Raw genomic sequence first — 115,343 nt, 5'->3', positions numbered from 1 at the left:
CCGCCGGGTGGGCGTCGTCCGGCGTCTCGACGTCGGGCCGCAGGGCATGGTGGCGGATCACATCGGCCGTGGGCACATCGGCCAACACCGTCACTGTCGCGCACAGCCGCGAATCCTGTTCGACGGCGACCACCGCCGTCGCCGTCGAGCGGCCCGAGTGCATCACAGTGACCGCCAGTTCGACCGTGGAGTCGATCTCGACCGGCCGGGTGAAGACCGCATGGGCTGATCGGATCATCTTGTCCGGGAACCGTTTAGCCGTCGCGACAATGGCCTGGCCCAGCGCTTGCGCCCCCTTGGCCACCCGCCTGCCGTCGGTTCCGGTCGGCCCGGTCACGCCGACGAATCGATCCGGACCGGCGGGCGTCACGTCGAACACCTCGAGCAGGCCGGCGACTGATGCCTGCGCCAGCATCAACACACCGGAACCAGGTCGGCCTCGAGTAGGCCCGCCGATCGCCCACACCGGAACAGAGTCTCCCCGCTTCCCACCGACCCCGGGTCTCCCCCGGCCAGGGCCAACGCATGGGCCTTGAATGCCAGGGCGGCCGCGCTCGGCCGGTACTGAATCCGCTGAACCTGCGCGCCAAGGCCGACCGGAGCGTGCGGCCCGAAGTAGACCACGTCGCCAACGGGGCTCCGCGAGGCGAGGCCGCGGTCACCGGATTCGAGGCGCGACGTGCCGATCGCCGTCATCGCGACCGAGTCCGCCGCCGCTGATCGCCACAGCCCGTTCAGGTCAACGGCTTTCAGCCCGAGGATGCGCAACGCACGCTCATTTCCGGCCTCGCCGGCGGCGACACTGACCCGCCAACCCGCCATCGCCCGGTCGAACAACCATCCACCGATGCCCGACACAGCTTCGGCGACATCGGCAGCCACCACGTTCAGCTCGTACCGCAGGGCCTTCTCGGGACGCACCCGCGGCCGGGCGAACGGGACCGCGAGCGTATCGCCGTCGCCGCGCTCCTCCGACAACTGCGCGGACATTCCTGACTGTGGGGACATAGGGGCATCCAATCCGGGTCCAAAGGGCTGATCGGCCGGCACTCTCGACGGGGGTGTTGCGGTGTGGCCCGCCTCATCCAACAGCGTGACATTCTCAAGAGAATCTGTAAAGCTTCTATCTGGACGCAACCATCGGCCGAACGATCGCACCGATGCGTCCCACTGACGCGCCCGGGTCCCAGCCCATCAGCCAAATTGGAGGTGCTGCAATGAGTCTCGTCGCAGGGCGGGGTCCGTTGAGTACACAACCGGCCGGTTGGTTCACGCCCCCGCTGACAGAAGGCACGGTCTACATCGAGCCCCATCCGCGCCGCATCCAGGCCTTCCGCGGCGACACCGCCCTGCTCGACACGGAACACGCCCTGATGGTGCACCGCGCCGGACAACCGCTCAGCTATGCGTTCCCCAGCGATGAGGTCGGCGACCTTCCGCACGAGCCGATAGCCGAAGCACCGGGGTACGTCGCAGTGCCCTGGGATGCCGTCGACGCGTGGTTCGAAGAGGGCCGCAAGCTGGTGCACTACCCACCCAACCCCTACCACCGGATCGACTGCCGGCCTACCCGCCGCGGTCTGCGGGTGACGGCCGCCGACGCCGTCCTCCTCGACACCGACGAGACGGTGATCGTCTTCGAGACAGCCCTGGAGCCGCGGCTCTATGTGGATCCCGCCCGGGTCCGCACCGACCTGCTGCGGCCCAGCACGACCACGTCGTACTGCAACTACAAGGGCACGGCCACCTACTGGTCGGTGGCCGTGGGCGACACCGTCATCGCCGACGTGGCGTGGAGCTACCCCGACACCCCACCGGAATCCCTGCCGATCCAGGGGTTCCTCAGCTTCGACCCGACGCGCGTGGACGTGCTCGCCGAACTCCCTTCGTCCGGGGCGTCGGCCACGTGCGGTTGCGAACTCTGACCTGCAAAACCGAGGAAAGCGAACACCATTGGGCATCGTGACCACCACCTCCGAGACGGCCTTCACCCAATCCGCCGAGGAGGTCTACGACTTCGTCAGCAATCCGGCGAACTGGGTGAAGACGTATCCGGGCAGCGCGCACATCGGCGGACTACCGGAGCGGCTACCGCTGCGAGTTGGCGATACCTGGACCGAGGCCGGACCCGACGGCGCACAGATCTACACCTGGCACCTGGCGATCGCCATGCGACCCCGCATGTGGGTGTTCAATTCGGTGGGCCGGCTCGGCCATGACCGTGAAGGAAACGGCGGCATGGAAGGCCGCATCACCGTGCAGTATCAGTTCACCCGTCCGGGCAACGACATCACGCTGTTCAGCCGCACGATGACCATCGAGGCATACAAGGACGCCCCGCTACCGGACGCGCTGTTCCGTGTGGTCAATCCGGCCAACATCGACAGGTATCACGCCGCGGTGGGTCGGGAGCTGGCGCTCAGTTCAGGCTAGCGCCGCGCCGCCCTCGAAATCGTCGGACAGCGCCGCCGCCAACTCGAGCGTGCGGCGCCGGAACGCCGGGCGCAGCAGGTCGAAATGGATCTCGGTGCCCGCGGCGATGTGCTTGTCCCACGGCAACACGAACACCCGGCCCGGGGCCACATGCTTCTGGAACTGGTGCACCAGGTCGCCGGTGTTCACATTGGGTTTCCGCGGCCCGACGTGGTTGACCACCACGCAGGAGCGGTTCAGCAGGTCCTGGTAGCCGTTGTGCCGCAGCCAGTCCATGGTCACGGCAGCTTGCCGGGCACCGTCGATCGAGGCACTGGCCACGATGACGGCACCGGAAACCGTCGCCAGGACCCCACGGCCCGCCGAGGCGAACATATCCGCCGCGCAATCGGCCAGGATCAGGTTGTAGTGCTTGGAGACCGTTGCGGTCGCGGCATTCCAATCGGCATCGTTGAACGCGCGGCTCGCGCCGCTGTACTCATCGCTGGACAGCACCTCAAGCTTGGACTCGTTCATGCTGGTGAAGGCTCGGACATCGTTGTAGCGCGACAGGTCCTTGGCGGCCAGGAGGTCGCTCACCGTCGCCGCGGACTGCCGTCCCACCCGGTCGGCCAGGTTGCCGCCGGCCGGATCGGCGTCGACGGCGAGGATGCGGTCGCCGCGCACGGCGCTGAGCACCGATCCGAGCGCGACGGTGACGGCGGTCTTGCCGACGCCGCCCTTGAGGCCGAAGACACCGATCTGATGGGATTCGCGGGCCGTGCGGCGCACCCTCGCGTACAGATCCAGTTCGTAGAGTTCGTCGCGGGAGAGCCCGAGGTTGAGGCGGGTGGTGACATAGACCGCCCGCCGCCAGCCGCGTCGTGGCTGCATCTTGACCGAGGAGCGGACACCGACGCGGGAGAGGTTGTCGATGGCGCGCGGCTCGCCGGGTGCGGCCAGCGGGATCGGTTGCTCCAGGATCCAGCTCCCGGCCGAGGACGACCCGCTGATCGGACGGCCCGGAACCACGGGCAGCTTGGCGGTGATCTCCGCTTCGCGGGGGGCGGCGAAATTCGAGGTCAGAACGATCGGTGGCGTCGATACCCTGGTGTCGCCGTGCCGGGACCGCCCGCTCGGCAGCGCCGCGACCGGTCCGCCCAGCAGCGCGTCAAGCCCGCCGTACGCCAGCGGGTCCCGGGCATGCTTGGCATCGCCGGAGTACATGAGCCGGTCGTCGTCGGCCGACATGTTTACCTCTCAATCGCTCACTCGCTCCCGACGCGACCAGGTTGACCCTCGGGTGCACCGCCGAGGCCGTCGGCGCACCGGCCGCACCGAATTGTCCGCGCGAGTTTTCACTTGCAACAGACCTGCATTATTGCCCACAACGTCGATCACAACCACTGCCGAGCGCCCGCCGGGGTGCCCCAGCTACCAGCTCAACCGTGCAGCGCACGGCGCACCGCCGCGCCCTGTAACGCGAACAGTTGTTGGCTGACCTCCCACTCCGGAAGCAGCGAATCGAAGCCGTGGCACGTCCCGGGAAACAGATGCAGTTCCGTGGCAACGCCCGCGGCCAACAGCCGACGCGCATAGTCGAGCGCTTCGTCGCGAAGCGGATCGAGCTCCGAACAGGTGATCAGCGCCGGCGCCACACCGGTCAGTGTGGCGGCGCGGGCCGGCACCGCCGCCTCCGGCACGTCCCGGCCGCCCACATAGTGCCGCCACATCGCGATGGTCGCCGGACCGTCGAAGCCCGGTGTGTCGGCGAACTCCTCCTTCGACCGGGTGGGCCGGTCGTCGAGCACCGGCTGGTGCAGCGACTGGAACACGATCGGTGGCGCGGAACCGGCTGCGGAGTGCTGTGCCAGCAGCGCGGCCAGAGCGCCGCCCGCGCTGTTGCCGGCCACCGCGATGCGGCCCGCGTCGATGTCGAGCTCTGCGGCCAGCGTGGCCGCCCAGTTGAGCACCACCATCGCGTCATCGAAGGCGGCCGGATACGGATACTCCGGTGCCAATCGATAATCCATCGAGATCACGGTGCACCGGGCTCGCCGGGCCAACTCCACACACTGGATCTGGTCGGTGTCGAGGTTGCCCAGGACGAAGGCACCCGAATGGCAGTACACCACCGCGGGCGACGGCGAGGGTCCGCCGCGATAGATCCGCACCGGAATGGTGCGACGTCCGAGCGCGACGCGGGCGCCGACGATCTCCACGCCCGGCGTGTCCAGGACCTGCGCAGCGTCACGGCGCCGCTGATCCAGTGAGGAACGCACCACGCCCAACTGGTCCGTGGTCAGATCGGTGCGCGCCTCGGCAAATCCGTGCAACGCGGGGTCGAGGCGCTCCAGCCAGGGCATGGCTCAGCCGTCCGTCCAATCGGCGGCCGCGGAGACCGGGGCCGGGTAGTTGGTGTGCGGTTCGAAAGTGTAGTCGGCGGACCGGAACCGGCGGGTCATCGACCAGAATGCGCGGGCGCTGCGTGGCCATTGGGTGACCACCCGGCCGCTGGGCGCCCGGAAATAGCTGCTGCACCGGGTCAGCCACACCGTGCCCTGCATCCACCGGTCGATGTCGGCGAGAAACGCGGCCATGGCGCTGGGACGCACCGCCACATAGGACTTGCGTTTGCGCCGAAGGTGTTTCAGTGCCCGCACCACGTAGCGGGCCTGCGCCTCCAGGATGAAGATGACGCTGTTGGAGCCGACATTGGTGTTGGGCCCGTACAGCATGAAGAAGTTGGGGAAACCGGGCACCGCCATCCCCAGGTAGGCGAATGCCCCGTCACTCCAGGTGTCGTGCAGCGACACCCCGTTTTCGCCGGTCACCTCGATCTGCCCCAGGTAGTCGGCGGCCGCATACCCGGTGGCGCACACCACCACATCGACGTCGAGTTCCCGACCGTCCTCGGTAACCAGCGACCGGGCCCGCAACGCACGGGCCGGGCTGGACACCACCTCGACGTTGGGCCGGGTCAGGGTCGCGATGAAATCCGGCGAGAACACCAGGCGCTTGCAGCCCAGCGGATGGTCCGGGGTGAGCCGGGCCCGCAATTCCTCGTCGGCCACGGTTGATTCGAGGAGGTTGAGCGCGAGCGCCTTGAATTCCTGCGTCTTGTCGCTGCCGTTCTCGATGACAGCGATGTTGGACTCGCTGCGCAGCCAGAGCCGGGTCCGGTAGATCTTCTTCGCGAACGGCATATGGGCGAACAGCCAGCGCTCCCGCTCGGTGTACGGCCGGTCGGGTTTCGGCAGCACCCAGGTCGCCGAGCGCTGGACCGAGTACACCTTCTCGGCGACCTTCGCCATCTCCGGAACCACCTGGGAGGCAGTCGATCCGGTGCCGAGTACGGCTACCCGCGCCCCGTCGAGGTCGACGCTGTGGTCCCACTCCGCGGTGTGCATGAGGGTGCCGGTGAACGGTTCCTCGGCCACCAGATCAGGTTGCAACGGTTGGGTGAACAGGCCGATCGCCGAGACCACGATGTCGAAGCGGTGCTGCGCCCCGGCCGCGGTGGTCAACACCCAGTTGTTGGCGTCGGAATCCCACCGCGCCGCGATGATCTCGGTGTTCAGCTGCAGGTGCGAGCCCAGGCGGTAGCGCTCGGCGCACCGCTCGAAGTACTCCAGGATCTCTGGCTGCCCAGCCCACAGCCGGCTCCAGCCGGCGTTGGGATCGAAGGAGTAGGAGTACAGGTGTGACTTCACGTCGCAGGCCAGGCCCGGATAGGTGTTGATCCGCCAGGTGCCACCGACCCCGTCTTCGCGGTCGAAGATGGTGAAATCGTCGAAACCCGCCTTTTTCAGGAAGATTCCGAGCGCCAGCCCGCCCGGGCCGGCACCGATGATCCCCACCGAGGGTGAGCTCGACATGCGCACTATCCGATCTGCAGACATTGGCCGCCGTCGACGAGGAGCTCGGAGCCGGTGATGAAGGTCGCCTGGCCGGACAACAGAAATGCCACGGCATCGGCGATTTCGGTCGGCTTACCCAACCGCCCGAGGGTGGCCCGGTCGACCAGCCGGGCCTGAGTCGACTCGTCGAGCATCGGTGTCTCGACAGGCCCGGGGAACACCGCGTTGACCCGGATACCGTCGCGGCCCAGTTCGGCGGCGGCCAGCTGGGTGAGGCCGCGCAGCGCCCACTTCGACGACCCGTAGGCCGCGTAGTACGGGAACGGCCGGACGGCGCCGGTGCTGCAGGTGTTCACCACGGCAGCGCCTTCGGCCTGCCGGAGGGGCTCGAGGGCTGCCTGCAATCCGAGGAAGGGGCCCAGGCAGTTGACCCGCCAGGATCCTTCGAATCCGGCCGGCGTTTCCTCGGCGATCGAGGCGCGGTGCAGCACACCGGCGTTGTTGACCAGCGCGTTGAGCCCGCCGAACCGCTCGACGGTGGCCCGCACCGCGGCCTGCCACTGCTCGGCCGAGGTCACGTCCAGCTGGACGGCCAGCACCTGGTCACCGAATTCGGCTGTGCTGGTGGCCAGTTCGTCGATCAGCAGATCAGCTGCTGTCACCCGGTAGCCGTCGGCCACCAGCCGGCGCACGATGGCCGCGCCCTGGCCACGCGCGGCGCCGGTCACCAGCGCAACCCGATCGCCGCTCGGCACTGCTCCTGCGTTCAGTTGTAGCCTCCTCGTTCGGCGCCAGTCGCGGCCTGCCCGGATGCGGACGGACCACCGGCGTTTCCTGCTGCTTCGTTGAGGTGCTCGGCGGCACCGCGGCGTAACGCCTGGGATTCCGAGGCCAAGGTGATCATCTGGAAACCAAAGTCGGCCATCGCTTTTCCGAGTTTTCCTGCCCCGGCATGGATTCCGGCGACCAGTCCGGCCGCGCGGGCGGCGGTCTGCGCGGTGACCATCGCCGCCCGCACCTCGGGGTGCGTCCAGGCGTCGGAGAGTTGGTATCCCATCGAGATGGCCAGATCCGCCGGGCCGACGTAGATCCCGGTGAGGCCGGGCACCGCACAGATCTCCTCGGCGGCGGCCAGACCCCGCGCGGTCTCGATCATCGCGAACACACTCACCCGGGCCTCCAGCTCGGCGGTGTCGTGTCCCAGGCCAGCCCGCAGCGGCCCGAAGCTGCGCACCCCGGCTGGGGCGTATCGGGTGGCGGCGACCGCCGCAGCGGCCTGCCCGGCGGATTCCACCATGGCGATGATCACCGCGTCGGCGCCCGCGTCGAGCACCCGGCCGATCGGTGCGGGGTCGGCGGAGGGCAACCGCACCGCCGTGGCGATCGGCACATGCTCGAGCCGCCGCAACAGCAGGGCTACGTCCGCGTCATCGAGATACCCGTGCTGGACGTCGAATCCGACGTAGTGGTAGCCCGCCGCCGCGAACTCCTCGGGACCGAGGATCGTCGGCCCGACCACCCAGCCACCCCAGACCTGGGCGTTGGCCGCCAGCGCCTCCTGCAGTCGGCTGGAGTTCATCGGGTGATCGCGATCTTGACGCGCTCGGGCACCGGACGGCAGGCCAGTTCGAACGCGGCCTGCACATCGTCCGAGCCGAACGTGTGGGTCACGTAGCGGGGTAACAGGTCGGGATGCTCCCGGGCGAAGTCGTCGGCCCGGCGCAGCACACGCTGACGGTCGAGTGTGACACCGGATTTCAGGGTGAGGTTGTTACGCAACATGGTGCGCATGCTGATCGGATAGCTGTCGTCGTCGGGCACTCCGAAGTAGAACACCGTGCCCCCGAACGCGGCGGCTTCCAACGCGTGGTTGAGCGTGGCGACCTGATGCCCGACGGCCTCGATGACGATATCGGGCTTGCCGTCCGGCCCCAGGTGCCTGACCCAACGGTCACTCGTGGCCCGGATCGCGTCGTCGACCCCGAAGTGGGCGCTTATCGAAGTACGGTCCACCGGATCGATCCCGGTGACCCGCGCGGCGCCGAAAGACTTTGCCACATAGGAGAACAGCAAGCCGATCGAGCCCTGTCCGATAACGGCGACGTGGCAGCCTTCCAGATCCGGTAGCTGCTCGACGGCGTACAGGACGCATGCCAGCGGCTGCAGGCCGACGGCCAGTTCCGGAGCCAGCGCCGGGTCGTAGGACACCAGCCCGGCTCCGTCGGCGATCACTCGCCCCATCAGGCCGTCGAAACCCGACGCCCAACCCACCACGCGCTCCCCCGGGCGGTGGTCGGGATGGCGACTGGCCAGTACCTCGCCGGCAATCTCGTGGATCGGGAAGCCGTTCATCTCCGCCGCGCAGCATCCGGTGTCCCCCGGCAGCTTGCCTTGGGTGCCACGGAATCCGGGCAGGTCGCTGCCGCAGATCCCGGCGGCCAGGAAGTCGAGCAGCACCTGGCCGTCGGTCAACGATTCGGGCGATGGTTCTGAAACATCTTGCCGCTCAAACGTATACGGGGCGACGAGCCGATACGACCACACGTCACACCTCCACGGGGATGTTGTTCCAGCCCCACTGGAAACTCGACGGCGGTCGGGACGCCGCGGCCTCGTCGATGCGGTAGTCGGGCACGCGCTTGAGGAACTCCTGGATCATGATGGTGATCTCCAACCGGGCCACGTGTACGCCGAGGCAGAAGTGCTGTCCATGGCCGAACGACAACAGCCGTTCGATGGGCCGGTTCCACACGAAATCGTCCGGATTGTCGTACTCCCGCTCGTCGCGGGCCGCCGAGGCCAACAGCGTGATGACACGCTGGCCGGGATTGATGGTGGTGCCGTGAACGGTGTACGGCCGCCGCACCGTTCGGGCGAACCACTGCGCGGGGGCACTGTGCCGGATGATCTCTTCGCGGGCGACCGGCACGTTGCCGTCGAGATCAGAACGCACGGCGGCCAACTGGTCGGGGTGCCGCAGCAACTGCCACAGTCCGGTCGCAGTGATCTTCGGGACCGTTTCGGTACCGCCGATGAACACGCCGAGCATCTGCACGGCGGCTTCGATGTCCCCGAAGGCCGACCCGTCGGGCAGCCGGAAGTCGATGAGGGCATCGGCGATCGGCACGCTGCCGTCGTGACCTTCTGCGCGCCGCCGCTCGATGATCGGGGTGAGGTAGGACAGGTAGCCGGGGCGGGCGTTGCCGACCTCGACCCCTTCCCCTGGCTGCGCGAGGCTGCCCGCGTTGACCGTGGCCAGCACCTCCGGCGCGAGATCAGCTGGTAAGCCGACGAATTCGCAGACCATCGCGGCGGCGACGATGCCGCCGTAATCCTGTGTCAGGTCGAACGCGCCGCGCGGCAGCAATTCGTCCAGACGCTCGTTGGCCAACGTCCGGATCCTCTCGGCCAGCTTGGCCGCCGAGCGCGGCCGGAACTGCGCCGACGTGCACCGCCGCACGTTCTCGTAGAGCGGCGAATCGAAGTTGGCATGGAAGGGCATGGGATGAAGCGGCGGATCGGGCACCGGGCCGTTGTTGCGGTGCGCCAGCACGTTCGCGGCCGGCAGGGTCCCCTCGGATGCGACGAAGGTTCCGTCGTTGACTCCGAGCATGTTCCAGATGTCGTCGAACCGGGACAGCGCGTACGTGTCCCATTTGTCGATGTAGTACACCGGGTGCTCGTCGCGCAGGATCCGGTAGTACGGCAGCGGATTTGCCATCACGTCCGGATCGAACGGATCGTAGGTGAAATCCTGCAGCACAGGCTGTTTCATCGCAGGCCTACTTCAGCGGTGAGGGCGGCAGGGCCGAAAGGATCGAATCCTCCCAGCCGTCACGAAGCGCGGGGGCCACGCTCATCCAGGTGACGATCTCCGCGGGCGGGTTCCCCTTCCACGACGGGTAGTGGTTCTCGAAACAGTCCCAGTCGTCGTCAAGTGCCCAGTAGTGGATCACCTCGTTGAACCGGAAGGTGGTGATGAACGAGCCCAGCCAGCGCTTGCCGGTGCTTTCCGACCACGGCACATACAACCGCTCGAGTTCCCGGATGTAATCGTCCTGGCGCCCGGGCTTGGTCTGCATGATCTCCTGAATCACCAGGCCCGCACCGAAGTTCGCCTCCTGGAGCTGCGCGAGCGTCCTGTTGTACTTGCCGGCGTACATGATCCGTCCCTCACCGCGGGCCCCGAGCTCGGACAGGTATGCCGCCCACTGGAGTGCGGGCTTCTCATGACTGCCGCCGATCGCCTGCGCCTTGCCGATGCGGGCGTAGTCGGCGAATGCGTCGATCTCCCAGATGATCGTGACCTGCGGCCAGTGCCCGTTGTAGGGCGTGGTTTCCCAGATCGCGAACAATCGGGCGCCGAGGTCCTCCATCATCGGTCGGTAGACCTCCACGAAGGTCTCCGTAAATTGGTCGGTCCGCCCCGACCCCAGGTCGATGGTCTCGTGCAAATACAGCAGCGTGTGGCCGTAGAACTTCTTCATCACGACGCTCCGATAGTTGACAGTGGCACCATGCGAGCGTGACACTTGAGGCGTGTTTTGTAAAGGCGCGAGGACATGACGGCGGGAACCGAACAAACCGGGACAACCCAACTGGCGCATGGTTTCTGTTTCGGCGAGGGACCGCGCTGGTTCGAGGGCCTGCTGTGGTTTTCCGACATGCTCGGCGAGGCGGTACACACGGTCACGCTGTCAGGCTCCATGACCGCCCTGCCCGTCCCCGGACATTCGCCCTCCGGGTTGGGTTTTCGGCCCGACGGCACCCTGCTGATCGTGTCCACCGAGCGCCGCCAGGTGCTGCGTTACGACGGCGATACCGTCGAGCTGCTGTCCGACCTCAGCGACCTGGCCCCCGCGGCCCTCGGTGACATGGTGGTCGACGCGCACGGCCGGGCCTATGTCGGATCGCAGGCCCGCACCGACGGGGTGATCGTGCGCATCGACCCCGATGACCAGGTCACCGTGGTCGCCGAACATCTCGACTTTCCCAACGGCATGGTGATCACCCCGGACGGCACCACCCTGATCGTCGCCGAGTCCACCGCGCGACGACTGAGCGCCTTCACCATCGATGCCGACGGCGGCCTCGTCGACCGGCGGGTGTTCGCCGAGGGGCTCGACGGCCCGCCGGACGGCCTCGCGATCGACGTCGAGGGCGGGGTGTGGGCGGCATTGACCTTGGCGCAGGAGTTCCAGCGCTTCGCCGCCGACGGACAGGGCGAGGCGACGGTCACGCACCGGGTCGACGCCGACGGCCGCACCGCGATCGCGTGCGCCCTGGGCGGCGCCGAGGGACGCACCCTGTTCCTGGTCACCACCACCGACGCCTATCCGGAACGCCTGATCGGCACCAAACTGTCGCGGGTCGATGCGCTCATGGTCGAAACCCCCGCACCGGGCGATCACGACACCCATCATCACCACTGAACGGTAGATATGTCTGATTCTTACTACGAACTGATCGACGAGAACGACGCGGCCGGTGAGAGGTTCCGCGCGACCGACATGGCCCGCGGCACCTGGTCGGCGGCCATCCAGCACGGTGCGCCGGTGTCGGCGTTGCTGGTGCGGGCGCTGGAACGCTGTGAGTACCGCGCCGACACCCGGTTGAGCCGGGTCGCCATCGATCTGATGGGCGGCGTGCCGTCGGAAGGCGACCTGTGGGTGCGCGCACAGCTGGAACGGCCGGGCAAGCAGATCGAACTGGTCAGCGCCGAAATGCTGGCACCCGGACCCGACGGTGCTCCCCGGGTGGTGGCGCGGGCCAGCGGTTGGCGGATGTTGCAACTGGACACCACCGCGCTCACCCACACCGGCGTCGAGCCGCTACCGCCGCTGGAGCAGGCCCGCGGCCGCGACATGGCCAAGAACTGGGAGACCAACTACGTGCACAGCGTGGATTGGCGCTGGCTGACCGTGCCGCAGGCGCCCGGCCCGGGTGAGTCCTGGCTCAAGCCGACGGTCGACGTGGTCAAGGGCGAGCTGATGACACCGTTGCAGCGGTTGTTCGCGGTGGCCGATGACGCCAACGGCATCGGCTCCAAGATCGACATCCGCAAGTGGACGTTCCTCAACACGGACCTGGTCGTGCACATCCACCGGGTGCCCGACGGGGAGTGGATCGGCATCCGCGCCGACACCAGCTACGGACCCGACGGCATCGGTGCCACGGTGGGGACGCTGTTCGACCAGACCGGCGCGGTGGGCGCGATCCAGCAGTCGGTGCTGGTGCGTCCCCGACCGCCCAAGCCACCCCGCGACTAGCCGGGCAACCAGCGAGTCGCGGTTCAGGTCGGCCACACTGGCCACTCCCATCAGGGTCAGCGTCGAGCGGACCTCGGCGGCCAGGATGTCGAGCACCGCACCCACCCCGGCACCGCCGGCCACCGCCAGCCCGTAGATGTGGGGCCGGCCGATCATCACGGCATCGGCGCCGAGCGCCAGTGCCGTCACGATGTCACTACCTGATCGCACACCGCTGTCGAGCAGCACCGTGGCGCGGTCGCCGACGGCGTCGGCGATGTCGGGCAGTGCGTCCAGTGCGGCGATCACGCCATTGAGTTGGCGCCCACCATGATTGGACACCACCACCCCGGTGGCTCCCACGTCATCGACCGCACGCACCGCATCGTCGGGTTCCAGCACGCCCTTGACCACGAACGGGCCGTCCCAGCGCTCACGCAGCGCGGCCACGTCACGCCAGCTCAGGTCGGGCCGGATCCGGCGGTTCTGGATGCTGACGGATTCCACGGCGCCCTTCGCGCCCGCCGTGTGAGTGAGGCTGCGCATCGTCATCCGCTGGTGGCGCAGGAGCCCGTACCACCACCTCGGCCGGATCGCGGCGTCGGCGATGCGCCGCGGGGTGAGGATCGGCGGGTGGCCCATGCCGGTGCGCCGCTCCCCGGTCCGGTTGCCCTGCACCGGAACGTCGACAGTGACCACAAGGGTGCGATAGCCGGAGTCCCGGGCCCGGCTGAGCATCGAATCCGAGAACGGGCCGTCGCCCCAGGGATACAGCTGGAACCAGTGGTCGGCCGAGGTGCCCGCCGCGACCTCCTCGACGGAGTACGACGACGCGGTCGACAGCGTCAGCCGGGTCCCCGCTCGTTCGGCGGCCTGCGCGGCGGCCAGTTCACCCGACCAGTGCGCCAACCCGGTGAGGCCGGTGGGGGCCAGCAGCACCGGCAGTTCGAGTCGCTGACCGTCGATCGTCACCCCCAGGTCAGCGCCGGAGTGACCGGCCAGAACCCGTTGGCGCAGATTCCAATTCGCGAAGGCGCTGCGATTGGCGCGCAAGGTGCGCTCATCTTCGGCGCCGCCGTCGAGATAGGCCCACACCATGGCGGGCAGCGCCTGGCGCGCCGCGTTCCGGTAGTCCTCGACGCTGACCAGCGGCGCCGGGGTCCGCAGCCGGTATTGGAAGGCCGGGCTCATTTGATCGCGATGGGCGTGACCGGTGACCCCACGGCATGGCTGATGCGCAGCGGCGGCGCCACGAACAGGAAACTCCAGATGCCGTCACCGGCACAATCGGCGCTCAGTGCGTCGAGGTCGAGGATCTCGGCGAGCGGCATGCCCATGTCGCGGATCAGGATGCAATGCAGCGGCAGCGTCTCCCCCGTTTCGCTGGGGATCACCTCGATGGCCCAGTTGTCGCTGCCCACCGCCGCGACGCCGCGGTCACGCAGCCAACGGGCGCAGTCGATGCCCAGGCCCGGCTCAGTGGACATCCAGTCGTCGCGGCCCTTCGCCAGCAGTCGCCCTCGCCAACCGGTGCGCACCAGCAGGAAGTCGGCCTCTCCAACGGTCACGCCCTGTGCCGCTTCAGCGGCCTCGAGGTCGGCCGGGGTGATCGCGGTGCCGGCTTCGAGCCAGTCCACTCCGTGCAGCCGGGCAATGTCGAGCAACACCCCGCGACCGGCGATCCGGTCGGTGAACGCGTCCACGGCCAGGTGCCGCGCTCCTGCACGGGACCCGACCTCGTCGGCGGAGTGCCCGTTGTAGAGCTTGCCGTCGTAACCGACGTGCGACAGCGCGTCCCACTGGGTTCCGGATTGCAGCGGCATGATGATCCAGTCGTCGGCCACCTGCAGGCCGTGCGGCTCGAAGTCGCTGTGCTGCATCGACATCAGGTGCACCGGGTTGTTCCGGCCGCCGATACCGCTCTGCGGCCCGTCTTTGCCCACCGGGATGCTCAGCTGGAACACCTTGCCCGAACGGACTTCACCGGCCGCGGCCCGCACGTGGCGGGGCTCGACGAGATTGAGTGTGCCGATCTGGTCGTCGGGGCCCCATCGACCCCAGTTCGACAGTTCGCGGCCGAGATCCTTGAAACTCACGCTTTACAGAATGGCACAAAATTGTCAACATGGCAGCCATGGTCGCCACCCATTTTCCGCTGCTGTCGTTCGACACCACCGACCCGGCGTTCGTCGCCGATCCGTGGGCGCGATACCGCGAGATCCGGGAGCTGGGCGGGGTGGTCTTCAACGAGCGGATCAACCGCTGGATGGTCGGCGAGTTCGACCTGCTCAAGCAGATCCTCAGTGCACCTTCACGGTTCGGCTCCGAACGCGGCCAGGTGGAGCACGCGGCGGTGTTCGGCGGGCCGACGATGGAGTTCTACGACGGCCCGCACCACGACCAGATCAGGTCGATCTGGTCCGGCGATTTCCGGCCCAGGATGCTGGCGCGGATGCGTCCGGTGATCACCGACATCGTGCGGGCCAGGCTGGAACCGGTCGCCGCCAGGCTACGCGCCGGGGAAACCGTCGAGGTGGTCTCGGAGCTCACCCGCGGTATCCCGACCGAGGTGATCGCGCACATGCTCGGTGTGGAACCGGAGATGGTCGGCCAGTTCACCATGTGGAGCGACGCGATGGGCGCCTCGGCCGAGGGCTACAGCATGCCCGGTGAGCACGGTGCCGAGTTGATTGCCGCGGGGAAACACGCCACGGCCCAACTGAATTCCTACATCCGCGAACAGTTGCCCCGCCGGGGTTGCCCAGCCGACGACAGCTGGGATCTGATCGGGACGATGGTCGGCCACGAATATGCCTGCGAGCACATGACCGAACAGGAGATCGTCGCGAGCAACACCCAACTGGTGTTCGCCGGCAACGAGACCACGGCCAAGCTGCTCGCCCAGATCGTGGCGACGCTTGCCGTTCATCCGGATCAGCGCCGAATCCTCCAGTCGGATCGCACCTTGGCCCTCGACGCGGTGGAAGAGGTGCACCGCCTGGAAACGGTGTCGCACTCCATCTTCCGTGATGTGGTCGGTGATGGCGTGACCGTCGGTGACGTCGCCGTCGCCGACGGTGAGCGGATCACCCTGCTGCTGGGCGCGGCCAACCGAGATCCGCGACGCTGGGAGCGTCCCGACGACTTCGACATCACCCGCCGCAAGCTGTCCCACCTGGGATTCGCTTTCGGCCTACACAGCTGCCTCGGGATGAACCTGGCCCGCCTGGAGGCCCAGATCTTCCTCGAGGAACTGATCGACACTGTGGGTGACTGGCAACTGGCCGGCCCGCTGGACTACGGCACCAACTACACGGTGCGCGGGCCGGGCCGGGTGCTGGTGTCACTGGGCTGACACCTCACTCTCCGACTGGCCAGTTATGACACGAATTCTGGGAAACCGTGTGCCACAACTGGCCACTCACCCGGTTCAGCCCCGTAGCCGCAGCGCCGTCGCCGGGCATTGAGTCACGGCCTGCTGCAACCGTTCCCGATCGCTTTCCGGGTGATCATCGCCGTGGATGGACACCCAACCCTCGTCGGAAACCTCGAATACGTCCTCGGCGATCGATTCGCAGATGCCATGCCCGGTGCACTTGCCCAGATCGACTTCGACGCGCATCGGGTGCCGACCTACGCGACGTGCGCGGGCACGCGCTTGATGCCGTGCACGAAACTGCTGTACAGCAGTTCGGGCTCACCGAATTCGACGGTCTTCAGCCGGGTCAACAACTCGCGGAACAGGTGTCGCAACTCGGTCTTGGCCAGCTGGTTGCCCAGACAGAAGTGCGGACCACCACCGCCGAACCCGACCTGCGGATTGGTTGAGCGGCTCAGGTCGAAACGCTGCGGGTCGGTGAACACCGACTCGTCCCGGTTGCCCGAGCAGTAGAACAGCCCCACCTTCTCGCCTGCCCTGATCTGCTGGCCGGCCAGCTCGACGTCCTCGGTGGCATGCCGGGCGAACTGGATCACCGGTGTGGCCCACCGCACGAATTCCTCTGTGGCAAGACCGATCCGGTTGTCGAAATCCTCCAACAGCCAATCCTTCTGGTCCGGATTGGCCGCCAGCGCCATCATCGCGTGAGTGGTGGTCTGCTTGGTGGTGTCGTTGCCCGCCGAGGCCAGCAGGATCAGGAACGCGCCGATCTCCTCGTCGGTCAGCCGGTGCCCGTCGACCTCGGCGTTGACGATGCTGGTCATCAGGTCGTCACCGGGATTGGCCCGCCGGAACTTGGCCAGCTCCACCCCCGTGCTCGAGATCAGCATGATCTCGTTGATGGTGGCCATGGCGCGTTCTTCGAGCGAGGAGTACTCGTCATCGCTCATGCTGAACAGCTTCTCGGCGGCCTTGGCCAGCGCGGGCTGATCGGCGGTGGGCACACCGAGCATGTCGGAGATCGTCCGCATCGGAAGCTGCGCCGAGCACGCTTCGACGAAGTCGACGTCGCCTGCGCCGATCAGATCGTCGACGACGGCGACGGCGTTGCGGTGAATCTGCTCCTCGATCTTGCGCACATTGCGCGGGGTGAACGCCGAGCTGATCAGACGCCGGTACGTGGTGTGCTCAGGCGGATCCATCATCAGGAAGAAGGTGGCGAACTTCTGCACGTCGGCCGGCATCGGGTCCAGCGCGACACCCTGGGTCGAGGTGAACAGCTCAGGATGCTGGCTCACGAACTGGATGTCGGCTCGGCGCGTCACCGCCCAGAAACCGGGCTCTTCGACGTCGAACATCGTCGACAGCGGCTGGTGCCAGCTCAGGCCCGCACCGGCGCGCAACTGCGCGAATGTCTCGTCACGCTCGGCGAATGACCGGCTCCAGAAATCGTGCGACGTGATGTCGAATGGGCTGTATTCGCGTGCCTGCGGTGAGCTGGCAACTGTCACGGTGTTCCCTCCTGCACGGGCGTCCGACGACGGTGTCGCGCCGCGAATCAGCGTGACAGTTCGCCGATAGTTTGTAAAGCTGTGGGTATGGCGGAAACATCGTCCATCGACGACGACAGCAGCACCCGCGGACGAATCCTGGCCGCCACCGCCGAGGTACTCGGGGCCAACGGGATGACCAAGCTCAGCCTGTCAGAGGTCGCCACGCAGGCCGGGGTTTCCCGGCCCACGCTCTACCGCTGGTTCGCGTCCAAACAGGAACTGCTCGACGCATTCGTGGTGTGGGAGCGCAGGCACTACGAACAGGCCGTGGCGAAGGCCTCCGCGGACCTTCCCGAGGACGAACACCTGGACGCCGCGTTGCGCACGGTCGTCGAATATCAGCAGTCCTACCCCGGACTGCGCATGGTCGACATCGAACCCGAACATGTCATCAAGCGGCTCGCCCAGGTGATCCCGCTGATGCGGGAGCGTCTGCAACGGCTGACTTCCGGGCCGGATGCCGACATCGCCGCGGCCACCGCGGTGCGGGTGGCGGTCTGCCACTACCTGGTGCGCAGCGATGACGCCGATGAATTTCTCGCGCAGTTACGCCATGCCGCCAGAGGGAAACATCAGCACTGACCAGGGCATTTCACAGCCGGCGCTACCCTGGGCTCGGTGACGGACTCAGCTGATCCCATCGTCGGGCTCGACCTGGCCGAACAAGCCGCGCTGGGCAGCGGCGCCAGCTTCTGGACCACCAAGGCGATCGGCGCGGTGCCCGCGATCGTGCTGACCGACGGCCCGCACGGGGTGCGCAGGCAATCCGGCAGCGCCACAGATCATCTGGGCCTGTCCGGCAGTGAGCCGGCGACCTGCTTTCCACCCGCGGTCGGACTCAGCCAGACCTGGGATCCCGAATTGGTGGAGCGAGTCGGCCGGGCGCTGGGCGATGAAAGCCGCGCGCTCGGCGTGCATGTGCTGCTCGGGCCGGGAGTCAACATCAAGCGTGACCCGCGGTGCGGGCGCAATTTCGAGTACTACTCGGAGGATCCGCTGCTCTCGGGGGCGCTGGGCGCGGCGTGGGTGCGCGGGGTGCAGAGCCGCGGTGTCGGTGCATCGCTCAAGCATTTCGCGGTGAACAACGCCGAGCACGACCGGATGCGGGCCAGCTCGGACGTCGACATCCGCACGTTGCGTGAGATCTACCTGCGGACATTCGAGATCGTGGTGCGCCAGGCCGAGCCCTGGACCGTGATGTGTTCCTACAACCGGATCAACGGGGTCTACGCGTCGGAGAACGCCTGGCTGCTGACCACGGTGCTGTGCGACGAATGGGGTTTCGACGGCGTGGTGGTCAGCGACTGGGGCGCGGTGGCGGACCGGGTCGTGGCCGTGGCCGCGGGCCTGGACCTGGAGATGCCGACGAGCGGCGGTGTCTCCGACGCTGAGGTGGTGAACGCGGTACGCGCCGGGCAGCTGGACCCGGATGTCGTCGCCCGCGCCGCGGGGCGCATCGCTCGACTGACCCAGCGGGTCACCGAAACAGGCACCACCGCAGCGTCATTCAGTTCGGTCGATATCGATGCACACCACGAGCTGGCACGCGAGGCGGCGCAGCGGGCCATCGTGCTGTTGAAGAACGACGGTGATCTGCTGCCGCTGGCGCCGTCACCGCTGGCGGTCATCGGTGGATTCGCCCAGGAGCCGAGATATCAGGGTGGCGGCAGTTCTCATGTGAATCCGACGCGCCTCGACATCCCGCTGGACGAGATCCGCAGGCTCGCAGGCGATCACCCGGTGAGCCATTGTGCGGGAAGCGATATCGCGGCCGCGGTCACCGCCGCCGAATCCGCCGAAACCGCGATCGTATTCCTCGGCCTCACCTCCGAAGAGGAGTCCGAGGGCTACGACCGCGAGCACATCGATCTGCCCGCCGCTCAGCTCGACCTGCTACGCGCCGTCGTCGAGGCCCAGCCCCGCACCGTGGTGGTGCTGTCCCACGGCGGCGTGGTGCGCCTCGACGCCGTTGCCGGCCTGGCCCCGGCCGTCGTGGACGGTGCCCTGCTCGGGCAAGCCGGAGGTGGCGCGCTGGCGGATGTGCTGTTCGGCGTCGTCAACCCGTCGGGTCGGCTGGCCGAGACCGTGCCGTTGCGGCTGCCGGATTCTCCTGCCTACCTCAACTTTCCGTCGGAATCCGGCCATACGGTCTACGGCGAGCGGATGTTCGTCGGCTACCGCTGGTATGACACGCGGGACATGCCGGTGGCGTTCCCATTCGGCCACGGCCTGTCCTACACCCGGTTCGACTACTCCGGCCTCGAGGTCAACGCCGTCGGCGATGGACTGTCCGTGCGGCTGACGGTGGCCAACACCGGCACCCGGTCAGGCCGTGAGGTGGTGCAGGTCTATGCCGGGCTACCCGGCTCCGCTGTCGGCAGGCCTGTCCGGTGGCTGGCCGGTTTCACCGCGGTGACGGTCGAGCCGGGCGAGCAATGTGCCGTCGAGATCCCGGTCAGCCGAAGCGATCTCGCGTACTGGAGCACGACTGCCGGGCGCTGGGTTGTCGAGCCCGGCGAGTACGCGGTGTCGGTCGGCGCATCGAGCCGGGATCTTCGGCTGACGGCGACGGTGACGTTGGCCGGCGATGAACCGACCCAGCCGTTCACCCGCGATTCAACGCTGGGCGAGCTGCTTGCCGACCCGGCGGCGGCGCAGACCATTCTCGCGATACTCGGCGACGCCTCCCCGTTCGGCACTGCCGATTCCGCACTCGGCAGCAATCTGCTGCGGATGCTCGAATCGGTGCCGGTCGGGCGGATGGCCGCCTTCTCGGCAGGCAAGGTCACCCGCGAGCAGCTCGATCAACTGCTCGCGGGAATCAACGCTCAGCGATCCTGATCGCCCGCAGCTCGGCCAGGATCTCGTCGGTGTGCGCGCCGAGCGTCGGGGCGACCATGCGCGGCTGCCACGGGGTGGCCGAGAAGTCGGCCGGGCTGGCCACCATCGGCACCGTCGAAATCCCGTCGGGGACTTCGACAATCCCACCTGCGGCGTGGAACTGTTCGTCGGCGATCACGTCGTCGAGACTGTTGATCGGTGACCAGAAGAAGTCGGGTTCACCGTCGAACAGGGTGGCCCAGTGCTCCATCGGATGCTCAGCGAAGATGGCGTCCAGATCGGCGATCAGCTCGCGGGCGTTGACGTATCGATCACGCGCGGTGGCGAAACGTGCGTCGGTCAGCCAGTCTTCGCGGGCCACCACCCGACACAATGCGGGCCAGTGCCGGTCCCCCTGCAGCCCGACGATCCAGAACCGACTCCCGTCACCGGCGGTGTAATTGTTCATGCACGGGTTGGCCATCGCCTCACGCTGGCCGATCGCGATCTGCTCACCGCTCATCAGCAGCGTGTTGAGATCGAAGCTGACGGTGTAGGCGCCTTGGCGGTACAGCGAGGTGCTGACCAATTGGCCAGTCCCCGTGCGGTTTCGGGCGAGCAACGCGGCACACACCGCGGCCGCCAGCGTCATCCCCGCGGAGTGGTCCCCCATCCCGCCGCGCTGAAACGGCGGAGTGTCCCCGGGCCGGGTGAGCAGGTCGGCCAGCCCGGCGCGGGCCCAGAAGGCGGCGACGTCGTAGGCGGCCCGGTCCGCCTCGGGTCCGCTCAGTCCGTATCCGGTGATCAACCCGTACACCAGGCGCGGATTGCGTGCCGCGACGGTCTCGAAGTCGAGTTCCAGCCGCCGTAATGCGGCGGGCCGCACGTTGGTCAGGAAAACGTCTGCGGTGGAAAGCAATTCGCCTACGGCATCCCGCCCCTCGGCGGTACCGAGGTCGAGCACGATGCTGCGTTTGGACCGGTTGTCCATCTCGAACGGCGGGTTGGCCGCCACCCCCAGGTCCGGATCCAGTCCGAGCATCCGGCCGAATGTTCTCGCCGGGTCGCCCGACGGCGGCTCGATCTTGATGACGTCGGCGCCCCAGTCAGCCAGGAGTGCGCCGGCGGCCGGTGCGGCCACCCAGACGCCCAACTCGATGACCCGAAACCCCTCCAACGGACCCGCCATCACCACTCCTTCCCGAAACCGCTTTACAATCGGTCGCAAATTTGTAAACTTGGCGAATGCTCACACCGGCCCGCCACCTCGTCCCCGTCGCCGGTCTGGCCGCGCACATCGGTCACGGGGTGCAACGTATCGCAACCGATGCGGCGATCGGACGCATGCGGGCACTGCCCCGCCGGATCGCCGATCTCGATGCGGCCTACCTGTCCGAGCTCACCGGACGCAGGATCGAATCGGTGTCGGTGATCGGCGGCGATGCGGGCACGTCGTCACGCGCGCGGCTGGCGCTGTCGGGAGCAGGGGTACCCGAATCGGTGTTCGTCAAGATGCCCGCCGAAACGGCCGCCACCCGGATGATGGGTGAGCTGGGCCGGCTGGGGCACACCGAGGTTCGGTTCTATCAACAGCTGGCCGACGGCCTGCCCGGAGTTCCCCGCGCCTACGGCGCGGCCTTCGACGCCCTCACCGGGCGGTACGTGCTGGCGCTGGAGGACCTGACACTGAGCGCCTGCGAGTTCCCGGACACCCTGCACCCGCTGGACAGAGACCGGGCCGCCATGACGGTTGAGCTGCTGGCCCGGGTACACGCGGCATTCTGGGACAAACTGCCGGCCCGCACCGGCAGCGGGCCGCTGGGCTGGCTGTACTCGGCGTCGGGTGACCACACCTCGTTGATGACCGGCTCCCTACTGAAGATGTCGACCAAACGACTGGCCGAGAACACCGACATCCCGGTGGCCGATGGCCGGTTCATCGACGAGAACTACCGCGCGGCGGCGCAGCTGCTGGACCGCCCGCCGCATACCGTGATGCACGGTGACGCACATCCGGGCAATCTGTTCTTCCGCAACGGCGAGGCGGGTCTGCTCGACTGGCAGGCCGTGCGCCGTGGCCATCCCGGCCGCGAGCTGGCGTACACGCTGGTCACCTGCATGACCACGGCCGACCGGCAGGCCGCCGAGCGTGACCTGCTCGACGAATACCGCCGCGCACTGGCGGCGGCCGGCGGCCCCTCCCTCGACCACGACGAGTTGTGGGAGCGTTATCGCGTCGGTGCGATCTATGCGTATGCCGCACCCGTCATCACCGCGGGCCTCGGCGGCATGCAGGACGAAGACATCGCACTGGAGGGCGCCAGACGCGGTGTGGCAGCTTTGGCCGACCTGGAGACTGTGGCAATACTCAAGAAGTTGCTGTGATGGTCCTACCATTTGGTGAACCACGATCAACCAAGGCCTGGACGTGAATGAACCTGTAACCGCGCAGCGGGGCACATCAGCCGAAGACACCTCGACGCGCCATCGAATCCTGGTCGCAACGGCCGAGGTACTGGCCCGCAGCGGCCAGACCAAGCTGAGCCTTTCCGAGGTGGCACTGCAGGCCGGGGTGTCTCGGCCGACGCTCTACCGCTGGTTCGCCGACAAGCAGGAACTTCTCGACGCCTTCGGCACCTATGAGCGTGAGATGTTCGACCACGGCATGAGCCGCGCCACCGTCGGCCTGCGGGGCAACGAGAAACTCGATGCCGCACTGCGTTTCATCGTGCAGTACCAGCAGTCGTATTCCGGGGTCCGGCTCATCGACATCGAGCCCGAAGTCGTCATCACACAGCTGGCCAACGTCTTGCCGCTCATGCGGGCGCGGCTGCTCAAACTCCTGTCGGGCACCAATGCCCCGGTCAAGGCTGCCACCGCGATCCGGGTCGCAGTCTCGCACTACGTCGTGCGCAGCGATGACGGCGATCAATTCCTGGCACAGCTACGTCACGCCGTCGGGATCAAACAGCCCGACGCAAACTGACCCCTCTTCCGCTCTTCACCTTCCGCTCTTCACCTTCCGCACCTCCTGCCCGCGCGCCCACAAGACTCTACGATCGCAGAGACTTATCGATCGGTCAATCCTTTCTCCAAAGGGGTGACACGGCACGCAATTTTTGTAAAGCTGTCTCCTATGACTCAGGTGCAGAGCGACACCGGCGTGCTCGCCGGTGACGAGCGGATGCTCATCGACGGTGAGCTCCAATACACCGGCAGCGGTGCGAAATTCGACGTTGTCCACCCCGCCAGTGAACAGGTGGCCGGCCAGGCGACCGACGGCACGGTGCCCGACATCGAGCGTGCGGTGGGAGCCGCGCGCCGCGCATTCGACGAAACCGACTGGAGCCGCGACGTCGAGTTCCGCTACCACTGCCTGATGCAGCTGCACGACGCGCTGGAGGCCGAGAAGGAGCGGCTGCGCCGGGTGCTGATCACCGAGGTCGGCTGTCCGGTGACCGTCACGGGCTCGCAGATCGAGGACCCGATCGGCGAGGTCAAGCACTGGGCTGAGCACGGGAAGAACTTCGACTACGTCGTCGACAACGGCGTGCACCAGACCCAGCTCGGGCCGGCGCGCCGCAAGATCGCCTATGAGCCGGTCGGTGTGGTCGGTGCGATCACCCCGTGGAATGTGCCGTTCTACCTCAACATCGCCGAGACGGTGCCGGCGCTGATGGCCGGTAACACCGTCGTCCTCAAGCCCGCGCAGCTCACCCCGTGGTCGGGTACCGAGTTGGGCCGCATCGTCGCCGAACACACCGACATCCCGGCCGGCGTGTTCAACGTCGTCGTGTCCAATGCCAACGAAGTCGGCGCCGCACTGTCGGCGGACCCGCGGGTCGACATGATCACCTTCACCGGGTCGACCGCGACCGGGCGCGCCATACTGGCCGCCGGCGCCTCCACAGTCAAGAAGACCATGCTCGAACTGGGTGGCAAGTCCGCCCACATCGTGCTCGACGATGCCGACTTCAACTCGGCCCTGCCGATCGCGGCGATGATGGCCTGCGTCATGAGCGGGCAGTCGTGCATCCTGCCCAGCCGAATCCTGCTCCCCCGCAGCCGGTACGACGAGGGCATCGCGCTCCTCAAGGGCGCGATGGAGAACTTCCCGGTCGGGGATCCGTGGACCCCGGGCATCATGCAGGGGCCGCAGATCAGCGCCACCCAGCGCGAGAAGGTGCTCGGGCTCATCAAATCCGGCATCGATTCCGGCGCCCGGCTGGTCACCGGCGGCGGTGTTCCGGAGAACCTGCCCACCGGCTACTACACCCAGCCCACCCTGCTCGCCGACGTCGACCCCGATTCACAGGTCGCGCAGGAGGAGATCTTCGGACCGGTGCTGACGGTCACGCCCTACGACTCCGACGACGAAGCGGTCGCCATCGCCAACAACTCCATCTACGGCCTGTCCGGGGAGGTTTCGTCCGGAGATGTGGACCGGGCATTCGCCGTCGCGCGGCGCATCCGGACCGGCAACGTCACGATCAACAGCCGCAGCCACTTCGGCATCAACAGCCCGTTCGGCGGCTCCAAGCAGAGCGGCCTGGGCCGGCGCAACGGCGAGGAAGGCTTCAAGGAGTACTTCGAGTCGAAGACCATCGGGATGCCCGAGTGAGTGAGTACTCCGACATCTCGGCGCTGCTGTACCGGTACGCCCGGGCCGTCGATTCCAAGGACTGGGAGCTGTACCGCTCGGTGTTCACCGAGGACGCCCACATCGACTACTCGTCGGCAGGCGCCACCGTGGGCACCCGCGACGAAGTCGTCGACTGGTTCTCCGCGAACTTCGGGGTGATCCCGTGGAGCATGCACTACATCACCAACATCGAGATCCTCGAAACCGACGGCGACACCGCGACGGTACGGGCGATGTTCTACAACCCCATGCAGTTACCGGGGATGGCCGAGATCAGCGCGTGCGGCGGCTACTACCACCATGAGCTGGCGCGCATGCCCGACGGCTGGCGCAGCCGGAGCCTGCGCGAGGAGAATCTCTGGTTCACCAACCCGCCGGGATAGGCCGGCTGCCGAGACTGCATACAGCCCACCGACACTGCGTACAGATCGCCAATTTCCGCGAAAACGCGATCTGGGCGCAGTCTCGGCGCAGAAAACTAGCCCTCGGCGGCCAACTGGCCACAGGCCGCGGCGATTTCCAGGCCCCGGGTATCACGCACAGTGCACGACACTCCCTTGGCCTGGACGCGCTTGACGAACTCCCGCTCGACCGGCTTGGGGCTGGCATCCCACTTGCTGCCCGGGGTGGGGTTGAGCGGAATCAGGTTCACATGCACCAGCTGCCCCAGCTTGCTGTGCAGTTTCTTCCCCAAAAGGTCTGCGCGCCAAGGCTGGTCGTTGATGTCACGAATCAGCGCGTACTCGATGGACACCCGCCGGCCGGTGACGTCGGCGTAATAGCGCGCGGCATCGAGGACCTCGTCGACGCTCCACCGGTTGTTCACCGGAACCAGGGTGTCGCGCAGTTCGTCGTCGGGGGTGTGCAGGGACACGGCCAGTGTGACACCGAGGCGCTCGTCGGCCAGTTTCCGGATGGCCGGGGCGAGGCCCACCGTCGACACCGTCACCGACCGGGCGCTGATGCCGAAGCCGTTCGGCGGCGGGGCGATGATGCGCCGCACCGCGGCCAGCACCCGGTTGTAGTTGGCCAGGGGCTCCCCCATGCCCATGAACACGATGTTCGACAACCGACCGTCATGCTCCAAGCGCATGGCCGACGACGCTGACCGGACCTGCTCCAGAATCTCGGCGGTGGACAGGTTGCGCTTGAGGCCGCCCTGGCCGGTCGCGCAGAACGGGCAGGCCATGCCGCAGCCGGCCTGCGAGGAGATGCACACGGTGTTGCGCTGCGGGTAGCGCATCAGCACGGACTCGAAGGTCGTGCCGTCAACCGCACGCCACAGGGTCTTGCGGGTCTCCCCCGCATCGCACTGGATCTGCTTCACCGGATCGATCAGCGTCGGGAACAGGGCCTCGGCCACCTGGTCGCGCACCGCGGCCGGCAGATCGGTCATCTGCTGCGGGTCGGCGATGAGTCTGCCGTAGTACTGGTTGGCCAGCTGCTTGCCGCGGAACTTCGGCAACCCCAGCTCGGCGACCGCCTCGGCCCGGCCGTCCTCGTCGAGGTCGGCAAGGTGCCGCGGCGGCATGGCACGTCGCGGGGCGTCGAAGACCAGCGGTAACGGCTTACTTTCAGCAGACATAACACGTCCAGTATCCCAGCACCGTCATTGCGCGTGAACACCGCCGAGTTGTAACGTGTTCTAAAACCAGAGTGAGCGCTCTGTTTTGATGCGAGAGTGCACGAGAGGGTCAATCAGTGCCGTTCCAGGACAGCCTCCACGGCGGTCGCCAGATGTTCGGCACGGACGGCCGAGTCCATTGCAACCGAAGTAATTTCGTCACTGCCGAACACAGCCGGCAGAAACGCGTAGGAGTACACCATCCGGAATGCGGTGTCGGCAGCGGCGGCGCTGCACCCGAATCGCTCCGTGAGCACCCGGCCGAAATCCCGCGCCAAGGACCGGCTCCACTCGACTCCGTCCGCCCACATGTCCGAATCCGCCCGGCCGAGACTGACGAAGACAAAGAGCAGAGCACGATTGTCCGCGACAGCAGTCAGGAACATGGCCACGAAGCCCGACACGAACACTTGCCTGTCCGTGGCTGGATACCAAGGCGCCGAACGGTATTCGCTGGATTCGCTGAGCCGGTTCAAAAACCTGGCATGGGCTTCGACCAGGAGCTGCCGACGGTCGGCGAAGCGATGGTAGATGGCGCCGTTGGAGACTCCGGAGCGCTCACTGACCGCGGCGATGGTCAAGCCCTGCGCCCCCGACTCGGCCAGGATTTCCAGCGCGGCATCGAGCACCCGGGAAGCCGTCACCTGACTGCGTCGCTGAACCGCAGGACGCCTTCCGGGAACCTCGACAGCCTCACTCATCGCAGCCAACTGTAAATGTGTCATCGAACAAACACGAAGGAGCCGTGCGACGTGGTCGACGTTCAGAAGTTCTTATCCGACATCGCGCGCGTGGCACCCTTCGTGCCCCCGCAGGACCCGGTACCGGTCACCTTCAACTTCGACCAAGGGATTCCGTCCGCAGAGACATTCCCGATAGCCACGCTTGATCACCTGCACAGCGACGTTCTCGCCCACGACGGGGCGCGCGCACTGGAGTACGTGTCGCTGGACGTCGACGGACCCGGCGACCAGATCGTGTACGGCAATACCGGCTATACCGAGCTGGTCCTGGGCAGTCTGCACCTGCGCCGCGAACTGGCGCGGTGGCTGGGTGAGCGCAATGCGCGCACCGACCTGGGCCCGGACAACCTGATCATCACCTCCGGTTCGGTGCAGGCCATTGCCCTGGCGATCAACGCGCTGGTCAACCCCGGCGACGGCGTGCTGGTCGAGGCCGCAACATTCCCCTACGCGCTGCGGTACGCGAAAATGCGCGGCGCCGACATTCGGCCCGTGGCAATCGACGCGGACGGCCTCGATCCCGACGCGCTGTCGGCGCGTCTGGCGGAAATGGCCGCCGCGGGGGTGGTCCCGAAGCTGCTGTACATCGTCGCCACCTTCCAGCTCCCGACCTGCGTTTCGACGTCGGAACCGCGACGCCGACGCATCCTGGAGCTGGCGCAGGAGTACGACTTCCTGATCATCGAGGACAACATCTACGGCGACCTGCGCTACCACGGCGAGCCGATTCCCACGCTGCTGTCGATGGACACCACCGGCAGGGTGATGCAGTCACACGGCTTCAGCAAGACCGTGGCACCTGCGCTGCGAATCGGGTGGATGACCGGACCGCAGGACCTGATCACCGGATTGGGTTCGGTACGGCAGGACTTGGGCCCGAGCCTGTGGACCTGCCGGGCCTTGGCGCGGTTCGTCGCATCCGGTGACTTCGACAAGCAGATCGACCGCGCCAACGACGTGTACCGGCGCAAGCTCGATGTCGCGGTGGCCGCGGTTCGGGAACACTGCGGTTCCTGGGTGACGTTCTCAGTCCCCGAGGGCGGCTTCTACCTGTGGCTCAAGCTGTCCGATCAGGTCGACTGGCGCGAGGTTCGACGCCGCTCCGCCGAGGGCGGCGTGGCTTTCCGCCCGGGCGAGCGGTTCATGATCGACAGCGCCGCTTCCGACGGGGCAGGGTATCTGCGGCTGGCCTACAGCCACGTCGATGACGAGGAAATGCGAAGGGGCATAGCAATTCTCGGCGAGGCCATCCGTGAATCGGTGATCAAGTGATCGCGGACGGCCCTCGGGCCGTCGCCGAGGGTCTGATCTTCCCGGAGTGCCCGCGCTGGCACGACGGCGCGCTGTGGTTCTCCGACCAGCACGCAGGCACCGTGTTCCGGCTGGTGCCCGGGCAGGCGTGCGAGCCGGTACTCGATGTCGCCGGCCGGCCGTCGGGCCTCGGTTGGACGCCTGACGGCGATCTGCTGGTGGTGTCCATGCTGAACCGGAAACTGTTGCGTTATGACGGTCAGACCACCACGACGGTGGCCGATCTGTCGCCGTATCACCGCGGACCGAGCAATGACATGTTGGTCGACGATGCCGGCCGGGCCTACATCGGCGACATCGGCTTCGACTACTACGAAGGGGGCTCCCCCACCCCGACGAAACTCATCAGGGTGGACATGAACGGCGCGGTTCAGGTGGTCTCCGGTGACGTGCTGGTGCCCAACGGCATGGCCTTGGCCGACGGCGGAACCCGGCTCATCCTCGCCGAGTCACTGGCCCGCCGGCTCACCAGCTTTCGCCGGGATCCCGACGGCACCCTGTCCGACCAACAGGTGTTCGCCGACCTCGGACGGAGGGTTCCCGACGGGATCTGTGCCGACCCCAGCGGTGCGGTGTGGTTCGCCTCGCCCAACTCCAATGCCGTTGTCCGCGTTGACCGGACCGGCGAACAGACCCATGTCATCGGCACCGGGAACTGGTACCCGGTGGCCTGCCAGCTCGGCGGGACGCAGGGTCGCACGCTCTACATCTGCGCCTCGACGTCGGTGGCACCGACGGACACCGGCACCCCGCGATCGGGCGCCATCCTGGCGATCGAGCTCGACGAGGCGATCGCATGACCGACATTTCGAAAGAGGGACAAGCCATGAAGTTCATGTACGCGCTGTGGGGCCCGGATCTCGATCGGGTGCTGCATGCACCGCAGCTGCGCGAGGCGATCCACGCGGCCGGCGCGAGCCGTCTGCAGGTCAATGTGGACGATGCCGATGTCGCCCCCACACAGCTGCGCATCACGGCGTTCGACACTCCGGTGAACGCGGTGGTCAGCATCTGGACCGAGGCCGAGCCGACCGCGATCTCCGAACTGCTGTCCGGGGTCGCCGATCACTGCGTGGGGTGGGAGGTCGAGGAAACGGTGCGGTTGGTGCCACCGCCGGTCGCCGATGGGCAACGCACCCCGGCGCTCGCCCAGATCGGATTCCTGCGAATCCCCGCCGACCTCACCCCCCAAGAGTGGCTGCACCGCTGGCAGGGACAGCACACCACGGTGGCCATCGAGACGCAGGCGACCTTCGGCTACGTGCAGAACCGGGTGCTGCGCACGGTTCTCGGTGAGGAGCGGGTCGACGCCCTGGTTGAGGAGCTGTTCCCGATGGCGGCCATGACCGACCCGCACGCTTTCTACGGCAGCGGCGGCGACGATGCCGAGTTGCAGCGACGCCTCGGTCTGATGATCGAGAGTGTGACCCGGTTCGGGGCACACACCAACCTGGACTCGGTCCCCACCAGCCGGTACGTCTACGCGCCGGCGTCGCAACCATCCCGGTAGGCGATGGTCGGCCGCGCGTCGTGACGCGCGGCTGCCGCGCCTCACGCCAGCAGGGTCAGCACAATCCAGCCGACGACGGCCGCGGGCAACATCGCGTCGATGCGATCCATGATTCCACCGTGACCGGGCAGCAGCGTGCCCATGTCCTTGATCCCGAGGTCACGCTTGATCTGCGATTCGACCAGGTCGCCGAGCACGCCGGTGATGACCAGCAGCAAGCCCAGCGGCGCGCCCACCCACGCGGGCTTGTCCAGCAGAAACACCACCGAAAAAACGGCGGCGGCGATACCGAACAACAGCGAACCGCCGAGACCCTCCCAGGACTTCTTGGGGCTGATCGCCGGCGCCAGCAGATGCTTGCCGAACAGGACGCCAGCGACATAGCCACCGATGTCGGCGAAGACGACCGTCACGATGATGATGAACACCCGGACTCCGCCGTGATCGGCGAAGATGAGTAGCGCGGTGAACGCCGCGAACAACGGCACCCACGTGGCAAGCAGGACCGTCGCGGCGATATCGCGCAGGTAATTCACCGGTTGCTGGTCCAGCCCCTGACCGACCAGACGCCACACCATGCAGACGACGATCGTCCCGCCGTAGGCACCCAGCAGTCCGAGCGCGCCGAACGGCCAGGTCAGCCAGATCATCGCCTGACCACCGAGTAACAGCGGGACGGTGGGCAGCGCGTAACCCTGTTCGCTCAGCCGCCGGATCACCTCGTGAGTGGCGATGGCGATGGCCACCGCGAGCAACGGCAGCCACCACATCGGCGCGAACAGGAGCGTACCGATCGCCATGGCGCCGAGGACGGCGCCGACGGCGATGGCGGCCGGAAGGTTACGGCCGGCCCGGGACTGTTTTTTCTGCGGTTCTCCGACCGGTGCGTTTGTCACGAAAGGTATTTGCTGATCGGCCTCTAGACCTCCAGCAGTTCGCCTTCCTTGTGCTTGACCAGGTCATCGATCTGGCTGGTGTAGGTGTGGGTGGACTTGTCGAGGTCCTTCTCGGCCCGCCCGACCTCGTCCTCGCCGGCCTCGCCGTCCTTCTTGATCCGGCTGAGCTCCTCCATGGCCTTGCGGCGGATGTTGCGCACCGACACCTTGGCGTCCTCGCCCTTGGACTTGGCCTGTTTGACCAGGTCGCGGCGGCGTTCCTCAGTGAGCTGCGGGATGGAGATCCGGATGATGCTGCCGTCGTTGGTCGGGTTGACCCCGAGGTCGGAGTTGCGGATCGCGTCCTCGATCGGCTTGAGCTGTCCCGCCTCGTAGGGCTTGATGACGACCATGCGCGCCTCGGGGACGTTGATGCTCGCCATCTGCGTGATCGGCGTCATCGACCCGTAGTAGTCGATATTGATGCGGGAGAACATGCCCGGATTGGCCCGGCCGGTCCGAATGGCGGACAGGTCGTCACGGGCCACACTCACGGCCTTTTCCATCTTCTCTTCAGCGTCGAAGAGAGTTTCGTCGATCACGTCGGCTTCTCCCGTTTCCCGTTCAGGTGGTGACCAGTGTTCCGATCTTCTCACCCGCCACCGCGCGGGCGATATTGCCTTCGGTGAGCAGGTTGAACACCAGCATCGGCATCCGGTTGTCCATGCACAAACTGAAGGCGGTGGCATCGGCGACCCGCAGGCCGCGATCGATGACCTCGCGATGGCTGACCTCGGTGAGAAGCTCGGCGTTCGGATCCTCGCGCGGGTCGGCGGTGTAGACGCCGTCGACGGCCTTGGCCATCAGCACCACCTCGGCCCCGATTTCCAGAGCCCGCTGCGCGGCGGTGGTGTCAGTGGAGAAGTACGGGAGGCCCATGCCGGCACCGAAGATGACGACGCGGCCCTTTTCCAGGTGCCGCACGGCCCGCAACGGGATGTACGGCTCGGCGACCTGCCCCATGGTGATGGCGGTCTGCACGCGGGTATCGATGCCCTCTTTCTGCAGGAAGTCCTGCAGCGCAAGGCTGTTCATCACGGTTCCGAGCATGCCCATGTAGTCGCTGCGCGTGCGTTCCATGCCGCGCTGCTGCAGTTGGGCGCCACGGAAGAAGTTGCCGCCGCCGATCACGACCGCGACCTGGACGCCGCTGCGCACCACTGCGGCGATCTGGCGGGCAACCTGGTGCACGACGTCGGGGTCGAGGCCGACCTGGCCACCGCCGAACATCTCTCCGCCAAGCTTCAGCAGAACCCTCGTGTAGAAGGGACGAATGGGTGCTGCGCCCTCGCCGGCGATATTCGGATCCGCCATCGGTCTCCTCGGCACTCCTCGCATGTAGAGAGCCACCCGGGTTACCCCTGGACGGCCTCTCCATCCTGCCTTATGGCGGGCAACACACCTAGTGGGGGGAGCCTTCGCGGACCGAGTGTCGCCGGCGGGCGCAGGTCAACCGGCAACTACCCCAGGTGCGCCTGAAGCAACCAGGCCGCCACCGACTTGCGGTCATTGCCCTCGTCGCGGATGTCCATCCCGGCGAAATCGGCGAAGGTGGCGAATTCGGCAGGCACGTGGGCGTGGATGCGGGCCGGCCGGACATCGTCGATCACCCAGTACTTACCGACGACCTCGCGCAATTCGACCTCGGTGACCGGATTGGCCGGCCCCGTATCACCCATCGTCCCCTTGTCGAACACCAGCACGAAGTAGGAGGCGCCGGGTGCAGCGGCCCGGACGATCGACTGCTGGTAGCCCTCACGAAGTTCCACCGGCATGGAGTGGAACAACGTGCTGTCGACGATCGTGCCGAAGCGGCCGTCGTAGCCGGTGAACGCGCTGATGTCGGCGACTTCGAAGGTGGCGTTGGTCAGCCCCCGCTTGGCGGCCTCGGCCCGGGCCATGTCGATGGCGGTGGCCGACTGGTCCAGCCCGACCGTGGTGAACCCCCGCTCTGCCAGGTCCAGCGCGGTGGCCGCCTCACCACAGCCGGCGTCGAGGACGTCGCCGTGGAACTTGCCTTCGGCGATCAGTGCCGCAATCTCGGGCTGCGGTTCGCCGATACTCCACGGCGGGCGCACCCCGGCGAACTCGGGAGCCTCACCGCGGTAAGCCGATTCGAACATTGCATCTGACATTTCGCTTGGTGTGGTCATACGTCCGGTATATCAACGTGGTTGATATGTGTCAATATGCTTGATATGAACTCCGAAACGGGGGGCACCCTCGAGGAGCAGCCACTCGGATACCTGATGTACCGCGTCGTCGCGGTGCTGCAGCCGAAGGTCACCGCGCAGCTGCAGCCACTCGGACTCACGCTGCCCGAATTCGTCTGCCTGCGAGTGCTGTCTCTGTTTCCCGGCCAGTCCAACGCCGAGCTCGCCCGCCACACCAACGTCTCACCGCAGGCCATGAACAACGTGCTGCGCGGCCTGCAGGACCGCGATGCGGTACGCAGACCCGCCACCGTCAATTCGGGACGGGCACTCCCGGCCGAACTGACGGCCGAGGGAGCCGAATTGCTCAAACGCGCCGAAGCGGCAGTGCTCGCCGCCGAGGACAATGTGCTCGACCGGCTCGACCCCCTGCAGCGACGCGAACTCAAGCGACTCCTGGCCCAGGCGGTGATCTGAGGGGCGCGCGTGGCGCGCCGAACGGCCGCGCAGTCGGTAATGTCCCAGGCGCATGAAGATCGTTCTGGCCCCGGACTCGTTCAAGGAGTCGATGACCGCGTCGCAAGCGGTGGCAGCGATGCGCGAGGGCATCCGGTCGGTACTGCCCGACGCCGAGTGCATCGGGGTACCGATGGCCGACGGCGGCGAAGGGACGGTAGACGCCGTCGTCGACGCGCTCGGCGGAGACCGCGTCACGGTCGAGGTCAGCGATCCACTGGGTCGGCCGGTCCGCGCCACCTATGGCTACATCGCCGAGCGCCGCCTGGCCGTGATCGAGATGGCCAGCGCCTCGGGCCTGGAGCTGGTGGCTCCGGCGGATCGAGACATCCTGCGCGCCAGCACGTTCGGGGTAGGCCAGCTGATCATCGCGGCGCTGGACCACGGCGCGGCCGAGCTGCTGATCGGGATCGGTGGATCGGCGACGAATGACGGCGGGGCCGGCATGCTCACCGCCCTCGGCGTCTCCTTCACCGACGCCGCGGGTGCCGCACTACCGCCGGGCGGCGCGGCCCTCGCCCGGCTCCGGCACATCGATGTCTCGGGTCTGGATCTCCGACTGGCTGACACTCACATCCGGATTGCGTCCGACGTCACCGCACCGCTGCTCGGAACCGGTGGTGCCAGTGCAGTTTTCGGCCCGCAGAAGGGTGCCACACCTGACGACGTCGAGATTCTCGAAGCCGCGCTGACCCGCCTGGTCGCGGTGACCGGCGCTGCGCTCGGTCACGCCCGGCCTGACCGTCCCGGCTCTGGTGCCGCCGGCGGCCTGGGCTTCGGCCTGATGGAATTCCTTGCCGCCGAATGTGCGCCGGGTGTCGACGTGATCGCCCAAGCCGTGGGACTGGAACAGTCGCTGGCCGGGGCGGCCTGGGTGTTCACCGGCGAAGGCAGCGTGGACGCCCAGACCATGTTGGGCAAGACACCGTTCGGTGTCGCCCGGGTAGCCGTGCGTACCGGTGCGCGGGTGGTGATATTCGCCGGCCGGGTGGCGGCCGACGCCGATGTACTGCTGGCCAACGGCGTCGAGAAACTGGTGGCCATCACCGCACCGGGCACTCCGCTGGATCAGGCCTTACGTGACGGCCCGGCCGCGTTGGCCCGTGCGGCCGCTGCCGTCTGCCGCACTCTCTAGCCCGAGCAGTCCCCCGCAAGCGGGAGGGAATCAGAGGATGGCGGCCGCGATGATCAGGCCGAAGGCCAGATAGGAAGCCGTGACGACCAGGACCTGCGGGGTGAACTTCTCGGAGGCCAGAACGCCGCCGATGTCGATCCCCTTGATCGCACCGACCAGCCGGACCGAGAACGCCTGGGCCGCAATGCCCAACAGACCGAACACCAGGGTGGTGATCAGACCTTGGATCAGGTCACCCGACGAGCTGTAGATGGCCAGCACGATGATCAACGCCATCGAGACCACGCCGGACGCCGCAATCGCAGCGGCGTTGGGGCGCCCGGCCTGCACCAGGGCCCGCAACGGTCCCGGCGTGGTCCAGTCGATCACGTAGAAACCCAGGATCAACAGCGCCACACCGACAATCGAGTACAGCACGATCGCCGACACCCCGTGACCGAGGACCGACCAGTAATCGGGGCCGAGCGCAACCAGAGTGGTTGTCATAGGGGTTATTCCTTCCAGGTCACAGCGGGATGCGGTGTGGCACAAAGGCAGCGCCGTTGTCGGTGACGAGACCGGAGGTCTCGCGGATCCCGAGTCCGGCGGATTCGTCGCCGACGATCCAGGCGCCCAATGCGGGACGCATGTCGTCGAATTGCGGTAGCGGATCGAGCAACTGGTACACGTAGCCCTCTTCGCCGTACACGCCGCCCGTCTCGGTCTCGTACCCGGCGCCCACGATGGTGATGTTGGCGCCCTCACGTCCCAATTTGGGTTTGCGCACGTAGTCGGTCAGCTCGTGCGGGTCATCGACGTAGGCGGGCAACAGGTTCGGGTGCCCGGGATACATCTCCCACAGCACCGCGAGGATCGCCTTGTTACTCAGCAGCGTCTTCCACAGCGGCTCCACCCACATGGTGGCAGGCAGCTGTTCGACCGCCCGGCGGCCGAAATCGTCGTCGAGCATCCACTCCCACGGGTAGAGCTTGAAGATCGACGCCATGGGGGCTTCCTCGAGGTCGACGAATCGGTCGAGATCCGGGTCGAACCCGATGTCCTCGATCGCCAGACCCACGGTGCGCAGCCCGGCCTCGGCCGCACACTCCTGGAGGTAGGCCACGGTCACGTGATCCTCACCGCTGAGTTCGGCCCCCGACCAGGTGAAGTACGTCTCCGGTCCCGGAAGCCGGTCCCTGATCTCAGCCCAGCGGGCAACCAGCTTCTCGTGCAACGAGTTCCACTGATCGTCGGCCGGGTACACGTCGGTCTTCCAGTGCCATTGCAGGATCGCCGCTTCCAGCAGTGTGGTCGGCGTGTCGGCGTTGTACTCCAGCAGCACCGGCGGCCTGCGGCCGTCGTAGCGTAGGTCGAACCGGCCGTACAGGTGCGGATCACTGCGCCGCCAGGACTTCTCGATGTGCTCCCAGCTCCATTCGGGAAGCCCGAAGTCGCGGTAGCGCCCGGTCAGTACGACGTGCTCGACGGCCTCAAGGCACATCGAGTGCAGCACCTCCACTGAGGCCTCGATCGAGAGCACCTCGTCCATGTCGAAGACGTAGTGCACCGATTCGTCCCAGTACGGACGGTCGGCACCGGTCGCGTCGCGCGCCGGAGTCCCGTAACACATCCCCTGGTCGGCGACGATCTGTTCCCAGCCGGCCCGCGGGGAACTACGTTGACGGCGCATTCAGCTTCCCGAGCTTTTGCCGTAGCTCGACGACGAACCGAAGCCGCCGCGCGAGATCGACGTCCCAGACTTGGTCTTGGCCGTGGTGCCCTTGGGCTGTTCGATGGTCCCGCCCCGGGCAATGGTGCCCACCCCGCCGTTGTTGCCGCCGTAGTAGTACCGGTACGGCGAGCCCAGGTAGATGAACGTGCCCCCGGAACCGCTGTGTCCACTGGAGCAATACGAATCGGGCACCACCTCGTTGGTGCCCTCCTTGACGCACGACGCCGCGATTTCCTCTTTGTGCAGCAGGTGGTAGCCGAGCGCGACCACGCCCACCACGCCCACCACGGCCACCGACCCCATCAGGATCTTGCCGTTCCTGGCCTTGCGGTCCTGGGCCTTCTGTTCCTGCAGGGCCGCGAACTGCGCGGCCACCTCGCGGGCCTTCTGGGCCTTGTCGCGTTGACGTGCCTCGGCCACGGTCGGTGGCCGCGGCGTGGCGGTAGCCGGATCCTGCCAACGTATCGATCCCCGACCGTCCTGGCTCCACTGGTCGTCTGGCCCAGACGTCATTCCCACCCCCGCAAACTCTGACACCTGCCGGTCATCATAGGAGGACGCTGCCAGTTGCGTGTCCAGCACCTGACCAAAACCGGCGCGCGAAGGCGGGGCCGCACCTCTGTACCAGCGCCCGGGGTGCGCAAAAACCGGCTATTTCACCGCTTTTCGCGCCCGTTTGCGCGGGGCCGCGGGGGCCGGATCCTGAATGCGCGGCCAAGGCCTGGCCTCCTCGAGCTCGTAGGCCAGCTCCAGCAGCAGGGCTTCCCGGCCCCGGGTCGCCGACAGCATCATGCCCACCGGCAGGCCGGTGTCGGTCTGGGCCAGCGGCAGCGAGATGGCCGGATCCCCGGTGGCGTTCTGCAACGGGGTGAACGCCACCCACCCCAGCAGACGGTCGATGATCTGCTCGTAGTCCGCCGTCGGGTCGAGACGGCCGATCTCGAGGGTGGGCTCGGCCAGGGTCGGCATGAGCACCGCGTCATAGCTGTTGGACAGACGCTCGGTGATCCGCCGCGACCGCGCCAGCCGGACGATCGCCGGAGGGACCCGATGCAAGTTGCGCGAGGCGAGCCGGTCCAGCCCGAGCGTCAGGCTGTCGAGCTTGTCGCGGTCGAAACTCGGGCCGAAGGACCGCTTCCCGCCGCGTACGAGCGCGTACGCCAGGAACGCCCAGTACAGCAGGAAATCATCCTTGAACCGGGCCGGGACCGGGTTGCCGATCACGGTGATCTGGTGGCCGAGTTCCTCGAGGAGCGCGGCGGTCTTGTGCGTCAGCTCGGTCATCTCCGGACCGGCATCGTGCACGATGGACTGCGTGCACACCGCGATGCGCAGGCGCTGTTTGCCCGGGCGGCTGACATCGCCGATCGGCGGCAGCTTGGGATTGCGGTAGACGCGTTCCATCTCCCGAAGCAGCGCGGCGGTGTCACGCACCGATCGGGTGAGCACCCCGTCGGACACGATCCGCAACGGCATCATCCGCATGTCCTTGTCCTGCGGAAGCCGGCCCCGGGTGGGCTTGAGGCCGACCAACCCGTTGCAGGCGGCCGGGATCCGGATCGACCCGCCCCCGTCGTTGGCGTGGGCGATGGGAACCACCCCCGCTGCGACGAACGCACCGGAGCCCGAGGACGACGCACCCGCGGTGAAGGCGGGATTCCACGGGTTGCGGACCGGCCCGAGCCGCGGATGCTCACACGACGCACTGAAACCGAACTCCGAGAGCCGGGTCTTGCCCAGCGGTACCAGACCCGTGGCCAGGTAGGCGCGGGCGAAGTCACCGTTGGCCGTTTCGGGCCGGGGTTCCCACGCGTCGGTACCGCGCATGGTCGGCATGCCCTGGACCGCGGCGTTGTCCTTGACGAAGGTCGGGACACCGTCGAAGAACCCGCCGTAGCGGCTGGGGGCCGCGCCCCGGGCATGGGCCCGATCGAAGGCTTCGAACGCCAGACCGTTGAGGGTGGGATTGACCGCCTCGACCCGCGCGACGGCGGCCTCGATCAGGTCGGCTGCCGATACCCGGCCGGCCCGCAGTTCCTCTACCAGGCCGACGGCATCGTGCTCGCCGAGGGCATCGTCGCCGAAGGCGCTCAGGCGGGTCGGGGCATTTCGCGCTGGGCGCGGACCGCTAGTCACGCTGTGACGCTAGCAAGCCGACATCACTGCGCCCGAGCCACGCTCTGCAGCGCGGCCAGATGCTCGTCGACTGTCCGCAGTCCGGCACCCATGGTGTTCACCGTGACGTGGGTGGCTCCGGCGTCGGCCCATGCCGCGATGTCGGCTGCGGTCTGGTCCGGATCGCCGGCCCAGCCCACTCGCCCCTCCATCCCGATGGTCGCCGGGTCGCGGTCTGCGGAAACGGCGGCGCGCTCGACCCGGGCCCGGGCATCGTCGAGCTCCGGGCCGGGTCCGATCATGGGGAACCAGCCGTCGCCCAGCCGCCCGGCCCGCTCCAACGCCCGGGCGGAGGCCGCTCCGAACCACACCGGGATCGGGCGCTGCACGGGTAACGGCGCCAGGCCGGCACCGGTCACCCGGTGGTAACGGCCCTCGAACGTGACCGACGATTCGGTCCACAGCCGGCGCATCAGCTCAACCTGCTCCTCGGACCGCTTGCCGCGGTTTCCGAAATCTTCGCCGAGCGCCTCGTACTCGACCGCATTCCAGCCCAACCCGACGCCCAGGCGCAGCTTCCCGCCGGTGAGCAGGTCAACCTCGGCCGCCTGTTTGGCCACCAGTACGGCTTGACGCTGCGGCAGGATGACCACCCCGGTTACCAACTCCAGCGAGGTGACGGCGGCCAGGTAACCGAACATCACCATCGGCTCGTGGAATGTGGTGTAGAGGTCGTAGGGCCCCGCCCAGTCCCGGTGGACGGCCGGATCGGCGCCGACGACGTGGTCGTAAGCCAGGATGTGGGTGAAGCCCAGCTCCTCGACACGCTGGCCGTAGGCGCGCACGGCTCCCGGATCTCCGCCGAGTTCCGTCTGCGGAAATACCACACCTACGCGCATGTCACCTCCAACACCATTGGTACCTGCCACACTCCCACATCGGCAAAGCCCCTAGCCCCTGCGAAAGCAACTACCCGGCACCGACCGCATCACGAATGAACAAAACCCCGCACTTTCCGGGATCGCCGGAATGAGCGCGGGGTTTTGCGGCGGGCGGTGGGTGTGCCGCCCGGGTCTTCTGGTGTGTTAGGCCTGACCGACCTCGAACCGCACGAAGCGGGTCACGGTGACCCCGGCGTCGTCCAGCAGTGCCTTGACGGTCTTCTTGTTGTCGGACACCGACGGCTGGTCCAGCAGCACGACGTCCTTGTAGTAGCCCGTGACGCGACCTTCGACGATCTTGGGCAGAGCCTGCTCGGGCTTGCCCTCTTCCTTCGCGGTCTCCTCGGCGATGCGACGCTCGTTGGCGACGATGTCCTCGGGCACGTCCTCACGGGTGAGGTACTTGGCCTTGAGCGCGGCGATCTGCAGAGCGACCGCGTGCGCGGCCTCCTTGCCCTTGTCCGCGTCCCCGGCCTGGTACTCGACCAGCACACCGACGGCCGGCGGCAGGTCCGCGGCACGCTTGTGCAGGTAGGTCTCGACCGTGCCGTCGAAGTAGGCGGCCCGACGCAGCTCGAGCTTCTCGCCGATCTTGGCGCTCAGGTCAGCGATGGCCTGCTCGACGGTGGTATCCCCGACCTTCGCGGCCTTGAGGGCATCCACGTCGCCGGCCTTCGCAGCGGCGGCAGCCGCGACGACCTGCTCGGCGAGCTCCTGGAATTCGGCGTTCTTGGCGACGAAGTCGGTCTCGGAGTTCAACTCGATCAGCGCGCCGTCCTTGGCCACGACCAGGCCCTCGGCAGTGGCGCGCTCAGCGCGCTTGCCGACGTCCTTGGCGCCCTTGATACGGAGCAGCTCGACAGCCTTGTCGAAGTCGCCGCCGGCCTCGACCAGAGCGTTCTTCGAGTCGAGCATGCCGGCGCCAGTCAGCTCCCGCAGTCGCTTGACGTCGGCAGCGGTGTAGTTAGCCATTTAAGACTTCTCCTGGAATTACGAAGCGTCAGTGGATGTTTCGGGTGCAGCAGCGGCCTCGCCCTCGGGGGTACCGGCAGTGGCACCGGCCAGCAGCTCCTGCTCCCACTCGGCGAGCGGCTCGACACCCGCGGCGTCCTGCTTCTCACCGGCACCTTGGCCGGCGCGAGCCTGCAGGCCCTCGGCCACCGCGGAGGCGACGACCTTGGTCAGCAGGGCGGCCGAACGGATCGCGTCGTCGTTGCCCGGGATCGGGTAGTTGACCTGATCGGGATCGCAGTTGGTGTCCAGGATCGCGATGACCGGGATGCCCAGCTTGATGGCCTCATTGACCGCCAGGTGCTCCTTGTTGGTATCGACGACCCAGATGGCCGACGGCACCTTGGCCATGTCACGGATACCGCCGAGGCTGCGCTCAAGCTTGTTCTTCTCACGCGTGAGCATGAGGATTTCCTTCTTGGTGCGACCCTCGAAGCCACCGGTCTGCTCCATGGCCTCGAGCTCCTTCATACGCTGAAGGCGCTTGTGCACGGTGGAGAAGTTGGTGAGCATGCCGCCCAGCCAGCGCTGGTTCACGTAGGGCATGCCGACGCGGGTGGCCTCTTCGGCGATGGACTCCTGCGCCTGCTTCTTGGTGCCGACGAACAGGACGGTGCCACCGTGGGCGACCGTCTCCTTGACGAACTCGTACGCCTGGTCGATGTAGGTCAGCGTCTGCTGCAGGTCGATGATGTAGATGCCATTGCGGTCGGTGAAGATGAACCGCTTCATCTTGGGGTTCCAGCGACGGGTCTGATGCCCGAAGTGAGCGCCGCTGTCAAGCAGCTGCTTCATGGTTACAACAGCCATGAGTTGGTGGTTCCTTTATGTCGGTTGTCGCCCGGCGTCGGGTGATGCCAGGCCCTGGTGCCCACTGGTTGCCGAACCCGATCTGGGAAATCCCAGGTCAGGACCGTCGGCACCCGTGTACGACCCCATGGCGGCAGTCGAATGCGCAGACACGCGAAGTCAGCCCGCAAGCGAGCTGCGGGTAGAAGTTTACACGCTGAACAGGGGTGCTTTTACCACGCAGCGAAGCCGGACGCATTCATCCACAACCCGGGTTTCGGGGCTTTCGCCCGCGCCGGGACGGCGCTGAACTGAGATGGTGAGGTTTGGCGCCGCCGTGCTGATGCTGGGATTGGCATCGTTCTGGCCGGTCACCGCCAACGCCGAGGGCTCGCGGCTGCATTGGCCGGTATCACCGCGACCGGCGGTGGCCAGGGGTTTCGACGCCCCCTCCCCCAATTGGAACCGCGGCCACCGCGGCGTCGATCTGGCGGCCACGCCTCAACAACCCATCTACGCCGCCGGCCCGGGCACCGTGGTCTTCGCCGGCGTGCTCGCCGGGCGTCCGGTGGTCTCGCTGGCCCACCCGGGTGGTTTACGCACGAGCTACGAACCAGTGCAGGCATCGGTGCGGCCCGGTCAGACCGTGAGTGACGGCCAGCTCCTCGGCACGGTATTGGCCGGCCATCCCGGATGTGGCGCGGCCGCGTGCCTGCACTGGGGTGCGATGTGGGGGGCGGCCGCCCGGGCCGACTACGTCGACCCGCTCGGGCTGCTGGCCGAGACCCCGATCCGGCTCAAACCGCTCCACCGGTGACAGTTTTGCGCACACTCACACCGCAGTCAGGGAGGCCTACTGTCGGAACCATGACCACCGCGTCGCGATCCCACCGCAACCGGCCCATGCGATTCGGTCTGCACACCGCGCTGCCCCGCGGCACGGACTTCGCCGAATTCGCCGTGACAGTCGAGGAATCCGGATTCGACGTACTGACCATTCCCGACCATCTGATCGGGTCACTGTCACCGTTCGCCGGCGCGGCAGCGGCGTGCGCGGTGACCACCCGACTGCACACCGGAACTCTGGTGCTCAACAACGATCTTCGGCACCCGGTCGACGTCGCGCGCGAAGCGGCGACGACGGCGGCACTGTCGGGCGGACGGTTCGAGCTGGGCCTGGGCGCGGGCCACATGAAATCCGAGTACGACGCCGCCGGCCTCAGGTTCGATTCCGCCGGCACGCGCGTGGACCGTCTGGTCGAGTCGGTCGAGGTGATCCGCCCGCTGCTCGCCGGCGAGCCGATCAACGTCGACGGGGCGCACTACTGTGTGCGCGCCGCTGCCGGCGAGCTGGTCGCGGCGCCAGACGTTGCCGTTCCACTGCTCGTCGGGGGCAACGGCACCCGGGTGTTGCGGTTGGCGGGGCGGGTGGCCGATATCGCCGGCCTGGCAGGTTTCAGTCACAACCACGACGCCACCGAAGTGCGGTTGACCCATTTCGATGCGGCGGGCCTGCAGGACCGCATCTCGGTTGTGCGCGAGGCGGCCGGTGATCGCTTCGAGGACATCGAACTGAACGCGCTCATCCAGTTCGTGGTGCCCACGGAGAACCCAGCGGAGGCGGTCGCGGAACTCGCCGCCCGGTTGGATACAGATCCGAAGCTGTTGCTGGAATCCCCGTTCGTACTGCTCGGCACGTATCAGCAGATGGCCGAGGCGTTGGTCGACCGTCAACACCGATTCGGCATCAGCTACTGGACGGTGTTCGACGAATGGCCCGGCCGCGAATCAGCTCTGCCGCACCTAGCCGAGGTGCTCAGGCTGCTGCGTTGATGTCCCGCAGGAATCCGCTGATCGCGGCGAGTACGACGTCCGGCTGATCACGCTGAACCCAGTGTCCGGCACCGCCAACGATTTTCAGCTGCGCATCCGGGATCAGCTCGGCAGCGGCGCGGGCTCGCGCGACGGGAACGCCGGGGTCTCGATCGCCGTGGATGACGAGGGCAGGGCACCTCACCTCCGACAGCCGCGACGTGTAGTCGGTGCGCAGCCGGTTCCACCCGACCTGGTCGCGTTGCCATTGTTCGAACGCGTCGAATCCGTCGGGTTGTGCTGCCGCAGCCATGATCTCGTCCATCAACGCGTCGGTCAGCTGCCGCGGATCCCTGATCAGCGCGTGCATGCTGCGGGTCATCGCGGCCCGGCTGGTGCCGACCCAATGGGTCACCGCGCCGAGCAGACCCGTGCGCACCATCGCCCAGGTGACCAGTTGACGGGCGCCCGACAGCGCTCCGTCCGACAGCCGCGGCATGATGCCGTAGCTGCCCAGCAGCATCGCGCCGGCCACCCGGTCCGGGCGGTCCAGCACGTGGCCGATCGTTATGCCGCCACCGAGCGACAGCCCGCCGATCACATAGCGGTCCAGCTCCATCCCGTCGACGAACTCCGCCACGTAGGCGACCAACCGGTCCTGGGTCACCGGCCGGTGCGCCGGCGGGCTCTGACCGTAGCCGGGGTGGTCCGGGGCGATAACGCGGTAACCCGCGTCGGCCAGTCGCGGGCCGATGTCGCCCCATGACAACGATGCGTTGTCCACGCCGCCGCCGTGCAGCAACACCACGGTCGAAACGGGATCGAGGGGTGCCCAGGTGAGATACGAGACAGGTCCGGATGGCAGGTCCACGATGGATCGGATTGCGCGTTCTCCTAAATCTTCCGTTCCGGGATGTCAGGCCCGTGGGTGGGCCTGGTCGTGCACTGCCCGCAGCCGTTCGACGGTGACGTGGGTGTAAAGCTGCGTGGTGGCCAACGAGGTGTGGCCCAGTAACTCCTGCACGATGCGTAGATCGGCGCCGCCTTCGAGCAGGTGGGTGGCAGCACTGTGCCGCAGCCCGTGCGGGCCGATGTCGGGGGCACCGTCGACGGCAGAGACGGTCTGGTGCACGACGGTGCGCGCCTGACGCGGATCGATCCGTTTACCGCGGGCCCCCAGCAGCAGTGCCGGACCGGAATCGGCAGTGGCCAGGGCGGGGCGGCCTTCGGTGAGCCATGCCGTCAACGCGACGTGCGCGGGCTCGCCGAACGGGACGGTGCGCTGCTTGTTGCCCTTGCCCAGCACCTGCAGCACCCGGCGTGAGGTGTCGATGTCGTCGATGTCCAGTCCGCACAACTCGCTGACCCGGATCCCGGTGGCATAGAGCATCTCCACGATCAGCCGGTCCCGCAGGGCCAGCGGATCACCTTCGCGCGCAGCGGAATTCATCGCCTCCATGGCGTCGATCGCCTGATCGCGACGCAACACCGCGGGCAGGGTGCGGTGCGCTTTGGGTACCTGTAACCGGGCCGCGACGTCCTCCGGCAGCAATCCCCGCCGAGCCGCCCAGGTACAGAAGGTCTTGACCGTCGAGGTGCGTCGCGCCAGCGTGGTCCGCGCTGCTCCGGTCGTGGCCTGGCCCGCCAGCCAGGACCGAAGCGCCGGCAGGGTCACGGTATCCAGGCCACCGCCGGTGAAGTCGAACAACGCCGACAGGTCACCGCGGTACGCCCGGCGGGTGTGCTCAGACCTGCCGCACTGCAGCGCCAGGTATTCGTCGAACTCGGCGAGCACATCCTGGACTGCGGGCACCGTGCCACGGTGGCAGAAGGACGCCCGCCCCGCACCCGACGCGCCGAGCCGCTACCGTCGCGTGACCATCACGGGTTCATCTCGTAGCGGCCGGCCAGTCCGCGCACACCTGCCACCACGCGATCCCGGCGGGCGGCGTCGGCCACGGGCTGCTTGACGATGTCGAGGGCGCGCTGCTGTTGCACGCCGGTGGCATCCGGATGGCAATGCAGCTTGGTCGCGTGCGTGGACATGTCGGTGACGAGCACCTCGAAGAGCTGGTCGATCAGATCGGTGTCGATCGCTTCGATCTCCGCCTGCTCCAGGATCAGCTGGGCGTATGGGATCAGGGTGAACATCTCACCGATCGCGAACAGGAAGTCCACGTTGCGTTGTTGATCGGCGGTGGGGGTCGCCACCGCCAGCAGGGTCTGCAACGCCAGGGCCTGGTCGAGGAAGACCGCGACATTCGGCGTCGACGAAGATCGGCGCAGCACCGACTGCCAGTCCCCGAACCTGATCTTCGCCAACCCACTGCTGGGCCCCTGCCGGAACAAGAAGTCGTCGTTGGTCGCATCCCGGCGCGTCGGAATCTCCGGCACCTCGGCCAGCAGCGACTTGAGTTGCGGAATATGTTGCGCCACAGGTGAACCAGCGATGGCACCCCCGGCCGCCCGCAGGCTTTGGGCAAGTGCGCTCACCAGCGGCGCCGGAGCCCGGCCCACGGGTAATGCGGACAGCGCCGCCAGCCCCGCATCGGATGCGCCGAACATGTAGTTCTGCATGAACTTCAGCGACAGCGCCATGTTGACGTGCACGGTGCCCTCCAGCCGCGGCAAGCCGGTGAGGCCCAGCAGCGCCATGGTGAAGTACATGTCGGATTCGAACGCCCGGGCCGCGATGGTGTCGGCGAGCAACGTCACGATCTTCTCGCCCTCGCGGGTGACGTTCATCTTCTCGATCGCGTTGAACAACAAGTAGCGCCGGTCGTCCGGGCTTGCGCTGCGCATGTAATCGATGGCCCGCTCGCTGTAGAGCTTCATCCCGATCAACCGGGCGTAGCCGTCGGCGAGCATGCGGCGGATCTGCGGGAACTCGGTGACCCGCTGGCCGAACAGCACGCGGTTCTCGGCGTGGGTGACGGCCTCGTACATCGCATGCTCACAGGCCCCGATCGCCCCGAATCCTAGGTTGAACTTGCCGATGTTGACCGTGTTGATCGCGGCGTTGAAGGCCGCCTTACCCTCATGCAGGATGTCGTCGGCACTGACCGGATAGTTCTCCAGGTCGAACGCCGCGACGTACATCTGGCCATCGACGACGTTCTTGCGCAGGTGGTAGTTCGAATGTTGGCTGTTGGCGGCGAAGAACAGGTATCCGTCGAAATCCTGCTCAGGACGGCGCCGGTCGAGGTCGGAACTGTCGATGATGGGTTTGTCGGAGCGACGGCCGAACACCGAGACCATGCCGGCCAGGTTGCCGTTGCCGATGTAGTACTTGCCACCGCTCGCCGCGTACGACCCGTCCGCATTCGGTGTCAGCACCATGTCGGTCGAGTAGACGTCGGCGCCGTGGGCCTGCTCGGACAGCCCGAAAGCGAAGATCTCCCCCGAATCCAGCAGGGCGGCCGCCTTCTTCCGCGCCGCCGCGTTCTCCGACTGCCAGATCGGGCCAAGCCCGAGGATCGTGACCTGCCAGACGTACCAGTACTGCATGCCGTAGAACCCGAGGATCTGGCTGTACATGGCGTTGCGCGCGGTATCCCAGCGTTTGTCGGGGTCGCCGTCGGCCTCCGATGCCGGGGTCAGGAACGTCGCGAAGATGCCCTCCCGCTTGACCAGGTCGAGAAAGTCGCTGTACCAGACCCGATCCCGGTCCTGCTGCTTGAGCCACCGCTTGCCGTGGGACTCGAAGAAGTCGATGGTGGCCCGGAAGATCTCCCGGGTTCTGGTGTCGAACTGGTCGAAGTCGGTCCGGTTCGGGTCGAACAGGACATCAGATCGTGCGGTCACGCCAAACTCCCTAGGTAGGACTGAGATTCGATGAGGCCCTCGTCGCTGGGCAGTTGCCCCTGCCCGAACACCCGCTCGTGCTGGCGGGCCCGCAGCTCGTGATGTGCATCGGCGGGTTTGGCGTAGCCGTAACGCTTGCGGCCCTCTTCGGGGCTGAGCACCTCGGTCGACCGCGGCGGTATGCCCATGATGTAAGGGCCCGCGATCGGCACCACGGACGGCGAAATGATCTTGGCCACCAAGAGCTTCAGCCGCGGCACGCGGTTGACCACGCCGAAACCGAGCTTGAGCACCGGCCGCACGGCCAGGTCCACCACGCGCGGCTGATCGAATCCACTGAGCCTGCGCATCCACCGCGGCATCGTGGCGATGGTGCCCGCACGGAGGAACCAGTTGAGAATCTCGACGGCCGGCTTCGCGATCCGCGGCGCGGGCGGCAGCACCACCTTGGCGTTGAGCAGGTGGTCCATCATCGCGCGGGCGGCCTCGCTGACGGCGAGGTGTGGCCGCATCTGCTCGAAGTACTCGTTGATGCCCTCGCGGGTCCGCGGGACGTCGGCCGGATCGCAGGTCTGGAACTCGGCCGCGCGGGCGCAGTCCTGCCAGTAGCGGGCCTCCTCCTCGGCCGTCAGCTTTCCGCCGCCGTACAGCTCGTAGGCCTTGAGCACCGAGTGCCAGCCGGTCAGCAGGATCCACAGCTGCGACTGGGGGTCGTTGGCGTCGTACTTGTTGCCGCTGAGCGGTTCGGTACCAATGGCTTTCGAGTGGACTTTCACCAGGACATCGGCGGCCTTGAGCACCGATTCGGTGTCGGCGAACGCGACCATCGCGAAGTAACGCACAGTCCGGTCGTAACGCGTGCGGGGCCGGTCGTAATTGGCGCCGGTGGTGTCGACCGCGGCGATCAGGGCGGGATCGAGTTCCTCGACCACCACGGCGCGCTGCAGTCCGATGATCGGCGTTGTCGCATGACCCCAGACCTTCCAGGTCACCGAATCCGGCCCGAAGAACCCATAGTCAGCCATCGGCTGGAGATCAGACATGCGATAACTCCTCTGTTCTGGATCAGGCGGTGCGAAACGCCCGATAGGTGGCCGATCCGATGAATTCACCCAATGTGGTTGGGGTCCAGTTCTTTCCGTCGTCGTGCAACAAGGTCCGCACCGCGCCTTCACAGGTGGACACGAACTGTTCGACCAGCACCGGCAGCTTCCTGTCGGCGTCGGTGGTGCCCCAACGTTCCAGCGTGGGCGCCAGCCGTCGGGAGACCTTGCCGACCATCAGCGCGCGACCGTTGCGGAAGTGTTTGGCCACGGCCGGATCCGGGTCGGCGCTCATCACGAGCCGCCAGGAATCGGGCCGGCCGGCGACCGTCTCAAGCAGCGCCTGGAAGCCCTCGACGAAGACGGCTTCGTCAGCGTCCGCGCGGCCGTAGGGCAGCGCATCGACCGCCCCCTGGACCAACAGCGCCAACTCCCGCTCGAGCAAGGCCCTCAGCAGTTCGACCCGATCGGGAAAGCACGAGTACACCACCGGGCGGGTGACCTTGAGTCGCTGAGCCACCGCGCCGATCGTGACCGCCGCGACCCCCTCGGACACCGCAATCGCCAGGGCCGCATCCAGCACCTGCGGGCGCCGCCGCTCGGGGCCCAGGTGGGCGGCCCGCCCGCGAACGGTTTCTACACTCATGAAGGAAAATACTACACGCATGAATATTCTTGGCGCCACCATCAATTACCTGGCGTTTTACCTGTTCAGAGTTTCAGCGCTACAGCGGCCCGAGCGTCACGGGATGACGGGAAGGGTCACCGCGGACGGGTGCTGCGCGTCATGCAGGACGGTCTGGTTGGCGGTGCGGACCTGGGTGTCCTGCCCGAACGGCGCGCCGGTGTTCGGGTTCGGCGCGAACTGCGGATAGTCGCTGCTGGAGATCTCCAGTCGGATGCGATCACCGGTGCCGAACTGGTAACTGGTCGGCCAGACCTGTATCTGGAAGGGATAGGGCTGCCCGGGCAGGATCGGAGTGGGGTTGGACAGCGAATCCCGAAACGCCGTCCGCACGATGCCGTTGTTGAGGTTGATCACCTGGCCGTCTGGTTTCACCACCGCAAGTTTGGCCGTGAAATCCGTATCGACGGCACTGGATTGGGCCCACAGCCGCACCGATACCGGCCCCGTCACCTCGGTGTCATGGTCGAGCGGTGGGCTGCTGTAGACCAGGACGTCGGAACGCTGTTCGACGGGGGTCTGGTCGTACGGGCCCTGTGGGCCACTCAGCGCGCCGCAGCATGAATGCCCGCCTGTGCTCGGCACCGGGAAAGCCGGGTCGTAGGTGTAGGTGTCGGCTGCCTGTGCACCGGGTGCGGCGGCCACGAGTTGGCCTTGGCGATCGGCGATTCCGCCCGGCCCGGACAGGTACATGGTCGTCCACTGGGTCTGCGGCAGTGGCCATTGCGTCGCCGACTTCCACTTGTTCGCCCCCATGAGGAAGTAGTCGACGCGGGGCTGACCGGTCGTGACCGGATTTCCGTCGGGAGCATCGGTGTCCTTGAGGAAGTGGTCGTACCAGGCCACCATCAGTTCATTGATCGGGCTGTTGCCGACCGCCCCGATACCGCGGAGCAGTGGAGCCGGTTCGGAGTCGGGCCGACCCCAGTTGACGTGGTCCCACGGACCGATGACCAGGCGCTGGTTGTCCCGGGCCGCCTGGGTGCCGCCGTGTGCGACCATGCCGGTGAAGTTCTCGACACCGCCGGCGAGAAAGGCGTCATACCAGCCTTCGAAGTCGAGGACGGGTACCCGCACCGAACCGTAGCGCTCCCTGATGCTGACCCGCTGCCAGAAGTCGTCACGAGTCGAATGCCGGATCCAGTCGAAATACCAGGGCGCGACAGCGGGGTTGCCCGGTTGTAGCGGCGGCACGTCTTTGAACGGCCGGAAGTTCATCCAGCGGGTGGGATCGGCCGCGGCCGCGGTCAATTGCGCTGCAGCGGCCTGATCGTGACGGTTCTCCGCGGCGGTCAACGCCAGCGAGCCGATGGCCCACGGCTGGACGAATGCCAGCCGGAATTGCCCTCCCTCATACGTCCATCCGTCGTAGTAGTCCGAGGCGGTGTTGGCCGGCGCGATCGTCACGAGATGTGGCGGAGCGGTGACTGCCGCCAACCACTGCGTGGCGCCGACATACGACGACCCGTACATGCCGACCTTGCCGCTGGACCCTGGCAGCGCCGCAGCCCACTCCACCGAGTCGTAGCCGTCGTCCATGTCGTGGGTGAACTCTTCGAAGACTCCGCCCGAGGCGCCCTGGCCACGGACGTCCTGAATGACCACCAGATAACAGTGCGACGCGAACCAATCCGGTGGCCGGTAGCGCGTCTCGGCCTGGGCGCCCGATTTTCCGTACTGGGTGCGCATCAGCAGCACCGGAACGGGACGGTCGATACGCGGCCGGTACACGTCGGCGCGCAGTACGGTGCCGTCGCGCATGGTCGCCGGCACATCCGTCTGTTCGGTCACCTGACACGGCCCGCGCCCCGCGGCGGGCGGAAACGGCTGCCGGGGCCCGCCGCCGCACCCACCGAGGACCAGCACGGCGACAGCCGCGATCGTCAAACCGCGAGCGACGACGGAGCGCACCCTTTGACCGTAATCCCGCGGACGTCCGGTGATCTGCTGTCCGGCAACGCCGGTCTGGTCAGTCGACCCGCCGCAACGCGTCGGGCGTGAGATCGGCCAGCGTCGGGTACCCGTCGACGCCCATGATCAGGTCGGCCTCGGCCAGCATCGACCGCAGCACGTGCACGATGCCGTCGGCGCCGCCCAGCGCCAGCCCGTACGCATACGGGCGGCCCACACCTACCGCGGTGGCACCCAGTGCGAGCGCCTTGACGATGTCGGCGCCGTTGCGGACTCCCGAGTCGAACAACACCGGCAGCCCGTCGGCGGCCTCGACCACGCCGGGCAGGCAGTCGATCGCGGGAAGGCCGCCATTGGCTTGGCGCCCACCGTGATTGGAGCAGTAGATACCGTCCACGCCACCATCCTTGGCCCGCCGGACGTCATCGGGGTGACAGATGCCCTTGAGGATCAGCGGCAGCGTGGTCAGTGACCGCAGCCACGGCAGGTCGTCCCAAGTGAGCGGATTGCCGAACAGGCTGACCCAGCGCAGCACGGTGGCCTGCGGGTTCTCCTCGGGCGGCTGCGGCAACCCGGCCCGGAACACCGGGTCGCTGGTGTAGTTGGCCAGGCACTTGCCGCGCAACTGCGGGAAGTTGGAGGTGGCCAGGTCCCGCGGCCGCCAACCCGGCACCCAGGTGTCGAGCGTGACGACGATGCCCTTGAATCCGGCTTTCTCGGCGCGCTGCACCAGGCTGGCGGCCAGATCCTTGTCGGTCGGCGTGTACAGCTGGAAAAAGCCTGGGGTGTCCCCGAATTCGGCGGCGACGTCTTCCAGCGGGTCCTCGGTGAGCGTCGACAACACCATCGGCACCCCGGTGCGCGCGGCGGCGCGGGCGCCGGCCAGATCACCGTGACCGTCCTGCCCGCAGATGCCCAGCACCCCGATCGGTGCCATGAACAACGGCGTCGGCAGTTTGAGCCCGAACAGGTCGACGGACAGGTCGCGTTCCCGGTGGGCGTTCAACATGCGCGGCATCAGCCCCCACCGGTCGAAAGCGGTGCGGTTGACCTGCTGGGTGCGCTCGTCGCCGGCCCCGCCTGCCACATAGGACCAGATCGAGGCCGGCATGGCCGCCTGGGCCTTGGCCTCCAGCCCCGCGTAGTCCATCGGCATGGTCGGCAGCACGCCGGACAGCCCCTGCAGGTAGATCTCGAGTTGATAGTCGCCGTACGCCATGACGGCTACCTTGCCACCTGATCTCAGCCCGCGGTGTCGGCCTCCGCTTTCGCCAGCTCGGCCTTCCACTGCCGGAACGTCTCCTCGGTGCGCCCGCGGCGCCAGTACCCCGAGATCGAACCCGCCCATTTCGCCGCGACACCGCGCTCCTTGCGGATGTAGGGACGCAGGTTGTGCATGACGGCCTGGGCCTCGCCGTGGATGAACACCTGAACCTGACCCGGCAGCCAGGCCGCCTCCTTGACCGCGGCGATCAGCGGTGCGTTGTCTCCGGCCTTGTCGTCACCGACCAGGTCGGCTCGCCCCCCTCGGTGGATCCAGTTGACCTCGACCCCGGCCGGAGCGGTGAGCTCGACCTCGTCCTCATGGCCGGCGACCTCGATGAAGACCTTGCCGGTCGCATCGGCGGGCAAGGCTTCGAGGGCGGCACCGATGGCCGGCAGAGCGGCCTCGTCACCGGCCAACAGGTGCCAGTCAGCGGCCGGGTCCGGGTTGTAGGCCCCACTGGGCCCCATCAGGTAGGCGGGCTGGCCCGGCACCGCTGCCGCGGCCCAGGGTGCGGCCACGCCCTGCTCACCGTGCACGACGAAGTCGATGGTGATCTCGCGGCGCTCCTTGTCGAACCTGCGCACGGTGTAGGTCCGCACCGTGGGGCGCAGTTCGGCGGGCAACTCCTGAAAGCTGTCCAGCGTCAAGGGTTTCGGCAGCGCTGACACATCGACAGCAGCAGGAACGATGGCGAGCTTGACGTAGGCATCGCTGAAGTCGTTGGGCGAGAACGTGTCGAAGCCCGTCCCGTCACCCGATCCGCCCAGCACCAACCTGACCATGTGGTTGGTCAACTGCTCGCGATGCACCACCTGGAATGTGTGCACTGGTCGTCCTGCCATGGCGCCTCCAAGATCATCTGCCGCTCGTTTATTAGCCGACCTCATCGACTATACGGAGACCACGGGCCGGCCTGGGTGCTACGTGAATCAGGCCTCGGATCTCCCCCGGACCCCGGCCGGCCTCACAACAAGTCGGCGGATACCTGGCCCTCCCCTGCCGACCCGGGGGTTACTGAGCGGACCCGGCGCCGACGCGCGATCCGCCAGCATCCGTCGACGCTCTCGACCAGCCCGGCCAACTCCAGCATCGTCAACGGCGCCAGCACCTGGTGCGGCGGAAGCGCGGCGAGCATCGCGATCTCGTCCGCGGTGTGTGCGCCGCGCGCCGGCAGCGCGTCGTAGACCTGTTTCTCAACCGGCGCGAGCCCATCGAGGGGCCCGGCCGGATGGGGTTCCTCTGGCGCCAGTTCGCCTATGCGACCGACGAGTTCGACGATCTGCTCGGCTCGGTCGACCAGGACAGCGTCGTTCCGCAACAGCGCATGGCAGCCCGCCGATGCGGCCGAGGTCACCGGCCCCGGAACGGCACACACTTCCCGGCCCAGCGACCTGGCCCACGCCGCGGTATTGGCCGCGCCGCTGCGCACCCCCGCCTCGACCACCACCGTCGCACCGGAAAGGGCGGCCACCAACCGGTTGCGGGTGAGAAACCTCAACCGGCCCGGCGCTGTCCCGGGCGGATACTCGCTGACCAACAGGCCGTCCTGGCGGATCCGGTGGAACAGCGCGCTGTGCCCGGCCGGGTACGGGTTGTCGATACCACCGGCCACGATCGCGACCGTTACTCCCTCACATGCCAACGCTGCGCGGTGGGCTGCCCCATCGACGCCGTAGGCCCCGCCGGACACCACCGTCACGTCCCGTTCGACCAGACCGGCGGCCAGCTCAGCGGCGACGTGCTCGCCGTAGGCGGTGGCAGCACGGGTCCCGACGATCGCCGCGGCCCGCTCGGCCGCCTCGTCGAGGCGCACGGGCCCGACCGCCCACAACACCAACGGAGGATGAGCATTCGGGCGCTTGAGCTCCTTGTCCCCGCGAAGGGCTCGGAATCGCAGCAGCGGCCACTCGTCGTCATCGGGCGTGATCAATCGCCCACCCATCCTCTCGAGGGCATCCAGGTCCTCTGCCGCACAAACGAATTCCCGCCGCGCCTCGACTCGGCGCAACACCTCGGCGTCGACCTGTCCGGCTCTGACCCGGCCGGCCGCCTCGACCGGACCCACCTGCCTGACCAAGGCCGTCAACTGCGGGCACGGCGGTTCGGCCACCCGCGACAGATACGCCCATGCACGCCGCACCTCGTCGGTCATGCCACACCCCCGGCCTGCCGGAAGCTCAATGCGGTGGCGACGTCCTCATGGGCGGGCATGGTCCGTCCGGCCAGATCCGCCAGGGTCCAGGCGACCCTCAAACACCGGTCGGCACCGCGCATGCTGATCACGCCACGGTCGAGTACCGACCGTAACGGCTCCATCGCGGCTTTGGGCAATCGGAATTCGCGCCGCAGCAGCGGTCCGCCGACCTCTGCATTGGTGCCGATCCCGTACGGTTTCCACCGTTCCCGGGCGGCCAGGCGCGCCGCGGCGACCCGCTCACGGACCACCGCGCTGGACTCGGCCGACTGTGGCATGAACGCCCCTGCGCTGACCGGGTACAGCTCCACCCGCAAGTCGACACGATCCACCAGCGGCCCCGACAACTTGCCCCTGTACCGGAGCTTGGCTTGGGCCGAACAGACGCAATCGGCCGAATTGGGTGGGGCACACGGGCAGGGATTCGCCGCCAGAACCAGTTGGAACCGGGCCGGATAACAGGCCACCCCATCGCGGCGAGCCAACCGGATCTCGCCGTCCTCCAAGGGAGTTCGCAACGCTTCGAGGGCACTTGATCCCATTTCGGCGAACTCGTCGAGAAACAACACACCCCGATGCGCCCGACTGACCGCCCCGGGACGCGCGAACCCACTTCCGCCGCCGACCAGTGCCGCCACGCTCGAGGTGTGGTGCGGCGCCACAAACGGAGGCCGGGTGATCAGCGGTGTGTCTCCCGCCAGCAACCCCGCCACCGAATGAATCGCCGTCACCTCGAGTGATTCAGCCGACGACAGCGGCGGCAACAGGCCCGGAAGCCGTTGCGCCAACATTGTTTTCCCGATACCGGGCGGCCCGGTCAACATCAGGTGATGGGCACCGGCGGCCGCCACCTCGACGGCATAACGGGCCTGGGCCTGCCCGACCACATCGGCGAGATCCGCCGTCGCTTCCAGAGCGTGGCCCGGCGCAGCGACCCGGGCCTGCAGATCGCCCTTACCGTCGAGCCAGGCCTGCAGTTGCCGCAGGGTTCGCACACCGCAGACCTCGATGCCGTCGACCAGACTGGCCTCGGCCAGGTTGTCGACCGGCACCACCACCGTGGGCCAGCCCTCCTGCTTGGCCGCCAGTACCGCCGGCAACACGCCGTGCACCGGACGGACCCGGCCGTCGAGTGCGAGTTCACCGAGCAACACCGACTTTTCCAGCCGTGCCCACGCCGTCTTGGTGTGCGCCGAGAGCACCGCCGCCGCCAGAGCCAGGTCGTAGACCGACCCGACCTTGCGCAACGTGGCCGGGGACAACGCCAACGTCAGGCGCGACATCGGCCACGTGTTGCCGCAATTGGTGATCGCCGCGCGCACCCGGTCCCGCGATTCCTGCAGGGCGGCGTCGGGCAGCCCCACCAGGTTCACGCTGGGCAGCCCCGACGTGATGTCCGCCTCGATCTCCACGATGACGCCGTCCACGCCGCGTACGGCCACCGAATAGGCTCTACCCAAACCCATTTCAACCCACCCCCTTGAGGTGCGTCAGCTCCGGTTCTCGGCGCCGGCCGACGCGCACCCCGATCACATCGATACGCAGCGCGGCGAAGCGAGACTCCTGCTCAGCCAGCCATAGCGCCGCCAACCGGCGGATACGGCGCACCTTCTGCGCCGTGACCGCCTCGGCAAGCCCACCGAAACCGTCCCCCGTGCGGGTCTTCACCTCGACGAAGACCACCGTGTTCGTGGCGACCTCTTCGGCGATCACGTCGAGCTCGCCGTATCGACACCGCCAGTTGCGCGTCAACGTCCGCAACCCCTGTGCCGCCAGATGCTCGACGGCCAACTGTTCACCCAGTGCGCCGATCTCGGCCCGTGTCAGAGAACTCATGCCCACACCGTGCGGACACGGTCCGACAGAACCGGCTCAATCAGGCCGACTTATCCCCAGCGTCGATTTCATCCACAGGCAGGTGGGCACCCTCTCACGCACCGGATTCATCACGAACCACCGCCCGCGCCGCGGACAACAACGATCCATAGTCGCCGGCGAACACCGCTGACAGCGTCCTTTCGAGCAGGCACTCCATGTCCCATAGGACCCGCTGCTCCGCCTGATCGACAAACGGGGCCGGCCGATCCGCGCGGGATGTCCGCGCCAACCAGTCGAACAACACCAGCGCCTCGTCACTGGACAGGTCGATCGTCACACCGGTGCCCTCGAAGCTCATGACCGGATGATCGCACCTGGACATTTCCACAGCTCGGCGATTCCCGGCGTCTCAGGTTTCGCACCCGCCGGCCCCGGTAGTGTCCTTAGGTGATGCTCAGCTAATACCGAGAGGATTCACTTGATGCGCACACGTTGGACCCGCCGGGTTGCTGTTGTCCTGTCGACCGTCGCGGTCGCGGCCGGCATGGTCGCGTGTTCCAGTTCGGAGTCTGACGAGCTGCTGATCTACAACGCCCAGCACGAGTCCCTCACCAAGGAATGGATCGACGCGTTCACCAAGGAGACCGGGATCAAGGTCACCTACCGGCAGGGCGGCGACACCGAGCTCGGCAACCAGCTGGTGGCCGAGGGCAATGCCTCACCCGCCGACGTGTTCCTCACCGAGAACTCCCCGGCGATGGCGGCTGTCGAGAAGGCCGGGCTGTTCGCCGACGTCCAGCAGCAGACCCTCGATCAGGTCCCGGACCAGTTCCGGCCGTCGTCGGGCAAGTGGACCGGCGTGGCGGCCCGCTCGACGGTCTTCGTCTACAACAAGGCCAAGCTGCCGGCCGACCAGCTGCCCCACTCGATCATGGATCTGCAGCAGCCGCAGTGGAAGGGCCGTTGGGGTGCACCGCCGGCCAAGGCGGACTTCCAGGCGATCGTCGCGGCCATCCTCGACCTGAAGGGCGAGCCGGCCACCGCGCAGTGGCTGGCCGGTTTGAAGACCAATGCCGTTGTGCTCCAGGACAACATCGCCACGCTGCGCGCCGTCAACGACGGCCAGGTGGACGGCGGAATCATCTACCACTACTACTGGTTCCGCGATCAGGCCAAGACCAAGGAGATCAGCGGCAACACCGCGCTGCATTACTTCAAGAACCAGGATCCCGGGGCCTTCGTCAGCCTGTCCGGCGGCGGCGTATTGAAATCCAGCAAGAAGCAGGATCAGGCCCAGCAGTTCCTCCGGTTCGTCACCGGCAAGTCCGGTCAGGAGGTGCTACAGAAGGGCACCTCGTTCGAATACCCGGTCGCCAGCGGCGTCGCGGCCAATCCGGCCCTGCCTCCGTTGGACACGTTGCAGGCGCCCGCGGTCAACCCGTCCAATCTCGATGCCGCCAAGGTCACCGATCTGATGACGAAGGCTGGCCTGCTCTAATTGGTCGCGACAGAGCCCCCGTCAACGCCGCCGGCGACGCTGCAGCGCTCCGCAGGCGCACGGCCGGGGCCGGTACTGGGCACCGCCGTGGCGCTGTTGCTGGCGGCCACTTTCATCCCGCTGGGCTACGTCGCCTGGTCGGTGATCACCACCGGTCCGAGCCGCGTGATCGAGCTCGTGGTGCGGCCCCGCGTCGGGGAGCTCCTGCTGAACACCGCGGGCCTGGTGCTGATCACCGTGCCGGTGTGCGTGGTGCTCGGAGTCGGCGCGGCGTGGCTGGTTGAGCGCACCGACCTGCCGGGGCGCACGTGGTGGCGGCCGGTGTTCGTCGCGCCGCTGGCAGTACCGGCGTTCGTCAACAGCTACGCCTGGGTCAGCGTATTGCCGACGTTGCACGGAATGCCGGCAGGCATCCTGATCGCGACGCTGTCGTACTTCCCGTTCGTCTACGTGCCGGCCGCGGCCACACTGCGCCGCATCGATCCGGCACTGGAGGAATCGGCCCGGGCGCTGGGCTCCGGATCGTCCGGGGTGTTCTTTCGGGTGGTACTGCCCCAGCTACGCCTGGCGATCCTGGGCGGCGCCCTGCTGATCGGTGTTCACCTGCTGTCCGAATACGGCGCGTTCGCGATGATCCGCTTCTCGACCTTCACCACCGCGATCTTCGAACAGTTCCAGGCCACCTTCGACGGCGCCGCCGGCGCCACGTTGGCCGCCGTCCTTGTGCTGTTGTGCCTGCTGCTGTTGGTCACCGAGGCGGCGGCCCGCGGCAACGCGCGCTTCGCGCGGATCGGTTCCGGAGCGCAACGCTCCAGTACACCGATGCGCCTGGGCCGCACCATGTTGCCGGCCACCGCCGGGCTACTGACCCTGGCCGCACTGGCCTTGGGAGTGCCGCTGTGGACGCTGACACGGTGGCTGTGGATCGGCGGCGCGCAGGTGTGGGAACCCGCACCGATCGGCACCGCGCTGGCCCAGACGGCCGCGCTGGCCGCTGCTGCCGCGGTCCTGACCACGGTGCTGGCCTTCCCGTTCGCCTGGGTCGCCGTCCGCTACAGCGGCCTGCTGGCCCGCTCGATCGAGGGCGCCAATTTCATCACCAGCTCGATGCCCGGCATCGTCACCGCACTCGCCCTGGTCACCGTGGCGATCCACTACGCTCCCCCGCTCTATCAGACTGCGGCCCTGGTGATCTGCGCCTACGTGCTGCTGTTCCTGCCGCGCGCCCTGGTCAGCCTGCGCTCGGGCCTGGCGCAGGTGCCGCCGTCGGTGGAAGAGGCCTCGCGCTCACTCGGAGCCTCGTCTGCGCGCACGTTCGTGCGTATCACGCTTCGGCTGACCGCCCCGGCCGCGGCTGCCGGCGCCTCGCTGGTATTCGTCGCGGTGGCAACGGAATTGACGGCGACGCTGCTGCTCGCGCCCACCGGCACCCGCACCCTGGCGATGCGGTTCTGGTCGTTGAGCAGCGAACTGGACTACGCCGCAGCGGCGCCCTACGCCCTGATGCTGATCGCCTTGTCGATCCCAGTGACCCTGATGTTGTTGCGCCAGTCGACGAAGGTGGCCGCCCTGTGACCGAGGACGTTCTGCAGGTACGTGGACTCCACAAGTCCTTCAACGGCACCGTCGTGCTCGACGGCATCGACCTGACCCTGACGCCGGGGACCATCACCGCGGTAGTCGGGTCGTCCGGCTGCGGCAAGACCACGCTGCTGCGGGTGATCGCCGGCTTCGAATCCCCCGACGCGGGCACCGTGACCATCGGTGGGCGCCAGATGACAAGCCCCACAAGTACTGTCGCTCCCCACCGCCGCGACGTCGGCTACGTGGCGCAGGACGGCGCGCTGTTCCCGCACCTGACGGTGGCCCAGAACGTGGCCTACGGCCTACCCGAGCGCGGTGCCGCGGCCCGGGCCAGGGTCAACGAGTTGCTGGCTACCGTGTCCCTGGATTCCTCGTTCGCGCAACGCCGGCCGCACCAGCTCTCCGGCGGTCAGCAGCAGCGCGTCGCACTGGCTCGGGCCCTGGCCCGCCGGCCGGTGGTGATGCTGCTAGACGAACCGTTCAGCGCCCTGGACACCGGGCTGCGCGCGGCCACCCGCAAGTCGGTGGCCCGGGCGCTGTCCGACACCGGGGTGACCACCCTGATCGTGACGCACGACCAGGAGGAGGCGCTCTCGATCTCGGATCAGGTCGCGGTGATGCGTGAGGGCAGGTTCACTCAGGTCGGAACCCCCGAGCAGGTGTACCGCCAACCCGCCGACCGGTTCACCGCCGAGTTCCTCGGGGATTGCATCACGGTGCCCGGCACCGTCACCTCAGGGTGGGCCGACAGCGAGCTGGGCCGCATCCCGGTTCAACCCGGCGCCGCCGACGGTCCGTGCACGCTGGTGCTGCGACCCGAACAGCTTGTCGCCACCGCGATCTCGGACAGCGCGGATGATCTCGAAGCGGCAGCCACCGTGGGGACGGTGGTGGCCACCGAGTTCCTCGGCCACGACGTGCTGCTCACCATCGAACCCCCGGCAGCCGGTGAGTCCATCGTCGTGCGTCAGCACAGCCTGAATCCGCCGGCACGTGACACCAAGGTCCGTATCGACGTGCGGGGCACGGGGACGGCGTTGCCTTGAGGCACATCGTCGAGGCGTTGGCGGCCCACGGTGACCGGATCGCGGTGGTGACCGAGACCCAACAGGTCAACTACGCGACTCTTGCCGATCTGGTGTCGCAGGCCTCGGCGGCGCTGGGCCGCGAACGTCGGCTCGTGCTACTCGAAGCACGCAACGACCTGCCCACCCTCATGCACTACCTGGGCGCACTCGCCGGCGGCCACGTAGCCCTGCCGGTACCCACCGGCGGCGATCACCGCGAGATCCTGCGGACCTACTCCCCCGACACCGTGATCGACGCCGGGGGCATCCACCACCGGCGCACCCACAGCACACACCGGCTGCACGACGACCTTGCGCTGCTGATGTCGACTTCGGGCAGCACCGGGTCACCGAAGCTGGTCCGACTGTCACACACCAACCTGGCCGGCAATGCCGCCGCCATCGCCGAGTACCTCGACATCAGTGAAACTGACCGGGCCGCAACCACATTGCCACTGTCCTACTGTTACGGCCTTTCGGTGGTCAACAGCCATCTGCTGCGCGGTGCGGGCCTGATCCTCACGGATCGCTCGGTGGTCGATGACGAGTTCTGGGACCAGTTCACCCGCCACCGTGCCACCACCTTCGCGGGGGTGCCCCACACGTTCGAGCTGCTCGACCGGATCGGCTTCGACAGCATGGACCTACCCCACCTGCGGTACATCACCCAGGCGGGCGGACAGATGGCACCCGATCGGGTGCGTCGTTACGCAGCGCTGGGACGCCGCCGCGGCTGGCAGCTGTTCGTGATGTACGGGGCCACCGAGGCGACCGCCCGGATGGCCTATCTGCCACCGGAATTGGCCCTGTCACATCCTGAATCCATCGGCCGTGCGATCCCAGGCGGCAGCCTGTCCATCCGCCCCGGCGCCGCATGGCCAGACGGTACCGGCGAACTGGTCTACCGCGGCACCAATGTGATGCTCGGGTACGCGCAGCGGCCCGAGGATCTGGCCCTGGGTGCCACCGTCGAAGAGCTGCGCACCGGCGACATCGCGCGGTGCACGCCTGACGGCCACTATGAGATCATCGGCCGCAGTGGCCGGTTCGTGAAACTGTTCGGACTGCGCATCGACCTGGACCGTCTGCAAACCACCCTGGCCGAGCACGGAGTGACGGCGTTGTGCACGGAAGAGGGCGAGACTCTCGCGGTGGCAGCCGTCGGCACCGGTACGGCCACCGCCTACGACGTTCAGCAGTTGACCGCCACCCTGGCGGGTGTGCCGGCCGGAGCGGTGCGGGCTGCGCTCGTCGCCGAGCTGCCCCGGTTGGTCTCGGGCAAGCCCGATTACGCCGCGGTGCGCACGTTGGCCGCCGGACCGCCCGTCGCCGAGGTCACGGATCTGAGGAGACTGTTCGCCGCGGTCCTGCATATCCCTGCCGAATCCATCGACCGCAACGCCAGCTTCGTCGACCTCGGCGGTAACTCACTGACCTATGTGACGATGTCGGTTCGGCTCGAACGCGCCCTGGGAGGGTTGCCGAAGGACTGGCACCGGATTCCGCTGCGGGAACTGGAGCGCAGCGGCCCACCGCGTCTGCGCCGATGGGCGACCGTGGAAACCAGCGTCGCCCTACGGGCTGCGGCCATCGTTCTCATCGTCGGCTCGCACGCCGAGTTGTTCGCGCTGTGGGGCGGTGCGCACATTCTGCTGGGGGTGGCCGGCTACAACTTCGGCCGGTTCTGCCTGACACCGGTGCCACGGTCGACCCGGTTGCGTCACCTGCGCAACACGATCGCCTGGATCGCGGTGCCCTCGATCGTGTGGGTCGCCGTCGCGCTGATCCTCACCGACGACTACCACGCGTCGAACCTGTTGCTGGCCAACAAGTTCCTCGGGCCACACGACAGCATGACCGCCGGGCGGTTGTGGTTCGTCGAGGTGCTGTTCTGGATCCTGGTGGCGCTGACCGTGGTGTGCGCGCTGCCGGGAGCCGACCGGCTGGAGCGACGCCGCCCGTTCGCCTTCGCCGCGGCGTTCCTGGCGGTGGGGCTGGTATTGCGTTACGACCTACCCGGTTTCGGGTTGGGTCGCGAAGCCTGGTTCACGGTGCTGGCGTTCTGGTTCTTCGCGGCCGGATGGGCGGCGGCCAAGGCCACAGCCACCTGGCAGCGGATGATCGTCACGGTGGTGCTCGCGATCGGGTTGCACGGCTACTTCGGCAACAGTGGCCGAGAAACCCTGGTGCTGGCGGGGTTCGTGCTGCTGATCTGGCTGCCCGCGGTGCGCTGTCCCGCCGTGGTGGCGGCAGGCTGCGGGTTGCTGGCCGAGGCGTCGCTGTACATCTACCTCACCCACTATCAGATCTACCCGCTGTTCGGTGACCACCGGGTGATCGGGGTGCTGGCCGCACTGATCGTGGGCGTGGCACTCACGTACCTCGTGAACGTGACACGGAAGCAGTTGGCGGGCAGAACCTCACGCCGGATCGCGCTCGGCGACCAGCCCCTCCTGCACCAGGGTGGCGGCGACTGCACCGTCGGAGCGCAACAGGCTCGACGTGATCAGGCCGCGGCCCCGCGCGGCAGCCGGTGAGCGCGACTCCAGCAGATTCCACTCCCCGGCGCGCACCGGACGGTGAAACCAGATCGACGAATCCGTCGTGCCACTGCGGTGACTGCGCGAACGCATGCTGTGCCCGTGCACGGCCAACGCCGGATCGATGCCGTACAGGTCGGTGATGTACACCGCGATCAGCGTGTGCACCAACGGATCGTCGGGCAGGTCGGTGGTGACCCGCCACCACATCCGGCGCACGAACTCGTCGCCCGCCCCGTCGTCGGCGATGCGAATGTCGAACTCGTCGAGAGGCAGGGACGGCGCCGGTCCGGGCGGGCCGGTGCACGACAGGACCTCTGGATCGTGCGGCATCGCCCCCAACCCGTGCTCGGGTCCGGCAAGCGCCGTCGCGAACGACACCGTTGCCGTCGTCAGCATGCGGCCGTGCTCATACGACTCGACGCGCCGGGCCGAGGCGGTGCGCCCGTCATACACCCGGTGCACGCGGTGCTCGACCGCCTCCCCGGCGTCCCCGCCGCGCAGGAACTGCAGGTGCATGTTGGTCGGCGCCCGGTCATCGCCCACAGTCCGGCAGGCGGCCGCCAGGCTCTGCGCGGCCAGCAGACCGCCATAGGCCCGCTTGCCGGCCGGACCGCTGGCCTGTCCGGTGAAGACAGCGACCTCGGCCACGGTGCTGGTTTCGGCGTCGGCCCGTACGTCCAACAGCGTCAGCAGTGTGCTCACCGTTCGTCGGTACCCGTTGCGACGGTGCCGGATTCGGTCAGCGCCACGATCTCGTCGGCACCCAGCCCGAGGTGCTCGGCCAGTACGGCGGTGGTGTCATCCCCGAGTGCGGGCGCGGGGACCGCGGGCGGGTATATCCCACCGATCGATACGGGCAGACCCGGTGCCAGGTACGTACCGATGCGGGGTTGCTCCAGTGGGGTGAACAGCGGGTTGGCGACCACCCGCTCGTTGACGGCAACTTCGGCGAAGCTGCGGTACCGCTCCCACAGCACCGAGGTACCCGAGAGCGCCGCGCTGATCTCCTCGGCGGTGCGCTCGCTGAACCAGAGAGTAAATAGGCCGGTCAGGGCGTCGCGGTGGGTGTAGCGCTGACCTTCGTCGCTGAAGTCGGCCCCGAATGCCTCGGCAAGGGCGGCAACGGCTTTGGTGGTCCCGGTGACCTCGGTGAGGTCGCGGAAATGCCGGCCGGTCAGCGCCACGAGCATGAAGCCGACGCCGTCGCTGCTGGTGAAGTTCTGCCCGTAGGTGCCGTACAGGGTGTTGCCGAGCCGTTCGCGGCCGGTGCCGTTGATCATCACCTCGGTCAGGAATCCGAGATTGCCCGCCGTGGCGAGTGCGACGTTCTCCAGGGGAATGCTGATCCGTGCGCCCGCACCAGTGGAATCGCGGTGGCGCAGTGCGGCACTGACTGCCAGCGCCACATACAACCCGCAGCTCACATCCCAGGCCGGCAGCACATGGTTGACCGGGGTGGCCAACTGCGCAGGCCCCGTGACCATCGGGAAGCCCAACCCGGCGTTGACCGTGTAATCCACCCCGGTGCCGCCGTCGGCGCGCCCCGACACCTCGACGTGGATCAGGTCGGGGCGTAACGCGGACAGGACATCGTACGAATGCCATTGCCGTCCAGCCACATTCGTGATGAGTACGCCGGCCTCGGCGATCAGCCGCTGCACCAGTTGCTGTCCCTCAGGTGAGCGCATATCGGCGGCCAGCGAGCGCTTGCCCTTGTTCAGGCCGGCCCAGTAGATGCTGTCGCCGCCATCGGTGAGCGGCCAGCGGTGATAGTCGGCAGCTCCCCCGATGGGATCCACCCGCACTACCTCGGCACCCAACTGGGCAAGGGTCATGCCGGCCAGCGGCACGGCGACGAAGCTGGAGATCTCGATGATGCGCACCCCGGCCAGCGGACGGGTCTGATCCGGCGTCACAGGTTCTGCCATTCGGTCAAGCTATCAAGCCCGTTCACCGACCAGTTTCACCGCGGCGCCCTCGATGGTGTCCTCGGACAACAGCACCTCCAGTGCGGCATCGCCGAGTGGGATGAAGCTGTCGGCACTGGCCACCCGCTGCACCCGGCCGGTGAAGCCGTGGTCGACCAGTTCGGCCAGCACCCCTTCACCCACACCCCCGGTACGGCGGGTCTCATCGACGATGAGCACCCGGCCGGTCGTGTCCGCCTCGCGCAGCATGTCCTCGACCGGCAGCGGCGACAGCCAACGCAAGTCGACCACACGGGCCGCGATGCCGGCCTCGGCCAACCGACGGGCCACCCGAAGGCTCATCCACAGTCCGTTCCCGAACGTCAGGATGGTCAGATCAGTGCCGTCGCCGTAGGTGCGGGCCCGGCCGATTTGTACCGGCTCCCCAGGGTAGGGCGCCGGCCACTGCTGGTCGCCGTCCTCGTAGAGGTCCTTGGTGTGATACAGCGCGATCGGTTCGAGGTAAATACACACCACGCCAGCACTTTTCGCTGCGGCAACACACGTGTGCAGCATCGCCGCGGCATCGTCGGGCCGGGCCGGCGAGGCGATCACCACTCCGGGGATGTCGCGGATCGCCGCGATCGAGTCGTCGTTGTGGAAATGACCGCCGAATCCCTTCTGGTAGCCGTAGCCCGCGATCCGCACCACCATCGGGTTGCGGTACTGCCGGTTGGAGAAGAACTGCAGCGTGGCTCCCTCGCCGCGGATCTGGTCGGCGGCGTTGTGCAGATAGGCCAGGTACTGGATCTCCGGGATCGGCAGCAGGCCCGAGACACCCGCTCCCAAGGCCAGGCCGAGAATCGTTTGTTCGTCAAGCAGGGTGTCGAATACCCGCGCGGGTCCGGCAGCAGCCTGCAGGCCGCGGGTCACCCCGTAGACCCCACCCTTGCGGGCGATGTCCTCACCGAACGCGATCGCCTCCGGGTGCTGCGCCAGCACATCCTTGAGGGCCCGGTTGATGGCGAGAGCCAGGGTCAGTGGCGGCCCACCGGGCTCTCCCGGGACGGCGACGGACACCGCCCGGGCGTCGTCGAGCGTTTCGCGCAGCGGTTGCATCACCGCCGTCGCGCTGTCGAGCTGCGCAGACCGGCAGAGCTCCCCCGCCAGGTCGATCACCTCGGCGCGCTTGGCCTCGTAGCGTCGCAGCACCTGTTCTGGCGTCAGGATGCCATGGGCAACAAGTGTTCTCGCGGTATTGAGTACCGGGTCACGCTCATAGTCGGCAACGATGTCGGCGGGCCGCCGGTAGGCCTGTTCGTAGTCGGTGCCTGCATGTCCCATCAATCGCACCGTACGCAGATGCAGGAACGCAGGCTTGCGCTCGCGGCGGACCCAACCGGCCGCGGCGCGTGCGGTATCGAACGCATCGACAAGGTCGCTGCCGTCGGCCGCGAAGTACCTCAGTCCCGCACGGTCCCCATAGGCGCGGGCGATCCAGCCGCGCGGCGTCGGCGTGCTGATCCCGATGCCGTTGTCCTCACAGACGAACAGCAGCGGCATCGGCAGGCCCTGGTAAGCGGCGTGCAGGGCCGCGTTGACAGCGCCGACAGTCGTCGAGTGATTGGCCGAGGCGTCCCCGAAGCTGCACACCGTGACCGCATCCTCCGGCCATGGGCAGGTCACACCGAGCTTGCGGGTGCGGGCGATCGAGAACGCCACCCCGACCGACCGTGGCAGATGTGAGGCAATGGTGGAGGTCTGCGGAATGATGTTCAGGTCGTGACGGCCGAACACCTTGTGCCGCCCACCGGAGATCGGTTCGGCGGTGGCCGCCACCAACCCGAGCAGCACGTCACGCAGTGGATCAGAGCCGTCGACCTGCGCGGCGCGGGCCAGGTAGAAGCCGCCCGACCGGTAGTGCAGCAGCGCCGGATCGCTGGGGCGCAGTGCCGCGGCGACGGCGGCGTTGCCCTCGTGCCCGGAGGATCCGATGGTGTAGAAGCCCTGCCCCTGTGAGCGCAGCCAACGCGCGGCCAGGTCCAGGTGCCTGCTGCCCAGCTGAGCATCGAAGAGCTCCAAGGGATTCCGCACGTTCAGCGTCGGCACTCCCCCGGGGCCCGGCGCGCTGAGCGCCGATACCGTCGCGGTGAAATACGAGTCGATGGGCTCGATTGTCATCTCAGATCAGCTCGATCGCCTCGGCGATCGACGGCAGCACCCGGCTGGGCCGGAACGGATAACGCTCGATGTCCTCGACCGACGTCGAACCGGTGAGCACCAAGATGGTGTCCAGCCCCGCCTCGATCCCGGCCACCACATCGGTGTCCATCCGGTCCCCCACCATCACGGTGTTCTCCGAGTGTGCCTCGATCCGATTGAGCGCGCTGCGGAACATCATCGGATTGGGCTTGCCGACGAAGTAGGGATCGCGGCCGGTGGCCTTGGTGATCATCGCGGCCACCGACCCGGTCGCGGGCAGCGGCCCCTCCGCCGACGGGCCGCTGACGTCAGGGTTGGTGGCGATGAACCGGGCACCGCCGAGGATCAGCCGGACGGCTTTGGTGATCGCCTCGAACGAATACGTGCGGGTCTCACCCAACACCACGTAGTCCGGATCGATGTCGGTCAGGGTGTAACCGGCCTCGTGCAGGGCGGTGGTCAGCCCGGCCTCACCGATCACATAGGCCGAGCCCCCCGGCAGCTGATCATCGAGGAACGCGGCCGTCGCCAGGGCCGACGTCCAGATCGACGCCTCGGGGACGATCAAGCCCGAGCGCGCCAAACGGGCGGCCAAATCACGCGGCGTGAAGATCGAGTTGTTGGTCAGCACCAGAAACGGCCGTTGCTTGTCGGCCAATGTCTGCAGGAATTCGGCGGCACCCGGCAGCGCATATTCTTCGCGCACCAGGACGCCGTCCATGTCGGTTAGCCAGCACTGGGCAGGTGAACGCACGGGTCCAGTGTCCCAATTCGCGCTACGGATCAGGGCTCAACCGGGCAATAGCGGTGTAAAACGCACACCGAGACTGCACTCAGGGACAGATTTTTCGCGATTCTTGTCCCTGAGCGCAGTCTCAGTGAAGGGCAGCCCCAGAGATCAGTTCGTGTGCTGATCGGCGACGTCGAGCGCCTTGTCCAGGATCGCCAGACCCTCGCGCGCCTCCTCCTCCGTGACGTTGCACGGCGGCACCACGTGGACGCGGTTGAAGTTGGCGAACGGCAGCAGGCCGTTGGCCTTGCACGCGCCGATCACGGCGTTCATCGCCGGGCTGGAGCCACCGTAGGGCGCCAACGGCTCCCGGGCCTGCTGATCCGCGACCAGTTCGACGGCCCAGAACACACCGGCGCCGCGCACCTCGCCGACGCTGCGGTGCTTGGCGGCCAGCTCGGCCAGGCCCGGCGCCAGCACCTCGGCACCGATCTTGGCCGCGTTCTCGACCATGCCCTCGTCGGCCATCGCGTTGATGGTCGCCACGGCGGCCGCGGTGGCCAGCGGATGACCGGAGTAGGTCAGCCCACCCGGGTAGGAACGATGCGCGAACGTCTCGTAGATGGCCGGGCTGATCGCCACACCACCGAGCGGCACGTAACCGGAGTTCACGCCCTTGGCGAAGGTGAGCAGATCGGGCACCACGTCGAAGTGGTCGATGGAGAACCACTTTCCGCTGCGGCCGAATCCCGCCATCACCTCGTCGGCGATGAACACGATGCCGTAGCGATCGCAGATCTCCCGCACCCCGGCCATGTATCCGGGCGGGGGCACCATGATGCCGGCAGTACCCGGGATCGACTCCAGGATGATCGCGGCGATGGTGGACGGGCCCTCCATCTGGATCATCTTGTCGAGGTACTCCAGCGCGCGCTGGGATTCCTGTTCCTCGGTCTCGGCGTAGAACGACGAGCGATACAGGAACGGTCCGTTGAAGTGCACGACGCCGGCGTTGCCGCGGTCGTTGGGCCAGCGCCGCGGATCACCGGTCAGGTTGATCGCGGTGTCGGTGCCGCCGTGGTAGGCGCGGTACCGCGACAGCACCTTGTAGCGGCCGGTGTGCAGACGGGCCATGCGCACCGCATGCTCGACCGCGTCGGCGCCGCCGTTGGTGAAGAACACCTTGTTCAGATCGCCGGGGGTGCGCTCGGCGATCAGCCGGGCCGCCTCCGAGCGGGCCGCATTGGCGTACTGCGGGGCCACCGTGCACAGCTTGGCGGCCTGCTCGGCAATGGCGGCAACAACTTTCGGGTGCTGGTGGCCGATGTTGGTGTTGACCAACTGGCAGGAGAAGTCCAGCAAGCGGTTGCCGTCACCGTCCCACACGTAGGAGCCCTGCGCGGCGGTGATCGTCATCGGCGAGATCTCCTCCTGCGCCGACCAGGAGTGGAACACGTGTGCGCGGTCGAGTTCATAGGCCCGCGCGGCCTCGGCCTTCGCCGCCTCCACGGTCAACCCGTTGGGCAGCACGGCGGACTCTTGAGTCACAGTCATGGCTGAAATTCTCTCACTTGTTCTCGGGGAAGCCGAGGTTGATGCCACCGTGGCTGGGGTCAAGCCAGCGGGTGGTGATGGCCTTGGTGCGAGTGAAGAAGTGCACGCCTTCGGCGCCGTGTGCGTGGCTGTCACCGAACAGCGAAGCCTTCCAGCCGCCAAAGCTGTAGTAGGACATCGGAACCGGGATCGGCACGTTGATGCCGACCATGCCCACCTCGACCTCGTTCTGGAAGCGCCGTGCGGCGCCGCCGTCGTTGGTGAAGATGGCGGTGCCGTTGCCGTAGGGATTGTTGTTGATCAACGCAAGAGCCTCGTCGTAGGTCTCCACCCGCAGCACCGACAGCACCGGGCCGAAGATCTCGTCGGTGTAGACGCTCATCTCGGGGGTGACGTTGTCCAGCAGGGTCGGGCCCAACCAGAATCCGTCGGCCCCGCCGTTGGCGATCACGGTGCGGCCGTCAACCACGACCTTGGCACCGTCGGCCTCGCCGGCGTCGATGTAGGAGGCCACCTTGTCCCGGTGAACCTTGGTGACCAGCGGACCCATGTCCGAATCCTTGGTTCCGTCACCGGTTTTGATGGTGCTGGCGCGCTCGGCGATCTTGGCGACCAGCTCGTCGGCGATCGGGCCGACGGCGACGGCGGCCGAGATGGCCATGCAGCGCTCACCGGCAGAACCGAAGCCCGCGTTGACCATGGCGTCGGCGGCCAGGTCCAGATCGGCGTCGGGCAGGATCACCGCGTGGTTCTTGGCTCCGCCCAGGGCCTGTACGCGCTTGCCGGCCGCGGTGGCGGTGGCGTAGACGTACTGGGCGATCGGGGTGGACCCGACGAAGGAGATCGCCTTGATCTTAGGGTTGGTCAGCAGCTCGTCGACCGCGGTCTTGTCGCCCTGCAGCACGTTGAACACGCCCTCGGGCAGGCCGGCCTCGGCCCACAACCGGGCCATCCACAGCGCGGCGCTGGGATCCTTCTCCGAGGGCTTGAGCACGACGGTGTTGCCCGCAGCGATGGCGATCGGGAAGAACCACATCGGCACCATGGCCGGGAAGTTGAACGGCGAGATGATGCCGACCGGGCCCAGCGGCTGCAGCACGGAATGCACGTCGACGTTGGTCGAGGCGTTCTCGGTGAACCCGCCCTTGAGCAGATTCGGGATACCGCAAGCGAACTCGACGACCTCCAGACCGCGGCTCACCTCGCCGAGCGCATCGGAGAGCACCTTGCCGTGCTCGCTGGTGATGATCGCGGCGAGTTCTTCCTTGCGGGCGTTGAGCAGCTCGCGGAACGCGAACAGCACCGAGGTGCGCTTGGTCAGCGACGCGTCACGCCAGGCCGGGAACGCCGCAACCGCGGCATCGATCACCGCACGCGCGTCATCCACGCTGGCCAGCGCGACCTCGCCGGTGACCTCGCCTGTCGCCGGATTGGTAACCGGGGCCGTGGCCGCCGAAGCGCCGGCAAATACCTTGCCGTCGCGCCAGTGCTGGATGACATTGCTCATGGATTCCGACCCTTCCTGTGGCGGTAAGTACAGGTATTACTCTGGGTCACCATCGGCTCCGTCGAAGCCATCATCTTGTAAGTCTGGCCGATTAGTTCATTACACTTTGTAAAATGATCCCAACCGTGCGCGACATCGTAGGACTCCCGGTGGTGCAGGCCGGCGAGCCCGAGGTCCTCAGCGCACAACAACTGGACCGCCCGGTGCGCTGGGTTCACGTGAGCGATATGCCCGACCTGGCCGGGCTGCTGCAGGGCGGCGAGCTGGTGCTGACCACCGGCGCGGCACTGCGCGATGCGCCGCGCGACTATCTGCGACGGATGCAGCGGGCCGGCGTCGTCGGCGTCGTCGTCGAACTGGGCACCCGTATCGAATCGCTGCCCACCAGCGTCGGCGAAATGGCCCAGACCCTCGGCCTGGCGCTGGTGGTGCTGCACCAGCAGACCAAGTTCGTCGAGGTGACCGAGGCGGTGCACCGGCTCATCGTCGCCGACCAGTACGAGGAGCTCGAGTTCGCCCACCGCACCCACCAGACGTTCACCGAGCTCAGCATGAAACGCCCGTCGATGGCGGACATCGTGCGGGCGACGGCCGAGATGATCGACGAATCGGTGGTGTTGGAGGACCTGTCCCGCCAGGTACTGGCGATCTCCCCCCGCCATGAGCCGGCCACCACCGTGCTCACCGACTGGCAGCGCAGATCCCGGGCGATGACCGAACCCTGGGCGACCACCGCCGTCGGACCTCGCACCGAGGAGTGGGGCCGGCTCATCGTGCCGCACGCCCCTGCCGCCCCGGCCAAGACCAAGATGGTCCTGGAACGGGCCGCACAGGCACTGGCCCTGCACCGGATGGCCGAACGCGGACGGACCGGCCTCGAGCATCAGGCCCAGAGCGGGTTGATCGACGACGTCCTTGGCGGGCGGATCGCTGACGACCGTGAGGCCGACGCCCGCGCCCTGGCCCTCGGCCTGCGCGCCTCGGGGCCCTACCTGCCGACCACCGTCCGGGTGGGCGCGCCGGCGGACCGGCTCGACCCCGTCGGCACCCAACGCCGCAACCTCCGCATCCTCGACGCGGTCACCCACGGCGTGAAATCCCAAGGGCACAGCGCGATCTGCTCCATCCGGCGCGACGGTGAGATCGGCCTGGTGCTTGCTCTCAACCCGCGACGTGGGGTGAGCGCCGATGCCACACTCAGCCGCCTGGCCGAGGGCTGGCGCGAGGCGGTCGCCCGCGGCGGCGACGCCGACAAGGTCATCATCGCCGTCGGCGGCAACGCCGGTGCGTTCGCCGATGCCGTACACGGCCTGCGCGAGGCGACCCACGTCGCCGAGGTCGCGGCGTCGATGTCGGACCTGCCACGCCCGTTCGTACGCGCCTCCGACGTCCGCCTGCGTGGACTGATCACCCTGCTGCTCGATGATCCCCGGGTCCAGATGTTCGCCGAGACCGAACTCAAGGCCCTGTTGATCCACGACGCCGAGCGGGGCAGTGACGACATGGAGGTGCTGCGGGGTTACCTGGAACTGGCAGCCAACAAGTCCGCACTGGCCAAACGCCTGCACATGAGCCGTCCCGCGCTCTACAACCGGCTGGCCTCGATCGAACGCCGCCTCGGCGTCAACCTCGATGACGGTGAATCGATGACCTCACTGCACGTGGCGCTGCTCGTGCTCGACGCGCAGGGCAGCGCCAGTCCGCAGCCGACACCCTGATCCGCTCAGTCGATCAGGAGCTTCTTCTGCACCTTGCCCATGGCGTTTCTGGGCAGCTCGCCGACGAAGACGACTTCACGCGGCCGCTTGTGCTGCGACAGGGTCTGGGCCACGAATTCGATGAGACCGTCGGCGAGCTGAGGCCGGTTCCCGTCATCGGTCACCACGTATGCCACGACCCGCTGTCCCAAGTCGGGGTCAGCACGCCCGACAACGGCTGCCTCACGCACCGACGGATGGGCGAGCAGTGCGGTTTCGACCTCGCCGGCGCCGATTCGGTATCCGCCCGACTTGATCAGATCCACCGATTCCCGCCCGACGATTCGGTGGAACCCGTCCGTGTCGCGGGTGGCGACGTCTCCGGTGATGAACCAGCCGTCGTCGGTCCAGGCGTCCGCGGTGGCTTCGGGCCGGTTGAGGTAGCCGTCGAACAGCATCGGGCCGCGCACCTGGAGCCGTCCGATGCTGCTGCCGTCGTCGGGAACAACCTGACCGTCTTCGGTGCGCAGCCGGGTATCGACGCCGAGGACGGGTTGACCGACCGAGCCGGGCCGGCGTTCCCCGTCCGCGCGGGTGGACAAGGTGATCATGGTCTCGCTCATCCCGTAACGCTCGATCGGCGTGCAACCGGTCAGCTCGGTGATGCGGTGGAAAACCGGGGTCACCAACGGCGCGCTACCGGATACCAGCAGGCGGGCACCACGTAGCGCCCGCGCCGATGCTTCGTCGGCGGCGATGCGCGACCACACCGTGGGCACGCCGAAGTACATCGTGCCGGCCGCGGCGGCATAGCGCTCCGGTCGCGGTTTGACGGTATGGACCACCCGGGAGCCGATGCGCAGCGAGGCGAGCACACCGAGCATCAGTCCGTGCAGGTGGAACAACGGCAGACCGTGCACCACCGTGTCGTCGCGGGTCCATTGCCAGGCGTCGGCCACGGCGTCGATGCCGGCCGCCAACGCCCGATGACTGAGGTTGACCCCCTTGGGTGCACCGGTGGTCCCCGACGTGTACAGAATCATCGCGACCGCGTCGGGTGACGGTGCGTCTGGCAATTCGCCACTCCCACGGCCCTGGACGGTTGCCGCTATCACGGGAAGTTCCGAGTCCCGATGCGGCGGTCCCGCCCAACACGTGACGCGGGCGTCGGTGAGCATGTGCCGCAGCTCAGCAGAGCCGGAGTCGGGTGGAATCGGAACTACCGGGACGCCGGCCAACAGGCAGCCGACCACAGCGACGACCGTCTCCAGCGTCGGTTGGGCACACACCGCGACCGGTCCCCCGTCGGGCAATGCGCCGGCAAGCGCGCAGGCAGCATCGAACAGCTGCGCCCGCGACATACTCCGGGCACCGACCGAGATCGCGGCGGCGGTGTCGACTGAGTCGCTCCCGGCAGGGTCAAGAGATGTCAAAAGCATGGGCGGACAGGTCCTTTCATTGCTGGTGGCTGACACTCAGAACACCGTGCCCGGGAGGACGAGGGTCCCGACGAGCAGAACCGGGCCGATCACCACCATCGACAACCCCCAGCGCATCAGCAGCCTGGTCATCCGGGGTCGTTGCGCTTCGTCGACGGTGGTGGCGACCAGCGTCGCGCCCACCGTGGAGAAAGGCGAGACGTCGACGATCGACGCGCACACACCGAGCGCACACATCAACGCCCAGCCGGGGATGCCGCCGGCGGCCACCAGAGGCAACGCGAGCGGAACCAGAGCCGCCAGCATGCCGGTGGTCGAGGCGAACGCCGAAACAAGCCCTGCCACAAGGCATATGAACAGTGCGGCCAGCAGCGGAACACCGATGTGGCCGGCGAACTCACCGAGCAGATCGACCGCCCCCAGCTTGTCGAGCACGCCGACGAACGTGATGATGCCGCCCACCAGCAGAACTGTCGACCAGTCGATACGGGGAATCGCCTTGTTTCCCGATCGCGGGTCCGCGAGGGTGAGCACCGCGCCGAGCGCGAAGGCCAAGACGCCGATATCGGGATCCATGCCTGCCAGCGACATTCCGATGACCGCACCGATCAAGCCGACCATGGCCATCACGGTGGCGATCTGATTGCGGGTGAAAGGGTTTCGTTCCCGACCGGATGGCAGGTCCGGGCTCGACGCGGCGCCCAGCGGGACACCCCGCGTACCGCCGCCGACGGCGACCAGTCGGTCATCCACCGACAGGGACACCGCCGGAGCTGCGGCCACATTTCGGCGCAGCAGCTTGAGTCCGCCGAACAGGACGTACGCGGCCGTCAGCAGCGCCAGGTTGACCATGAGCGCCACGAAGAACAGCACGAACGGGTTGAGGTCGATGCCGGCCTGATGTGCGGTGCCGTAGGTGACGATGCCGAACAGGCTGGTGGGCGCGAACGCCCCGGCGCTCAGGCCGGTTCCGATCGACAGTGCCATCAGCATCGGATCGATCGCGCGCTTGTCTGCCACCATCATGCCGATCGGCGCCATCACCAACCCACCCAGCGGGGAGCCCATCGCCGAGATCGCCGCGGTCAGCAGGAAGAACACCAATGGCAGCAGCACCGTCCGATGCCCGACCTTGGCCAGGGTGACCTCGATGATCCGGTCGATGGTGCCGTTGGCGTGGGCGATCCCGAAGAAGTACGTCACCCCGACCAGCAGCACCAGGATGTCGATCGGGAAGCCGTCGACGATGTCGTCGATCGGCATGCCCGCCAACCCGAGCCCCACCCCGCATGCCGCGGCGAACATCAACACGCCCAGGTGGGCGTTGCGCCATGCCGAAACCGCGAAGACGCCGACAAAGATCGCCAGCGCCAGCAGCTGAATTGTCATTCCTCGCCTTTCGAAACGTTGGACCCGCTTCCCAACTGGTCCACTGTGTGGCACAGTGGTCTACTGTATGAACCGGTGCGGGTAAGCTAGCTCACATCTGCGCCACGGGTCAATGTGGGTCGCCGAGGAGGGCGCGTGTCGACGAACAGCGTGGTGTCCGCGTTTCAGGTGTTGGAAACGGTCGCAAGAATGCAGCCCGTAGGTCTGTCCGAGCTCACGCGCGCGGTCGGCCTGCCCAAGAGCACGGTGCAGAGGTGTTTGCTCACGCTGCACGAGATCGGCTGGCTACGACCGACCTCCGCGCAACCCACCCGATGGAACTTGACGTACCGGGCGTTTTCCGTCGGCAGCCGGGCCGGCGATCATCAACTGATGCGCGAAACCGCGCTCCCGTTCCTCAACGAGCTGCAGCTCGATACCACTGAGACTATCCACCTGGCCGCACCCGACGGGCCGGAGTTGGTACTCATCGAGCGCTTGGACACCCCACATCCGCTGCGCGCCTTCATGCCGTTGGGATCGCGAATTCCGTTGCACGCCTCAGCAACCGGGATAGCGTTTCTCGCTGCCAGCACCGACGATTACGTTGCGCAGTACCTTTCGCACCACCTCGCGCCGCAGACCGAACACACGATCACCGATCCGGGCCGGTTGCGCGAGACCATCGAATTGGTGCGGACGCGGGGATACTCGGTGAACGAGCAGGGCCTGAACGCCGGCATCACCGCACTCGGCGCCAGTATCGTCAACGCACAGCGCGAACCCATCGGCTCGGTCTCGATATCGGGACCGAGCAGCAGGATTACGGCCGACAAGTTCGCCAGGTTCGGAAGTGCGGTGCGCGAGACCGCGCACCGAATCTCCGCGGCACTGTGAACTCGCGCAGAACTCTGGAGAGGCGATACCGAGATGGCTGATCGCAACGTGCTGGGTGGCCCGCTGGCGGAGTGCGGCACCGACCCGCTCACCGGCTTCTACCGCGACGGGTGCTGCTCGACCGGCGACGCCGATGCGGGCCGGCACACCATCTGTGCGGTGGTGACCGCCGAGTTCCTCGAACACCAGCAGTCCATCGGCAACGACCTGTCGACACCGGCTCCGCAGTACCGGTTTCCCGGCCTGACGCCCGGGGACCGCTGGTGTGTCACCGCCGTCAACTGGCTGCGCGCACACAATGACGGCAAGGCGGCCCCGGTGGTGCTGGCGGCCACCCATGAACGCACCCTCGACCTCGTGCCCCTCGACGTCCTTCAGCAGTACGCCGTCGATGTGCCCGACGACCTGGGCAGCCTCTGAGGCTCCGTAGGCTCAAGGCGTGAGCGTCGCATCCGAGCCGACCGTTGTTCTGGACAACCGCTTCGCCCGCGCCCTGCCCGAGATGGCGGTCGCATGGCGGGCCGAGGCGGCCCCGGCTCTGCGACTACTCGTGCTCAACGAGCCACTGGCGGACGAACTCGGCCTCGACGTCTCCTGGCTGCGCAGCCCCGACGGGCTCGGCCTGCTGTCGGGCACCGTCGTGCCCGACGGCGCCACCCCGGTCGCGCAGGCCTACGCCGGGCACCAGTTCGGCGGGTACGTCCCTCGCCTGGGCGATGGCCGTGCGCTGCTGCTCGGCGAATTCGTCGATGCCGACGACCGTCCCCGTGACCTGCATCTCAAAGGATCGGGACGCACGCCTTTCGCCCGCGGCGGCGACGGCCTGGCCGTCGTAGGGCCGATGCTGCGCGAGTACATCGTGAGCGAGGCCATGCACGCCATGGGCATTCCCACGACGCGGGCACTGGCCGTCGTCGCCACCGGTCGCGACGTCCGCCGCGAAACCCTGGTGCCCGGGGCGGTGCTGGCCAGGATCGCCGGCAGCCATCTACGGGTCGGCAGTTTCCAGTACGCCGTCGCGCATGCGCAGGCCGTCGGAGACATCGGGTTGCTGCGCCGGCTGGCCGACCACGCCATCGCCCGCCACCATCCCGGAGCGGCCGACGCCGCCAACCCGTACCTGGCACTGTATGAGGCGGTCATCTCGGCGCAGGCCTCACTGCTGGCGCAGTGGATGCTGGTCGGGTTCGTGCACGGCGTGATGAACACCGACAACATGACCATCTCGGGCGAGACCATCGACTACGGACCGTGCGCGTTCATGGAAACCTTCGATCCCGCAACGGTATTCAGCTCGATCGACCATGGCGGCCGGTACGCCTACGGCAACCAGCCGACAGTGGCCGCGTGGAACCTGGCCCGCTTCGCCGAAACCCTGCTCCCCCTGCTCGACGACGACGGCGAGCACGCCGTCGAGATCGCCACCCAAGCGCTGCACGGCTTCGGCCCCCAATTCGACGCGGCGTGGTCGGCCGGCATGCGCGCCAAGCTCGGACTGTCCGCCGATGTCGACGGCGAAGTGGCACGCACCCTGATCGACGACCTGATTGTGCTGTTGCAACAGAACCGAACTGACTACACGTCGTTCTTTCGCGACCTCGGCCGTGCCGCGCGCGGAGAAGGCACGATCGCCGCCGAATTCGACGAATGGCTGGCGCGGTGGCGCGCCCTTGGCCCCGACACCGCCGCGATGGACCGGGTCAATCCCGTCTACATCCCGCGCAATCACCTCGTCGAGGAAGCCCTGAACGCGGCGATGAACGGCGACATGGAACCCGTCGAGCACCTCATGACCGCCCTCGCGGCGCCTTACGACGACCGCCCCGGGCTCGATCGGTATGCCGCTCCGGCGCCTGCCGACTTCGGCGCCTACCGCACGTTCTGCGGAACCTGAGGACCAGGCGCTACCGTGGGTCGGGTGACGACGATCACGATGGACACCCCGGCCGGCCCGATCGACGCTCTGCTCAGCCTCCCCAGCGGCGAAGGACCGCGGCCCGGGGTGGTGATCATCCATGACGCGATCGGCTATGGACCGGACAACGAGGCGATCTCGGAACGCGTTGCGGGCGCCGGCTATCTCGCGCTCACGCCGAACCTCTACTCCCGTGGCGGCCGGGCCCGCTGCATCACCCGGGTGTTCCGTGAACTGCTGACCCAGCGCGGCCGGGCGCTCGACGACATCCTGGCCGCCCGCGACCACCTGCGTGCGCACCCGCAATGCAACGGGATCATCGGCATCGCGGGGTTCTGCATGGGCGGCCAATTCGCGCTGATCATGGGCCCCAAAGGATTTGGCGCCTCAGCGCCGTTCTATGGGACCCCGCTGCCCAAGCGGCTCGACCAGACGTTGGACGCCTCGTGCCCAGTGGTGGCCAGCTTCGGCCGCCGCGACCCGATGGGCATCGGTGCCGCAGACCGGTTGCAGCGCATCGTCGGCGACAAGAACATCCCGGCCGACATCAAGGTCTACCCCGAAGCCGGGCACAGCTTCGCCAATCAACTGCCCGGGCAGGCCTTTCTGCGCATCGCCGGCTTCGGCTACAACGAGGCCGCCACCGCCGACGCCTGGTCGCGGGTGTTCGCGTTCTTCGACGAGCACCTGACGGCTAAAGCCAACTGAGCCCGGCCACCACCAGCGCCTCTGTTCCGGTGTCCAACGTCGGCTGGAGCACCGGGGCGAACCGCGGTGAATGGTTCATCGGAATATCGGCGCCCACACGATCAGCGGCCACCGCCGCACGGAAGGCCTGCTCGTCGACGCCGCCGAAGCCCCAATAGGTGTAGGGCGCGCCGAGGGCAGCCGGGATGTCACCGAAGTCCTCACTGGCCGACCCGGCCGGCATGGACTGCACCCGGTCGCCGAAGTACTCGCCGAACGCGGCCTCGACGCGCGCCGTCACCGCACCGTCGTTGACGGTCAGCGGAAAACTCTCGTACAACTCGATTTCGGGCTCGCGGGGCGAGTCGGATGCCCGGCACTCGGCGATGACCACGCGCCGGATCGCCGCGAGTACCGCGGTGCGCACCGATTCGTCGAAGGTGCGCAGGTTGAGTTCGAGCACCGCATGGTCGCCGATGACGTTGCTCTTGATCCCCGACTGAATGCTGCCGACGGTCAGCACGACGGTCTGGCTCGGATCGACCTCGCGGGACACGATCGTCTGCAAGCGGATGACGATCATCGACGCCAGCACCACCGGATCCACCGTGGTCTGCGGCATCGAACCGTGCCCACCACGGCCGTAGACCGTGATGCGCAGGCTGTCGGCCGCAGACAACACCGGACCGCTGCGGGTACGCAGCTGCCCGGCCGGGGCCGGAAACACGTGCTGGGCCAACGCCACATCGACCGGGCCGACGAGATCGGCCAGGCCGTCATCGGCCATCCCGCGCGCCCCATCACCGACCTCCTCGGCCGGCTGGAAAACCGCAATCATGGTGCCGCGCCAGTGATCCGTCGCCCGGGCGAACAATTCGGCCGCGCCCAGTAGACACGTGACGTGCACGTCATGGCCACAGGCATGCATCACGCCGGGCTCGTCACTCGCATACGGCAGACCCGTCGCCTCGGTCACCGGCAGCGCATCCATGTCCGCACGCAACAGCACCCGAGGACCGTCGCCGTTACCCAGCACCCCGACCACACCGGTTCCCCCGACACCTTCATGGACGGCCAGGCCAGACTCCCGCAGGCGCGCAGCCACGACACCCGCGGTACGCCGTTCCTGATGCGAGAGTTCGGGATGCTGATGCAGGTCCCGGTAGAGCGGCTCCTGCCATGCGCGCACCTCAGGCAGGTGCGCCAGCACGGCCTCGGCGCGGCGACGAACATCGTCGGGTCCGGTACCGACCGTCGCCATCGCCTCGCCCCCTGACCGCTGTTACTCCGGCAACCGCAACTCGGGCTTTTCGACCTCTTCGATGTTCACGTCCTTGAACGTGATGACCCGCACCTGTTTGACGAACCGGGCCGGGCGGTACATGTCCCACACCCAGGCGTCGGCGAGCCTCAATTCGAAATAGACTTCGCCCTCGGAGTTACGCGGAATCAGCTCCACACTGTTGGCCAGGTAGAAGCGGCGCTCCGTCTCGACGACGTAGCTGAACTGCCCGACGATGTCCTTGTATTCGCGGTAAAGCGAGAGCTCCATCTCGGTTTCATACTTCTCGAGATCCTCGGCGCTCATCTGGTGTGCTGTCCTTCTGGTTGTGCTGATGCCCTGTCGACCATCTTTGCGTACGCCGCTTCAGCATGCCGCATTGGTGCCATATCCCGCCGCACGTCCGCCATCTCGGCGGCCCGCCGCACGCCGGTGATCTCTGCGGCCCGCCGCACGTTCACATACGAGTAGCGGTGCTCCGCACACGGCCCCAACTCCGTCAACGCCGCGGAGTGCGCCGCAGTGCTGTACCCCTTGTGCTCGGCGAACCCGTAGCCGGGATGGTGCTGCTCCATCTCGACCATCAACCGATCCCGGCTGACCTTGGCCAGCACGCTGGCCGCGGCGATGCAGGCGGCCGCGGCGTCTCCCCCGATCACCGGTAAGGAAGGCACCGCCAGTCCCGGAACCCGGAACCCGTCGGACAGCACGTACCCGGGCCGCAGCGACAACCCCGCCACCGCACGCCGCATGCCCTCGATATTGGCCACGTGAACACCGAGGCGGTCCACCTCATCCGACGGGATGAACACCACGTGATACGCCAGCGCATACCGGCGGATCAGGGGAAACAACCGCTCCCGCTCCCGCTCACCCAGCTTCTTGGAATCGTCGAGAGAGGCCAGGCTGTCCATCCGGTTGGGACCCAGTACGCAGGCCGCCACGACCAACGGTCCCGCGCAGGCCCCGCGGCCCACCTCGTCCACCCCGGCGACCGGGCCGAGACCGTTGCGATACAACGCGGATTCCAGGGTGCGCAGACCGGATGACCGCCGGATCACCGTCCGAGGCGGCCACGACGCTTTCACCGCTGGAGGCACAGGGCAGCTCCTAGGAGTCGGTCTGCGGGTCCCCGCCAGTGATACCGCCCCAGCGCGATGGCGGCCAGGCGATGAACCGTGCCTTTCCGATTACATTCTCCACCGGAACGGTGCCGGCCATCGGATCGCCCGTGCACAACAGACCTTCCCGTGCGTCGGCGGGCAAATTGCTGCAGTGCACCCGTGAGTCGGCCGAGTGGGTCCGATTGTCACCCATCACCCACAGCCGATCAGGCGGGACGGTGACCGGGCCGAACTCATTGCCCAGACACGGATAGATGCTCGGGTCGGCCATCATGGTGGCCGGATCCAGGTAGGGCTCGTTCAGCCGTTTGCCGTCGACTGTCAGCCCGGTGTCGGCACGGCACTGCACTGTCTGACCGCCGACCGCGATCACCCGCTTGACCAGGTCGTTCTCGTCCGGCGGCACAAACCCCACAAACGAGAGGGCATTCTGCACCCAGCGGATGGCGGTGTTGTCCGAACGGATCGACTTGTAGCCGATGTTCCACGACGGCGGCCCCTTGAAGACCACCACATCACCGGGCTCCGGCTTCGAGAACCGGTAGGTGACCTTGTCGACCATGATGCGGTCACCCACGCAGCCGGCGCAGCCGTGCAGCGTCGGCTCCATGGATTCCGAAGGAATCAGATAGGGCCGCGCGATGAACGTCAGCGTGACGTAATAAAGCACCAAGGCAATGGTGGCCAGAATGGCAACCTCGCGCGCCGTGGAATGCTTGGGCTTGGGTGACTCGTCCGGCGTTTCGCCGGCAGCGGACTCCGCCGAATCTGAAACGGAATCTGGATCCGAGTCGGTTTCGAGGTCGTCCTCCGCGCGCGCATCGGCAGAGTCGGTGGGTCCGGTCACAGGCACCACAGTAGCGAGCGTCGTGACCGGTCCCGCGACGAGAGCTTCGTCAGGCGGAGCAGCGCGCTCAGCGCTTTTCCTTGATCTTCGCCTTCTTGCCACGCAGTTCGCGCAGGTAGTAGAGCTTGGCGCGACGCACGTCACCGCGGGTCACGACATCGAGGTGATCGATGTTGGGCGAATGCACCGGGAAGGTCCGCTCGACGCCGACGCCGTAGCTCTCCTTCCGCACGGTGAAGGTCTCGCGGATACCGCCGCCCTGACGACGGATCACGACACCCTTGAAGACCTGGATGCGCTCCTTCGAGCCCTCGATCACCTTCACATGCACGTTGACGGTGTCGCCGGGGCTGAAGGTCGGGATGTCGTCGCGCAGCGACGCCTGATCGACGAAGTCCAGCGTGTTCATCGGTGACACTTCCTTGTTGTTCGCGGCTCCGGACGAGCGTGCACATGGCGCGCAGCCGAAGCTATTTTCGGGTGTATCGGGGTGTATCTCGCAGCGGAACGCGGACAAGCCGGCCCAGTCCTGCGCAGACAACTGCTCAATTGTGCCAGATGGGTCCCCATACCGTGAAATCCGGCGAGTCGCAGCCCCCCATCAGCACCGACTCCGGCAGCATACTTCGAGCACGACTACGCACGCGAGCCACGAGGCGAACGGTTAGGCTTCACCCACCGATGTGCCGGTCCTGCAGAGCCCATCGGATTTTGTTGACGGTTCAAGGAGGACCATGCGACGGCGGCCGTCGAAGCTGAGGATGGCGAGCGCAGCCGGCGTGACGGCAGTGGTCGCGATGGCTGTCGTAACGGTCGGCTGCGAGGCCCGGGTCTATGGGACTCCCCCGGCCCCCGCCGGCGCGCCGCAGCTGACCGTCGTCGTCCCGCAGGGCAGCATGGCTCCGCTGCCCGAGGCGCCGCCCGGCGAACCCACCGCCGCATTCATGGGGCTCGCGGACCGCGCGCAACTGGCCACCGACACCGCCGCGGACGCCGGCGCCGAGATCACCCTGCTGGTGCTCGACCGCAACACCGGCCAGCTGGTGTCCAACGGAAATGAGACCACCATCGCCATCGCGTCGGTGGCCAAGTTGTTCATCGCCGATGATCTGCTTCTGCAGGAAGCCAAGGGACAGACCGTCCTCAGCCCCGAGGACCGCGAGAACCTCGACGTGATGCTGAGATCCTCCGACGACAGCGCCGCCGAGGTCTTCTGGAACCGCGGTGGCGGAAGCGCGATCGTCACCCGGGTGACCGCCCGCTACGGCCTGGAATCGACCCGGCCGCCGAACGACGGGCGGTGGTGGAACACCATCAGCACCGCGGCTGATCTGGTGCGCTACTACGACATGTTGATGAACGGCAGCGGCGGTCTTCCCGCAGAACAGGCCAATGTCATCCTGTCCAACCTGGCTCAGTCCACTCCGAACGCCATCGATGGCATGCAACCGGGCGGGGTCTACCCCCAGCGATTCGGCATCCCCGAAGGCCTTTACGCCGAGCCGGTCGCGGTCAAGCAGGGCTGGATGTGTTGTATCGGTTCGGATTGGATGCACCTGTCGACCGGCGTGATCGGCCCCGACCGCCGCTTCATCATGGTGATCGGCTCACTGCAGCCTACGGACGCCGCCACCGCGCGCGACACCATCACCGACGCCGTGAAGACAATGTTCCCCGGCGGGCGGATCTAGGACTCCTCGAGCAAATCCGGCCGGCGCTCGCGGGTGCGTTGCAGCGATTGCTCATGGCGCCACGCCGCCACCTTGGCGTGGTCCCCCGACAGCAGTACATCGGGCACGTCAAGCTCACGCCAGGTCTGCGGCCGGGTGTAGCTCGGCCCCTCAAGCAGGCCGTCGGAATGCGAATCCTGTTGGTGGGATGCGGGATTGCCCAACACATCGGGCATCAGCCGGACCACCGCCTCGATCATCACCAAGGCCGCCGACTCGCCGCCGTTGAGGACGTAGTCGCCGATGGAAACCTCTTCGACCCGCATCCGGCGGGCCGCGTCGTCGGCCACCCGCTGGTCGATCCCCTCGTATCGTCCGCAGGCGAACACCAGGTGAGATTCCGTACTCCAGCGTTCGGCGACAGCCTGGGTGAACGGACGCCCCGCCGGGGTCGGTACGACCAGAAGTGTCTCCTCGGAACAAATTTCGTCGAGCGCCTCACCCCACACCGGCGCTTTCATGACCATTCCAGGACCCCCGCCGTACGGTGAGTCATCCACCGACCTGTGCACATCGTGGGTCCAGTTCCGCAGGTCATGTACGGCCACGCTGAGGATTCCGGCGTCGATCGCCTTGCCCGGCAACGACTGCCGGATGGGATCGAGGTAGGCCGGGAAAATCGTGACGACATCAATACGCACAGTTGCGCACCTTCTAGACCAGGTCCAGGTTCAGCAGACCGTCTGGAGGATCGATGACGACGGTTCCGGTTTCCCGGGATACCGAGATGACGATGGCACTGACGAACGGAATCAACACTTCGCGGCCGTCAGCATCGGCCTTGACCGCCAGCAGCTCGCCGGCCGCGGTGTGCAGTACCTCGCGGACCGCGCCCACCGCGGTGCCGTCAGCCGTGACGACCCGCAGGCCTTCGAGTTCATGGTCATAGAACTCGTCGGGATCGTCGATCGCGGGCAGATCGGCGGTGTCGACGATGAACACCGTGCCACGCAGCTCGTCGGCCGCATTGCGATCGGCGACACCGGCCAGACGAATCAACAGCCGACCGGCGTGATCACGCACGGACTCGACTGAGAAAGTACGCTCGGCACCTCCCTTGGCGCGGCCCCGAAGGGCCACGCCAGGGATGAACCGCGCGTCGGGGTCGTCGGTACGGACCTCGACGACAACCTCACCGGAAATGCCGTGAGCTTTGACAACCCGCCCGACAACCAGGTCCATGGATCCGACGCTACTGGTCGGTGTCCACCACGTCGACGCGGATACCGCGCCCACCGATGCCTGCGACCAGGGTCCGCAGTGCAGTGGCGGTGCGGCCACCGCGGCCGATGACCTTACCCAGGTCATCGGGGTGCACGTGCACCTCGACGGTCCGCCCACGGCGGCTGGTGACCATGTCGACGCGTACGTCGTCGGGATTGTCCACGATGCCGCGGACCAGGTGCTCGACGGCGTCGACCACGACAGAACTCACTGCGTTACTCAGCTCTCGCTTGCGGCTTCGCCGGCAGCGGCCTCGGCTGCAGGTGCCTCAGCCTCGGCGCCGGTGGCCTCGTCCTGCTGATCCTTCTTAGGGGCCTTCTTCTTCTTGGGCGTGACGGCCGCAGCACCGGTGCCGCTCTCCGCCTCGGCCAGTGCCGCGTTGAACAGCTCGAGCTTGGACGGCTTGGGCTCCTTGACCTTCAGCGTGCCCTCGGCACCCGGCAGGCCCTTGAACTTCTGCCAGTCACCGGTGATCTTCAGCAGGGCCAGCACCGGCTCGGTGGGCTGGGCGCCGACACCCAGCCAGTACTGCGCGCGCTCCGAATCGATCTCGATCAGGCTCGGCTCTTCCTTGGGGTGGTAGCGGCCGATGACCTCGATGGCGCGGCCTTCGCGGCGGGTGCGCGCGTCGGCGACAGCGATGCGGTACTGGGGGTTGCGGATCTTGCCAAGCCGGGTGAGCTTGATCTTGACAGCCATGTTTGAGACTTCTCCTCTATGTCACGCTGCAATTCGGCGATGCGGGCGGAATTGCCCGATCCGGTTTTGCCTTACGTGTGTGACCGCCGCACAGCGCATTGAACGAGTCGCGCGGCAGACAGCCGCCAATTGTGCCAGAGCAGGCAGTATTGGCCAAAATCGCGCCGGTTCAGACGACAGTCGCCGGAGGCGACTCAAACCACCTTGTCGAAACACTTGGTCTCGACGCGGCGACTCATCCGCCAGCCGTCGGCAGTCCGGACGAACTCGTCCTCGTACCAGAGCCCGCAGAACAACACCTGTTGCTCCAGCCCCGGCAGCACCATCGGGTTGAAGCAGATGGTGCGGGACGAGGCTTTGCCCCCGTCGATGCGCACATCGAAGTTGCCGAGCATGTGCGCGTAGGCCGGGAAGTTCGGCAGCACCTCGGCCAACCACGCCTTGACCTCCGGAAACTGGCCGTCGATACCGCCCATTGCCCGGTAGTCGATGTAGGCATCAGAAGTGAACACCGCATCGAGGTCATCGAACAGTCGACGGTCTATCGCCGTGGAGTAGTCAATCAACAACTGCTGGATCTCCAAGCGATCCGAAATCTCGGCCAGGCTCAACATGTCTCGATTCAACACGATCAAGGCGACTAGGCTGGCCCGCCATGGGGAGGTTCGTCAGGTTCTCTGTTGGAGCGACGGTCGCAATTGCCGCCGCGCTGATCCCGCTCTCATCGGTGATCGGCGCCGCGCCCGCGGCCAGAGCCGATATCGAAGTGCAGCAGGTCGGATCCGCACCCATCCCGGACGGTCCCGCGCAAGGCTGGGTGGTCGCCGATCTCGACACCGGCCAGGTGCTGGCCGCCCGCAACGAGAACGCCCGTTACGCGCCGGCGAGCACGATCAAGACGCTGCTGGCCCAGGTGGTGCTCGATGAGGTGCCGCTGGACTCCACGATCGTCGCCGACGACGCCGATACCCGGGTCGAGTGCAACTGCGCCGGCGTCGCGCCTGGACAGACCTACACGGCGCGCCAATTGCTGGAGGCGGCACTGCTGGCATCGGGCAATGACGCCGCCACCACCCTGGCGCGAATGGTCGGCGGCCCCGAAGCGGCCGTGACCAAGATGAACGCCAAGGCGGCGGCACTGGGGGCGAACAGCACCAATGTGGTGACGCCGTCGGGCCTGGACGGGCCGGGCATGCCGTTCTGGTCGACGCCGCACGACATGGCGACCATCTTCCGCGGGGCGATGGCCAACCCGGTCTTCGCGCAGATCACCGCAATGCCCTCGACCACGTTCCCGACCAAGACCGGCGATCGGGTCCTGGTCAACCAGGACGAACTGCTGCAGCGCTACCCCGGCGCCATCGGCGGCAAGACGGGCTTCACCGACATCGCCCGGAAGACCTTCGTCGGCGCCGCTCAGCGCGACGGCCGGCGTTTGGTGGTCGCGATGATGTACGGGCTGGTCAAGGAGGGCGGCCCCACCTATTGGGATCAGGCCTCGACACTGCTGGACTGGGGTTTCGCTCAGGACCATTCGGCCAGCATCGGGTCGCTGTAGCGCTGCGTACCGGTCCGATATCTGAAGGAAACCTGACCGTGCGCGCACCGAGTCCAACGCTGCGTAGCGTCGGCGCTCGTGCGAAGACTGTTCGTGACGGCGGTGCTCGCCCTCGGTACGGCGATGACCGCTGCCACCGTCTGGGCCCCGCCGGTCACCGCGCAGCCGAGTGTTCAGCCGGCAGGCGCCCAGATTCCCGACGGACCGGCCAAGGCCTGGCTGGTCGCCGACATGGACACCGGCCAGGTCCTGGCGTCCAAAGATCCCAACGGCTCGTACGCCCCGGCCAGCACCATCAAGCCGCTGTTGGCGATGGTCGTGCTCGACCACCTTCGGCCCGATAACTTCGCGCGGGCCAACGAGTCGCACACCAAGGTCGAATGCTCATGCGTGGGCCTCAAACCGGGCCAGCCGTACACCACCCGCCAACTGCTCGAGGCGCTGCTCATGGTGTCGGGCAACGATGCGGCGAACATGCTCGCCGACATGCTCGGCGGTCAGCCCGCAACGGTGGCGGCGATGACGCGCAAGGCGGCCAGCGTCGGCGCCCGCAACACCCGGGCCTCCTCGCCGTCGGGCCTCGACGGCCCCGGCTGGGAAACCGTCACCACCCCGCACGACCTCGCGGTGATCCTGCGGGCGGCGCTGAACTACCCTCTGATCGCACAGATCATGCGCCAACCGTCGGCCCAGTTCCCGGGTAAGACCCTGACCAACCAGAACGAGCTACTGGCGCGCTACCCCGGCGACATCGCCGGCAAGACCGGGTACACCGATCTCGCCCGCAAAACGTATGTCGGTGCAGCCCAACGCGGTAACCGACGTCTGGTCGTGGTCCAGATGTACGGCACCGGCGATCTGTACGGCCAGGCGACCGACTTGTTCGACTACGGCTTCTCGCACTGACCGCGGACGCCGGCGGTAAAAGGTAGGGCCCCACCGGGACTCACACCAAACTAAGGTAACCCTAAATTCGCGTGGTGTGCCCGCGCGCGATGAGGGGAGACGATGTGTCCGACCGTGAGTTCTCGTTGGTGGTCGCCTATGGCACCGACATGGGCAACGCCGAGGACGCTGCCATGTCGTTCGCCGAAGCCACCACGGCCGCCGGAATCCCCGCCGAGGCCGTCGAACTCAACCAGGTTGAACTCGGCCATCTCACGACCACAACGCATTTCATCGTGGTGACGTCGACCTTCGGCGACGGCGAGTTCCCTGACACGGCCACGTTGTTCTGGGAGGCGATCAGCGCATCGGCCGAGCGGCTGGAGCACATGAGTTTCGCAGTGCTCGCCCTCGGAGACACGTCCTACGAATTGTTCTGCAACGCAGGGAAACTCCTCGACGCGCGGCTGGAGGAGCTCGGCGCAACTCGACTGACCGACCGGGTCGACGTCGACGGGTACTACGAAGAACCCGCCGCTGCCTGGACCACCGACCTCGTCAAGCAGCTCACCGCCGCCCAGACCGGACCCGGCACCACAGCCATCACCGTCGCCGAAAACCCCCCGGCCGATCCCCCGCACCGCGGCCAGGAGCGCAACCACCCCTTCGCGGCACCCCTGACGGTCAATCGGCTGCTCACCTCAGCCGAATCCGACAAGGAGGTTCGCCACTACGAGCTCGACCTCACCGGTTCCGGGATCGCCTACCAGGCCGGCGATTCGCTGGCCGTCCACGCAGTCAATGATCCTGATCTGGTCGCGGCGATCCTGACCGAACTCAAAGTGGGCCCCGAGCACCGCGTCACCGGAACCGATGAGACATTGGGGGTTCTGCTCACCGAGCAGCTCGAGATCCGCACACCCTCACGCGCACTGCAGGAGTTGGCGGGCCCCGCCGCCTACGGCGAGGATGTCCTCGATCTCATCAGGCGCGCCGACCTCACCGTCGATGAGGTCGTCGATACGTTGCGCCCGTTGCAGTTCCGCGACTACTCGATCGCCTCAAGCCCACTGGTCCACCCCGATCGCGTGCACCTGACCGTGGCCACGGTGCGCTACCCCGCAGGCGACCGCCGACACGGGGGCGTGGCGTCGACCTACCTGGCCGAGCGCACCCAGACCGTTCGGGTACACCTGCGCCCCAACCATCATTTCCGGCTGCCTGCCGCCGAGGTGCCGATCATCATGATCGGGCCGGGCACCGGTATCGCACCGTTCCGCGCCTTCCTGCAGGAGCGGCAGGCCGCCGCCGCATCGGGCCGGTCCTGGCTGTTCTTCGGGGATCGGCGCCGGGCCACCGACTTCCTCTACGGTGAGGAGCTGACGGGATTCGTCGAGTCCGGCGCACTGACCCGGCTCGATGTGGCATTCTCCCGCGATCAGGACGCGAAAGTATATGTGCAGCAACGCATGCGGGAGAGTTCAGCCGAGCTGTTCGCGTGGCTGCAGGACGGTGCCCACCTCTATGTGTGCGGTGACGCCGACCGCATGGCCAAGGATGTCGATGCCGCCCTGCACGAGATCGTCGCCGAGAGCGGCGGTATGGACGCCGACGCCGCGCACGCCTACGTCAATGACCTGATCAAGACTCACCGCTACCTGCGGGACGTCTACTAGGGCTCTCCGCGCGATGTGTGCACCTCGGGTAACGGTGGGCGTTACGGCAGGTGCACAAATCACCGGGGCCGCGGCCGGTCAGTACACCCGGCCGCGCAGGATCACAAGATCCGGGTGGCTGACCCCACCGTGACGTGGATCCTCGGTATAGCAGACCAGGTCCGCTGACGCCCCGTGCTCCAGCACTGGCCGGCCGAGCCAGGCCCGGGCATCCCAGCTGGCCGCCCCCAACGCGGCGGTGGGACTCATCCCGATGCCCTTGAGCGCCTCGATCTCGTCGGCGATGCGGCCGTGGGCGATCATCCCGCCGGCGTCGGTGCCCGCGAAGATCGGCACGCCCGCGTCGTGGGCCGCGCCGACCCGGCTCCGGCAGGACGCGTAGAGATCGCGCATGTGCTTGGCGTACGCCGGGTACTTGCCGGCGCTGTCGGCGATACCGGGAAAGTTCTCGATGTTGATCAAGGTCGGTACCAGCGCGGTGCCGTGGTCGAGCATCAATTCGATGGTGTCGTCGGTGATCCCGGTGCCGTGCTCGATGCAGTCGATGCCGGCCTTGATGAGCCCGGGCAGGGCATCCTCGCCGAACACGTGCGCCGTGACCCGGGCGCCCTCGGCGTGGGCCGCGTCGATCGCGGCCTTGAGAATGTCGTCAGACCACAGCGGGGCCAGGTCGCCGATCCCCCGGTCGATCCAGTCGCCGACCAGCTTCACCCAGCCGTCGCCCCAGCGGGCCTGCTGGGCCACTGCGTCGGGCAGCTGCGACTCGTCCTCGACATCGAAGGCGATTCCGTGCCCGTAACGCTTGGGCCGGGCGATATGCCGGCCGGCCCGGATGATGCGCGGCAAGTCGTCGCGCTCGTCGAAGCTCCGGGTGTCCACCGGTGAGCCGGCATCCCGCAACAACAATGCGCCGGCATCGCGTTCGGTCTCGGCCTGTGCCACCGACTCATCCAGTGACACCGCGCCACCGGGCCCCAGCCCCACATGACAGTGCGCGTCGACCAGGCCGGGGATGATCCAGCCGCCGTCAAACACGGTGTCGGCGTTGGCAATCGGCTCCGCTGACAGCACGCCCCGGTCCACCCACCACTCGACGGGTTCACCGTCGGGCAGGCCGCGTCCCCGGACGTGGAGCGCGTGCACCGAACTACTTCTGGCCGGGGAACTTCAGCTTCGACAGGTCGAAATCGGCCAGACCGGGCGGCAACTCGTCCAGTCCCTTGGGCATGTTGGACAGGTCCGGGAAGCCGGCCGGCATCCCGGCACCCATCGGGTTCCTCGGTGGGGTCGGTCCACGCCCCTTCTTCTTGCCGGCCTGCTTGTTCTTGCCCTTGGCAGCCTTGCGTGGCGAATTCTTGCGGCCGAACGGCATCCCCATCTGGCCGGCCATCGACGACATCATCTTGCGCGCGTCGAAGAACCGGTCGACCAGAGAATTGACCTCCGAGACGGTCACACCGGAGCCGTTGGCGATGCGCAGCCGGCGCGAGGCGTTGATGATCTTCGGATCGGCCCGCTCAGCCGGGGTCATGCCACGGATGATGGCCTGCACCCGATCCAGCTGCTTGTCGTCGACCGCGGCCAGCGCGTCCTTCATCTGGCCCGCCCCGGGCAGCATGCCCAGCAGGTTGCCGATCGGACCCATCTTGCGGATCGCCAGCATCTGCTCGAGGAAGTCCTCCAGCGTCAGTTCACCGGAGCCGATCTTGGCGGCGGCCTCCTCGGCTTTCTGCTGGTCGAAGACCTGCTCGGCCTGCTCGATGAGGGTGAGCACGTCGCCCATCCCCAGGATGCGGCTGGCCATCCGGTCGGGGTGGAAGACGTCGAAGTCTTCGAGCTTCTCCCCCGCGGAGGCGAACAGGATCGGCACGCCGGTGATCTCGCGGACCGAAAGGGCCGCACCACCGCGGGCGTCGCCGTCGAGTTTGGTCAGCACGACACCGGTGAAGCCGACGCCCTCGCGGAATGCCTCGGCCGTGGCGACGGCGTCCTGACCGATCATCGCGTCGAGCACGAACAGGGTCTCGTCGGGCTGCACGGCGTCCCGGATGGCCGCGGCCTGGCCCATCAGCTCGTCGTCGATGCCCAGCCGGCCGGCGGTGTCGACGATGACGACGTCGTAGTGCTTGGCCCGGGCCTCGGCCATACCGGCTGACGCAACCGCCACCGGATCGCCGTGGCCACCGATCTCCAGGCCGTCTGGTGAGGTGCCCGGGTGCGGGGCGAAGACGCCGACGCCGGCGCGCTCACCGACGATCTGCAGCTGGTTGACCGCGCCGGGGCGCTGCAGGTCACACGCCACCAGCAACGGGGTATGCCCCAGTCCCTTAAGCCATTTCGCCAGCTTGCCGGCCAGCGTGGTCTTACCGGCGCCTTGCAGGCCGGCCAGCATGATCACCGTCGGCGGGTTCTTGGCGAACGCCAGCTGACGCGTCTCGCCGCCGAGGATGCCGATCAGCTCCTCGTTGACGATCTTGACCACCTGCTGCGCGGGATTCAGCGCAGCCGACACCTCGGCGCCCTTGGCGCGATCCTTGATGCGCGCGACGAAGGCACGCACCACCGGCAGCGAGACGTCGGCCTCCAGCAGGGCCAACCGGATCTCGCGCGCCGTGGCGTCGATATCGGCGTCGGTCAACCGCCCCTTGCCGCGTAGGCCCTGCAGGGCTCCGGTCAACCGGTCAGACAGGCTCTCAAACACGTGGTAAGCCTAGCGGCCCGGGATTTGTGGCTGCGCGCCGCGACCTGCTGCCTATCGCGTCCAGTGCCCAGCAGATCAGGCAAGACAGCACGAATGCACCCACGTGAAGGGCCCATGACTTGATCCACCAGGAATCGTTGACGATGACATCGATCGGCAGCGACCGCTGAATCCACTGCACGACAGCACCGCATGCCACAGCCGCGATCAATCCGGCGACCCAGATGCCGTTGCGCCTGCGTGCCATCCCCCAGGCAGCGACATAGCCCACCAGGACCAGCACCGGGACAGTGATCAGTACCCACGCCGGCAGGGTGATCGGAGCCCGAGGAAGACCGTGCGAGTCCGGAACGAGCGAAAGCCGGTAGAGATAGAAGTCCACCCCCGCCAGCGCCAAGTCGACCAACGCCACGACAAGGACGATTGCCAGCACAGCACGCCGGCGGCCTCGTCGGGCCCAGCTGACGACGACGACGACGTAGTACAGCGCGAGGACGGTTGCCAATACCAACGACGCCACATCCGCCGACCATCCATCGAGCCAGGCTCTCCGGAACGACCGCGAGCCGGCGTAGAAAATCGCGATCGTCGGAAGTATCAGCAGAGCGCTGATGAGGATCTGCCCGCCGGGAGGGATCCGCTCCGCCGTCGGTGGTGAAGTCGGGATCGGTCCGGGCGCGCCATATCCAAACTGAGGCGGAGCACCGTATCCGTACTGAGATGGCGGGCCGTATCCGTACTGAGGTGGCGCGCCGAACCCGTCTCCGTACCCCCCGTAATCCGTCACGCCGGCAATCATGACCTATCGGCGTGGATCAGCTGGCGTGCTCAGCTGGTTTGGCCGGCTTGGCCGGCGGCGGCGCGGGCAGGATCGCGAACATGTCGCGCTCCAGTTCCTCGCGGAACGCGGCCCGTCGCGCCTCGTCGGCGGCCAGCGCCGGTGCGGTGATGCAGAACACGTCGACCACCGAGGAGCCCAGCGTGGTCACCTTCGCCCAGGAGATATCCACGCCGTCCCGCTCGAACACCGCGGTCAGCCGCGCCAACAGGCCGGCCCGGTCGATCGTGCGAATCTGGACGATCAGGTCTTCTGGCGCGGTGCCGGGCGACCACAGGATGCGCGGCGGGGCGGGCACGTGGTTGGCAGGCACCGAGGCCAGGATCTCGCCGGCCCGGGTGGTCGGATGCTGGGCAGCCTCCTGGTCGCGCCGCTCCAGCGCACCGATCACGTCCAGTTCGCCCTCAAGCGCCAGGATGAACTGCTGACGCAGCAGTTCGGCAGCTGGTGGCGCACCGAAGTGCGGGGACACCGCGAACGTGTTGATCGCCGAGCCCTCGTGGCTGTTGACCGATGCCGAATGGACCCGCAGGGTATTCAACGCCAGTACGCCGGCCGCCTTGGACAGCAGGCCTCGCCGGTCCGGGGCGATCATCGTCACGTTGTAGATGTGCGGGCCGTCGCCCGGCGTGAGTTCGACATGGATACCCGCGTCCGCCGCCAGCTCCATGAACCGCGGCTCGATGGGATCGGGCTGCGGCAGCGGTTCGCCCGCCATCACCAGCCGGCACCGCCTGACCAGGTCACCGATCAGCGATGCCTTCCAATCTCCCCACACCCCCGGCCCCGTGGCCAGTGAATCGGCCTCGGCGAGGACGTCGAGCAGCTCCAGCAGCACCATGTCCCCACCGAGAGCGTCGGCTACCGCGTCAATGGTCTTGGGGTCCTGCAGATCTCGTCGCGTCGCTGTGTTGGGGAGCAGCAGGTGGTAGCGGACGATCTTCGACAGCACCTCGATGTCGGACGGCCACAGACCCAGCCGGGTACCGATCTGCGTCGCCAACTCTGCACCGATCACGCTGTGGTCACCGCCGCGGCCCTTGCCGATGTCGTGGCACAGCGCGCCCAGCAGCAACAGATCCGGACGTGACACCCGCGTGGTGAAAGCACCTGCCCGCGAGACGGTTTCAACGAGGTGGCGGTCGACTGTCCAGGTGTGCACCACATCCCGCGGAGGCAGGTCTCGCACCGCACCCCACTCCGGGAACAGTCGGCCCCACAGGCCGGTACGGTCCAGTGCCTCGATGGTGGCGACCGCCGCGGGTCCGGATGCCAGCAGCACCAGTAGGTCCTTGAGCGCCTGATGCGGCCACGGGGTACGCAGTTCCGGTGCGGTTTCGGCCAGTCTGCTCAAGGTGGACACCGCCATCGGCAGCCCGGTACTGGCCGACGCGGCCGCGACCCGCAGTATAAGGCCCGGATCACGTTCCGGCCGGGCGTCGCGGGCCAGGATCACCTCGCCGGCGTACTCGATCACGCCTTCGTCGAGCGGGCGGCGCACGGGACGGCGCAGAGCGGCAAAGCCGCGCCGCGGCAGGGCGTTGGCGGCGGTACGAATCCCGGAATCGACGTAGTAGCTGACCGTGCGCGCGGCATCAGAGAGCGTGCGGGCAAGGTCGAATCGGTCCCCGATCCGCAAGGCCGCACCGATCTCGTCTGCATGCTGGGCCAACAGCAGTTCCCGGCCCCGACCGGAGACCCGGTGCAGCTCGGTCCGGACGTTCAGCAGCGCCAGGTGCGCATCGCCCAGGGTTCCGGTCGGCGAGGCCAGCGCCCGACTCGGATACACGTCGGCCAGTTGCGCGATCGCGAGCGCGTTGAGCAGTTGAACGTCCCGCAGGCCACCCCGTCCCGACTTGAGGTCCGGTTCGGCACGGTGCGCGATCTGGCCGCTGCGCTCCCATCGCGCCTGCGCATGCTCGACGAGTTCGTCGAACCGCGAGGCGATTCCGATCCGCCACTGCCGGCGCCCCCCGCCGACCAGGAGCGCCGACAGGTCGGCATCGCCGGCGATATGACGCGCGTCGAGCATCGCCAGACCCACCGCAATGTCCTCACCGGCCACCTTGAGCGCTTCGGGCACGGTACGCACACTGTGATCGATACGAATATTGGCGTCCCACAAGGGATACCAGAGTTTCTCTGCGACCTCGGAGACGAGTTCGGCGGGCATGTTGTCATGCAGCAACGTGAGATCGAGGTCGGAGTACGGCAGCATCTCGCCGCGGCCCAGACCACCTGTGGCCACGATCGAAAATCCGCTGGTGGCCGTGATGCCGATCTCGGTAGCCTTTGTGGCGAGCCAGAATTCGTGCAGATCGAGCAATGCGTTCCGCAATGCGGCAGCATCGAGCTGACGCGATCCCCCGGTGAGCAACTGTTGGGTGGCCGCGGCCAGATCGCTGGCGGGCCGTGACGGCGCCGCCGGAGCCTCCCGAGGAGAGGCCCCGGCGGATTCTGGGCTGTTCTCTGTCATTTCGACTCCTCCCCGGCCGATCACCGGGTAGTGCTCACGCGATTGCTGGCCGGGGAGAAGACGTCTCGCTGGACGCTCCGACTACAGCGCGTCAGCTCCCCGCTCACCGGTACGCACCCGAACCACGGTGTCGACCGGGCTGACCCATACCTTTCCGTCGCCGATCTTGCCGGTACGTGCGGCCTGCACGATGACGTCCACGACCTTGTCGACCGCGGAATCGTCGACAACGACCTCCACCCGGACCTTCGGCACGAAATCGACGGAGTACTCAGCACCGCGGTAGACCTCGGTGTGCCCCTTCTGACGGCCATAACCCTGGACCTCGCTGACCGTCATTCCGAGAATGCCGGTTTGCTCCAGACCTGTCTTGACGTCTTCCAGCGTGAACGGCTTGACGATCGCAGTGATCAGCTTCATATTTCCTTATTCCTCCCCGCCGTGACGACCAAGAACAGAACCGGTTCCGACAGCGACGAAGTCGTAAGCGCTCTCTGCGTGCTCGGACTCGTCGATACCGGATGCTTCCTCTTCTTTGTCCAGGCGCAGGCCCACGGTGTATTTGACAATCAACGCCAAGATAGCGGTACCCACCGCCGAATAGAGCAGAACAGCACCGGCCCCGATCGCCTGTCGCCACAGCTGATCGAAGCCGCCGCCGTAGAGCAGACCGGCAACCGCGGCAGGCGCTTCCTTGGTCGCCACGAGGCCGACCATCAACGTGCCCACGATGCCGCCGACCAGGTGTACGCCCACGACGTCGAGCGAATCGTCGAAGCCGAACCTGAATTTGAGCCCGACAGCCAGCGCACACAGCACACCGGCAGATGCACCGATCGCCAATGCGCCCACCACATTCACCGAGGAGCAGGACGGCGTGATGGCCACCAGTCCCGCAACGATGCCCGATGCGGCACCAAGGGAAGTGGCGTGTCCGTCGCGAATGCGCTCGGTGAGCAGCCAGGCCAGCATCGCCGTCGCGGTCGCCACCGTGGTCGTGATGAATGTCGAACCGGCAGTTCCGTTCGCCGACACCGCAGAACCCGCGTTGAAGCCGTACCAGCCGAACCACAGCAGGCCCGCGCCGAGCATCACGAACGGCAGATTGTGTGGTCGCATAGGCGTACTGGGCCAGCCGATCCGCTTGCCGAGGATGATCGCCAGGACCAGACCCGCGGTGCCCGCATTGATATGCACCGCGGTGCCGCCGGCGAAGTCAATTGCCTTGAGCTGGTTGGCAATCCAACCGCCATGGTGAATCACGGTCTCGCCGTCGGAACCCTTGACGTCGAAGTCGAAGACCCAGTGCGCGACCGGGAAGTAGACAACGGTCGCCCACAGCGCGGCGAACAGCAGCCAGCCGCCGAACTTGATGCGGTCGGCGACCGCGCCGGAAATCAGTGCGACGGTGATGATCGCGAACATCAGCTGGAAGCCGACGAACACGCTGGCCGGGATCGTCCCCGCGAGCGCGATAGGTGCATCGGCCGAGCCGTTCGCCCCGATCAGCCCCTTGAGTCCGAAGAACTGTGCCGGATTGCCGACCACGCCGGCGGTGTTGTCACCGAAGGCCATCGAATAGCCGTACAGCGACCACAGCACGGTCACGACACCCATCGCACTGATGCTCATCATGATCATGTTGAGCACGCCCTTGGCACGCACCATGCCGCCGTAGAAGAAGGCCAGACCCGGCGTCATCAACAGCACAAGTGCGGCACTGGCCAGCATCCATGCCGTGTCACCGGTGTCCGGCGCACCCAGTATCGGGAATTGCTCCACTCGCAGTTTCCTCCTTCACCACACCACGGCCGCAAGGATTTACGACCATTGACCTGGTCCAAGACAATGCTGAGTGGATGTTTCAGCTACGACGCTGTTGCGTTTCGCTCGTGTGAACGGATAGGCAGGCTGCGTTTCGCCGGTGTTACACCGTGCTTTTCCCTGGGTTTTTCAGCCGGTTTTTCAGCCCAGAAGGGCGTCGACGAAGGCGCCGGGCTCAAACGGTGCGAGGTCATCGGGCCCTTCGCCGAGACCGACGAGCTTGACCGGGACACCGAGTTCCTGCTGGACCCGGAACACAATCCCGCCCTTCGCGGTGCCGTCGAGCTTGGTCAGCACCACCCCGGTGATGTCGACGACCTCGGCGAACACCTTGGCCTGCGGCAGGCTGTTCTGGCCGATGGTGGCATCGAGCACCAACAGCACCTCGTCGACGGCGGCACGCTTCTCCACCACCCGCTTGACCTTGCCGAGTTCGTCCATCAGGCCGGTCTTGGTGTGCAGGCGGCCCGCGGTGTCGATCACGACGACGTCGGCCCCCACCTTGACCCCCTCGTCGACGGCGTCGAATGCCACCGATGCGGGGTCGGCACCTTCGGCTCCCCGCACCACGTCGGCGCCCACGCGGGCAGCCCAGGTCTGTAACTGGTCGGCAGCCGCGGCGCGGAACGTGTCGGCGGCACCCAGCACGACGCGGCGACCATCGGCCACCAGCACCCGCGCGAGCTTGCCCACCGTGGTGGTCTTACCGGTGCCGTTCACGCCGACCACCAACAGCACCGACGGCTTGTCGGCGTGCGGCAGCGCCTTGATCGAACGGTCCAGCTCGGGTCGCAGCTCGGACATCAGCACCTCGCGCAGCACCGCACGGGCATCCGCTTCGCTGCGCACGCTCTTGCTGGCCATCCGCTCACGCAATGCCGCGACAACGGATTCGGTGACCACCGGGCCGAGGTCGGCGATCAACAGAGTGTCCTCGATGGCCTCCCATGAGTCCTCGTCGAGATCGCCGCCGCCGAGCAGCCCGAGCATGCTGCGGCCCAATGCGTTCTGGGATTTGGCGAGGCGGCCGCGCAACCGGTCCATCCGGCCTTCGGCCGGGGCGATGTCCTCGACAGCAGCGGCGACCGGATCGGGGGTATCGATCGGTTCGACGACAGGTTCCGGCTCGGCGACCACTTCCGGCTCGGCCGGTTCGACCGGTTTCTGCGGCGCGGCCGGCTCGGCCGGAGGTTCGGGCAGCTGAACATCGGAGATGGTGCGCTTGAGTGCGTCCCGGGGAATGGTGGCGTCATCACCGACCGCGGGCAGCCCACTGGTGTCGATGCGCTCGACCGTCGCGGTGCCCGACTGGCTGAACGTGATGCCCGAGGAAGCCGTGTAGCCGCCGGAACGGTCGATCGGTTTCGTCGCGTCACGCTCGGACAGGTTGATCCGCCGCCGCCGGTAACGCACCAACCCGACGGTGAGCGCGACGACGACGAGAACGGCGACGACCGCGATAGCGATCCACAGACCCAACAACGCACCTTCTGTCACGCCGTCATTGTCGCAGGGCAGCGGACCGGCAACGACCGGCCCCGTTCCCGGCCTGTGTCCGGCGAGGTCCGCACCTGCCGATTCGGCCGGAAAGATAGGCATTCCGGATCGCCCAGAATAGCGGTACACTCACGTACCACAGCGGTATTTCCTCCTCACCACACCATCGTTCCAACGCGCTGACGCCAGCCGTAGATTTCATCTACGGCTTAGCTGCATTGGGCGATAATTCGGCGATAAATCGCGATTCAACTGCGGCCTTCAACAATTCTGCGCAGTTTTACCAATTCGCTGACAACCGGCATTGCCATGGTCCACGATCCACACGGGTCGGGAATGACTTCTGCGTGTGGTCGGCGTGTGGTCCTTCCCTTGGGATTTTCACGAAAGGGAGGACAAGGATGCACATTCGTGTGCTTCGGGGGGCAGCACTGACGCTGGTCGCCCTGGTCGGCACCGTCGGACTCGTGCTGACGGCAAGCATGACCACATTGGTTCAGCTGGCGGCAACGGCGCTCATCATGGGCGGAACCGGGATGAAAGCACTGGGCGACCCGCACCAATGGGGTGCCGGTACCTATATGGACCAGGTGAACAACACGTATCTGTCCGACCGGCACCTCGACGAGGACGACCTGAAGTGGGTGCAGACCCCGGAGCAGTTCTGGCCCGCGACCGGCCTGACCGACATCAGCTTCGACACCTCGGTCGCCCGCGGCGTCCTCAGCCTCAATAACGCCGTACTGAACACACCGGGAGACAAAGTCGTCGTCGGCTACTCACAGAGTGCCAACATCGCCACCCGGGAGAAGCGCAATCTGGCCGAGCTTCGCGCCCAGGGCGCCCCGGTGCCCTCCCCTGACGAGTTGTCATTCGTGTTCGTGGCCAACCCCAACCGGCCCAACGGTGGAATCCTGGCCCGGTTCGAGGGCCTCTACATCCCGATCCTCGGCGTCAGCTTCGACGGCGCCACCCCCGATGACGAATACAAGACGATCGACGTCGCCCGCCAGTACGACCTGATCGCCGACTTTCCCAAATATCCACTCAACCTGCTGGCCGATCTCAACGCCCTGATGGGCTACGTCTACCTGCATCCGAACTACGGGTCATCGGTGGTCGACCTGAACGATCCGAGTAAGTACTCGTCCTATACCTCCGGCAACACCACCTACTATCTGATGCACACCGAGCACCTTCCGCTGCTGCAGCCGTTCCGCGACATCGGAATCCCGGCGCCGGTGATCGACCTGGTTGAGCCCACCCTGCGGGTGCTGATCGAGCTCGCCTACGACCGCACGCCGGCCAACATGGGTGTCCCCACCCGTGCCGGGCTCATGCCCCACATCGACCTCGACAAGTTGGCGTCGGATCTGAGGGCCGCGGCCGAGGAGGGCGTGCGCAATGCGCTCGCCGGCTTGGGCATCAAGACCGCCGACCTTACCGACCGCCACACAGAAACCCTTGCCACACTTGATAAGTCGGCTCCCACAAAGGTGACGCTCGATACCTCGGTGCCCGCCAGATCATGGCTGGAACACACTCGTCCGGAACTGGCCGGCACGCACCCTGCAACCGGGGCCGACGCCCTCACCCGTGACACCGATACCCCGCAGTCCGGTCCCAAGGCACAGGACCCCGAGATAAAGACTGAGACCGAGACCGACACCACGGCCCAACCCGAGACCGACACCAAGACCAAAACCGAGTCGCCGACGACTCGGCAACTAGCGCCGCCCGAGCGGCAGCCGAAGTCCAAGCCTGAGCTCATCCGGCAGTCAATCCGGCAGGCGCTCATGCCCGACAAGCCGTCTGACGATGCCTCCCAGGCGAAAGCAGATGCGCCACAAGACGGCCCGCGTCCTCCCCGCACAATCCGCCGCTCCGGCCAGAATGATTCGGCCCAGCCGAAACCCGACGCCAAGCACACCAAAGACGGCGGCACGCAAGTCAAACCCCGCCGCGCCCAAGCCCGTTCCGGGCACTCCGACGCCGCATAGGGGCGCATCGGTCGAGCATGCGGAACAGGGCCCGGATCCACGGGGGAATCCGGGCCCTGTCCGCACACTCGGCACAGTTTTTCCTGACGGTGATCCCAGCGCGCGGGCTTCTGACATCCCGCGCGCGATCGGGACATTCGAGTAGTCCACTACTCATGCGCTGCGCGTGATCATGGCGTGATCATTTCTGTACCGAACCGACAACCGTCGGCGGACAGGTTCAACGACACACAAGGCACACGGCCATGACTACGAACTCACCAGCCGTCGGCACCACGACGCAGTCGCGCCCGAAACGCCGCCGCTCAAGCACCATCAAGAAGCCGAACGCAATGACCGCGGCCATCATCGGACTGGTCGGCACCCTCGGCACGGCGTTGATCACGCAGCTGCCGAATTTCTTCGACAAGCCCGGCAGCATTCCGTCGACACCCATCACCGCGACCCAACCTTCCGACCGCGTTGCCGTCGAAGATGCCAAACTCAGTGACTCGCAAAAAGCGCTTGCACTCTGGGGTTCCGCGAGTCCGTCCGTGGAGGCCGTACGGGTAGAGGTCAGCGCGCCGAACGCCAAAGAACCTCTCGTGACGGCCGAAACGGATGTCACCGACGGCAAATGGAACGTAGTGGCCACCAGCGACCAGCAGATCCCGAAACCATTCGAGGTCAAGGCGTTCTACCGGGAGCGGCCCCTCACATCCAGCGGGATCATGAAGTCGTCGCGCATCATGTTCAAGCTCGACCCATCACAGCCGGCACCGACACCACAACCGGGACAGGGCAGCGGTTGCCCCGCCAATTCCGTCCCCGCTTGCACCACCGAGCCCGGCTGGGGACCGCCCGCGGTATACCGATCGGAGTAGCTCCCGAATCAGCCTGAACTGGACGCCAGTTCCTGTCCCCGCATCCGCTGCGAGATCACGGTGGTGATGCCGTCACCGCGCATGGTCACACCGTAGAGCGCGTCGGCGACCTCCATGGTGGGCTTCTGGTGGGTGATCACGATCAGCTGGGAACGTTCCCGCAGCTGCTCGAACAGGCTGATCAGCCGGCGCAGGTTCACATCATCGAGTGCCGCCTCGACCTCGTCCATCACATAGAACGGGGACGGGCGAGCCCGGAAGATCGCCACCAGCATGGCCACCGCCGTCAGGGACTTCTCGCCGCCGGACAGCAGCGAGAGTCGCTTGATCTTCTTGCCCGGCGGCCTGGCCTCGACCTCGATGCCGGTGGTCAGCATGTCACTGGGGTTGGTCAGTAGCAGCCGGCCCTCGCCGCCGGGGAACAGCGTGGAAAACACCTGCTCGAACTCGCGCTCGACATCGACATAGGCCTCGGTGAACACCTGCAGGATGCGCGTGTCGACATCGGCGATCACATCGAGCAGATCGGTGCGCGCGGCTTTGACGTCCTCAAGTTGCGTGGACAGGAAGTTGTAGCGCTCCTCCAGGGCAGCAAACTCTTCCAGCGCAAGCGGATTGACCCGACCCAACTCTGAGAGCTCACGTTCGGCCTTCTTGGCCCGACGCTCCTGGGTCGGCCGGTCGAAAGGCATCGGCGCGGGCGCCATAACCTGCTCGCCCCGCTCACGCGCCTGCTCGTATTCCGCCATCTCCAAATCGCTGGGCGGCAACGCAATCTGCGGACCGTACTCGGCGATCAGGTCGGCGGCGGGCATGCCGAACTGCTCGAGCACCTGCGCCTCGAGCTGCTCGATACGAAGTGAGGCTTGCGCTTTGGCCATCTCATCACGGTGCAGCGCATCGGTGAGCTTGTTGATCCTCGCGTTGAGTTCGGTGACCACCTCACGCACCTGTGACAACGCCGTCGCACGCAGTTGACGCTCGGTGGCCAGCTCGTCACGCATCCGCGAGGCGACCGACACGACCGCGCTCAACCGTTGGGCCACAATGCGTCCCGACTCGGACACCGCGGCGGCCACCCGCGCCGCATGTTCGCGGGCCTCGCGAGCCCGTTGTGCACGTACCCGGGCCTCGCGCTCGGCAGCAGCGGCCCGGCGCAGTGAATCAGCTCGTCCGCGAACCGCATTCGCTCGTTCCTCGGCGGTACGCACCGACAGCCGGGCCTCCACCTCGACCGAACGGGCCGCCTCCGCGGCGGCCATCGAGGCCTGACGGTCCACCGGCTCGGCCTCGAACATCGGAAGCTGTTCGGCGTTGTGCAACCGCGATTCAAGTTCGGTGAGTTCCTCGACCGTCGAGGTACGCCCGGCCTCGAGTTCGTCGCGTTGGCGGATCAGCCGCTTCCACTCGTCACCGGCACCACGGGCATCCTGCCCCAGCCGGCCCAGTTGCTCGTAGATGGCCGAGATCGCGGCGTCGGATTCGTTGAGCGCGGCCATCGCCTCTTCGGCCGACTCCTGTCGGGCCGCCTGCTCGGTCAACGCACCCGACAATGCGGCCGCCAGCTCACCGGTCTGCCGCTCGACGATTTCCAGTTCGCGTCGGGCCTTGTCGATCTCGGAACTGATCTCCAGTGTGGAGGGCTTGCGGTCGGACCCACCACTGATCCAGCCGGCACCGACCAGGTCACCTTCCGCGGTCACCGCACGCAGGTCCGGTCGTGCCGTCACCAGTTGCACCCCGGCGGGTAGATCGGTCACCACGGCCACCCCGGCGAGCATCGCGGTAATCGCCCCACTCAGCCGGTCCGGGACGGAGACCACCTCGTTGGCCCAGATCGCGCCTTCGGGCAGTACTCCCGATGGTTCCGAGCCGTTGACCTTCCAGTCCCCCAGCAACAGCGCCGCCCGGCCACCGTCGGATTGCTTGAGCGCGGCCACCGCGGCGGCAGCGACACCGAAATCCTCGGCGGCCAACGCGTCGGCAGCCGCACCCAGCACCGTGGCCACCGCCACCTCATGACCCGGCCGGACTTTCAGGTATTCCCCGATGGTGCCGAAAAGTCCTGGGCCACTGTGGTTCTTCTGCAACCAGGCGGCACCGTCTCGTCGGTCCAGACTGACGGAGAGGGCCTCGATGCGGGCCCGCAGCGAGGCCACCTGCCGTTCGGCGGCGCGCTCGGCCGACTGCAGTTCGGCCACTCGCTCATCGGCGAGCCGCAGCGCCGCCACCGAACGGTCGTGCTGCTCGTCCAGGCCCACTTCTCCGGCGTCGAGTTCGCTGACCCGGCTCTGCACGGTCTCGAACTCGGCCTGTGTCAGTTGGGCTTTGGCGGCGGCTTCCTCGATGTTGACCGACATCCGCATGACCCCGTCGTCGATCGACTCGACGCGGGTACGCATCGTGTCGACCTGCCCGGCCAACCGGGCCAGCCCTTCACGACGGTCGGCCTCAGCCCTGGCCGCGGCCAGGTGCGCCCGCTCGGCCTCAGCGGCGATCTGTTCACGTTCGGCCAGCTCGGCGCGGGCGCTCTCCAAGACGATGCGCGACTCTTCGAGCTCGCCGAGCAGCTCCATCTCCAGCTCGGCAACCTCGTCGGCCTCGGCTTCCAGCGCCTCGGGGTCCTGCCCGGTGGAAACCTCTGCCTGGGACTCGAACAGCTGCGCGCGGTCGGTCGCGATACGCACGGTGGCGCTGAGCCGTTCGGCCAGGGCCGACGCCCGGAACCAGGTCTGCTGGGCCGCCTCGGCGCGGCGGGTCAGTTCGGCCACCGCGGCCTCGTGTGCCTGCAGTTCGACGGTCGAGGTTTCCAGCCGAACGGTCGCCTCGTCGTGCTCGCGGCGCAGCGTGGTCTCGGCCTGGTTGGTGTTGTGGAACTCGACCTGCCGTCTCACCAGGTCATCGGCGGCGAGCCGGAGACGGGCGTCGCGCAGATCGGCCTGGATCGTCGCCGCGCGCCGGGCCATCTCGGCCTGTCGGCCCAGCGGTTTGAGCTGGCGCCGCAACTCTGTCGTCAGGTCGGTCAGGCGGGCCAGGTTCGCCGCCATCGAGTCGAGCTTGCGCACCGCCTTTTCCTTGCGCTTGCGGTGCTTGAGAACGCCGGCAGCCTCCTCGATGAAGGCGCGGCGGTCCTCTGGGCGCGACTCCAGGATCTCGGCGAGCTTGCCCTGGCCGACGATGACGTGCATTTCCCGGCCGATACCGGAGTCGCTGAGCAGCTCCTGGACGTCCATCAGTCGGCAGCTGCTGCCGTTGATCTCGTATTCGCCTGCGCCGTCACGGAACACCCGGCGGGTGATCGACACCTCGGAGTACTCGATCGGCAGTGCGTTGTCGGAGTTGTCGATGGTCAGTGTCACCTCGGCGCGACCCAGCGGCGCCCGCGAGGACGTGCCGGCGAAGATGACATCCTCCATCTTGCCGCCGCGCAACGTCTTGGCGCCCTGCTCGCCCATGACCCAGGTCAGGGCGTCGACCACGTTCGACTTGCCCGACCCATTGGGGCCGACGACGCAGGTGATGCCGGGTTCGAAGCGCAGAGTCGTCGGCGAAGCGAAGGACTTGAAGCCCTTCAGCGTCAGACTCTTGAGGTGCACGGCGTCTTACCCTACCGCCGACTCGGCTACCGTTCGTGAAACCCCGCCATCGGGGCGTCGGCATCCGCCCAATCTGCGACGACGTTATCGACTGACCCCGGGGTCTGACCGCTCTGCAACAGCTCAAGCAATCGCTGGCACTTATCCCGCGGGCCCTGCGCCACGACATGCACCCGGCCGTCGGGCCGATTGGAAGCAAACCCGGCCAGACCCAGCTCGAGCGCCCGTGACCGGGTCCACCAGCGGAACCCCACGCCCTGTACCTGACCGTGTACCCAGGCGCTCAGGCGTACCTCGGATTCGGGCCCGGCGGCGGGGAGTTCCGGTCCGGTCATCGAGTGGCGACCTCGAACTTCACCTCGGTGCCGGATTTCAGCGTGCGGCCCACTGTGCAGACCTGGTCGATGGCGCGCTCGACCACGGTCAACAGCCTGGCCACCTCGGCCTCCGAAAGGCCCGACACGTCGATTTCGAGTTTCTCCTCCAGCAGCGGGTAACGCTCCTGCTCCCGGTCCGCCGGCCCTGACACCCGGATCGTCGCCGGATAGTCGTCGCCCAGGCGGCGACGCAGCGGCTGATCGCTGGACATCCCACTGCACGCCGCGAGGGCGATCTTCATCAGTTCCCCCGGGGTGAACACGCCCTCGACGTCCTCACTGCCGATGAGTACCTCTGCACCGCGCGAACTGCGCCCGACGTACCTGCGCACACCGGTGCGATCAACCCAAAGTTCGGTCATGCGGTATTTCTACACGTCGCGGCACACGGTTATTCCAGCGGTAATCGTCCGGCGGCGACCTCTACTTCCGCAACGAGGGTGACGAGTGGAAGGTCTGTATGTCCGCCAGACCTGGGAAATGAGTGCATGCGCCCACGGGTGACCGTTTCGCCACCGCCCCACACCGTTGTGCCGGGGATAGACTCGGCGCAACCGACTTCGCTTGAGGAGCACCGTGACGTATCCGCCCATTCCGCCGACGGGCCCCACCGGCCCCTGGCAACAGCCATACCCCCAGCAGCCGGGCGGGCCTCAGGGGTATCCGAACGCCGAGCAGCCGTACGGATCCCCGTACGGAGCGCCTCAGCAGCCCTACGGTGAGCCTCAGCAGCAGCCCTACGGCACGCCGTATGGAGCGCCGCAACAGCCCTACGGGGTCCAGCAGCCCTACGGTGCGCCGCAGCAGCCGTATGGTGCGCCGCAGCAGCCCTACGGCTACCCCACGCCGCAGCCACCCAAAGGCGGCAACGGCAAGTGGTTCGCGATCGCCGCTGCGGTGGTCGTGGTGCTGGCACTGGTCGGTGGCGGCGTCATCTTCGCATTGAGCGGCGATTCGAAATCGAACGGCGGCCGCACCAGCGCCGGCTCCTCGCAGTCCAGCGGGAGCGATGCCGAGCAGGAAGTCCGCGACTTCCTCGATGAGGTGATGTCCAGCTCCAGCGACCTCAGCGAAGCCCTGCCCTATTTCTGCCAGGCAGATCAGGATCTGTTCGACAAGATCGGTGGGCTGGATGCGATCGACATTCCGAAGACCACCAACTCCAGCGGGTCGGCGGAGATCACCAAGATCACGGTGAACGGCAGCAAGGCGGTCGTCGACATCTCCAGCAGCGCGGGCCCCGGCAAGTTGTACCTGCGCAAGGAAAGCGGATCGTGGAAGATCTGCATGTCCGACATGCCGGGCATGCCCAGCATGCCGTGATCGGTTCCGGTCAGCCCCGGGGTCGGGGCTGACATTTCGGGCAGTAGAACGACGACCGGTTCATGAACTTCTCACGGCGCATCACCGCGCCGCACCGCCCGCACGGCTCCCCTTCGCGGCCATAGGCGTCCAAAGACCGTTCGAAGTAACCGGATTCGCCGTTGACGTTCACATACAGCGAATCAAATGACGTCCCGCCCTGGCTCAGCGCATCGGTCATCACCTCGGCGGCGGCGTCGAGCACCTCGGCCAGTCGGCGGCGCGGCAGCAGCGCGGCGGTCCTGGCGCCGTTGATCTTGGTCCGCCACAGCGCCTCGTCGGCGTAGATGTTGCCGATACCGGACACCACGGTCTGGTCGAGCAGCTGACGCTTGATCTCAGAGTGCTTGCGCCGCAGCACGGTAACCACGCTGTCTCGATCGAACAGCGGGTCGAGCGGATCGCGCGCGATGTGAGCGACAGGCTGAGGCAACGCGGCGCCGTCGACCGTCACCAGATCGGCCAGCTGCCAGCCCCCGAACGTCCGTTGGTCGACGAAGCTCAGGGCCGTCCCGTCGTCGAGCAGCGCGGCGATTCGCAGATGCCGGTCGTCGCGCAGCGGCCCCAACAGCATCTGGCCGCTCATCCCCAGATGCACCACCAGGGCATCGGTCGCGTCCTCGCTGCCGTCCTCCCCCAGCGTCAGCCAGAGGTACTTACCCCGGCGGCCGGTTCCGGTGATGCGGGCGCCCAGGAGTCGCGCGGTCAGATCGGCGGGACCGGCCTCGTGACGGCGTACGGCACGCGGATGATGCACACGTACCGCTGAAATCGTCTTGCCCGCAACGTGTTCCTGCAGGCCCCGGCGGACTACCTCTACCTCGGGCAGTTCGGGCATCGGTCCTCACGCATTGTCGAGTGCATTCCAGGCCGCGGCCGCAGCCTTGAGCTCGGCCTCTTTCTTGTTGCGCCCCACACCTCTGCCGTATTCGACATCGGCCACCACCACGACCGCCGAGAATTCCTTGTCGTGGTCGGGTCCGGTGGAGGTCACCACGTAGCTGGGGGCGCCGAGCCCACGGGAGGCGGTCAGCTCCTGCAGGCTGCTCTTCCAGTCCAGCCCGGCTCCCAGCGTCGGCGCGGTGTCGAGCAGCTCACCGAACAACCGCAGGATCACCTCACGCGAAGTGGTCAGTCCGTGCTGCAAATAGATTGCGCCGAGCAGGGATTCGACACCATCGGCGAGAATGCTGGACTTGTCGGCACCACCGGAATTCTCTTCGCCCTTGCCCAATAGCAGATGACTGCCGAGGCCGCCGTCGGTGAGGCCACGGCCGACATCGGCCAGCGCCTGGGTGTTGACGATGCTGGCCCGAAGCTTCGCCAGGTCACCCTCCGAGCGTTCGGGGTGGCGGTGATAGAGCTCCTCGGTGATCGTCAACCCGAGCACGGCATCGCCGAGAAACTCCAACCGCTCGTTTGTCGGCACGCCGCCGTTCTCGTAGGAGTAGCTGCGATGTGTCAACGCGATGGTGAGCAGTTCGGCGGAAAGTTCGACGCCGAGTGCGTCCAGCAGCGCCTCACGCGAGTCGGTCACTCGTCACCCCTGGGCCGCTCGTCGTCGGGAAGCATCGCAGCCAGCTTGGCCCAGCGGGGATCGATCTTGTCGTGGTGGTGTCCGGGCTCGGCGGTAGCAAGCGCCACTCCGCATTCGGGGCACAGGCCCGGGCAATCCGGGCGGCACAACGGGGAGAACGGCAATGCCAATCCGACAGCGTCGATGATCGGCTGTTGCAGGTCGACCGTGTCGGCCTGGCCGGAGGCGCCGACCCGACCCATCTCGTCGGCCTCGGTGGTCTCGTCGGTGGTGCTGTCCGGGTACGCGTACAGCTCGGTGAGGTCGATCTCGACGTCACCGGTGAGTTCGGTCAGGCAGCGCGCACATTCGCCGGCTGTGGGGGCCGATACGGTCCCACTGACCAGCACGCCCTCCGACACCGACTGCAACTGCAGGTCGAGTTCCAGTGGTGCGCCCTTCTCGATGGCGACCAGCTCGGCCCCGATCCGCACCGGACTCGGCACCGACTCCTGGTGGGCCAGTAACGAACCCGGCCGCCGGCCCAGTCGCGAGACATCGATCACCAGCGGCGATCGCGAATCACCGTGTCCCGCGCCATGCCTGCCCGATCTTGCATGCGTCGCCATGAATCGATCCTACGGCGGCGTCAGATCGCACCACGACGCAGTGCGCGCCGAGAACTGCACAGGGGTGTCAGCGGGTGGCGTAGTCGTGCGTGCCGGCGGTCGTGCGTAGCTGGTGACGTCCGCGGCCGACGGAGCGCAGCGTGCCGTTGAGGAAGTCCTCGAACTCCGCCAGTTTGCTGTCGACGTAGATGTCGCACTCGCCGCGCAACCGGTCGGCTTCGGCGTGCGCCGCGTCGACCAGCCGGGTGGCCTCGGCGGTCGCCGTCGAGACGATCTCGGTCTGCGACACCAGGCGTTGCTGTTCCTTGATGCCTTCTTGCACGGCCTTCTCGTAGGAGATGTTGCCGTTTTCGGTCAGACGATCGGCCTCGGCCTTGGCACGGCCCGTGGTCGCGTCGTACTCGCGTTTCGCCGCGGTCGCGACCCGCGCCGCCTCTTCACGAGCCTCGACGACCATGCGCTCACTGTGCTGACGGGCCTCGGCGACCATCCGGTCGGCCTGCGCCTTGGCGTCGGCGAGCAAGCGATCAGCCTCGCCTCTGGCGTGATTGAGCATGCCGTCGGCATCGGCGTTGGACTTCGACATCACCGACTCGCAGTGATCCTTGGCTTCGCGCAGCAGCGAATCGCGTGCGTCTAGCACGTCCTGCGCATCGTCGAGCTCACCGGGGATCGCGTCCTTGATGTCGTCGATCAGTTCCAGCACGTCACCGCGCGGGACCACGCAACCGGCGGTCATCGGCACACCACGCGCTTCTTCGACGATCGCGCCGAGCTCGTCGAGCGCTTCAAAAACTCGGTACACGGCAAAACCCTCCAGGTCGTCGTTGTCAGTGACTAGTGTGCCTGGTGTTACGCCTGTGACTTGGGAGCACAATCGGTGTGTCGCCCGCAAGCCGCCGGAGGGTCCGGAGGTCGCCGAAGCGCGGGTACCCGATGCGCTAGCCGCTCAGCTTCTCCTGCAGCCGGCGGTTCACCGGCTCGGGCAGCAACTCCGAAACGTCGCCGCCCAACGACGCAACCTCTTTGGCCAACGACGACGACACGAACGAATACTGCGGTGTGGTGGCTACGAAGAAGGTGTCGACGCCGGCCACATGCTTGTTCATCTGTGCCATCTGTAGCTCGTACTCGAAGTCGGTGCCGGTACGCAGACCCTTGACGATCGCGGTCAAACCGCGTGCCTTGACGAAGTCGACCACCAGGCCCTGACCGGACTCGACCCGCAGATTCGGCAGGTGTGTCGTGGATTCGGCGATCATCGCCATGCGCTCGTCGAGGTCGAACATGCCCTTCTTGTTCGGATTCACCAGAACCGCCACCACGACCTCATCGAACTGCGCGGCCGCACGTTCGAATACGTCGACATGGCCAAGGGTCACCGGGTCGAAGGAGCCGGGGCATACCGCGCCACTCATGGGTGACGACGCTACAGGCCGCCGCATCGACGGGCGCTTCAGCCCACTTCGGCGAGTTCCACCCGGGTATCGCCGTAGCGTCGGCTACTCAGCTCATCCCAGCCTGCCGGCCAACTCACCGGCCCACTCGACGCGCGCCGCTCCACCAGGACGACGCTGCCGACGGTCACCCAGCCCGCTTCGGCCAACACGACGAGCATCGCATCGACCGCGGCATCGTCGAGGTCGTACGGCGGGTCGGCGAACACCAGATCCACTGGCCGCGTGGCACCCCCGGCCAACACCACCTCGACACTGCCGCGGCGCACCGTGGCGGCGCGGACGCCGAGGGAGGCGATGTTCTCGGCGATGACCGCCGCCGCGCGAGCATCGGCCTCGACAAAGGTCGCCGAGGTCGCGCCTCGTGAAAGCGCTTCCAGGCCGAGCGCTCCCGAACCGGCGTACAGATCCAGCACCGACAATCCGGTGAAATCCAGCCGCGCCGTCAACGCGTTGAACACGGCCTCCCTGACCCGATCGGACGTCGGCCGGGTACCGCTGCGGGGCACCGCAATCCGACGGCCGCCGAGCGTCCCCGCAATGATGCGGGTCAGATTGATTCCCCGGTCGCTTCGCTCCTGCCCGCCGAACCGACCACCACCAGGAGGTCACCGCCCTCGACCTGGGCCGTGGCAGCCACCGCGACACGTTCGACGGTGCCGGCCTTGGGTGCGGTGATCGCGGCTTCCATCTTCATCGCCTCGATGGTGGCGATCGTGGCGCCGGCCTCCACCGTGTCCCCTACCGCGACACCGACGGTGACGACACCGGCGAACGGCGCCGCGACATGAGCCGGGTTGTTGCGGTCAGCCTTCTCCGCCGCCGGGACCTCACTGGCGATGCTGCGGTCACGCACCGTGATGGGACGCAGCTGCCCGTTGAGAATGCACATCACCGTGCGCATCCCGCGCTCGTCGGCGTCGGAGACCGCCTCAAGACCGATGAGCAACTGCACACCGCGCTCGAGTTCGACACGATGCTCCTCGCCGTAGCGCAGCCCGTAGAAGAACTGGTTGGCACTGAGACTCGACGTGTCGCCGTACGTTTCGCGGTGCGCCTCGAACTCCTTGGTCGGCGCCGGGAACAGCAACCGGTTCAATGCCGCCTGACGTTTGGGCCCCGGCGCGGCCAGCAGCGCCTCGTCCTCCGCCGAGAGCTCCTGGATCGGCTTGGCGGGCCCTCTGCCCTCAAGAGCCTTGGTGCGCAACGGTTCCGGCCATCCGCCCGGAGGATCACCGAGTTCACCACGCAGGAACCCGATCACGCTGTCGGGGATGTCGTAGCGGGCGGGATCGGCGGCGAACTCCTGCGCGCTGACCCCGGCGCCCACCAACGCGAGCGCCAGATCCCCGACCACCTTGCTCGACGGGGTCACCTTCACCAACCGGCCCAGCACCCGGTCGGCCGCGGCGTAGTTGGATTCGATCTCCTCGAACCGGTCCCCCAGCCCCAAGGCGATGGCCTGCTGGCGCAGGTTACTCAACTGCCCGCCGGGGATCTCGTGGGTGTACACCCGCCCGGTCGGCGCAGGCAGCCCCGACTCGAACGGTGCATAAACCTTGCGCAGTGCCTCCCAGTAGGGCTCCAGATCGCAGACCGCATCCAGGGACAGACCGGTGTCGTACTCGGTGTGCGCGGCGGCGGCCACGATCGAGGACAACGCCGGCTGACTGGTGGTGCCGGCCAGGGGCGCGGCTGCGCCGTCGACCGCCGACGCGCCGGCCTGCCAGGCGGCCAGGTACGTCGCCAACTGTCCACCCGGGGTGTCATGGGTGTGCACATGCACCGGCAGGTCGAACCGCGACCGCAACGCCGAGACCAGGGTGTGCGCCGAATGCGGACGCAACAACCCGGCCATGTCCTTGATCGCCAGCACATGCGCACCGGCGTCGACGATCTGCTCGGCCAGCTTCAAGTAGTAGTCCAGCGTGTACAGGTTCTCGTTGGGGTTACTGAGATCCCCGGTGTAGGACATCGCCACTTCGGCGATCGCCGTGTCCGTCTCACGGACCGCATCGATCGCCGGACGCATCGACTCGACATTGTTCAGCGCGTCGAAGATCCGGAAGATGTCGATCCCGGTGCGGGTCGCCTCGTCGACGAATGCCGACGTCACCAGTTCCGGATAGGGCGTGTAGCCCACGGTGTTCCGGCCCCGCAACAACATCTGCAGGCAGATATTGGGGACCGCCTCGCGCAGGGCGGCCAACCGCTCCCACGGATCTTCCTTCAAAAACCGAAGCGCCACATCGTAAGTCGCCCCACCCCAACACTCGATGGACAGCAATTGCGGCATCGTCCGAGCCACGTACGGCGCCACCTTGAGCAGGCCGGTGGAACGCAGGCGGGTGGCCAACAAGGACTGATGGGCATCACGGAACGTCGTATCGGTGACCCCGAGGGCCTTACTGTCACGCATCCAGCGTGCGAACCCTTCGGGGCCCAGCTCGACCAGACGTTGCTTGGAACCCGCCGGCGGTACCGTCGACAGATCCAACGCAGGCAGCTTGTCCTGCGGATACACCCCTGTCGGACGCTCCCCGTTCGGCTTGTTCACCGTGATGTCGGCCAGGTAATTCAAGATCTTCGTACCGCGATCGGCAGGCGACCGCGAGGTCAGCAGCTGCGGGCGATCATCGATGAACGAGGTGGTGACCCGTCCGGCACGGAAGTCCGGGTCGTCGATCACCGCCTGCAGGAACGGGATGTTCGTCGACACACCGCGGATACGGAACTCCGCCAGCGCACGCCGGGCCCGCGACACCGCCGTGGAGAAGTCCCGTCCCCGGCACGTCAGCTTGACCAGCATCGAATCGAAGTGCGCGGAGATCTCCGCACCCAGGTTGGATCCGCCGTCCAGGCGGATACCGGCACCGCCGGGTGACCGGTAGGCGGTGATCCGCCCGGTGTCCGGACGGAATCCGTTGGCCGGATCCTCGGTCGTGATCCGGCACTGCATCGCCGCCCCGCGGATCACCAACGAGTCCTGGCTCAAACCCAGATCGGCCAGGCTCTCCCCGGCCGCGATCCGCAACTGTGAGCCCACCAGGTCCACATCGGTGATCTCCTCGGTCACCGTGTGCTCCACCTGGATCCGTGGATTGCACTCGATGAACACGTGATGCCCGCGCTCGTCGAGCAGGAACTCGATCGTGCCGGCACAGCTGTAGCCGATCTGGCGGGCCAGGGCCACCGCATCCGAGCAGATCTTCTCGCGCAGCGCAGGATCCAGATTCGGCGCCGGAGCCAGCTCGATCACCTTCTGGTGGCGCCGCTGCACACTGCAATCGCGCTCGAACAGGTGCATCACGTTGCCCTGCGTATCGGCGAGGATCTGTACCTCGATGTGACGCGGGTTGATGACGGCCTGCTCCAGGTACACCGCCGGATCGCCGAACGCCGACTCCGCCTCACGCGAAGCCGCCTCCACCGCCTCGGGCAGCGCATCGGGATCGGTCACCCGGCGCATGCCGCGACCACCACCACCCGATACCGCCTTGACGAACAACGGGAACTCCATATCCCGTGCCGCAGCGACCAATTCATCTACCGACGACGACGGCGCCGAGGACGCCAGCACCGGCAATCCAGCTGCCTTCGCCGCCGCGATCGCCCGCGCCTTGTTGCCGGTCAATTCCAGAACGTGCGCCGAGGGCCCCACAAAGGTGATTCCCGCCTCCGCGCAGGCCGACGCCAATTCCGGGTTCTCCGACAAGAACCCGTAGCCCGGATACACCGCATCCGCGCCGGAGTGCCTGGCGACCCGGATGATCTCCTCGACTGACAGGTACGCCCGAACCGGATGGCCGATCTCGCCGATCTGATACGACTCGTCGGCCTTCAGACGGTGCAGTGAATTGCGATCCTCATACGGATACACAGCCACCGTCGCGATACCCATCTCATAGGCAGCACGAAATGCACGGATTGCAATCTCGCCACGATTGGCGACTAACAGCTTGGAAATCACGGGTAGACCTAACCGACAAGTTATTGCGTGGGTGTTACGGGAGCGTTGACCAGTATTCCCAGAAACGCACCAAGATCAACAGCACAAGTGAGGTGAACCAGAGCGCCACGAGCGACCACCGCCACTGGTAGATGGCCCGGGCGACCCCGTTGGTGTGCAGCGGTCGAAGCGCGATGGAACTCGACACCACCAGCAGCGGGATGGTCACCGACCACACCACCATGCAGTACGGGCACAGGGCGCCGATGGTGTAGAGGCTCTGGAAGATCAGCCAGTGCACCATGACGGCACCGAGCAGTGTCCCCGTCGCCAGCCCGGCCCAGTACCACCGGGGCAGCCGAACACCTGCCACGGCCAGCACGCCGGTGACCAGGGTGACCGTGAAGGCGACCAGTCCGATCAGCGAGTTGGGAAATCCGAAGACCGATGCCTGCTCGCGGGTCATCACCGAGCCGCAGGAGATCACCGGGTTCAGGCTGCAGGTCGGAACGTACGACGGATCGATCAGCAGCTCGATCTTCTCGATCGTGAGCGCCATCGACGCCGCCAGACCGAGGACACCTGCGATCAGTATCCAGACGGCACTGGCCTTGCCGACGGCTACGCCCGGGGACTCCTCGGTCCCCAGTTCGTCCAGCTCGGCGGCGGTGTCGCTCATGGGTTGGCCGGCGCCGG

General features: G+C 67.1%; 109 protein-coding genes and 1 pseudogene (1 of these 110 cut by a window edge). 34 read left to right on the top strand and 76 right to left on the bottom strand.

All coding sequences use genetic code 11. The features are described 5' to 3' along the window. Both EYZ64_RS12385 and EYZ64_RS12380 read right to left on the bottom strand, forming a co-directional pair. Positions 1-415, bottom strand: the 5' portion of a protein-coding gene (locus tag EYZ64_RS12385) for an acyl-CoA thioesterase (RefSeq protein ID WP_135453694.1). Its footprint begins 452 nt before the window's first position; 415 of the gene's 867 nt are visible here — the first part of the coding sequence; the start codon lies at positions 413-415; its stop codon lies off the left edge, out of view. Further along, complete coding sequence (locus tag EYZ64_RS12380; protein ID WP_135453693.1) at positions 415-1,008, bottom strand: hypothetical protein; 594 nt, start codon at positions 1,006-1,008, stop codon at positions 415-417. The genes EYZ64_RS12385 and EYZ64_RS12380 overlap by 1 nt, the downstream gene beginning before the upstream one ends. Positions 1,009-1,217: 209 nt before the next feature. Between EYZ64_RS12380 and EYZ64_RS12375 the strand changes: the two genes are divergently transcribed. Next, complete coding sequence (locus tag EYZ64_RS12375) at positions 1,218-1,925, top strand: DUF427 domain-containing protein (RefSeq protein ID WP_135453692.1); 708 nt, start codon at positions 1,218-1,220, stop codon at positions 1,923-1,925. A 28-nt stretch (positions 1,926-1,953) separates the two neighbouring features. Further along, entirely contained in the window at positions 1,954-2,433 is a 480-nt protein-coding gene (locus tag EYZ64_RS12370; protein ID WP_135453691.1) for an SRPBCC family protein, read from the top strand. Here EYZ64_RS12370 and EYZ64_RS12365 read toward each other — a convergent pair. From EYZ64_RS12365 to EYZ64_RS12330, 8 genes are all read right to left on the bottom strand, one after another. Next, on the bottom strand, positions 2,425-3,663 hold the full coding sequence (locus EYZ64_RS12365) for a MinD/ParA family ATP-binding protein (protein ID WP_135453690.1): 1,239 nt from the start codon (positions 3,661-3,663) through the stop codon (positions 2,425-2,427). The two genes, EYZ64_RS12370 and EYZ64_RS12365, sit on opposite strands and share 9 nt — an antisense overlap. A 191-nt stretch (positions 3,664-3,854) precedes the next feature. Beyond that, entirely contained in the window at positions 3,855-4,778 is a 924-nt protein-coding gene (locus EYZ64_RS12360) for an alpha/beta hydrolase (protein WP_135453689.1), read from the bottom strand. A gap of 3 nt (positions 4,779-4,781) precedes the next feature. After that, a complete protein-coding gene (locus EYZ64_RS12355) occupies positions 4,782-6,314 on the bottom strand; it encodes a flavin-containing monooxygenase (RefSeq protein ID WP_135453688.1) in 1,533 nt (510 codons plus the stop codon). Further along, on the bottom strand, positions 6,296-7,027 hold the full coding sequence (locus EYZ64_RS12350; RefSeq protein WP_135453687.1) for an SDR family NAD(P)-dependent oxidoreductase: 732 nt from the start codon (positions 7,025-7,027) through the stop codon (positions 6,296-6,298). The genes EYZ64_RS12355 and EYZ64_RS12350 overlap by 19 nt, the downstream gene beginning before the upstream one ends. 11 nt (positions 7,028-7,038) lie before the next feature. Continuing rightward, a complete protein-coding gene (locus EYZ64_RS12345) occupies positions 7,039-7,851 on the bottom strand; it encodes an HpcH/HpaI aldolase family protein (protein ID WP_135453686.1) in 813 nt (270 codons plus the stop codon). Continuing rightward, positions 7,848-8,816, bottom strand: coding sequence for a zinc-binding dehydrogenase (locus EYZ64_RS12340; protein WP_135453685.1), 969 nt, complete (start codon positions 8,814-8,816; stop codon positions 7,848-7,850). The genes EYZ64_RS12345 and EYZ64_RS12340 overlap by 4 nt, the downstream gene beginning before the upstream one ends. Before the next feature lies 1 nt (position 8,817). Further along, entirely contained in the window at positions 8,818-10,047 is a 1,230-nt protein-coding gene (locus EYZ64_RS12335) for a cytochrome P450 (protein WP_135453684.1), read from the bottom strand. A 7-nt stretch (positions 10,048-10,054) separates the two neighbouring features. Further along, a complete protein-coding gene (locus tag EYZ64_RS12330) occupies positions 10,055-10,759 on the bottom strand; it encodes an NIPSNAP family protein (protein ID WP_135453683.1) in 705 nt (234 codons plus the stop codon). A gap of 75 nt (positions 10,760-10,834) precedes the next feature. Between EYZ64_RS12330 and EYZ64_RS12325 the strand changes: the two genes are divergently transcribed. Further along, positions 10,835-11,704, top strand: a complete 870-nt coding sequence (locus EYZ64_RS12325) for an SMP-30/gluconolactonase/LRE family protein (protein ID WP_135453682.1) — start codon at positions 10,835-10,837, stop codon at positions 11,702-11,704. Positions 11,705-11,713: 9 nt separating this feature from the next. Continuing rightward, a complete protein-coding gene (locus EYZ64_RS12320; protein ID WP_135453681.1) occupies positions 11,714-12,541 on the top strand; it encodes a thioesterase family protein in 828 nt (275 codons plus the stop codon). Between the two features lie 21 nt (positions 12,542-12,562). Here EYZ64_RS12320 and EYZ64_RS12315 read toward each other — a convergent pair. Both EYZ64_RS12315 and EYZ64_RS12310 read right to left on the bottom strand, forming a co-directional pair. Beyond that, positions 12,563-13,711, bottom strand: a pseudogene (locus EYZ64_RS12315) (alpha-hydroxy acid oxidase); the annotation flags it as partial. Then, complete coding sequence (locus EYZ64_RS12310) at positions 13,708-14,616, bottom strand: cyclase family protein (RefSeq protein WP_135453680.1); 909 nt, start codon at positions 14,614-14,616, stop codon at positions 13,708-13,710. The gene EYZ64_RS12310 and the pseudogene EYZ64_RS12315, both read right to left, overlap by 4 nt. A gap of 29 nt (positions 14,617-14,645) precedes the next feature. On the opposite strand from EYZ64_RS12310, the gene EYZ64_RS12305 reads away from it, so the two are divergent. Next, positions 14,646-15,875, top strand: a complete 1,230-nt coding sequence (locus EYZ64_RS12305) for a cytochrome P450 (protein ID WP_135453679.1) — start codon at positions 14,646-14,648, stop codon at positions 15,873-15,875. A gap of 75 nt (positions 15,876-15,950) precedes the next feature. On the opposite strand, the gene EYZ64_RS12300 is transcribed toward EYZ64_RS12305, so the two are convergent. Continuing rightward, on the bottom strand, positions 15,951-16,142 hold the full coding sequence (locus EYZ64_RS12300) for a ferredoxin (RefSeq protein WP_135453678.1): 192 nt from the start codon (positions 16,140-16,142) through the stop codon (positions 15,951-15,953). An 11-nt stretch (positions 16,143-16,153) separates the two neighbouring features. Next, positions 16,154-17,410: a cytochrome P450 gene (locus EYZ64_RS12295; RefSeq protein WP_135453677.1), complete on the bottom strand. Its 1,257-nt coding sequence runs from the start codon at positions 17,408-17,410 to the stop codon at positions 16,154-16,156. Between the two features lie 87 nt (positions 17,411-17,497). Between EYZ64_RS12295 and EYZ64_RS12290 the strand changes: the two genes are divergently transcribed. Continuing rightward, positions 17,498-18,034, top strand: coding sequence for a TetR/AcrR family transcriptional regulator (locus EYZ64_RS12290; RefSeq protein ID WP_135453676.1), 537 nt, complete (start codon positions 17,498-17,500; stop codon positions 18,032-18,034). A 36-nt stretch (positions 18,035-18,070) separates the two neighbouring features. Next, on the top strand, positions 18,071-20,293 hold the full coding sequence (locus tag EYZ64_RS12285) for a glycoside hydrolase family 3 C-terminal domain-containing protein (protein ID WP_167857806.1): 2,223 nt from the start codon (positions 18,071-18,073) through the stop codon (positions 20,291-20,293). Here the strand turns inward: EYZ64_RS12285 and EYZ64_RS12280 are convergent. Beyond that, a complete protein-coding gene (locus EYZ64_RS12280; RefSeq protein WP_135453674.1) occupies positions 20,274-21,461 on the bottom strand; it encodes a CaiB/BaiF CoA transferase family protein in 1,188 nt (395 codons plus the stop codon). The genes EYZ64_RS12285 and EYZ64_RS12280 overlap by 20 nt on opposite strands. Before the next feature lie 56 nt (positions 21,462-21,517). Here EYZ64_RS12280 and EYZ64_RS12275 point away from each other — a divergent pair, with 56 nt between their 5' ends. The 4 genes from EYZ64_RS12275 to EYZ64_RS12260 all read left to right on the top strand — a co-directional run bounded on the left by EYZ64_RS12275 (position 21,518) and on the right by EYZ64_RS12260 (position 25,297). After that, positions 21,518-22,657 (top strand): phosphotransferase, encoded by a 1,140-nt coding sequence (locus tag EYZ64_RS12275; RefSeq protein ID WP_135453673.1) that lies wholly within the window; start codon positions 21,518-21,520, stop codon positions 22,655-22,657. A 43-nt stretch (positions 22,658-22,700) separates the two neighbouring features. After that, positions 22,701-23,258 (top strand): TetR/AcrR family transcriptional regulator, encoded by a 558-nt coding sequence (locus EYZ64_RS12270; protein WP_135453672.1) that lies wholly within the window; start codon positions 22,701-22,703, stop codon positions 23,256-23,258. Positions 23,259-23,408: 150 nt separating this feature from the next. After that, positions 23,409-24,893, top strand: a complete 1,485-nt coding sequence (locus tag EYZ64_RS12265) for an aldehyde dehydrogenase family protein (protein WP_135453671.1) — start codon at positions 23,409-23,411, stop codon at positions 24,891-24,893. After that, a complete protein-coding gene (locus tag EYZ64_RS12260) occupies positions 24,890-25,297 on the top strand; it encodes a nuclear transport factor 2 family protein (RefSeq protein ID WP_135453670.1) in 408 nt (135 codons plus the stop codon). The genes EYZ64_RS12265 and EYZ64_RS12260 overlap by 4 nt, the downstream gene beginning before the upstream one ends. Before the next feature lie 95 nt (positions 25,298-25,392). On the opposite strand, the gene rlmN is transcribed toward EYZ64_RS12260, so the two are convergent. Both rlmN and EYZ64_RS12250 read right to left on the bottom strand, forming a co-directional pair. Beyond that, positions 25,393-26,499, bottom strand: a complete 1,107-nt coding sequence (rlmN, locus tag EYZ64_RS12255; protein WP_135453669.1) for a dual-specificity RNA methyltransferase RlmN — start codon at positions 26,497-26,499, stop codon at positions 25,393-25,395. A 113-nt stretch (positions 26,500-26,612) separates the two neighbouring features. Beyond that, on the bottom strand, positions 26,613-27,239 hold the full coding sequence (locus EYZ64_RS12250; RefSeq protein WP_167857805.1) for a TetR/AcrR family transcriptional regulator: 627 nt from the start codon (positions 27,237-27,239) through the stop codon (positions 26,613-26,615). 51 nt (positions 27,240-27,290) lie between these two features. Here EYZ64_RS12250 and EYZ64_RS12245 point away from each other — a divergent pair, with 51 nt between their 5' ends. From EYZ64_RS12245 to EYZ64_RS12235, 3 genes are read left to right on the top strand one after another with little or no spacing between them, the layout of a single operon-like run. Continuing rightward, positions 27,291-28,553, top strand: a complete 1,263-nt coding sequence (locus EYZ64_RS12245) for an aminotransferase-like domain-containing protein (RefSeq protein ID WP_167857804.1) — start codon at positions 27,291-27,293, stop codon at positions 28,551-28,553. Next, positions 28,550-29,392, top strand: coding sequence for an SMP-30/gluconolactonase/LRE family protein (locus EYZ64_RS12240; RefSeq protein ID WP_167857803.1), 843 nt, complete (start codon positions 28,550-28,552; stop codon positions 29,390-29,392). The genes EYZ64_RS12245 and EYZ64_RS12240 overlap by 4 nt, the downstream gene beginning before the upstream one ends. Continuing rightward, positions 29,389-30,102 (top strand): EthD domain-containing protein, encoded by a 714-nt coding sequence (locus tag EYZ64_RS12235; RefSeq protein ID WP_286174814.1) that lies wholly within the window; start codon positions 29,389-29,391, stop codon positions 30,100-30,102. Before EYZ64_RS12240 ends, EYZ64_RS12235 begins: the two co-directional genes overlap by 4 nt. Positions 30,103-30,143: 41 nt before the next feature. Here EYZ64_RS12235 and EYZ64_RS12230 read toward each other — a convergent pair whose 3' ends face one another. The 4 genes from EYZ64_RS12230 to EYZ64_RS12215 all read right to left on the bottom strand — a co-directional run bounded on the left by EYZ64_RS12230 (position 30,144) and on the right by EYZ64_RS12215 (position 33,190). After that, positions 30,144-30,998: a phosphatidate cytidylyltransferase gene (locus tag EYZ64_RS12230; protein ID WP_450068805.1), complete on the bottom strand. Its 855-nt coding sequence runs from the start codon at positions 30,996-30,998 to the stop codon at positions 30,144-30,146. A 23-nt stretch (positions 30,999-31,021) separates the two neighbouring features. Further along, positions 31,022-31,579 carry a ribosome recycling factor gene (frr, locus tag EYZ64_RS12225; protein ID WP_135453664.1) on the bottom strand — a complete coding sequence of 186 codons (558 nt, stop codon included), beginning with the start codon at positions 31,577-31,579 and terminating at the stop codon, positions 31,022-31,024. Between the two features lie 22 nt (positions 31,580-31,601). Next, the gene (pyrH, locus tag EYZ64_RS12220; RefSeq protein WP_135453663.1) at positions 31,602-32,351 is read right to left on the bottom strand and encodes a UMP kinase; all 750 of its coding nucleotides are present in this window, start codon (positions 32,349-32,351) and stop codon (positions 31,602-31,604) included. 146 nt (positions 32,352-32,497) lie between these two features. Further along, a complete protein-coding gene (locus EYZ64_RS12215) occupies positions 32,498-33,190 on the bottom strand; it encodes a class I SAM-dependent methyltransferase (RefSeq protein ID WP_135453662.1) in 693 nt (230 codons plus the stop codon). 36 nt (positions 33,191-33,226) lie between these two features. Here EYZ64_RS12215 and EYZ64_RS12210 point away from each other — a divergent pair, with 36 nt between their 5' ends. Then, on the top strand, positions 33,227-33,667 hold the full coding sequence (locus EYZ64_RS12210; protein ID WP_135453661.1) for a MarR family winged helix-turn-helix transcriptional regulator: 441 nt from the start codon (positions 33,227-33,229) through the stop codon (positions 33,665-33,667). A gap of 52 nt (positions 33,668-33,719) precedes the next feature. Further along, entirely contained in the window at positions 33,720-34,841 is a 1,122-nt protein-coding gene (locus EYZ64_RS12205) for a glycerate kinase (RefSeq protein WP_135453660.1), read from the top strand. A 30-nt stretch (positions 34,842-34,871) separates the two neighbouring features. Here EYZ64_RS12205 and EYZ64_RS12200 read toward each other — a convergent pair whose 3' ends face one another. The 7 genes from EYZ64_RS12200 to rpsB form a co-directional block, all read right to left on the bottom strand. Next, the gene (locus EYZ64_RS12200) at positions 34,872-35,327 is read right to left on the bottom strand and encodes a DUF350 domain-containing protein (protein ID WP_135453659.1); all 456 of its coding nucleotides are present in this window, start codon (positions 35,325-35,327) and stop codon (positions 34,872-34,874) included. 19 nt (positions 35,328-35,346) lie between these two features. Beyond that, positions 35,347-36,510: a glutathionylspermidine synthase family protein gene (locus EYZ64_RS12195; protein WP_135453658.1), complete on the bottom strand. Its 1,164-nt coding sequence runs from the start codon at positions 36,508-36,510 to the stop codon at positions 35,347-35,349. After that, complete coding sequence (locus EYZ64_RS12190) at positions 36,511-37,065, bottom strand: hypothetical protein (RefSeq protein ID WP_135453657.1); 555 nt, start codon at positions 37,063-37,065, stop codon at positions 36,511-36,513. Positions 37,066-37,203: 138 nt separating this feature from the next. Then, complete coding sequence (locus EYZ64_RS12185; RefSeq protein WP_167857802.1) at positions 37,204-38,688, bottom strand: amidase; 1,485 nt, start codon at positions 38,686-38,688, stop codon at positions 37,204-37,206. A 23-nt stretch (positions 38,689-38,711) separates the two neighbouring features. After that, a complete protein-coding gene (locus tag EYZ64_RS12180; RefSeq protein ID WP_135453656.1) occupies positions 38,712-39,566 on the bottom strand; it encodes an LLM class F420-dependent oxidoreductase in 855 nt (284 codons plus the stop codon). A 186-nt stretch (positions 39,567-39,752) separates the two neighbouring features. Further along, complete coding sequence (tsf, locus tag EYZ64_RS12175; RefSeq protein ID WP_135453655.1) at positions 39,753-40,580, bottom strand: translation elongation factor Ts; 828 nt, start codon at positions 40,578-40,580, stop codon at positions 39,753-39,755. 18 nt (positions 40,581-40,598) lie between these two features. Beyond that, positions 40,599-41,429 carry a 30S ribosomal protein S2 gene (gene rpsB / locus EYZ64_RS12170; RefSeq protein WP_135453654.1) on the bottom strand — a complete coding sequence of 277 codons (831 nt, stop codon included), beginning with the start codon at positions 41,427-41,429 and terminating at the stop codon, positions 40,599-40,601. Positions 41,430-41,724: 295 nt separating this feature from the next. On the opposite strand from rpsB, the gene EYZ64_RS12165 reads away from it, so the two are divergent. Together EYZ64_RS12165 and EYZ64_RS12160 are read left to right on the top strand one after the other, a co-directional pair. Next, positions 41,725-42,225, top strand: coding sequence for a M23 family metallopeptidase (locus EYZ64_RS12165; RefSeq protein ID WP_135453653.1), 501 nt, complete (start codon positions 41,725-41,727; stop codon positions 42,223-42,225). Between the two features lie 50 nt (positions 42,226-42,275). After that, on the top strand, positions 42,276-43,241 hold the full coding sequence (locus EYZ64_RS12160) for an LLM class F420-dependent oxidoreductase (RefSeq protein WP_167857801.1): 966 nt from the start codon (positions 42,276-42,278) through the stop codon (positions 43,239-43,241). Here the strand turns inward: EYZ64_RS12160 and EYZ64_RS12155 are convergent. The 12 genes from EYZ64_RS12155 to EYZ64_RS12100 all read right to left on the bottom strand — a co-directional run bounded on the left by EYZ64_RS12155 (position 43,225) and on the right by EYZ64_RS12100 (position 56,300). Next, complete coding sequence (locus EYZ64_RS12155) at positions 43,225-44,091, bottom strand: alpha/beta fold hydrolase (RefSeq protein ID WP_286174813.1); 867 nt, start codon at positions 44,089-44,091, stop codon at positions 43,225-43,227. The genes EYZ64_RS12160 and EYZ64_RS12155 overlap by 17 nt on opposite strands. A gap of 45 nt (positions 44,092-44,136) precedes the next feature. Next, the gene (locus EYZ64_RS12150; RefSeq protein ID WP_135453651.1) at positions 44,137-45,033 is read right to left on the bottom strand and encodes a tyrosine recombinase XerC; all 897 of its coding nucleotides are present in this window, start codon (positions 45,031-45,033) and stop codon (positions 44,137-44,139) included. 68 nt (positions 45,034-45,101) lie between these two features. Next, positions 45,102-47,024: an acyl-CoA dehydrogenase family protein gene (locus tag EYZ64_RS12145; protein WP_135453650.1), complete on the bottom strand. Its 1,923-nt coding sequence runs from the start codon at positions 47,022-47,024 to the stop codon at positions 45,102-45,104. Beyond that, positions 47,021-48,067, bottom strand: a complete 1,047-nt coding sequence (locus EYZ64_RS12140; protein WP_135453649.1) for an oxygenase MpaB family protein — start codon at positions 48,065-48,067, stop codon at positions 47,021-47,023. The genes EYZ64_RS12145 and EYZ64_RS12140 overlap by 4 nt, the downstream gene beginning before the upstream one ends. Before the next feature lie 22 nt (positions 48,068-48,089). Further along, positions 48,090-48,713, bottom strand: a complete 624-nt coding sequence (locus EYZ64_RS12135; RefSeq protein WP_135453648.1) for a TetR/AcrR family transcriptional regulator — start codon at positions 48,711-48,713, stop codon at positions 48,090-48,092. Between the two features lie 96 nt (positions 48,714-48,809). Next, positions 48,810-50,663, bottom strand: coding sequence for a CocE/NonD family hydrolase (locus tag EYZ64_RS12130; RefSeq protein WP_135453647.1), 1,854 nt, complete (start codon positions 50,661-50,663; stop codon positions 48,810-48,812). A 58-nt stretch (positions 50,664-50,721) separates the two neighbouring features. Then, positions 50,722-51,882, bottom strand: coding sequence for an alpha-hydroxy-acid oxidizing protein (locus EYZ64_RS12125; protein WP_135453646.1), 1,161 nt, complete (start codon positions 51,880-51,882; stop codon positions 50,722-50,724). Between the two features lie 23 nt (positions 51,883-51,905). Then, positions 51,906-52,772, bottom strand: a complete 867-nt coding sequence (locus EYZ64_RS12120; RefSeq protein WP_135453645.1) for a siderophore-interacting protein — start codon at positions 52,770-52,772, stop codon at positions 51,906-51,908. 122 nt (positions 52,773-52,894) lie between these two features. After that, positions 52,895-54,082 (bottom strand): DNA-processing protein DprA, encoded by a 1,188-nt coding sequence (gene dprA, locus EYZ64_RS12115; protein WP_135453644.1) that lies wholly within the window; start codon positions 54,080-54,082, stop codon positions 52,895-52,897. After that, positions 54,079-55,590, bottom strand: coding sequence for a YifB family Mg chelatase-like AAA ATPase (locus EYZ64_RS12110; protein WP_135453643.1), 1,512 nt, complete (start codon positions 55,588-55,590; stop codon positions 54,079-54,081). Before EYZ64_RS12110 ends, dprA begins: the two co-directional genes overlap by 4 nt. A 1-nt stretch (position 55,591) precedes the next feature. Further along, positions 55,592-55,960 carry a YraN family protein gene (locus EYZ64_RS12105; protein ID WP_167857800.1) on the bottom strand — a complete coding sequence of 123 codons (369 nt, stop codon included), beginning with the start codon at positions 55,958-55,960 and terminating at the stop codon, positions 55,592-55,594. A gap of 94 nt (positions 55,961-56,054) precedes the next feature. After that, positions 56,055-56,300 carry a hypothetical protein gene (locus EYZ64_RS12100; RefSeq protein WP_135453641.1) on the bottom strand — a complete coding sequence of 82 codons (246 nt, stop codon included), beginning with the start codon at positions 56,298-56,300 and terminating at the stop codon, positions 56,055-56,057. Between the two features lie 123 nt (positions 56,301-56,423). Between EYZ64_RS12100 and EYZ64_RS12095 the strand changes: the two genes are divergently transcribed. The 4 genes from EYZ64_RS12095 to EYZ64_RS12080 are packed head-to-tail and all read left to right on the top strand — an operon-like array spanning position 56,424 to position 62,628. Next, a complete protein-coding gene (locus EYZ64_RS12095; protein ID WP_135453640.1) occupies positions 56,424-57,440 on the top strand; it encodes an iron ABC transporter substrate-binding protein in 1,017 nt (338 codons plus the stop codon). Further along, on the top strand, positions 57,441-59,015 hold the full coding sequence (locus tag EYZ64_RS12090; protein WP_135453639.1) for an ABC transporter permease: 1,575 nt from the start codon (positions 57,441-57,443) through the stop codon (positions 59,013-59,015). Continuing rightward, positions 59,012-60,070, top strand: coding sequence for an ABC transporter ATP-binding protein (locus tag EYZ64_RS12085; protein ID WP_135453638.1), 1,059 nt, complete (start codon positions 59,012-59,014; stop codon positions 60,068-60,070). The genes EYZ64_RS12090 and EYZ64_RS12085 overlap by 4 nt, the downstream gene beginning before the upstream one ends. Beyond that, positions 60,067-62,628 carry an AMP-binding protein gene (locus EYZ64_RS12080; RefSeq protein WP_135453637.1) on the top strand — a complete coding sequence of 854 codons (2,562 nt, stop codon included), beginning with the start codon at positions 60,067-60,069 and terminating at the stop codon, positions 62,626-62,628. The genes EYZ64_RS12085 and EYZ64_RS12080 overlap by 4 nt, the downstream gene beginning before the upstream one ends. Here the strand turns inward: EYZ64_RS12080 and EYZ64_RS12075 are convergent. The 6 genes from EYZ64_RS12075 to EYZ64_RS12050 all read right to left on the bottom strand — a co-directional run bounded on the left by EYZ64_RS12075 (position 62,512) and on the right by EYZ64_RS12050 (position 70,534). Beyond that, positions 62,512-63,336: an acyl-CoA thioesterase gene (locus EYZ64_RS12075; protein ID WP_167857799.1), complete on the bottom strand. Its 825-nt coding sequence runs from the start codon at positions 63,334-63,336 to the stop codon at positions 62,512-62,514. The genes EYZ64_RS12080 and EYZ64_RS12075 overlap by 117 nt on opposite strands. Further along, positions 63,333-64,562, bottom strand: a complete 1,230-nt coding sequence (locus EYZ64_RS12070) for a CoA transferase (RefSeq protein ID WP_135453636.1) — start codon at positions 64,560-64,562, stop codon at positions 63,333-63,335. The genes EYZ64_RS12075 and EYZ64_RS12070 overlap by 4 nt, the downstream gene beginning before the upstream one ends. A gap of 12 nt (positions 64,563-64,574) precedes the next feature. After that, positions 64,575-66,722 carry a thiamine pyrophosphate-dependent enzyme gene (locus tag EYZ64_RS12065; RefSeq protein ID WP_135453635.1) on the bottom strand — a complete coding sequence of 716 codons (2,148 nt, stop codon included), beginning with the start codon at positions 66,720-66,722 and terminating at the stop codon, positions 64,575-64,577. 1 nt (position 66,723) lies between these two features. Continuing rightward, complete coding sequence (locus EYZ64_RS12060; RefSeq protein WP_135453634.1) at positions 66,724-67,497, bottom strand: HAD-IIA family hydrolase; 774 nt, start codon at positions 67,495-67,497, stop codon at positions 66,724-66,726. Between the two features lie 144 nt (positions 67,498-67,641). Continuing rightward, positions 67,642-69,027, bottom strand: coding sequence for an aspartate aminotransferase family protein (locus EYZ64_RS12055; protein WP_135453633.1), 1,386 nt, complete (start codon positions 69,025-69,027; stop codon positions 67,642-67,644). 13 nt (positions 69,028-69,040) lie between these two features. Continuing rightward, positions 69,041-70,534 carry a CoA-acylating methylmalonate-semialdehyde dehydrogenase gene (locus EYZ64_RS12050; RefSeq protein ID WP_135453632.1) on the bottom strand — a complete coding sequence of 498 codons (1,494 nt, stop codon included), beginning with the start codon at positions 70,532-70,534 and terminating at the stop codon, positions 69,041-69,043. Positions 70,535-70,647: 113 nt separating this feature from the next. Here EYZ64_RS12050 and EYZ64_RS12045 point away from each other — a divergent pair, with 113 nt between their 5' ends. After that, positions 70,648-72,252, top strand: coding sequence for a PucR family transcriptional regulator (locus EYZ64_RS12045; RefSeq protein ID WP_135453631.1), 1,605 nt, complete (start codon positions 70,648-70,650; stop codon positions 72,250-72,252). Positions 72,253-72,257: 5 nt separating this feature from the next. On the opposite strand, the gene EYZ64_RS12040 is transcribed toward EYZ64_RS12045, so the two are convergent. Beyond that, positions 72,258-73,670 (bottom strand): acyl-CoA synthetase, encoded by a 1,413-nt coding sequence (locus EYZ64_RS12040; RefSeq protein ID WP_135453630.1) that lies wholly within the window; start codon positions 73,668-73,670, stop codon positions 72,258-72,260. Between the two features lie 36 nt (positions 73,671-73,706). Next, positions 73,707-75,059 (bottom strand): SLC13 family permease, encoded by a 1,353-nt coding sequence (locus tag EYZ64_RS12035; RefSeq protein WP_135453629.1) that lies wholly within the window; start codon positions 75,057-75,059, stop codon positions 73,707-73,709. Between the two features lie 135 nt (positions 75,060-75,194). Between EYZ64_RS12035 and EYZ64_RS12030 the strand changes: the two genes are divergently transcribed. The 4 genes from EYZ64_RS12030 to EYZ64_RS12015 are packed head-to-tail and all read left to right on the top strand — an operon-like array spanning position 75,195 to position 78,558. After that, a complete protein-coding gene (locus EYZ64_RS12030) occupies positions 75,195-75,935 on the top strand; it encodes an IclR family transcriptional regulator (protein ID WP_135453628.1) in 741 nt (246 codons plus the stop codon). Between the two features lie 33 nt (positions 75,936-75,968). Continuing rightward, complete coding sequence (locus tag EYZ64_RS12025) at positions 75,969-76,355, top strand: DUF2237 family protein (protein WP_135453627.1); 387 nt, start codon at positions 75,969-75,971, stop codon at positions 76,353-76,355. A 19-nt stretch (positions 76,356-76,374) separates the two neighbouring features. Further along, positions 76,375-77,829 (top strand): protein adenylyltransferase SelO, encoded by a 1,455-nt coding sequence (locus EYZ64_RS12020; protein ID WP_135453626.1) that lies wholly within the window; start codon positions 76,375-76,377, stop codon positions 77,827-77,829. A 24-nt stretch (positions 77,830-77,853) separates the two neighbouring features. Then, entirely contained in the window at positions 77,854-78,558 is a 705-nt protein-coding gene (locus tag EYZ64_RS12015; RefSeq protein ID WP_167857798.1) for a dienelactone hydrolase family protein, read from the top strand. Here EYZ64_RS12015 and EYZ64_RS12010 read toward each other — a convergent pair. The 5 genes from EYZ64_RS12010 to rplS all read right to left on the bottom strand — a co-directional run bounded on the left by EYZ64_RS12010 (position 78,545) and on the right by rplS (position 82,199). Beyond that, complete coding sequence (locus EYZ64_RS12010; protein ID WP_135459962.1) at positions 78,545-79,747, bottom strand: amidohydrolase; 1,203 nt, start codon at positions 79,745-79,747, stop codon at positions 78,545-78,547. The genes EYZ64_RS12015 and EYZ64_RS12010 overlap by 14 nt on opposite strands. A 72-nt stretch (positions 79,748-79,819) precedes the next feature. Beyond that, entirely contained in the window at positions 79,820-80,125 is a 306-nt protein-coding gene (locus EYZ64_RS12005) for a DUF2469 domain-containing protein (RefSeq protein ID WP_003881082.1), read from the bottom strand. Then, positions 80,122-80,907 (bottom strand): ribonuclease HII, encoded by a 786-nt coding sequence (locus tag EYZ64_RS12000; protein WP_286175278.1) that lies wholly within the window; start codon positions 80,905-80,907, stop codon positions 80,122-80,124. Before EYZ64_RS12000 ends, EYZ64_RS12005 begins: the two co-directional genes overlap by 4 nt. A 22-nt stretch (positions 80,908-80,929) precedes the next feature. Next, positions 80,930-81,790 carry a signal peptidase I gene (gene lepB, locus EYZ64_RS11995; RefSeq protein WP_135453625.1) on the bottom strand — a complete coding sequence of 287 codons (861 nt, stop codon included), beginning with the start codon at positions 81,788-81,790 and terminating at the stop codon, positions 80,930-80,932. Positions 81,791-81,857: 67 nt separating this feature from the next. Further along, entirely contained in the window at positions 81,858-82,199 is a 342-nt protein-coding gene (rplS, locus tag EYZ64_RS11990) for a 50S ribosomal protein L19 (protein WP_029111328.1), read from the bottom strand. A gap of 325 nt (positions 82,200-82,524) precedes the next feature. Between rplS and EYZ64_RS11985 the strand changes: the two genes are divergently transcribed. Beyond that, on the top strand, positions 82,525-83,481 hold the full coding sequence (locus tag EYZ64_RS11985; RefSeq protein WP_135453624.1) for a serine hydrolase: 957 nt from the start codon (positions 82,525-82,527) through the stop codon (positions 83,479-83,481). On the opposite strand, the gene trmD is transcribed toward EYZ64_RS11985, so the two are convergent. From trmD to EYZ64_RS11960, 5 genes are all read right to left on the bottom strand, one after another. Next, positions 83,478-84,161 carry a tRNA (guanosine(37)-N1)-methyltransferase TrmD gene (gene trmD, locus EYZ64_RS11980; protein WP_135453623.1) on the bottom strand — a complete coding sequence of 228 codons (684 nt, stop codon included), beginning with the start codon at positions 84,159-84,161 and terminating at the stop codon, positions 83,478-83,480. The genes EYZ64_RS11985 and trmD overlap by 4 nt on opposite strands. Positions 84,162-84,174: 13 nt before the next feature. Continuing rightward, the gene (gene rimM / locus EYZ64_RS11975) at positions 84,175-84,702 is read right to left on the bottom strand and encodes a ribosome maturation factor RimM (protein ID WP_135453622.1); all 528 of its coding nucleotides are present in this window, start codon (positions 84,700-84,702) and stop codon (positions 84,175-84,177) included. 10 nt (positions 84,703-84,712) lie between these two features. Next, positions 84,713-84,955, bottom strand: a complete 243-nt coding sequence (locus EYZ64_RS11970) for an RNA-binding protein (RefSeq protein ID WP_003881089.1) — start codon at positions 84,953-84,955, stop codon at positions 84,713-84,715. An 8-nt stretch (positions 84,956-84,963) separates the two neighbouring features. Next, complete coding sequence (gene rpsP, locus EYZ64_RS11965; RefSeq protein WP_135453621.1) at positions 84,964-85,443, bottom strand: 30S ribosomal protein S16; 480 nt, start codon at positions 85,441-85,443, stop codon at positions 84,964-84,966. A gap of 194 nt (positions 85,444-85,637) precedes the next feature. Continuing rightward, a complete protein-coding gene (locus EYZ64_RS11960) occupies positions 85,638-86,057 on the bottom strand; it encodes a nuclear transport factor 2 family protein (RefSeq protein WP_135453620.1) in 420 nt (139 codons plus the stop codon). A gap of 41 nt (positions 86,058-86,098) precedes the next feature. On the opposite strand from EYZ64_RS11960, the gene EYZ64_RS11955 reads away from it, so the two are divergent. From EYZ64_RS11955 to EYZ64_RS11945, 3 genes are all read left to right on the top strand, one after another. Beyond that, positions 86,099-87,001 (top strand): D-alanyl-D-alanine carboxypeptidase family protein, encoded by a 903-nt coding sequence (locus EYZ64_RS11955; RefSeq protein WP_135453619.1) that lies wholly within the window; start codon positions 86,099-86,101, stop codon positions 86,999-87,001. A gap of 78 nt (positions 87,002-87,079) precedes the next feature. Further along, complete coding sequence (locus tag EYZ64_RS11950; RefSeq protein ID WP_135453618.1) at positions 87,080-87,907, top strand: D-alanyl-D-alanine carboxypeptidase; 828 nt, start codon at positions 87,080-87,082, stop codon at positions 87,905-87,907. Between the two features lie 89 nt (positions 87,908-87,996). Continuing rightward, the gene (locus EYZ64_RS11945; protein ID WP_135453617.1) at positions 87,997-89,562 is read left to right on the top strand and encodes a diflavin oxidoreductase; all 1,566 of its coding nucleotides are present in this window, start codon (positions 87,997-87,999) and stop codon (positions 89,560-89,562) included. Between the two features lie 78 nt (positions 89,563-89,640). On the opposite strand, the gene EYZ64_RS11940 is transcribed toward EYZ64_RS11945, so the two are convergent. The 7 genes from EYZ64_RS11940 to ftsY all read right to left on the bottom strand — a co-directional run bounded on the left by EYZ64_RS11940 (position 89,641) and on the right by ftsY (position 98,883). Next, a complete protein-coding gene (locus tag EYZ64_RS11940) occupies positions 89,641-90,705 on the bottom strand; it encodes a metal-dependent hydrolase family protein (protein ID WP_135453616.1) in 1,065 nt (354 codons plus the stop codon). A 4-nt stretch (positions 90,706-90,709) separates the two neighbouring features. Beyond that, positions 90,710-92,263, bottom strand: coding sequence for a signal recognition particle protein (ffh, locus tag EYZ64_RS11935; RefSeq protein WP_135453615.1), 1,554 nt, complete (start codon positions 92,261-92,263; stop codon positions 90,710-90,712). Continuing rightward, the gene (locus tag EYZ64_RS32225; protein ID WP_210115500.1) at positions 92,256-93,050 is read right to left on the bottom strand and encodes a hypothetical protein; all 795 of its coding nucleotides are present in this window, start codon (positions 93,048-93,050) and stop codon (positions 92,256-92,258) included. Before EYZ64_RS32225 ends, ffh begins: the two co-directional genes overlap by 8 nt. Positions 93,051-93,078: 28 nt before the next feature. Beyond that, on the bottom strand, positions 93,079-95,577 hold the full coding sequence (locus EYZ64_RS11925; protein WP_135453614.1) for a [protein-PII] uridylyltransferase: 2,499 nt from the start codon (positions 95,575-95,577) through the stop codon (positions 93,079-93,081). Positions 95,578-95,658: 81 nt separating this feature from the next. Continuing rightward, a complete protein-coding gene (locus tag EYZ64_RS11920) occupies positions 95,659-95,997 on the bottom strand; it encodes a P-II family nitrogen regulator (RefSeq protein WP_003881099.1) in 339 nt (112 codons plus the stop codon). Between the two features lie 6 nt (positions 95,998-96,003). Continuing rightward, positions 96,004-97,359: an ammonium transporter gene (locus EYZ64_RS11915; protein ID WP_167857796.1), complete on the bottom strand. Its 1,356-nt coding sequence runs from the start codon at positions 97,357-97,359 to the stop codon at positions 96,004-96,006. Between the two features lie 183 nt (positions 97,360-97,542). Next, positions 97,543-98,883, bottom strand: coding sequence for a signal recognition particle-docking protein FtsY (gene ftsY, locus EYZ64_RS11910; RefSeq protein ID WP_135459960.1), 1,341 nt, complete (start codon positions 98,881-98,883; stop codon positions 97,543-97,545). A 416-nt stretch (positions 98,884-99,299) separates the two neighbouring features. Between ftsY and EYZ64_RS11905 the strand changes: the two genes are divergently transcribed. Both EYZ64_RS11905 and EYZ64_RS11900 read left to right on the top strand, forming a co-directional pair. Continuing rightward, the gene (locus EYZ64_RS11905) at positions 99,300-100,898 is read left to right on the top strand and encodes a PE-PPE domain-containing protein (protein WP_135453613.1); all 1,599 of its coding nucleotides are present in this window, start codon (positions 99,300-99,302) and stop codon (positions 100,896-100,898) included. 332 nt (positions 100,899-101,230) lie between these two features. Continuing rightward, the gene (locus tag EYZ64_RS11900) at positions 101,231-101,761 is read left to right on the top strand and encodes a hypothetical protein (RefSeq protein WP_167857795.1); all 531 of its coding nucleotides are present in this window, start codon (positions 101,231-101,233) and stop codon (positions 101,759-101,761) included. An 8-nt stretch (positions 101,762-101,769) separates the two neighbouring features. On the opposite strand, the gene smc is transcribed toward EYZ64_RS11900, so the two are convergent. The 3 genes from smc to EYZ64_RS11885 are packed head-to-tail and all read right to left on the bottom strand — an operon-like array spanning position 101,770 to position 106,096. Further along, positions 101,770-105,357: a chromosome segregation protein SMC gene (smc, locus tag EYZ64_RS11895; RefSeq protein ID WP_135453611.1), complete on the bottom strand. Its 3,588-nt coding sequence runs from the start codon at positions 105,355-105,357 to the stop codon at positions 101,770-101,772. 26 nt (positions 105,358-105,383) lie between these two features. Then, positions 105,384-105,692: an acylphosphatase gene (locus EYZ64_RS11890; RefSeq protein ID WP_135453610.1), complete on the bottom strand. Its 309-nt coding sequence runs from the start codon at positions 105,690-105,692 to the stop codon at positions 105,384-105,386. Continuing rightward, complete coding sequence (locus tag EYZ64_RS11885; protein ID WP_135453609.1) at positions 105,689-106,096, bottom strand: OsmC family protein; 408 nt, start codon at positions 106,094-106,096, stop codon at positions 105,689-105,691. Before EYZ64_RS11885 ends, EYZ64_RS11890 begins: the two co-directional genes overlap by 4 nt. A gap of 214 nt (positions 106,097-106,310) precedes the next feature. On the opposite strand from EYZ64_RS11885, the gene EYZ64_RS11880 reads away from it, so the two are divergent. Continuing rightward, entirely contained in the window at positions 106,311-107,057 is a 747-nt protein-coding gene (locus tag EYZ64_RS11880) for an Rv0361 family membrane protein (protein ID WP_286174806.1), read from the top strand. Between the two features lie 10 nt (positions 107,058-107,067). On the opposite strand, the gene mutM is transcribed toward EYZ64_RS11880, so the two are convergent. The 8 genes from mutM to EYZ64_RS11840 all read right to left on the bottom strand — a co-directional run bounded on the left by mutM (position 107,068) and on the right by EYZ64_RS11840 (position 115,326). Then, positions 107,068-107,934 (bottom strand): bifunctional DNA-formamidopyrimidine glycosylase/DNA-(apurinic or apyrimidinic site) lyase, encoded by an 867-nt coding sequence (gene mutM, locus EYZ64_RS11875; RefSeq protein ID WP_135453607.1) that lies wholly within the window; start codon positions 107,932-107,934, stop codon positions 107,068-107,070. 6 nt (positions 107,935-107,940) lie between these two features. Continuing rightward, on the bottom strand, positions 107,941-108,633 hold the full coding sequence (rnc, locus tag EYZ64_RS11870; protein WP_135453606.1) for a ribonuclease III: 693 nt from the start codon (positions 108,631-108,633) through the stop codon (positions 107,941-107,943). Then, complete coding sequence (locus EYZ64_RS11865) at positions 108,630-109,241, bottom strand: YceD family protein (protein WP_135453605.1); 612 nt, start codon at positions 109,239-109,241, stop codon at positions 108,630-108,632. Before EYZ64_RS11865 ends, rnc begins: the two co-directional genes overlap by 4 nt. A 67-nt stretch (positions 109,242-109,308) precedes the next feature. Beyond that, positions 109,309-110,046, bottom strand: a complete 738-nt coding sequence (gene sepIVA / locus EYZ64_RS11860; RefSeq protein WP_135453604.1) for a cell division protein SepIVA — start codon at positions 110,044-110,046, stop codon at positions 109,309-109,311. 136 nt (positions 110,047-110,182) lie between these two features. Continuing rightward, positions 110,183-110,659, bottom strand: coding sequence for a pantetheine-phosphate adenylyltransferase (gene coaD / locus EYZ64_RS11855; RefSeq protein ID WP_135453603.1), 477 nt, complete (start codon positions 110,657-110,659; stop codon positions 110,183-110,185). Between the two features lie 38 nt (positions 110,660-110,697). Continuing rightward, complete coding sequence (gene rsmD, locus EYZ64_RS11850; RefSeq protein ID WP_167858101.1) at positions 110,698-111,252, bottom strand: 16S rRNA (guanine(966)-N(2))-methyltransferase RsmD; 555 nt, start codon at positions 111,250-111,252, stop codon at positions 110,698-110,700. Next, the gene (locus EYZ64_RS11845) at positions 111,249-114,668 is read right to left on the bottom strand and encodes a pyruvate carboxylase (RefSeq protein ID WP_135453601.1); all 3,420 of its coding nucleotides are present in this window, start codon (positions 114,666-114,668) and stop codon (positions 111,249-111,251) included. Before EYZ64_RS11845 ends, rsmD begins: the two co-directional genes overlap by 4 nt. A gap of 34 nt (positions 114,669-114,702) precedes the next feature. After that, positions 114,703-115,326: a vitamin K epoxide reductase family protein gene (locus tag EYZ64_RS11840; protein ID WP_135453600.1), complete on the bottom strand. Its 624-nt coding sequence runs from the start codon at positions 115,324-115,326 to the stop codon at positions 114,703-114,705. Between the last annotated feature and the right edge of the window lie 17 nt (positions 115,327-115,343).

This window comes from Mycobacterium sp. DL99 (genome assembly GCF_004762045.1).
GTDB lineage: Bacteria > Actinomycetota > Actinomycetes > Mycobacteriales > Mycobacteriaceae > Mycobacterium.
This window is presented reverse-complemented; position numbering and strand designations above follow the sequence as displayed.

Coding starts and splice junctions, on each gene's coding strand:
- EYZ64_RS12380 (WP_135453693.1), bottom strand. CDS start 1,008: ATGTCCCCACAGTCAGGAATGTCCGCGCAGTTGTCGGAGGAGCGCGGC.
- EYZ64_RS12375 (WP_135453692.1), top strand. CDS start 1,218: ATGAGTCTCGTCGCAGGGCGGGGTCCGTTGAGTACACAACCGGCCGGT.
- EYZ64_RS12365 (WP_135453690.1), bottom strand. CDS start 3,663: ATGTCGGCCGACGACGACCGGCTCATGTACTCCGGCGATGCCAAGCAT.
- EYZ64_RS12360 (WP_135453689.1), bottom strand. CDS start 4,778: ATGCCCTGGCTGGAGCGCCTCGACCCCGCGTTGCACGGATTTGCCGAG.
- EYZ64_RS12355 (WP_135453688.1), bottom strand. CDS start 6,314: ATGTCTGCAGATCGGATAGTGCGCATGTCGAGCTCACCCTCGGTGGGG.
- EYZ64_RS12345 (WP_135453686.1), bottom strand. CDS start 7,851: ATGAACTCCAGCCGACTGCAGGAGGCGCTGGCGGCCAACGCCCAGGTC.
- EYZ64_RS12335 (WP_135453684.1), bottom strand. CDS start 10,047: ATGAAACAGCCTGTGCTGCAGGATTTCACCTACGATCCGTTCGATCCG.
- EYZ64_RS12330 (WP_135453683.1), bottom strand. CDS start 10,759: ATGAAGAAGTTCTACGGCCACACGCTGCTGTATTTGCACGAGACCATC.
- EYZ64_RS12325 (WP_135453682.1), top strand. CDS start 10,835: ATGACGGCGGGAACCGAACAAACCGGGACAACCCAACTGGCGCATGGT.
- EYZ64_RS12320 (WP_135453681.1), top strand. CDS start 11,714: ATGTCTGATTCTTACTACGAACTGATCGACGAGAACGACGCGGCCGGT.
- EYZ64_RS12305 (WP_135453679.1), top strand. CDS start 14,646: ATGGCAGCCATGGTCGCCACCCATTTTCCGCTGCTGTCGTTCGACACC.
- EYZ64_RS12300 (WP_135453678.1), bottom strand. CDS start 16,142: ATGCGCGTCGAAGTCGATCTGGGCAAGTGCACCGGGCATGGCATCTGC.
- EYZ64_RS12290 (WP_135453676.1), top strand. CDS start 17,498: ATGGCGGAAACATCGTCCATCGACGACGACAGCAGCACCCGCGGACGA.
- EYZ64_RS12280 (WP_135453674.1), bottom strand. CDS start 21,461: ATGGCGGGTCCGTTGGAGGGGTTTCGGGTCATCGAGTTGGGCGTCTGG.
- EYZ64_RS12275 (WP_135453673.1), top strand. CDS start 21,518: ATGCTCACACCGGCCCGCCACCTCGTCCCCGTCGCCGGTCTGGCCGCG.
- EYZ64_RS12265 (WP_135453671.1), top strand. CDS start 23,409: ATGACTCAGGTGCAGAGCGACACCGGCGTGCTCGCCGGTGACGAGCGG.
- rlmN (WP_135453669.1), bottom strand. CDS start 26,499: ATGTCTGCTGAAAGTAAGCCGTTACCGCTGGTCTTCGACGCCCCGCGA.
- EYZ64_RS12250 (WP_167857805.1), bottom strand. CDS start 27,239: ATGAGTGAGGCTGTCGAGGTTCCCGGAAGGCGTCCTGCGGTTCAGCGA.
- EYZ64_RS12235 (WP_286174814.1), top strand. CDS start 29,389: ATGACCGACATTTCGAAAGAGGGACAAGCCATGAAGTTCATGTACGCG.
- pyrH (WP_135453663.1), bottom strand. CDS start 32,351: ATGGCGGATCCGAATATCGCCGGCGAGGGCGCAGCACCCATTCGTCCC.
- EYZ64_RS12215 (WP_135453662.1), bottom strand. CDS start 33,190: ATGACCACACCAAGCGAAATGTCAGATGCAATGTTCGAATCGGCTTAC.
- EYZ64_RS12210 (WP_135453661.1), top strand. CDS start 33,227: ATGCTTGATATGAACTCCGAAACGGGGGGCACCCTCGAGGAGCAGCCA.
- EYZ64_RS12205 (WP_135453660.1), top strand. CDS start 33,720: ATGAAGATCGTTCTGGCCCCGGACTCGTTCAAGGAGTCGATGACCGCG.
- EYZ64_RS12200 (WP_135453659.1), bottom strand. CDS start 35,327: ATGACAACCACTCTGGTTGCGCTCGGCCCCGATTACTGGTCGGTCCTC.
- EYZ64_RS12195 (WP_135453658.1), bottom strand. CDS start 36,510: ATGCGCCGTCAACGTAGTTCCCCGCGGGCCGGCTGGGAACAGATCGTC.
- EYZ64_RS12190 (WP_135453657.1), bottom strand. CDS start 37,065: ATGACGTCTGGGCCAGACGACCAGTGGAGCCAGGACGGTCGGGGATCG.
- EYZ64_RS12180 (WP_135453656.1), bottom strand. CDS start 39,566: ATGCGCGTAGGTGTGGTATTTCCGCAGACGGAACTCGGCGGAGATCCG.
- tsf (WP_135453655.1), bottom strand. CDS start 40,580: ATGGCTAACTACACCGCTGCCGACGTCAAGCGACTGCGGGAGCTGACT.
- rpsB (WP_135453654.1), bottom strand. CDS start 41,429: ATGGCTGTTGTAACCATGAAGCAGCTGCTTGACAGCGGCGCTCACTTC.
- EYZ64_RS12165 (WP_135453653.1), top strand. CDS start 41,725: ATGGTGAGGTTTGGCGCCGCCGTGCTGATGCTGGGATTGGCATCGTTC.
- EYZ64_RS12160 (WP_167857801.1), top strand. CDS start 42,276: ATGACCACCGCGTCGCGATCCCACCGCAACCGGCCCATGCGATTCGGT.
- EYZ64_RS12140 (WP_135453649.1), bottom strand. CDS start 48,067: ATGTCTGATCTCCAGCCGATGGCTGACTATGGGTTCTTCGGGCCGGAT.
- EYZ64_RS12135 (WP_135453648.1), bottom strand. CDS start 48,713: ATGAGTGTAGAAACCGTTCGCGGGCGGGCCGCCCACCTGGGCCCCGAG.
- EYZ64_RS12125 (WP_135453646.1), bottom strand. CDS start 51,882: ATGGCGTACGGCGACTATCAACTCGAGATCTACCTGCAGGGGCTGTCC.
- EYZ64_RS12120 (WP_135453645.1), bottom strand. CDS start 52,772: ATGGCAGGACGACCAGTGCACACATTCCAGGTGGTGCATCGCGAGCAG.
- dprA (WP_135453644.1), bottom strand. CDS start 54,082: ATGACCGACGAGGTGCGGCGTGCATGGGCGTATCTGTCGCGGGTGGCC.
- EYZ64_RS12110 (WP_135453643.1), bottom strand. CDS start 55,590: ATGGGTTTGGGTAGAGCCTATTCGGTGGCCGTACGCGGCGTGGACGGC.
- EYZ64_RS12105 (WP_167857800.1), bottom strand. CDS start 55,960: ATGAGTTCTCTGACACGGGCCGAGATCGGCGCACTGGGTGAACAGTTG.
- EYZ64_RS12100 (WP_135453641.1), bottom strand. CDS start 56,300: ATGAGCTTCGAGGGCACCGGTGTGACGATCGACCTGTCCAGTGACGAG.
- EYZ64_RS12095 (WP_135453640.1), top strand. CDS start 56,424: ATGCGCACACGTTGGACCCGCCGGGTTGCTGTTGTCCTGTCGACCGTC.
- EYZ64_RS12070 (WP_135453636.1), bottom strand. CDS start 64,562: ATGGCAGAACCTGTGACGCCGGATCAGACCCGTCCGCTGGCCGGGGTG.
- EYZ64_RS12065 (WP_135453635.1), bottom strand. CDS start 66,722: ATGACAATCGAGCCCATCGACTCGTATTTCACCGCGACGGTATCGGCG.
- EYZ64_RS12055 (WP_135453633.1), bottom strand. CDS start 69,027: ATGACTGTGACTCAAGAGTCCGCCGTGCTGCCCAACGGGTTGACCGTG.
- EYZ64_RS12050 (WP_135453632.1), bottom strand. CDS start 70,534: ATGAGCAATGTCATCCAGCACTGGCGCGACGGCAAGGTATTTGCCGGC.
- EYZ64_RS12045 (WP_135453631.1), top strand. CDS start 70,648: ATGATCCCAACCGTGCGCGACATCGTAGGACTCCCGGTGGTGCAGGCC.
- EYZ64_RS12040 (WP_135453630.1), bottom strand. CDS start 73,670: ATGCTTTTGACATCTCTTGACCCTGCCGGGAGCGACTCAGTCGACACC.
- EYZ64_RS12035 (WP_135453629.1), bottom strand. CDS start 75,059: ATGACAATTCAGCTGCTGGCGCTGGCGATCTTTGTCGGCGTCTTCGCG.
- EYZ64_RS12025 (WP_135453627.1), top strand. CDS start 75,969: ATGGCTGATCGCAACGTGCTGGGTGGCCCGCTGGCGGAGTGCGGCACC.
- EYZ64_RS12005 (WP_003881082.1), bottom strand. CDS start 80,125: ATGAGCGCCGAGGATCTCGAGAAGTATGAAACCGAGATGGAGCTCTCG.
- rplS (WP_029111328.1), bottom strand. CDS start 82,199: ATGAACACGCTGGACTTCGTCGATCAGGCGTCGCTGCGCGACGACATC.
- EYZ64_RS11985 (WP_135453624.1), top strand. CDS start 82,525: ATGCGACGGCGGCCGTCGAAGCTGAGGATGGCGAGCGCAGCCGGCGTG.
- rimM (WP_135453622.1), bottom strand. CDS start 84,702: ATGGACCTGGTTGTCGGGCGGGTTGTCAAAGCTCACGGCATTTCCGGT.
- rpsP (WP_135453621.1), bottom strand. CDS start 85,443: ATGGCTGTCAAGATCAAGCTCACCCGGCTTGGCAAGATCCGCAACCCC.
- EYZ64_RS11960 (WP_135453620.1), bottom strand. CDS start 86,057: ATGTTGAGCCTGGCCGAGATTTCGGATCGCTTGGAGATCCAGCAGTTG.
- EYZ64_RS11955 (WP_135453619.1), top strand. CDS start 86,099: ATGGGGAGGTTCGTCAGGTTCTCTGTTGGAGCGACGGTCGCAATTGCC.
- EYZ64_RS11945 (WP_135453617.1), top strand. CDS start 87,997: ATGAGGGGAGACGATGTGTCCGACCGTGAGTTCTCGTTGGTGGTCGCC.
- EYZ64_RS11925 (WP_135453614.1), bottom strand. CDS start 95,577: ATGACAGAGAACAGCCCAGAATCCGCCGGGGCCTCTCCTCGGGAGGCT.
- EYZ64_RS11920 (WP_003881099.1), bottom strand. CDS start 95,997: ATGAAGCTGATCACTGCGATCGTCAAGCCGTTCACGCTGGAAGACGTC.
- EYZ64_RS11905 (WP_135453613.1), top strand. CDS start 99,300: ATGCACATTCGTGTGCTTCGGGGGGCAGCACTGACGCTGGTCGCCCTG.
- EYZ64_RS11900 (WP_167857795.1), top strand. CDS start 101,231: ATGACCGCGGCCATCATCGGACTGGTCGGCACCCTCGGCACGGCGTTG.
- EYZ64_RS11890 (WP_135453610.1), bottom strand. CDS start 105,692: ATGACCGGACCGGAACTCCCCGCCGCCGGGCCCGAATCCGAGGTACGC.
- EYZ64_RS11885 (WP_135453609.1), bottom strand. CDS start 106,096: ATGACCGAACTTTGGGTTGATCGCACCGGTGTGCGCAGGTACGTCGGG.
- mutM (WP_135453607.1), bottom strand. CDS start 107,934: ATGCCCGAACTGCCCGAGGTAGAGGTAGTCCGCCGGGGCCTGCAGGAA.
- EYZ64_RS11865 (WP_135453605.1), bottom strand. CDS start 109,241: ATGGCGACGCATGCAAGATCGGGCAGGCATGGCGCGGGACACGGTGAT.
- coaD (WP_135453603.1), bottom strand. CDS start 110,659: ATGAGTGGCGCGGTATGCCCCGGCTCCTTCGACCCGGTGACCCTTGGC.
- EYZ64_RS11840 (WP_135453600.1), bottom strand. CDS start 115,326: ATGAGCGACACCGCCGCCGAGCTGGACGAACTGGGGACCGAGGAGTCC.